This window comes from Arthrobacter castelli DSM 16402, assembly GCF_000430705.1.
Taxonomy (GTDB): Bacteria; Actinomycetota; Actinomycetes; order Actinomycetales; family Micrococcaceae; genus Arthrobacter_C; species Arthrobacter_C castelli.
This window is the reverse complement of sequence record NZ_AUMN01000011.1, coordinates 57410-154294: the sequence shown is the minus strand read 5'-3', so window position 1 is coordinate 154294 and position 96885 is coordinate 57410. Positions and strand designations below refer to the sequence as shown.

Sequence of the window (96885 nt, the reverse complement as noted above, 5' to 3'; positions counted from 1 at the left end):
GCACCCGGCCGGCCACCGCCGTCGTCGTCAACACCCACTCGAACCGTCATAAAAATAGTCAACCATCGAGCACCGACAGTTTTAGAAGAATCAGGCCCCCAAATATAACGGTCAGATAACGAAACATGAAATATGAGCGATAGAAGCAATGAGGACCGCGGCCTCTCCCCGCGGTCAAAAAGCGATCTCACAGGTTCGGGCCCCGCCGTCGACGAATGGGCTTACGGAAAACGACCAGCCTAAAGGTGGTTTCATAGTTCACCGCCCTCCGGCCGGCCGAAGGGCGGGCTATTTTGTCCGTTGCTCGGCAGGTGGTGTAGATCAGCCGAACAGTCCCACGGCACACGCGACCGGTACCACCAGATGCCGGAAGCTGGCTGCGTCCAGTGTCAGTGCCATCGCCGAGCTTCCTCGTGGGGCAGGCAGGCCCCCACGGCCGGCGCGAACGGATGCTCCTGTTGTGCCTACATCCGCTACGTAGGTTGCTGATCACGTTCGGCCGGATGAGCAATCGGCCGGTTGACGACTCTTTGTTCGGCCGATGATGGCTCAGCCCTTGATCGACCGATGAGGTTTGGGTTGTCTTCGGCGCTTTAAAGACGAGATGTCCGCCGATGGCGCCTTTGCACTATATTTTCGACATTATGTCCGGAAAGATAGAGGTATGTATCCCCCAGGAACCGGAAGACTTATCGAGGTTCGCTGAAACACAAAACGACAATAAACACCCTCAAATGCGATGAGCCAATAAACAAGGAAGTGGTAGACCAGATGAGTGCCGGTGGATTTTCAGTCTTGGCATTTTTCTTCATTGCCGCGGGCGTCTTGGCGCTGTCCGTGGGTGGAACGGATGAAGTGTTTTCCCTCGTCTCCGCAGGAGCCTCCATCATCGCGGCAAGTGCATGCGCTTGGAGAGCGTTGGCGTTGACGAAGAGTCGATAATCATTAGCTCAGGGAGAGCGGGTAAAGGCTGGTCTTAGCTCCTGTATTTATGCGAAGGGAACCCATCGCATAAACCAAGCTTCCTCCACCGTCACTTCGGTTGCGGTGAAGCCGAAGTGCCTTGGTCGCCTTGGGTGTCCGGGCCATCGTGCCGCCGACGCTTCATCAAAAGCATGGGCTACGCCCCATCCCCGGTGTACCGGTCACCGTTCTGCTTGAGCCTCTTTTCGTCCCACCTGTTCAGGACACGCAGCATCACCACAGCCGCCAGACCGGCTGCGGCCCCACCAACAATCCCGGTCGGGAAGTCCTCTCCCCAGATGGCTTCTCCAATAAGGGTGACCAGCCAGGACATGCCGACAACGGCCACCAGGAGCACTGAAGCGTAGGCTCGTTTCTATATCCCCATTCTGGGTGGCGAGTGATGATTGGTTCCGACGTTGTGACCCCCGACCACGGTCAACAACACATAGACTCACGCCAGATATGCAGTAAACGAATCCGGCAGTGGAAAGCGTGTTACAAACCATCGCCGACGCCGCGTACGCATCAGGATTCACGTAGCATGACCGTGTGCTGTCCATCCCTCCATAGCGGGTATCTCTGTCGTGGCGGGATCGGGAAGGCTACGGCGGGATGGACCGTTCTCAGGGTTGGGAGAAAACAAGTATGTTCGCGCTTCTCCTGATGGGCGCGTTGGGGCTTGCGGTCATAGCCGCGGCAGCGGGAGTGCTCATTAAAACCAGCACCTCCCCTGCTGCCGTTGTCAGCGAAGTATTTGGTCTTCGGACAAAATCGACGAAACACTGCGACCAGTGTTGGCGTGTTGGCCATCGTGCCGCCGCGCCGGCGTTACGATTCACGGCGCTCGTGTCGACCGCTTTGGTGATCCTCTTGATCATTCTCGCCCTGTTGCTGCAACCGGGCAGCGCCGTCGTTGCAGTAGTGAGTGTAGCCGGAGCTTACGCCATTTCCATCGGGCTCATGCTCATGGCCGCCCGAAACGCAAACGCTGCAACACGATGGGTGCATGGCACTGAAGATTAGCAGAACCGGCGTGAAACGCCGGGGCACGGAATGCCACCAGGAAGGGCACAGATTATATGAAGCTCAGTAAGATCCCGCGCGGGCCCAAGCCGCCGCCGTCGTACACCTCCGGCACTCTGCAGTCGATTGAGCCTGACAGCCGGCTGGAGGCAATAGAGTATGCGGACGACGACGGCGGGGAACTGGACCTGACAGACGTCACCTTCACCGAATGCCGGCTGACGCATGTCAGTCTGCACGAGGCAGATCTGACGGGGGCCACTTTCGCCGAATCCGCGCTCTCACAGTTGAACGCGCCGGTCTTTTCAGCCCCGCGCAGCAGCTGGTGGAACACCGCCGTCGACAATCCCCGGATTGGATCCGGCGAGCTGTACGACTCAGTGCTCCGCTCCGTCACGTTCACCGGCGGGAAACTGGACTTCCTCAACTTCCGCTACGCCAAGCTGACCGACGTGCTCTTCTCCGGCTGCATTATCGACGAGTTGGACGTCTCCCACGCCCAGTTGACGCGGGTGGCGTTCGAGGACTGCAGGATCGGAACCCTTCAGGCACCCGGCGCCTCCATGAGCAACGTCGACCTGCGGGCCAATGAACTGGACCGGATCGTCAGCCTGGCCGGGATCAAGGGTGCCTGCATCGACGAATACCAGCTGCAGCTGCTGGCACCGGCCATGGCAGCCGAGATCGGCATCTCCGTGAAGTAAATCCGGCCCCAAAAACCATTGCCCCGCAGGCGTTGCGGTGGTCGAATGAGATACATGTCACCCACCGAACAAACGGTCCTGGCGATCGGGACCAAAAAAGGCCTGTGGCTTGCCACCAGCGAGGACCGCACCAACTGGACACTGTCTCGGCCGCAGTTCCTGATGCAGGAAGTGCCAAGTGTGGGCATCGATACCCGCGACGGGCGCACCCGGATCATGGTTGGAGTCCGCTCGGAGCACTGGGGCCCGACCGTGGCGCATTCGGATGACCTCGGCACCAGCTGGACCGAGCCGGAGAACGGGGCCATCCGCTTCCCCGAGGACACCGGCGCCGCCCTGGAACGGATCTGGCAGATCCAGCCGGACAGCCGGGACCGGCCGGGGGTTGTCTGGGCCGGATGCGAGCCGATTTCGGTATGGAAATCGACCGACGGCGGGGAGCGCTTTGAGCTCAACCGCGGCCTCTGGGACCACCCGCACCGGAGCGAATGGGGTGCCGGATACGGCGGTCCGGCGGCTCACTCGATCCTTCCCAGTCCGGCTGACGACACCGTCCACATCGCAATGAGTACCGGCGGCGTCTACCGGACGACCGATGGCGGCAGCTCCTGGGAAGCCCGTAATCATGGCATTTCGGCATACTTCATGCCGGACCCGACGCCGGAATTCGGCCAGTGCGTGCATAAGATCGCACGGGATTCGAAGGATGCGAAGCGCTTGTACGCACAAAACCACCACGGGGTCTACCGGTCCGACGACGGCGCGGACAGCTGGGTCTCCATCGCCGACGGGCTGCCGGCCGACTTCGGGTTCGTGATGATGGCCCATCCCTCGCGCAGCGGAACGGCATGGGTGATCCCGATGAAGGCCGACGCCGAGCGTATTCCGCCCGACGGGCGGCTTGCTGTGCACCGCACCGACGACGGCGGCAGCACCTGGACACGGTCGGACGCCGGGCTGCCAAAGGCCGAATACAACACGGTCTTGCGCGATGCCGCCGCCGTCGATTCCTCCGATCCGGCCGGGGTGTACTTCGGCACCCGCGGCGGGACGGTATACGCCAGTGCTGACGAGGGCGGCAGCTTCGCGGAAGTGGTCTCCCATCTGCCGGATGTACTGTGCGTCCGCGCTGCAAAGGTGGGGTCGGCATGACGGACAGAGCGATGTCGGCCGCATCATCGCCGGGCGACGTGGCAGGAACAGGATCCGAGACAGGGACAGGACAGAGCGTTTCGGTCGTGCTCCCGCCGGTGCTTGCCGCGTTGGCGGGAGACCGGAAACTGCTGCGACTGCCGGTGCCGGACATGACGACGGTGGCAGCGGTGCTGGACTTGCTGGGACGGGACAACCCGGTGCTGGATCGGCGGATCCGGGATGAAACCCGGGCGGTGCGTCGCCATGTCAATCTGTTCGTCGAAGGCGAGGATGTCCGCGATCTGGACGGCGTTTCGACCGAAATCCGTCCGGGCCAGGAGCTGTTCATCATCCAGTCCGTGGCGGGAGGTTGATCCGGTCAGGAACCGGATGGAGCAGGAACCGGATGGAGCAGGAACCGGGCCGGTCAGGAACCGGATGGAGCAGGAACCGGGCCGGTCAGGAACCGGGTCGAGCAAGAGCCTGAGCCGGGGTTCCGGGCCGGGATATTCCGGGCCGGGGGCGGAGTATCCATAAACTGGGGAGATGGCGATCTTCCTCGATCCTCCGCTGTGGCCGGCCCACGGTCGGATGTTCGCGCACCTGATTTCAGATACCTCGCTGGAGGAATTGCACGATTTCGCCCGCCGGGCGGGACTCAACGGCAGGGCGTTCGACCGGGACCATTACGACGTGCCCGACCAGCGGTGCGATGAGTTGGTCCGGCTCGGTGCCCGCCGGGTCGACGGCGGCACGCTGGTGAGGATCCTGATGGCCAGCGGGCTGCGGGTCAGGGCGAAGGAGCGCAGCGGCGCATTGCTCAGGCCGCTGAGGCAGCGTTGGCTCGAGGTGCTGGCCGGCCACGCCGGCCTCGGCGAGGAGCTGCTCCGACGTTGGGGTGAGGACCATCGCCGGTACCACGATCGTGCCCACTTGTTGAGCGTGCTCGAGTCACTTGACACATTGGACAAGCACCAGCCGGACCGGACGCCTGGTCGACTGTCGCGTGCTGTCCGGCTGGCGGCGTGGTTCCACGACGCGGTGTACCTGGGCCAGCCGGGCGAGGACGAGGAGGCATCCGCGGCTTTGGCGGAATCCAGGCTGACTGCCGCGGGCCTGCCGGACCAGGAGGTTGCCGAAGTGGTACGGCTGGTGCGGCTGACCGGCGGCCATGCCCCGGCGCCCGGGGATGCTCCCGGCGCGATGCTGTGTGATGCGGACCTGTCCGTGCTGGCCCGTCCGGGGCCGGCCTACCGCCGTTATGTCGAGGCCGTCCGTGAAGAATACGGGCACGTCGGCGACGCTGACTTCACCCGGGGCCGGGCCGCGGTCGTGCGCCAATTGTTCAACCTGGACCCGCTGTTCAACACGGCGGCTGGCCGTGACCTGTGGCAGGACGCGGCCCGGGAGAACCTGCACGCGGAGCTGGCGAGGCTGGAGCAGGAGGTGTCAGGGACCCCATAGCCCGTCCGGGTTGTTTGCGCGGTGCCGGTGCCGCCGCTCGAGGTCCGCGACGTCACGGAGGAAGGACGCGGCCAGCAGCCCCAGAGCCGTGCCAACAACGGGACCGCCCGCTCTGACGGGCACCGGGGGAGCCAATGCCACCAACAGCGCGAATGCCTGTGCCGCTCCGATCGCCCGGCGCAGCCGGCTGGGACGCAATCGGGCGCCGAGTGCTGGCCGGACCCAGGCGGCGGCGACGAAGGCGTAGCGCATCAGCCCGACGCCGAGCGTCCACCAGCCGATTTTCGCCCCGGCGGCGCAGCAGAGCACGAGCAGCAGCGCGGCATCGATGTCCATGTCCATCCGGGCGCCCTCGGGCGTGACGTGGCCGGTGACCCGGGCGACCCGACCATCGACGCCGTCGAGCAGAAACCCGATGGTGCCGATGGTGACCAGCGGCGATCCGGGGGACTGGCCGGCGGTCAGCACCGGGACGGTCAGTGTGGCGCAGTACCCGGCCAGCACGGCGCGGCCCAGCGTAATCCGGTCCGCCGTCGTCGTGATTCGCTGCCGGCGGCGCAGGATGGAGACCACTCCGATGGCGGTGATCCCTGCCCCGGCGGCAACGGCAAGCACCCGGGTGGCCGGTCCCGCGGTGGCGGCGGCGGCCAGGCAACTGCCACCGGCAAGGCTGGCGGCCGCAGCGACTACAGCCTCGACGTCGGCCCGGCCCGCGGCGCCGGTTTCCCTGTGACTGCCCACGTGGATATCGTACTGACTATGGTTGCGAATACCTCGCCGGGGACGGCCCGCGCCTTTTGGACGGTAGGACCCGGCCAGGGGGAATTACGCACTGTGGAACTTCCCGCGCCTGGCGCGGGCGAGGCTCTGGTGCGCACGTTGCACACCGGAATCAGCCGCGGAACCGAGATGCTGGTCTACCAGGACCATGTGCCCGAATCCGTCCACGAGCTGATGCGCTGCCCGTTCCAGGAGGGCGAGCTGCCGGCGCCGGTGAAGTATGGCTACCTGGCGGTCGGGGTGGTTGAACAGGGGCCCGACGAGCTGCTGGGGCGGGCGGTTTTCTGCCTGCATCCCCACCAGGACCGGTTTGTCGCCCCGGTCGACGCGCTGATTCCCGTGGAGGACGGCGTGCCGGCGCGGCGCGCCGTCCTCACCGGAATGGTGGAGACCGCCGTCAACGCGATGTGGGAAGCGGGGCCGCGGATGGGGGATCGCGTCGCGGTGATCGGCGCCGGCATGGTCGGATTGCTGGTGGCGGCTTTGCTGAAGCGGTTTCCGCTGGGGCGGCTGGAGTTGATCGATATCGACCCGGGCAAGGCCGCCACTGCCGCCGCGATGGGCCTCGGTTTTGCCGCCCCGGCTGAAGCGGCGGGCGACTGCGACATCGTCATCCACTGTTCCGCCTCCCAGGACGGGCTGGCCACCGGGTTGGATCTGCTGGGCGATGACGGCGAACTGGTCGAGATGTCCTGGTACGGCGACCGGAGGGTCCAGGTCCCCCTCGGCGGCGCCTTCCACGCGCGCCGGCTGAGCATCCGGGCCAGCCAGGTGGGCACGGTGGCCGCAGCCCGCAGGGCCCGGCGCACCAACCGCGACAGGCTGGTCCTCGCCATGGAGTTGCTGCAGGATCCGGTGTTCGATGTGCTGCTGACCGGCAGCAGCAGTTTCGAGCAGTTGCCGGACGTGATGAGCCGGCTGGCCACTGGCGAACTGGCCTCACTCTGCCATGTGATCGACTATTGAGCCGTGGCGTTCAGCGGCAAGCTATCTGCCTGCCACCCGGGATGTGCCGCAACCCGCGAGCTTTCAACCAACAGAGACGAGGAGAACGAATGTATTCCGTAGGCGTATCCGACCACATGATGGTGGCACACAGTCTGCCGCGGGAGTCGTTTGGTCCGGCGCAGAATATGCACGGTGCGACATATGTCGTGGACGTGAGCTTCCAGCGCCGCGAACTCGACGCGGACAACGTCGTGATCGACATCGGACGGGCCACCCAGGAGCTTTCGGCCACGCTGGACACTCTCCGGTACCGGAACCTCGACGAGCACCCGGACTTTGCCGGACAACTGACCACCACGGAGTTCCTGGCCCGGTACATCGCGGACCGGTTGGCGGCCACCGGGGTGGTTGACGGCCTCGCGGGCATGGAAGTCACGCTGCGTGAGACTCCCAACGCATGGGCGTCCTACCGAGTGGATTTTGAAGCCACCCGCTGACCGCGCCGCCGGATCCCTGACTCTGATGGTGCCGGCGGGTTTCGACACCGTCGTCACGGGCGGCAACATCTATGATCGGCGGCTTTTGACCGCGCTGCGGGACGCCGGGGCCGACGTCGGCGTGGTGGCAGTTGCCGGCACCTGGCCCTGGCCGGATCAGTCGGCCGAGCAACAATTGGCCCAGTCCCTGCAAGGGGTCGCGGGCCCCATCCTCGTCGACGGGCTGGTGGCGGCCGGCTGTCCCCGCGTGATCGAAGACGCGGTCCGGGCCGGGGCCGACGTCCGGGTGCTGGTCCACATGCCCCTGGCCCTGGACCCGGCCTTGGATGCGGACACGGCTGCCCGGCTGGACACGCTGGAGCGGCGCACCCTGCACGCGGCCCGCGGCGTCATCTGCACCAGCAGCTGGGCAGCCGACGAACTCCGCCGTCGGCATCACATCGAGGCAGCCATTGCCGAGCCGGGCACTGTCCCGGCCGCTGCCGCCGTCGGCTCCGTTCCGCCGCGTATCGTCCAGGTCGGGGCCATCAGCGACTTGAAGAACCAACTCGCCACCGTCACCGCCCTGACCCGGCTCACCGGCTTTGACTGGACGGCCCGGCTGATCGGTCCGGTGGGGGACAGCAGCTACGCCGCCACCGTCGAAGAGGCCATCCGCGACGCCGGGCTGGAAGAACGCATTCGCCTCACCGGGCAGCTCGATGGGCCGGAACTGGAGCACCAGTGGGACACGGCGGATATTTCAGTGCTGCCGTCGAAGACCGAAACGTACGGCATGGTGGTCGCCGAGTCGCTGGCTCATGCCGTGCCGGCCGTGGTGTCGGCGGGGACGGGAGCGGTGCACACCCTCGGGCGGGACAGCGCAGGGAAGCGCCCGGGATTCGTCGTTGCCGTCGTTGACACCGATGCGCCAGGACAGCTGGCAGCAGTACTGGCCGATTGGCTGCAGGATGCCGACATTCGTCGGAGGGTCAAAGCCGCAGCCGCCGGGCGCCGGGCTATGCTGACAAGATGGGAGAGCACAGCAGCGGCGGTGTTAAGGACACTTCGGTAGGCGGCTTGCCCGTGCGGCCGGAACGGCCGGCCGACGCCGGGTGGCTGGCATTGCGGATGGCCGCCGACGACGAGGCGCGCTCGGCGACGCTCGAACCACTGATCAATCCACTCGTCGAATGGCTCCAGGCCGCGCATCCGGCCGGAACGGTCAATGTCGTCGACCTGGGAGCCGGCACCGGCTCCAATGCCCACTGGCTGGCGCCACGGCTGCCGTTCGCCCAGCACTGGACTCTGGTTGACCACGACGCCCACTTGCTCTCCCGCGCGGATCCTCCCGCCAGTTTCACCGGCCGGACCGGGAAGCTGGAGGACATCGGCCGCATCCTGGCCGAGGCGGCGGCAGACCGCCACTATCCAACGGCGTTGCTCACCTGCTCGGCCCTGCTCGACGTGCTCAACGCCGCCGAAATCGAGGCCGCGTGTGCCGCGGCGGCGAAGTCGTCCTGTGCGGTGCTCTTCAGCCTGTCCGTGACTGGCAACGTCTCGTTGTCTCCCAAGGATCCGATGGATGCGGCATTGGCGGCCGCCTTCGACGAACATCAGCGCCGGGATGGCCGACTGGGGCCGGATGCGCCGGCCACGGCCGAAGCGGCTCTGCGGCGCCAGGGAATGAAAGTGCGGACGGCGGCGACGAATTGGGAGCTTGATGCAACGAGCGCGCCCTTGTTCCGCACCTGGCTGGAGGAATGGGTCGAGGCGGCAGTCGAACAGGATGCAGGTTTGGCGGATCGTTCCCGGCAATGGGTGCGGCAGCGTTTGGAGCAATTGGAAAGCGGGGAACTGAGCGCCACGGTCGGGCATCTGGATATCCTGGCCCTGCCGGGATAGCCTGCGGTGCTGACACGCCGACCGCGTTCTGGCACACTTCACCTATGGCGGAGAACAAGATGGTGCCCACCGGCGAATCGGTGGAGGAATTCCTGGCGTCGGTGGAACATCCGGTGCGGCGGCAGGACGGGGAGACGCTGCTGGCGATGATGCAGGAGGTCACCGGCCAGACACCCGTGATGTGGGGGCAATCGATTGTCGGCTTTGGCTCCTACCATTACAAATATGCCAGCGGCCACGCAGGCGACGCTGCCGCCGTCGGCTTTTCACCGCGCAAGGCAAGCCTGTCCGTCTATGGCCTGACCTATGCGCCGGAATCCGAGGCCTTGCTTGAGAGGCTGGGCAAATATAAGAAGAGCGTCGCCTGCGTCTACATCAACAAGCTGGCCGACGTCGACATGGAGGTGCTGGCCGAACTCATCGGGCAGGGATACCGGTACATGACGACGGCGGACCATCAGTCATTGCAGAGCCGCACGTAGCCGGCCGACCAGCAGTCATGGGCCGGCCAGCATCCAGGCAACCTCACGGCTCTGTTGCAGGCCGAACGGTGATGACCTCGCATTCGATGAGGGCCCCGGACTGTTCGATCCGGGTGTCCGCTGTCAGCAGTGCCGTTCCATGCCGTTCAGCGGCGGCGACGTAAACCGCGTCGGCGTAGCGTAGTGAGCCGTGTGCGAGGTCCCACGCTCGGCGGACGTCCGACCACGAAGTTGCCTCGATAGCGATCTCGAGCGCCTCAGCCCCTTGGAGAGCCGCGCCAAGGTCCGCCGGCTGAAATGGATGATTCGGCCGATTCGCTGCGGCACCGAGACCGGACATGACCTCGCACGCGAAGTGCCCCGGCGCGAAGAGTTGGTCGGTAGCCGGAACAGCCGCCAGCGCCGCACGCGCGGCCTCACCTCGCGAACCGGGATCAGCGACGACGTCGATAACCAGCGATGCGTCGACTATCAATTCGCGGGCCGGGCACTCAGCTGATCGGCGCGCTCGTGATGTGCGCGATTGACCGCCTCGAGCACCGCATCCCGCTCGGTATCAGGCACTTTGGCTTGTCCCTGCAGCCGCTCCGAGATGTGGGCGATCGCGGCTTGCCGCCGCAGGTGCACCGCTTGGGCATGTACGGTATCGCGCATAAAGCTCTGCAACGACGTGCCTCGCTCCGCTGCCGCTGCGCGGATCTGCTCAAGGTCATCGGGGGGTACATCCCGGATAAGTACATTTGCCATATATTCATGATATCTGGTGCGATAGCATAAGTGCAAGCATGCGACCATGCCAAAGTGAGTGCGCTGCAGGCCGCCCGGGCCGACTCATAGGATGGGCTGGTGCCCACACCCTCCTCCGCCCGGAACCGGAAACCGGCCTCCACGGCGCGGCAGATCCTGCGCCTGGCCATACCCGCCTTCGGGGCGCTGATCGCTGAACCGCTGTTCCTGTTGGCCGATTCGGCCATCGTTGGGCACTTGGGTGTTCCGGAGCTGGCCGGACTCGGGTTGGCATCGACCTTGCTGCAAACCGCCGTCGGGCTGATGGTGTTCCTGGCGTACTCCACGACGGCGACCGTCGCCCGCTACATCGGGGCGGGCAGGATGAAGGACGCGCTGGCCGTGGGCCGCGATGGTCTCTGGTTGGCCGTCATCCTGGGCGTAGTACTGGCCACGGCAGGATGGATCCTGGCACCGCCGGTGGCGCGGCTGATGGGGGCCGACGGCGCGGTGCTGGACTTCGCGGTGGAGTATCTGCGGTTCTCCATGCCGGGGCTGGTTGCGATGCTGCTGGTGCTCGCCGCGACCGGAATTCTGCGTGGCCAGCAGGACACCCGGACCCCGCTGGTGGTGGCAACCGTTGGTTTCGGGGCCAACATCGTGCTGAACTTCGCGCTGGTGTACGGACTCAATATGTCCGTGGCGGGGGCAGCCCTGGGCACCAGTATCGCGCAATGGGGGATGGCCGCGGTCTACCTGCGGATCGTGGTGCGGGCGGCGCGGGAGCACCAGGTCTCCCTGGCCCCGGACTGGCCGGGTATCCGCGCTGTCTCGCGGGTGGGCAGTTGGTTGATGCTCCGCACCTTGAGCCTTCGTATCGCTTTCCTCGCTACTGTGTTCGTGGCCACATCGCAAGGGGCGGTGTCGCTGGCGGCCCACCAGCTGGTGATGACCATGTTCACCTTCCTGGCCTTCGCGCTGGATGCGCTAGCCATTGCGGCGCAGGCGTTGATCGGCAAGGAACTGGGAGCAGGGATTCCCGAGGCGGCGGCCGGGCAGGACGGGCGGAATCCGGCGCAGCGGACGGTCCACACGCTGACCCGGACCATGATCATCTGGGGGCTGGGCTTCGGGGCGGTTGCCGGAGCGATTGTCGCGGCCCTGGCCCCGTTCCTCGGACAGTTGTTCAGCCCGGATCCCCAAGTGCAGGCGGCCTTCGCCGCCGGGATGCTGGTGCTCGCCGTCGGACAGCCCATCGCCGGCTACGTGTTCGTGCTCGACGGCGTGCTCATCGGTGCAGGAGACGCCCGCTACCTGGCGCTGGCCGGCGTCGTGAATCTGCTCATCTACCTGCCCATGTTGTGGTGGGTCTACAGCGCATCGTTGACTGGCGGTGTGGGCATCGCGTGGCTCTGGGCGGCTTTTGGTATCGGTTATCTGGCCGCGCGTGCGCTCACCCTGGGGTGGCGGGTGCGCGATGACCGCTGGATGGTTGTCGGCGCCAGCCGGGACTAAACTCGAAGGGTGCGGCGGCCGGGCACCCGGTGAGGGCCGGAGTGAAGGAGAAAACTTACGTGAATATGGACGCGCGGACGTCGTCCGGCATGCAGGCCGAAGCGCTGTTGATCTGGTGGCCATTGCTGTTGCGCGCACTGGTCGCGGCCATCTTCGGCGCGTTCACCATCTTCTGGCAGGATCCCGGGCCGGCGGCGATGGCGGTGTCCACCGGCCTTTACCTGGTGGGAAGCGCCGCTGCCATCTACCTGCTCCGCAGTCGGCTCAGCGGCCCGGAGACACGGTCAAAGAGTGAAAAGTCGACCCAGTGGCTGCTGCGGGTTAACGGCGCCGCTTTGGCTGTGGGCGGGTTGCTCAGTGTGATGTTCCAGACACCTGGAATGTACGTACTGCTCGTTGCAACCACCCTGCTGGTCGGGGGCATCGTCGAAATTGTCCTCGGCTTCCGCCACCGGCACGGTTCGGGACTTGGGCGTGACTGGTTGATCACCGGAGCCGTCAACACCGGAGCCGCGCTGTTGTTGGTGCTGCTGCCGCTGTTCACCCCGCTTGCGCCGCATGCCTTGCTGGGGGTGGTCGGGGGGTCCGCCATCATCATCGCTGTGCTGTTGATATTGGCCGGGTTGGGGTACCGGCATGACGCCGCACCCGGAGCCGACACCGGAACCGGCACCGGGAACGGGCCGGAGGCGGTAAACTAGGAGGGTACTCCGGTGGCTTCAAACCGGCGGCACGACCGACTAATGGAGGAATCCCAGTGGCCAGCAAATCACCCGGGGCGCGCCGACCGCGGACCTCGGTGAAGGCCCCGCTCATGTTCTCGGCAGTGCTGGCCATCGTCGCCGGTGGTGCCGTCACCATCTTCGCCTCCGGCGGCTCGATGCCGAGAATAGACCTCGGCTTGATCGCAGCCGGTATAGTCTTCATCGCCTCGCTCGTGGTTGCCGCCATGCTGATGATGAGCGACAAACCCAACGACGAGTCCCTGGGGGCCGGCTCTGGTATTAACCTCCGTTCAGCCAAGATTCCCGGAGGAGCGCAGAACGCAAACCTGCCGCGGGGCGAAAGCACGCCGTCGGAGAGCCGCTATGGCACGCATGAAGAGGTGGAGCCGCCGGAACCGGGCAGTTCGGCCGAGGGAAGCCTGCGCCGCGAAGCGCCACGTGACGGCAACAATGAGGAGCAACGCTAGGCGCTCTTTCCCGCTTTCCTCGCCCGGTAGGCGGCAACATGGGCCCGGTTGGCGCAATTGCCGGTGTCGCAATACCGCTTGGAGCGGTTCCGTGACAGGTCGACGACGACGGCATGGCAGTCTTCCGCAGCGCAGATCCGCAGCCGGTTGAGTTCTTTGGCGCGGATGACATCCACCATGGCCATCGCGGCCTCCACCTCCATCCGGGTCTGCAGTGGATCGGCCGGACGAGTGGCATGCAGGTGCCAGTCCCAATGGTCGTGCTTGACCAGCTGGGGCACCGCATCGGCGTCGGCCAGCAGCTGGTTCACAATCTGGACCGCTTCTGATTCGGAGACGGTCCAGAGTTTGCGCAGGTCCGGGCGCAGCGCGCGGACAGCCTGCAGTTCGACGTCGTCGTGGGTGCGGCTGCCGGTGTATTCCTGGCGCCGGACAAACTCGTCAAGATCGGCCCGCGTCGTCAACTGATCCTCATCGTTGACCAGCGTGTTGACCAGCGTGTTGACCAGCGCCGCAATGGATTGCAGCGTGTCTTCCGTGTCATTAGCAAAAAGCAAGTTGACTCCTGAACCTCTCCACCCTTAGTGTCATTAGCGTAATTGCGGTTTGCCCCTGACATCAAATACGGGCGGCACTGGAGGGAGGCGAACATGAAGGATTTTACGGCGCGGATCACCGGCTCGGGCTTGCTCATCGCACTGATATCCGCCATGACGTTCGGCGTATCCGGCTCGTTTGCCAAGGCCCTGCTTGACGTCGGCTGGTCGCCCGGCGCCGCCGTGGGTGTCCGGCTGGGCGGGGCGGCCGTGGCGCTGATTGTGCCCATCGTGATGTCACTGCGTGGCCGCTGGTCGCTGCTGCGCCGCGGCTGGCCGGGCATCGTTGCCTACGGTCTGGTGCCTATTGCGGCCTGCCAGCTGTTCTACTTCAACGCCGTCCAGCACTTGTCCGTCGGCGTCGCCCTGCTGCTGGAGTACCTTGCCCCGGTGATGATTGTCGGCTGGTTGTGGCTGCGCACCCGCACTGCGCCGCGCCCGCTGACGGCGCTTGGAGCCATCGTGGCGATAGGCGGGCTGGTGCTGGTGCTCGACCTGCTTGGCGGTTCCGTCCATCTCAGCCCGGCAGGTGTGATGTGGGGGCTGCTGGCGGCGGTCTGCTTGGCCGCATTCTTCCTGATGTCCGCACACTCCGAGGACGCATTGCCGCCTTTGGTGCTGGTCGGGGGCGGACTCGTTGTCGGTTCCGTTGCCATCTTCGCGGCCGGATGGGCGGGAATCTACCCGATGAAGTTCACCGCCTCGCCGGTGGTGCTTGCCGGTGCGGAGGTTTCGCCGCTGGTGCCGGTGCTTGGACTGGTGCTGGTCTGTGCGATTGCTTCTTACCTGACCGGCCTGCTCGCCGTGCGGCGGCTGGGCTCACAACTGGCGTCCTTCGTCGCGCTGACCGAAGTGCTGTTCGCCGTGCTGGCCGCGTGGTTGATGCTGGGCGAGCTACCGGGAATGATCCAATTGGCAGGCGGCACGTTGATTGTCTCAGGTGTGGTGCTGGTCCGTTACGATGAACTGCGCCGGATCCGCAAGTTCACCTCGCGCACTGCCGATGTCAACGACGGTTCCGAAGCCCGGGCGGCCGCGACACAGCGCTGATCGGCAGGTCCCGGGTGGCTGGTCCTTGAGCTACAGATCCACGAGTTCGGCTGCCGCGGACTCCAGCGCGCCGGGCACCAGTGAGTAGTAGGCCCAGGTGCCGCGGCGCCGGCGGGTCAGGAAGCCGGCGTCGACCAGGATCTTCAGATGGTGTGAGACAGTGGGCTGGCCTAGTTCCAGCGGTTCGGTCAGGTTGCAGACGCAGGTCTCGGCGCTGTCGCCGGCCTTGATGATGGACAGCAGCTGCAGCCGTTTGGGGTCAGCGAACGCCTTGAGGATGCGGGCCTTGCGCTGCGCCTCTTGTTCGTCGATGACCGGTCCCGCGCCCGGAGTGCAGCAGGTGTCTGCGGCAGGCGCGGCGTTGTCGAGGGTCTCCATTCCTCCATTATGCACTTGATTGACAAACATCGATACAGCGCCGATTATGTTCCTTGTATCGACATCCATCAATGCACGAGCAGAGGAGCCCTGTGAGTATCCACACCGGTGAAGCCGAGACTGAAGCGGCCGTCGCTGGCAAGCTGTCCACGCTGGACCGTTTCCTGCCGGTATGGATTATCGCCGCGATGGCAATCGGTCTGGCGTTGGGGCGTCTGGTGCCGGGGGTCGGTTCCGCGCTCGACGCCGTGAAAGTCGCCAATGTCTCGCTACCGATTGCCGTCGGGCTGCTGGTGATGATGTTTCCCGTGCTGGCCAAGGTCCGCTACAACGAGACCGGCGGGGTGATCGGGGACCGCAAGCTCATGGTGGTGTCGCTGGTGCTCAACTGGCTGGCCGCCCCGGCATTCATGTTCGTGTTGGCCTGGGTCTTCCTTCCGGACCTGCCCGAATACCGCACCGGTTTGATCATCGTCGGCCTGGCCCGGTGTATCGCCATGGTACTGATCTGGAACGATCTGGCCTGCGGCGATCGGGAGGCCGCCGCCGTGCTGGTGGCGATCAACTCCATTTTCCAGGTGCTGGCCTTCGGTGCACTGGGCTGGTTCTACCTGCAGGTGCTGCCCTCCTGGCTGGGCCTGCCCACCACCAGCGCCGAATTCTCCTTCTGGGCGATCACCGTCAGTGTGCTGGTGTTCCTGGGGATTCCGCTGGTGGCCGGTTTCCTGACCCGGACCTTTGGTGAGCGGGCCAAGGGCCGGACCTGGTACGAGGAGAGGTTCCTGCCGAAGATCGGCCCGCTGGCGCTGTACGGACTGCTGTTCACCATCGTGCTGCTGTTCGCCCTGCAAGGGGACGAAATCACTTCGAACCCCATTGACGTGGCCCGGATCGCCGTGCCGCTGCTGATCTACTTCGCCGTCGTCTTCGCTGCCGGAATGCTGATCGGCAGGCTACTGCACATGGGGTACGAACGGACCACCACGCTTGCCTTCACCGCCGCCGGCAACAACTTTGAACTGGCCATTGCCGTGGCGATTGGCACCTACGGGGTGACCTCCGGGCAGGCCCTGGCCGGCGTCGTCGGGCCGCTGATTGAAGTTCCCGTACTCGTGGCCCTGGTGTATGTGGCGCTGTGGGCACGCAAGCGCTTCTTTGCCGGACCGCCGTCCCGACCGCAGACCCGCGAAACCCTGACCGGCAACGGGAAGTGATCAGGGCGGTCAGCTAACCGTAACGCGCTTCGCGTCCGACTTGCCGAACCGGCGCAGTCGCAGGCTGTTGGTCACCACCAGCACTGAGCTGAACGCCATCGCGGCACCGGCGATCATCGGGTTGAGCAGCCCAAAGGCCGCGATCGGGATCCCGATCGCGTTGTAGAAGAACGCCCAGAACAGGTTGGTTTTGATCGTTTTCAGCGTCCGGCGCGACAGCTCAATCGATTCGGCGACCTTGCCCAGGTCGTTGCCCATCACGGTCAGGTCGGCCGCCTCGATCGCGACATCCGTTCCGTTGCCCATCGCAATGCCCAGGTCCGCCTGGGCCAGTGCGGGAGCATCATTGACGCCGTCGCCGGCCATGGCAACGGTCCGGCCTTCGCCCTGCAGCTGCTTGACGGCGTCCACCTTGCCTTCGGGGAGCACATCAGCCATCACGTCGCCGGCGGGAATGCCGACGGCGGACGCCACCTGGGCTGCCACCGCGGCGTTGTCGCCGGTCAACAGGATCGGCCGCAGCCCCAATTCCTTCAGCCGGGCGACGGCGGAAGCGGATCCGTCCTTGACGGTGTCCTTCAGGTTCAGAATGCCGGCGATGCCGCCGTCGACGGCCACCCAAATAGCTGTTGCCCCCGACCGCTGCTGCTGACGGAAAGCCTCCAGCTCGTCTGCGGAGGGTTCAATGCCGTTTTCGGCCAGCCAGCCGGCGCGGCCCACGACCACCTGCGAGGGGGCAGGTCCATCGGTGCCGTCAACGTCCGCGGTGGGGCCGTGCACGAGGCCGCGCACCCCGCCGCCGGAGGCGCTAAGGAAATCCGTCACCACGTGGAGCGCTCCGGACTTGCCCTTGGCGTCCCGTGCCGCCGCTGCGATGGCCTCGGCGATGGGGTGCTCGCTGCCATCCTCCACCGCCCCGGCCAGCTGCAGCACCTCGCCGGCGGAGCGGCCACCGAGTGGAATCACCTCGGTGACCGAGAGCTCGCCGGAGGTCACGGTTCCGGTCTTGTCCAGCACAATGGTGCCGACCGAGCGGGTGTCTTCCAGGACCTGCGGGCCCTTGATCAGGATCCCGCGCTGCGCGCCCCGGCCCGTACCGGTCAGCAGCGCCGTCGGGGTGGCCAGGCCCAGCGCGCAGGGACAGGCGATCACCAGCACGGCCACGGCGGCGGTAAAGGCGGACTGGACCTCACCGGATTCCAGCGCAGGGAGTCCGGCCAGCAGCCATGCCGCAAATGTCAGGACGGCGACGCCCAGCACAATGGGAACAAAGACAGCGCTGATCCGGTCGGCCAGCCGGGCGATCGGTGCCTTTCCGCTTTGTGCCTGGCTGACCAGATGCGCCATTTGTGCCAGGGTGGTGTCGCTTCCCACCCGGCTGGCCCGGACCAGCAGCCTTCCGTTGGTGTTGATAGTCGCGCCGGTGACGGTGTCGCCCGGTTCGACGTCGACGGGCAGTGATTCTCCCGTGATCAGGGAGGTATCGATGGCGCTGTGACCTTCGGTCACCACCCCGTCAGTGGCGATCTTGCCGCCCGGGCGGACGACAAAAACATCGCCGGCCACCAGCTGATCCACCGGCAGCTGGACTTCGGCGCCGTCGCGGATGACATCCGCATCCTTGGCGCCCAGATTGAGCAGTGCCTTGAGGGCCTCGCCGCTGCGGTGCTTGGCATTGGCTTCCAGGAAGCGTCCCAACAGCAGGAAGGTGGTGACGACGGCGGCGACTTCGAAGTAGATCGCATGGGCGGTCATCGACGTGCCGGGCTGTGCCGTGGCTGCCGGGTTGGTGATCAGCGTGTAGGCCGAGAAGAGGAACGCGGCAGTCACCCCAATGGAGACGAGGGTATCCATGGTGGAGGACAAGTGCCGGGCGTTGACCGCGGCCGCGCGGTGGAACGGCCAGGCGGCCCAGGTGACCACCGGCAGGGTCAGAATTGCCGCAACCCAGCCCCAATGCGGAAACTGTGCCGCCGGAATCATCGAAATGACAAAGACCGGAAGCGTCAAAATGGCGGCCGTGATGAGCCGGGGCCTCAGGGTCGACGCCGGCACCTCCTGTGCCCCGCCGTCGTCGTCCGGTTCCGACTGATGCAGCGCAGCAGCATATCCAGCGGCGTCGACGACGTCGATTAACTGCTGGTCACTGACATCGCCCGTGACCGTGACCCTGGCAGATTCCAAAGGCAGGTTCACTGTGGCTTGAACGCCGTCGAGCTTGCCGAGCTTACGCTCCACCCGGCCCACGCAGGAGGCGCAGGTCATGCCCTCAATATCCAGCTCGACCACCCGGCCGGCTGCGGAAAAATCAGGGGTGGCCGCGGCGCCTTCGCCGCGGCCCCGCCCCGCCCGTGTCTCTGTCGTCATCGCCTATGCCTCGTTGGAAACCACGACGTAGCCGGCTTCCGCCACGGCCTCGCTGATTTCGGTCTCCGACAGCGGCTGCTTGGAAGTGATGGTGGTGGGGGACAGGCCGGCCTTATTCAGCTCCACTGCAACGTTTTCGACGCCGTCGAGCTCCTGCAGCTCCTCCGTCACCGAGGCGACACAGTGGCCGCAGGTCATCCCGGAAATATTCACGACAGTGTTCATGCTTCAGCTCCTTAGCAGGCGGGAAATGGCGTCGGATGCTTCCTTGACCTTGGCGTCAACGGAATCGAATTCGCCGGTGGTTTGCGATTCAGTTGCGGCGCCGACCACGCAGTGGGCGATGTGCTCTTCGAGCAACCCGATGCTGACCGCATGCAGCGCCTTGTTGATGGCCGAGACCTGGGTCAGGATGTCGATACAGTACTTATCCTCGTCGACCATTCGGGCGATCCCGCGGACCTGACCCTCGATCCGCTTCAGCCGTCGCAGATAGGCTTCTTTGTCCGAGGTGTAGCCGTGATCGTCCTGTGCATCGCCGGTGAGCGGATTGATGGTGGATGTTTCCGCACCGGGGGTGGAGGGGGACTCTTGCGTTTGTTGTTCAGTGCTCATGATTCCTTCTTCCGCTCGTTCATGCTCAAAACTATACCCTAAGGGGGTATAAGTAAAGTACCCCTTAGGGGTATCTAACCAAGAGGCCCGGGGTCCGAAACGGGTAGTGAATCTGAGCACAATCCGGGTCACGAAATTGTAACGTCGGCGTGTCGCCACCTATTCTGAAACGAGCGCTCATTTAGTGGCGTCTCCAAATCCGTACACCCTGTCAGCGGATTGGTGCCGTTCGATATTCATGACAGGGGTGGAGAGCCCTTCCGGCGTGGACGTTGCGTCCACCATTAGCCGTACTATCCATTCACCGCAGAATTCTTCCCCGGGCTCCGTTGCGCATCAGCACCATAGGTCGCCAGATCCGATTGGTTCCGCACGGCGTACTCCACCGTGTTCAGGAAGGGCTTCCTTGTTCTTGTTTGGTAATAAATCCTCGGGTCGTCATGCGGCCCACCGTCCCGCAGCCGCCAACACGTCGATGCGGCGTAATGGCGCTCTCGCCTTCGCCGTCACTGCTGCGCTCGCCGCGATTCTGATTCCACAGGCCTCGGCGGATGAAGGCACTTCCACTGCGGCCGCTTCAGGCTCAACCAGCGTCCAGTCGGCCGCAGGAGTCTATCGCCTCGGCATCGTGGAACCGCATACCGGTGATGCTGCTTCGCCTGGTGATTCCGGCCAAGCTGCTTCCTCGGAGAAGGGGAATGGCCAGGGCCGGAGCGACCAGAGCAATGGTGGCCAGGGCAAGAGTGGCGACGGCAGCAGCGAGGACCGCAAAGACAACGGCGGCGACGGCAGCAAGGACGGGAAGTCCTCCGGGAAATCCACCAAGGACTCCTCCAACGGCTCGGATGGCCGGGAGGAGCTGGCTGCCCCGTTGGAGACCCAGAAGCGGACTTCGTCCTTCGGGCCGCGCATCAGCCCGATCACCGGTGCGCCCAGCGAATTCCATACCGGCCAGGACTACGCGGGCACCTGCGGCACCCCGGTGAAGAGCTCGGCGGACGGCAAGATCACCGAGGCAGGGTGGCATCCCTATGGCGGGGGTATGAGGATTACGGTCAGCCACGGTGATGGCTTGAAGACCACCTATAATCACATGTCCAGCATCCGCGTGAACCCCGGTGACACTGTCGATGCCGGTGATCGCATTGGCCGCGTCGGGTCCACCGGAGCATCGACCGGCTGCCATCTGCATTTCGAAGTCGTCGTTGACGGCGACACTAAGGACCCGCTGAACTGGCTCTAACATCTCCGGTACGGGGGTCGGCCTTTCTGATCGGCCGTGGAATCGTCATGACAGAGCCGACATTCGGTACGGTCTCTCGCACTGCCTGCTCAAGTTCCCCGCCCTGCTGCTGCAGGTGATGCACGATGGCAGCGCCGGTCGGGGTCAAGAAAATCTCAACGTGCAGCTGATGACCCATCCAGCGCATCCTGACTGATGAGTCCGGCGCATGCCGACCGACAGCGGCTTCGGCGGCCTCCACCAGGGAGGGGTCCACCCCATCCATGAGGCGACGGCCGATCTCCCTGGCGGTGCCCCACAACAGCACTGCAATCGCGGCCGAAATGATCAGCCCGATGATCGGGTCGGCCAGCGGGAAGCCCAGCCACACTCCTCCCACACCGAGCACGACGGCCAGGGAGGTAAACCCGTCGGTGCGGGCATGCACGCCGTCGGCAACCAGCGCGGCCGAGCCAATCCTGCGGCCCACGCGAATCCGGTAGATGGCGACCAGTTCGTTGCCGAGGAAGCCGATCACACCTGCCGCCAGTACCCAGCCGAGGTTGTCCAGCGACTGTGGATTAAAGAACCGGCGGACGGATTCGACGGCGGCAACGACAGCCGAGAGCGCGATCATGGCCACGATAAACAGCCCGGCGATGTCTTCCACCCGTCCATAACCGTAGGTGTAGCGCCGTGTTGGGGCGCGCCTGCCAAGTATAAAAGCGATCCACAGCGGAATGGCAGTGAGCGCATCCGAGAAGTTGTGCACTGTGTCGGCGAACAGTGCCACTGAACCGCTGATCAGCACAATGATCAGCTGAAATGCGGCGGTGGCCCCAAGCCCGGCCAGGGAGACCTTGACCGCACGGATACCTTCGACGCTGCCGGACATCTCAGTATCGATGGAGCCTGCGACATCATGGCTGTGCGGAACGAAAATATGGGCGATGGCGTTCCGCAGACCTCTGCCGTGACCGCGCCTGTGGCCATCTGTGGGCGCGCGGGTGTGTCTGCGGCCGCTGCCGTGACTGGGGCGGTGGCTGCTCATGATCCTCATGATCCGTCCCCGGCATGATGCCGCGGTGTTCCTCCCAGTGCGTGTTCGGCCTGGAAGATCGCATCGCTGACTAACTGTTGCCCGTGCCCGTTGGCGAGCCGGTAGAACACTTGCGTGCCCTCCTGCCTCGTGGCGACCATGCGTGCCAGGCGCATCTTGGCCAAATGCTGGGATACGGCTGCCGGTGACTTGCCGACCATTCCGGCCAGCCGATTGACGGGAAGTTCCCCATCCCGGAGCGCCAGAATCAATCGCACGCGGGTGGGGTCGGCCAGCATTGAAAAGATCTCCACCGCAAGCTCTACATACTCACTGTCCGGATCGCGGCCATATCCCTTCGTCTCTGCATTCATACGCAGATTATTGCATTTTGGGGACCACTTTTGACAGATACCCCCTAGGGGTATAGTTTCAATAGTGGAACCGGAAATCAGCGTCCCGGGCATTTCGCCTCCTACGCCCTGAAGGTCTCGTAACCGTGCCTTGCCTCTGGCATCTGTCAGAGGCCCACGAGCGTAAGGAGCGACCAGAAAATGTGTGAGATGCCGACAGAACTTCCCGTTACAGACAAGAGCTCATCCGGCTGCAGCTGCTGCGATACGGGCGCAGGGAGCGCCGAGAGCGCGGTGACCGGAAATATTCGGCTGCACGTGCAGGGCATGACGTGCGGGCACTGTGTTTCGTCGGTTACGGAGGAACTCGAAGAAGTCGACGGCGTCAGGAGCGTCTCGGTAGACCTGGTTCCCGGTGGTACCTCGACCGTGACTGTTGATGCAGACTCCAGCCCGGACTCCACTCTGCTGCGGGCTGCTATAGCCGACGCCGGCTACGAGGTAGCGACGTCATAAGCCGGCGAGGCGGACGCCATTGCCGTCGGCCTCTTCCAAGCCCTTTTGTGAATCTCTTCAGGAGCGCGTGATGGAACAAGACAGTCGAAAAGACTCAACGCCGGGTACGGCCGGGAGCATCGAGGATGCGGTTCCGGGTGAACGCGAAACCGGCCACGAGGGCCACGAATCACACGGTGATCACGGCGGACATGAAAATCATGGCGCCCAAGCTGGCCATGAAGGCCATGAAGGCCATGAAGGCCATGAAGGCCATGAAGGCCATGGCGGGCACGGGGATCATGCGGCCCAGTTCCGGCAGAAGTTCTGGCTGACGCTGGTTCTGGCAGTACCGGTCGTCTACTTCAGCCCGATGTTCGGCGAACTGCTCGGATACACGGCGCTGCAGTTCCCGGGGTCGGCCTGGATCGCTCCCGTGCTGGGCACCGTGATCTTCTTCTATGGCGGTTGGCCGTTCCTCTCCGGTGGTTACAGCGAGCTTCGACGCCGCCAGCCCGGCATGATGCTGCTGATCGCCCTGGCGATTACGGTCGCCTTTGTCGCATCCTGGGTCACCAGCCTGGGAATCGGAGGTTTCGCCCTCGATTTCTGGTGGGAACTGGCGCTGTTGGTGGCGATTATGCTGCTGGGGCACTGGGTTGAAATGCGTGCCCTCGGCTCGGCCCAGGGCGCCCTCGACGCCCTTGCGGAGCTGCTGCCTGATGAGGCTGAGCGAGTCACGGGCGAGGGGACCGAGACGGTGGCGGTGGGTGAGCTGGTCACCGACGACGTCGTCTTGGTGCGCCCGGGCGCCCGGCTGCCGGCCGATGGCCAGGTCGTCGAAGGCCAGGCCGACGTGGATGAATCAATGATCACCGGCGAATCGAAGACCGTGACCCGCGCCGAGGGGGACGCGGTGGTGGCCGGAACCGTGGCAACGGATAACACCCTGCGGGTCCGGGTGTCCGCTATTGGCGACGACACCGCCTTGGCGGGCATCCAGCGGTTGGTGGCCGAGGCGCAGTCCTCATCGTCCCGGGCCCAGGCACTGGCCGACCGGGCAGCAGCGTTCCTGTTCTATTTTGCCGCCGTCGCCGGCATCATCACGTTCCTCGCCTGGACCATGCTGGGCAGCCCGGATGACGCCGTCATCCGCACGGTGACTGTCCTGGTGATCGCCTGCCCCCACGCCCTCGGCCTGGCGATTCCGCTGGTCATTGCCATCTCGACCGAGCGGGCGGCACGGGCCGGCGTATTGATCAAGAGCCGTATAGCCCTGGAGCGGATGCGGCGCGTCGACGTCGTACTCTTCGACAAGACCGGAACCCTGACCAAGGGGGAACCTGCGGTGACCTTCCTGGCCACCAATGGGGTATCAGAAGAGGAGTTGCTGGCTCTGGCCGCAGCGGCGGAATCCGACAGCGAGCATCCGGTGGCACGTGCCATCGTCAGTGCCGCACAGCAGCGTGGCCCCGGAGGGGCAAAGTATCGGGCCAGCGCGTTCTCATCCACCATGGGTAAGGGCGTCCAGGCCGAAGTGGACGGCAAGCAGGTCACGGTTGGCGGGCCGGCCATGCTCGCAGAGCTGGAGCTGCCCGAACCGCAGGCGCTGGCCACAACGACGTCGGGCTGGAAGGATCGTGGGGCTTCCATTCTGCACGTGATTCAGGGGGCGCAGGTCATTGGGGCCATAGGCCTCGAGGATGAAGTGCGCGAAGAGTCGCAGCAAGCCGTTGCGGCGCTGCAGGAACGCGGCATCAAGGTCGCGATGATCACCGGCGACGCCCGCCAGGTGGCCGATGCAGTGGCCGCGAAGCTCAACATTGACGAGGTGTTCGCCGAGGTGCTCCCCGAGGACAAGGACGCCAAGGTCACCGAACTGCAAAAACGCGGCCTGAAGGTGGCAATGGTCGGCGATGGCGTCAACGATTCCCCTGCGCTGGCACGGGCCGAAGTCGGCATAGCCATCGGTGCCGGCACCGACGTGGCGATGGAATCGGCAGGTGTTGTGCTGGCCGGCAACGATCCGAGGGCCGTGCTGTCCATGGTGGAACTATCCCGGGCGAGCTACCGGAAGATGTGGCAGAACCTGGCTTGGGCCACCGGCTACAACGTCGTCGCGGTTCCGCTCGCCGCGGGGGTGCTGGCCTTTGCCGGCTTCGTGCTCTCTCCGGCCGCCGGGGCGATCCTGATGTCCGCCTCCACCATTGTCGTAGCGCTGAACGCCCAGCTGCTGCGCCGGCTGGAACTCAAGCCCGGGAAGGTGCTTGCAAACAACTGACGTGCATTGATGCGCTAGTCGAGCAGCGCGGAGCGGATGGCGTCGGCGTTGGCCAGCAACCAGGTTCGACGACGGAGGATGACATCGCCGACGCCTTCGCTCCACATCGTGGCCCAGCCACCGCCGCGGTTCTGCGCATTGTGCTTCATCCGTTCCCAGCTCAGGCAGGCGCGCTCCGCGCCAAAGTCCGGCAGCCGGCGTCGTTCATGGTCCAGCCACCCGTAAGCGTCAGCGAAAAGACGCAGCCGGGAGAGTTGGTCGACGCCGGACCAGGCGCCCCGAAGGTCGGCAGGGTCCTTCAGCTTCACCCAATGCATGGCGGTGTTGAATGAATCGATGAAACAAGTGGACGGGCCGGCCAGGTCAAAGTCGATCAACCCCACCGCCTGTCCGTCGCGGACCACCACATTCTCCGGCGTGATATCCAAATGGGTGACCAGTTCGAACGGATCCTGCCGGACCGGTCTCACCGGGAACGGCTCGCCGGATGGATCATACCCAGCGGAGGCGTCATGGAGGTCACGGGTCAAACGGGCCACGGAGGCCAGCAGTGCCTCCGTCAAGACCCAAGGCTGCGGATCCTTGGTGGCCACGTCCCCCTCAAGGAAAGTCAGCACATCCCGGCCCTGGGCGTCCTGGCCGAGATACCGCGGGCTGGCGGTGAAACCAACCCGCTCCAGATGATCAAGATACGCGCCCACCGCAAACGACGTCGGCTGGTGCGGGCGCCGCACCGTGTTCCCGATGCGGACGACGCCGTCGGTGACATCGCCGGAGGGCAACTCAGCACGGGCTGCCGGCTGTGTCGGTTCGATGAAGCGACGCGTCCGGACCGTCTGGTTCATTCGCGTGCTTTGTCGGCGAGGATCTGCAGGAATTCATCCGCCCGTTCGAGGCTGACGGCGAGTTTCTCGCGTTGGTGCCGGGCGGCGTCGATGTAGGTTTTCAACTGTTCCTGCAGCTGTTCCCGCTCGGCGCCGTCGCCGGGTTCGGCCAGCCGGTCGGTGATCTCGAGCAACCGCGACATCTCCTCAAGCGAGAACCCCAGCGGCTTCATCCGGCGGATCACCATCAACCGTTCCAGGTCCTTCGAGGAATAGACGCGGAAGCCACCTTCGGTGCGGGACGATGCGGGGAGGAGCCCGACCTCGTCGTAATGGCGGATGGTGCGCAACGACAGCCCGGTTCGCTCGGCGAGCTCTCCAATGTGCATGGTCGGCTCGTTCGAATCAGGGCTCATTGCATCTCCACAGGCTGCGATTTCGTTCCAACCCTTACGTTACGGTAAGGTTGGTGCGGTCGTTGGCGATGTCTTTTTCCGCCGTCGGCCCCCAGTTTACTTCCGCAGTAGATTCCCGGCGCACCGTTGCGTCCTCCTGTTGATCGGCGTTCCGGCGCCGAGCACCCATGCCAACCGAACGGAGCTCCATGACCGCCGTCGACACTAAAACCGCGCCCAGTCCTGAGGAGCGGCAGTCAGTGCTCGCCACCTTGAAGTCACCGCGCCGGCTGAAGACCGAAGTTCTCGGCGGCCTGGTCGTTGCGATGGCGCTGATTCCCGAGGCTATCGCCTTCTCCATCATCGCCGGGGTTGACCCGCGGGTCGGATTGTTTGCCTCCTTCACTATGGCGGTCACCATCTCATTCCTGGGTGGCCGTCCGGCGATGATCTCCGCCGCGACCGGAGCCGTGGCACTGGTGATCGCCCCACTGGTGGCCAGCCACGGCCTCGACTATCTGGTTGCGGCCGTGATTCTGGCCGGTGTCATCCAAGTGGTCTTCGGCCTGCTGGGCGTGGCCAAATTGATGCGCTTCATTCCGAGGTCCGTCATGGTGGGCTTCGTCAACTCGCTGGCGATCCTGATTTTCATGGCCCAGGTCCCGGAGTTGATCGGAGTTCCATGGGCGGTCTATCCGCTGGTGGGTCTTGGACTGCTGATCGTATTCCTGCTGCCACGTATCACCCGCGTGGTGCCGGCCCCGCTGATCGCCATCGTTGTCATCACCGCCATCACGGTTGCTGCTGCGATCACCGTTCCGACGGTCGGGGACAAGGGGAAACTTCCGGACAGCCTGCCCTCGCTGTTCATCCCGGATGTGCCGTTTACTCTCGAAACATTGCAGATCATCGCTCCGTATGCACTGGCGATGGCGATGGTGGGGCTGCTGGAGTCGCTGCTCACCGCGAAACTGGTTGACGACATCACCGACACCGGGTCCAGCAAGACCCGCGAATCCTGGGGTCAGGGCGGGGCCAACATCGTCACCGGCTTCTTTGGCGGCATGGGCGGCTGCGCTATGATCGGCCAGACCATGATCAACGTGAAGGCATCCGGAGCCCGGACCCGGATTTCCACCTTCCTGGCCGGCGTCTTCCTGCTGATCCTGGTGGTCGCGCTCGGCGATCTGGTGGCAATTATCCCGATGGCGGCGCTCGTCGCGGTGATGATTTTCGTGTCCTGGGCCACCTTCGACTGGCACAGCATCCACCCTGCCACGCTGAAGCGGATGCCCAAGTCGGAGACAACCGTCATGGTCAGCACCGTCGTCGTCGTGGTTGCCACTCACAACCTGGCGATCGGTGTCGGGGTCGGTGTGCTCGTCGCGATGGTGGCCTTCGCCCGCCGGGTGGCGCACTTTGTCACCGTCGAAAGGACTGTGCGGGCCGACGACGACGGCGACGTCGCGACCTACCGGGTGAACGGCGAGTTGTTCTTCGCCTCCAGCAACGATCTCTACACGCAGTTCCGGTATGCCGAAGACCCCGAGCGGGTCATCATCGACATGCATGCCTCGCATTTGTGGGACGCATCAACGATCGCTGCCCTTGATGCCGTGTCGGAGAAGTACCAACGGCACGGCAAGGATGTGCAGATCGTCGGGCTCAACGAAGCGAGTGTAGCGATGCATGAGCGCCTCGCCGGTAAACTCGGCGCAGGCAATTAGAAGTGTTCGGGGCCCGGTCCGGGCCCGGAACTGCGGCTGACTGAAGATATTCCCGGCTGGTGACCTCCGCCCCGATGCTCAAGCTGAGAGTGCTGAAGCTCCGGCTTCGGCGACGGACTGATCCTGTTCTCCCGTCCCGCCGCTGACGCCCACTCCGCCAACGACTTGACCGTCGCGGGTCAGGGGTATGCCGCCGGCGAAGATCATCACCTTGCCGTTGTTGCTGGCATGAATACCGAAGAACTGCTCACCGGACTGGGAGTTTTCGGCCAGGTCTTTGGTCGCAAGATCGAAGGCACGTGCGGTCCAGGCCTTGTTGATGGAAATGTCGATGCTGCCCATCCAGGCATTGTCCATCCGCACATGGGAAATCAGGTTGCCGCCGGCGTCGGCAACTGCGATGTTCATTGGCTGGCCGATTTCCGAGGCTTTGGCCTCGGCTGCTGCGATGATTGTCCGGGCGTCTGCGAGTGTAAGGGCGGTCATGATGTACTCCTTGTGGCGAATTGTGTGGTGATCCCCGCCGTCGGGCGGCGCTTGAGCAATCATCGGGGCGAAGGTCCACCTATGATAGCCCCGGAAGCGCGGCCGATGGAACCGCCAGGTATTGGTCCTGGCACCGGAACCGGGTTGATCTCACACTCGCCGCGGGAACCCATGATGGGGAATTAACATGGCCGTTACGGGGCTGCAACGAGCCGGTGCATTGGCTTCTCTACGCTCAATATCAAGCCAACGTCCAGAAAGGACCAGAGTGGGTATTGAGCCGTTGAAAACAGATATGACGCACTGTCCGTATTGTGCCCTGCAATGTGCCATGCGAGTGACCTCGGAATCCCCGGATAGCGCCGCCGTCGTGTCTCCCGCAGAGTTTCCGACCAACCGCGGAGGCTTGTGCCGCAAGGGATGGACGGCGGCGGACCTGCTGACGTCGCCGGAACGCTTGACCCAACCCCTGCTGCGCGGCGACGACGGCGAATTGCATCCCGTGGGCTGGGAGCAGGCCCTGGACTATGTTGCCCGTGCCGCCCGGGAGACGACGGCGGCATCCGGGCCTGACGGCATCGGGCTGTTTGGCGGTGGCGGCCTGACGAACGAGAAGGCTTACCTGCTGGGAAAGTTCGCCCGCGTCGGACTGGGCACGTCCCGCGTGGACTACAACGGACGGTTCTGCATGTCGTCGGCGGCAGCTGCAGCGAACCGGGCTTTTGGCCTGGACCGCGGGCTGCCATTTCCGCTGGAAGACCTTGGGGAGGCCGATACCATCCTGCTGCTGGGCTCCAACGTTGCCGACACGATGCCGCCGTTTGTCCAGCATTTGGGATCCGCGCGGCGGGCAGGCGGGCTCATGGTGGTGGACCCACGGCGCTCGGCCACGGCCGCATTGACCGGCGACGGCGGCGGGATACACCTCGCCCCGGCGCCGGGTACGGACATGGCATTGCTGCTGGGAATCGCCCACGTCGTCGTCCATGAGGGGCTGGGGGACAAGGACTTTACCGCCGCACGCACGTCCGGCTATGCCGCCGTCGTCCGCTCTCTGAATGCCTACTGGCCCGAGAGGGTCCAAGCGATCACCGGTGTCCCGGCCCCCTTAATCCGGGAAACGGCGCACCGGCTGGCGACCGGTGCTTCCCGTGGCAAGCGGGAGGGGCGCGGTGCCTACGTGCTCACCGGCCGCGGGGTGGAGCAGCACGCGGACGGAACCGACACCACTACAGCCGCCATCAACCTGGCACTGCTGCTCGGCCTGCCCGGCACCGAACACAGCGGCTACGGCACCATCACCGGGCAGGGAAATGGGCAGGGAGGACGCGAACACGGCCAGAAGTGTGACCAGTTGCCCGGATACCGCAGTATTGACGATCCCGGTGCACGCCGCCATGTTGCCGATGTATGGGGCGTCGACGCCGGTTCGCTGCCGGGTGCCGGCGTTCCCGCCGTCGAACTGCTGGCATCAGCCGGTGCGCCCGGTGGCATCCGGACACTGTTCATCCACGGGTCGAATCCCGTCGTGTCGGCTCCGGACGCGGGCGCGATGACCGGCCGGTTGCGGTCGCTGGACCATCTCATCGTCTGCGACTTCTTCCTCTCCGAAACGGCCGCGGAGGCCTCGCTGGTGCTTCCGGTGCCGCAGTGGGCCGAAGAAGAAGGCACAATGACAAACCTTGAGGGCCGGGTCCTGCGGCGGCGCCAGAGCGTTCAGCCCCCGGAGGGAGTGAGGAGCGAGCTGTGGATCTGGTCCGAACTCGCCCGGCGTCTGGGCGCATCATCGGCCTTCAGCCCGGATCCGCAGACGGTTTTCGAAGAGCTCCGGCTTGCCTCTGCCGGAGGCCGGGCGGACTATTCCGGCATCGACTATCAGCTGCTGGACAGCGGTGCTGCCGTGTACTGGCCGTATCCGGCCGGTTCGGCGGGCACCCCGCGGCTGTTCCTGGACGGATTCGCGCACGACGACGGCAGGGCAGTCTTCCATCCGGTCCACCCGGTCCATCCGGTCCACCCGTCCGGCGCGGTCGAGCAGGCGGGACGTGTCCTGACGTTGATTACCGGACGTCTGCTGGCCCACTACCAAACCGGGTCACAAACCAGAAGGGTCCGCGAGCTGGCGGACGCGGCTCCGGAGCCATTGCTGCAGGTCCACCCGTCGACGGCGGCATCGATTGGCGCCGGTGATGGGGAAATGGTGGAACTGTCATCGCCGGCCGGAACGGCCCGCTGCCGGGTGGAGCGCAGCGTCGACATCCGTCCCGATACGGTCTTCATGCCGTTCCATTTCCCCGGTGCCGGCAGGGCAAATCTGTTGACATGCGACGACGTCGACCCGGTGTCGGCGATGCCGGAGTTCAAGCGGACCCTGGTGACCCTGCGGGTTATTGCACCGGAGGCAGGGCACGGGGCCGCGCCCGACGTCTGGCAGGTTGTTGCGCAGCGGACGGAGCCGGTATGACCGCACCACTGACTCCCGCTGAACGGGTGGTCGTCGTCGGCTATGGTCCCGTGGCCGCGCGGCTGATCGACGACCTGCTCCCGGCACTGGCAGCAGGCAGGATCTCGTTGCTTGTGGTGGGCGCGGAGCAGCAGCCGGCGTATAACCGGGTGCTGGTCGCCGACCTTGGCGTGGGCCGCACATCGTGGGACGCCATGCAAATGTCGGATCCTCACGAGCTCAAGGCGGCCGGGGCGGACGTCAGGACCGGGTGCCGGGCAACGCATATCGACCGCGCGCGCCGCCGGATCACCCTCGACGACGGCTCCTGCGAACCCTACGATCGATTGATTCTGGCTACCGGATCACGGGCCAATGTGCCGAATCTGCACGGTTTGAATCCGGACCCCACCACGGTCTGCCTTCCCGCCGGGATTACTGCCCTGCGCGACTTGGCCGATGCCACGCGGCTGCAGTGCGCCGTCCGCCGCCGGGACCACGTCGTCGTGCTGGGGGCCGGCATTCTGGGGCTGGAGGCGGCGCTCGCCGCGGCCGAGGAAGGCGCCACCGTGACGGTGGTTTACCACGGCACACACCCGCTGGGACGGAGCCTGGACCGGACCGGCGGCTCTGTGCTGGCTCAAACGCTGAAAAGCCGGGGCATCACCCTCAAGCCCAAGGCTCGTTCGACCGGCGTCACCTGGCGCCACGATGAACCCGGCCGGCGATTCCGGGCTTTGGTGCTCGACGACGGCTCCGAGGTGGAAGGCGATTTGCTGCTGATTTCCTGTGGGGTCCGGCCACGAGTCGAACTGGCCGCCGGATGCGGGTTGGAGACGGCACGTGGGGTGCGGGTTAATCACCGGCTGGCGGCAGATCCTGAGGAACGGATTTTCGCCATCGGTGACTGTGCAGACATCCGCTGCCGCGAGCAGAACTGTGCTGAATGCGCCGGTGCGGGCGGTCCTTCCGGACTCATCGGCCCGGGGTGGAACCAGGCATCCTGGCTGGCCAACTACCTTGGTGCCGTCGTCGATGCCGGAGCGACTGCCGGCGTCATACGCTCCGAAGCGTTTGCCGGCGTCGTAAATTCCGGGGCATCTGCTGCCGTCATTTCCGAGCCGTTGGAGGCGCCCAAGGCGCCCATCATGCTTCTGAAGGCACGCGACGTCGAGTTGTCCGCGGCCGGAGCGGTGGACTTGGAGCCGTGGGATGAGGAGTCCTTATCCCCCCTGCAGGCCGTGGCGGATCAATCAGGGGAACTTCCTGCCCCGCGGCGGGTTGCACAATGGATTGATCCTGAAAACGGACGCTACGTGAAAATCGTCAGTGCGGCGGGCATCATTCAGGGCTTCGTCTGTATTGGGATGCCCCGTACCGGTGCCGAACTGGTGCTGCTGTTTGAACGCGGAGCGGACCTTCCGCCGGACAAATCCACGCTGTTCAGACTCGACGGTGCCGAAACAGATATCGCCGGAGGCGCTGCCACGAAGTCCGGCCCGGAGACGACTATCTGTAGGTGCAGCGGTGCCACTTTGGGTGTGATCGAAGCTGCAGTGACCCAGGGCAGCTCGAGTGTGGAATCGCTGGGGCGCACCACCCGGGCGGGGACCGGATGCGGAAGCTGCAAGGAGAAGCTGGTCGGCATCATCGAGGATCATTTTGCCAAGGAGCCGTTGGCAGAACCCGGGGATACACTGCAACCCATTCCGGTATAGGTCTGTTCCATCGATCAGGGTCCTGCCAGCCACGGTTTCGCTGTCCTGGTCCTACCAACCACGGGCGAGGTATACGTCCACGAATGGGCCATTATCGACGTCAAGGTCCCCGCGCCTGGACAGGCCTGCGGCCAAAGCTGTCCTTTGCGATCCAGTGTTATCCGGGGAAGTGTATGCGAGGACGGGAAGGCCAGGGAGGAGCCCATCCGCCTGCGCTACTGCTTCCGGGCACCTTCGGTTGCGTATCCTTTGCCCCATGCCGCCGGATCGTACCGGTAATAGAGGTTGAGGGCGTCGCGGCCATGAACATTCCTGTGGGAGAGTCCCGTGAAACCGATGAGGGTGTCCGGTTCCGCTTGGGTAAAGACGGCCCAAACACCGAAACCGTACTCTTCCCAATGCCGGCGCATTCCATCGAACCTGGCTGCTGAAGAATCAACTGTTACCGTGTGTGGCTCCGGATGGTGCGAATTCGTCCGTTCGTCGGTATGAATCCTTAACCCTACGCAGAAGTCCCACTCTGCGGCCGGGCCAGCCGGATGAGCCAGTGGCGCAGCAGCGCCATTTCCGGTTCCGGCAACTCAGAAGGTCCATTCGCGAGTTTGGACAGCAGGACCGATGCGGCCTCGGCCCGGTCATCCGTCCCCGTCAGAGGGTGTGTTCCGGTGATGGCGGCGATGGTGGCTTCGCGGGCAGCGCCCGACAGTGAAGGGTCCGGAGCGTCATTGGTCATTTGGCGGAGCGTGACGCCGATGTTCGCCGCAAGGATGTGCGCCGTTGCCTGGTCGGCCGTAACGACGAGCAACCCCTGCTGCTCAGCTTTGATCGCCAATTCCTTGAGCACCTTTGTGGGGCGTTCCTGGGCCGCCGGCCGGCTTCCGGGCGCGACCTGACCATACATCAGGGCGTAGAAGCCAGGGTTGGCGAGACCAAATGCGACATGGGCGTCCCAGCCATCGCGGATGTCCTGAATAGGGTCCCCGCTGCTTTCGTGCGATCCCTTTACGCCCATGTAGAGATCAAATCCGTGCTCGATAACCGCATCGAGCAGGCCATCCTTGCTGCCGAAGAAGTGATACAGGGTTGGCAGTTTGACACCGGCCTTTTCACAGATCGTCCGCAGCGGCACGTCTTTGCCTGGAGCTGCGGCGATGAGCCCGGCCGCAGCTTCCAGGAGCCGGTGCCGTGTATCGATGTTGCGTTTCTCTGTCACATTGCTATAGTAGTGTATAGCTTCGATACAGATTCAATGGATCAGTGAAACAGAAGAAGGAGACACATGCCGATCACAACGCTGGAAAACAAGGTTGTTCTCGTCGCTGGTGGTGCCAAGAACCTGGGCGGGCTGATCAGCCGCCAGGCCGCTGAAGCCGGTGCCGATGTAGTGATCCACTACAACTCGGCGTCGACGAAACCTGCGGCCGAAGAAACACTCGCGGCCGTGGAGTCCGCGGGCCGCCGGGGTGTGACCCTCTCTGGTGATCTCACCGTGCCGGCACATGTGGAGAAGCTTTTTGCCGACGCTGAGGCCGCCCTGGGCAAGGTCGATGTTGCGGTCAACACCGTCGGCAAGGTATTGCGCAAGCCGATGGCAGAGACGACTGAAGAAGAGTATGACTCGATGTTCGACATCAACTCCAAGGCCGCGTACTTCTTCATGAAGGAAGCCGGCAAGTCAGTTGCCGACGGCGGCAAAATTATCACCATCGTCACAGCTTTGCTGGCTGCTTTCACCGATGGCTATTCCACCTATGCAGGTGGAAAGTCGCCCGTCGAACACTTCACCCGGGCGGCGGCCAAGGAACTTGCCGACCGTGGAATCTCGGTCACTGCACTGGCGCCCGGGCCGATGGACACCCCCTTCTTCTACCCACAGGAAACCCCGGAACGGGTCGAGTTCCACAAGTCGCAGGCCATGGGCAATCAGCTGACCCAGATCGAAGACATTGCCCCAATCGTGCGGTTCCTGGCGACAGAGGGTTGGTGGATCACGGGCCAGACGATCTTCGCCAACGGCGGTTACACGACCCGCTGATCAGCGCCACCTGCTGTCCAGGGCAGCCCTACTGATGAAAGGATTGAGTCCATGGGCGATATAAAAATTCCGGAGCCGGTGGCTTCGTTCATTGACACCGTCAACCGTAACGACGACGCCGGTTTCCTCGACGCCTTCACTTCCGATGGTTTCGTTGACGACTGGGGGAGGATATTCACCGGCCGGGAGGCCATCAAAAGCTGGAGTGACAAGGAGTTCATCGGCGCCAACGGCATTTTGACTCCGCAGCAGGTCACTGCGGATGACGACGTCGTCACAGTAGTCGGTGACTGGCGGAGTACCCACGCCAATGGTCTGTCCCGTTTCGACTTCCAAGTCGCCGGTGACAAGCTGGCATCGATGACCATTCGCGAGGGCTGAAAGATCTCCTCATCATGACTGTTCAATCTGCGCTGGGGCGCCCGGCGGAGAAGCGCTCTGAAGTTGGCCCGGTCGAGCTGTTCTTCGACCTGGTCTACGTTTTCGCCATCGTCCAGCTCTCCCACTTGCTCCTCGAACACCTGAGTTGGCAAGGTGCAGCGGAAACATTCATCGTCTTCGCCGCCGTGTGGTGGGGATGGAACTACACCGCCTGGGCGATGAACTGGCTGAATCCCTCACGCACCGCCGTACAACTGTTGACCGGCGTCCTGATGCTCGCAGCACTCGGCATGTCGGTCGCCATCCCGTCCGCTTTCGGGGACGGGGTCTGGCTGTTCGTCGGCTGCTATCTGTTCATGGGCATCGCCCGCCCGGTCTTCATGATGGCCGCCTTCCGCGGACAGCAGTTGGCCACGAATTACAAGATGCTGCTGATCTGGACGCTGGCGGCCGGCCTGTTGTGGGTTGCCGGGGCATTCCTCGACCCGGAACTCCGAATGCTCGTATGGGTCTTGGCAGTGGTCGTCGACTATGCGGCACCTATGGCCCACTACCGGGTGCCCGGCGTGGGTGGCGCTCCCATGCATTTGTGGGACGCCGACGCGAATCACCTGGCTGAACGCAATCGGTTGGTGTTCATCATCGCCCTGGGCGAATCGATCCTGCTCATGGGCGGCACGATTGTCGATGAGGGTGTTTTCGATCCTTCACTCGCGCTCAGTCTCTTCCTCGGGTTCGCGGGCCTCTTCGTGCTGTGGTGGAACTATTTCGCACTGGCCGGGCATGACGTGCGGGGCGGGAGCGGTTCGACGTCGGCACTGCGGTCGGCCTATGCCTATGCCCATGCCTTCATGGTGCTTGGCGCGATCCTCGTCGCCGTCTCCACGGAGCTGCGCCTGTCGCATGAGCACCTCACCACTGCAATCGTCATCGTCACTGCCGGCGGCCCTCTCGTCTACCTGCTCGGGAACGTGCTGTTCCTCCGGTCCCGCTTCGGACACTTGGCCCAATCACGGTTTATCGCCGCGGGGATCCTGGTTGTCATCGGCATCATCGGTGTGCTTACCGCACACATGCTGCCGACTATAGTGCTGAGCCTGTCAGTTCTCGCTGTCACGGGTGGACTGGCGGCATTGACCGCGTGGGGTCGGCGCTGGCGGAACTGACCTCACACTTCCGGCTCCTACGCAGCTGCCCGGCAGACTGGGTGATCAACTGCTCAGGACAGAGCATCCAAGTCGAACGGTCCCTGTCACGCAGTCCACGCCACATTGCACGGTAAGCTCCCGCGCTTCCTTGGCGTCGGTTTTCGAGCTGTTGAAGCAGGACGGTGTTCGCTGTCGAGAACGGTTGCGGTCACCACCGTTGTCGACGTTGCGGCCCGTTCTCGTGGGTGAAGACCGCCGGTGACTCGGCCCGTTCTCGTGGGTGAAGACCGCCGGTGACTCGGCCCGTTCTCGTGGGTGAAGACCGCCGACAACTCCATCCTTGCAGTGGCCGGCCATCGTAGTATCGCCGTTTGTGACTGCTGCCGAAAGCAGCCTGCGCGCATGAATCACCCCGCGTTGTCTCTTATTCCGCTCCAGGCAGCAGCCCTCTGCATAGCCCTGAGCAGACGTGCCTTCAACTCCCACGGTCGTGACAGATCGCGCCATTCGATTCGAAGAAAGCTCCAATTCTCCTCCATCAGGGCCCTCTCCCTCCGTCGTTCAGCGTAAATCGCCTCATCCGTCGGATGGTATTCGAAGTATTTCGACTTCCCGTCGAATTCGGCGATCAGCTTCAATCCCCGCCAGCCGAAGTCCCCGCGATGGCGTCCCACTCTGCTTCGCACATGAATCTGGGGCTCCGGCATCGGGACGTCGAAGGAACGGAAGAGCAACCTGGTACGAGTCTCGCCCGGTGACTCAGATCGCCCGTCCAGAGCCGCGACGACGGAACGTGCCTTGCGTATACCGCGGGTGCCCGTCATCGCCCGCAGTAGAGAATGCATCTGTTCCCAGTCTGCCCCCTCACGGAGAGCGTGATCGCCTATGATTGCTGCCCGGTGCTCTTCCAATGTCCGGGCACAATCGACCACGGTTCGTTCGGGACTGGTAACCGCGTAGCGTTCGCCACGCGGACCGTTCAGCGTGACGATGTCGGCGGCGTCAAGATGCTGATGATAGGTCACCGTGTCCGGCCCCCGGGCCGAGCGGGTCGAGGCGAATGGTTGACTCAAATGGATCAGCGGCGGCACGTCCCATACGTGCAGCCCGTGCAATCGGGCTGCGGTGGCGTGGGTATAGACGCCTGCGTGCGGTGTTGAAAGGAAATGTGCACGAATGCGCATCAGTTCGCGCATCGCGAGTGTGGCCCCGTCCCATAAGTCCGCGCGGACGTACGCCCCGCGTCGCAATTTGTAGAGAACGCCTAACTTCACGCCGGCCCGACGAAGCTTGTCGCCAATGCCTGCGGTAGTAAGTTCCCGGGCTGTGACAACGTCGAACTGCGGCCAGGAGCGCTGAATGTCCAGCATGACTTTTCGGTGTGACATGCATTCAGTCTTCCGCCAATGCGTGCTTCAGCGGATGGGTAAGGGCCCGGCTGTGGATAACCGTCACTGCCCGAAGTCGGAACGTTGATCCGCAGCACTCCGATATCCTCGGGCCGGGAACGGTCCTTCCTGTCGAGAATGGCTGTGCGGACCACCGTTTTGGGCGCGGACCACCGTCTTGGGTGGTATGGGTACCTTCGTCGGGAGCACCGCTATTGGCTCAGCCTAGACGCTCAGGCGGTAGCCACGCTTGACGACGGTGGCGATCAGCTTGGGCTCGGGCAGCGCGGTACGCAGCCGGCTGACAGCCATGTCGACGGCGTGGGCACCGGAACCAGCCGGCAGTCGGTCGGACAGCGCATCGCGGCTCAGCACCGCCCCGCCGGCCGCGACCAAGGCACGGAAGACGGCCATCGGGGCAGGCGGCATGTAGCAGCTGGTCCCTGCCACGGTCACGGTGTCGCCCCGCACCTCCACCTGCCCAAAGGCGGTTTCGCAACGTTGCACCCCGTGCTCGGACAGGTGCTCCACCACCAGCCGGATGAGGGCTCCCATCCTGTAGCGCTCCGGCATGATCGGCTCCACGCCGACGTCGATGAGAGGTTGCGCGGTGACGGGGCCGACGGCGGCCGACACCACTGTGCTTTGGAAGGCAGCCGTGAGCCGGCCGGACAGATCCATTTCCCGGGAGGTGCTCCAGAGGGCATCGACGGCCGGCGCACTGGTGAAGGTGACAACGTCGAGATGGCCGGCGCATATGGATTCGATCAGCTGCGGGACTTTGTCATCGGCTCCTTCCGGCTTGAACCATCGGTAGGGGGCGACGGTCAGCACCCGGGCCCCGGCGGCACGGAGCCGCTCCAGCTGTTCGAAGTCGGCGTATCCGTGCTGCTGGAAGGCGATGGTTTGGCCCCGGAGCGGCTCGGCGAGCAGCATGTCGACCAAGGTGGATGTCCGCTCGTCGGCGCTGATTCCGGCGTCGTCCAGTCCATTTGCACGCACGGCCCCGCGTGCCTTGGGACCACGGACGAATATCCGCGATCTGTCAAGGGTTTCAACCAAGTATTCACCCAGACCGGCGGCATCGGCCGCTTCTGTCCAGCGGCGCCGACCGTAAGCTGTGGTGATCACGGTGATGTCCGGGCGCGCGGCCAGGACCGCCTCGGTGTCCCGGGTCAGCGGAAGATCCTCGGCCACCGGAGCAATCTTCATCGCCGGGGCATGGATCACCGTGGCGCCGCGCCGTTCCAGCGCCTCGATCAGGTCTTCAGAGCGCCGGTGGGAAGTGACGCCGATCCGGAATCCGGAGATGACCGCGTCATTCATGCGTCCACCGCGGTTCCGGTGTACCCGGCGGGCCGGGGAGGTGTTGTTGCCAATCGCGGCCCTGGCGGACGACGTCGCCAATCACCAGCACGGCCGGCGGGGCGCAGCCGGCCGTTCCCGCCGCGGTGACAATGCCGGCCAGATCGGAGACGGTGGTCCGTTGCGCGTGGCTGTAACCGCTTTCGACGACGGCAACCGGTGTATCGGCTCTCATCCCTGCCTTCCGGAGCCCGGCCGCGAGCTGGGGTAGCGTTCCCACACCCATCAACACCACAATTGTGCCCCCGAGTCCGGCCAGGTGTTGATGTTCGTCGTCAGTTAACGGCGCATGACCTGAGATGACGGTAAACATGTGGCTGACGCCCCGGCAGGTGGCGGGGATCCCCGCCGCCGCTGGTACCGACACCGCACTGGTCACACCCGGCACCACTGTGACCGGAATGCCGGCCGCGGTGCAGGCGGCGACTTCTTCGCCGCCGCGGCCGAAGACGAACGGATCGCCGCCCTTGAGCCGCACGACGTTTTGTCCCGCCCGGGCGGCTGCCACCATCTGGTGCTCGATATCGGCCTGGCTGACCGGGTGATGTCCCGGGCTCTTGCCAACATTGACCAGTTCCGCCCCGCCGGCCAGTTCCTCCAGGTGCGACCATGGCGCAAGCCTGTCGTGGAAGACAACGTCGGCATCGGCCAGCGCCGCCAGGGCCCTGACCGTGAGCAAATCGTCACTGCCCGGACCGCCGCCGGCCAGTGTCACTGAGCCGCTGGGAGCGGCCGGCTCGTCGCGGGTCACCAGAATTCCGCGTTTCCGGCACTCCGACCGCACTGTGGCCCAGCGGCCGCCGTCCTCGCCGGCGTCGACCATCGCGCCCGCGTCGTCGACCACGGTGACCAGCGCGACGCCTTCGAGCATCCGCGGGAGGAAGCCGCCCGGGGCATTCAGGGTGCGTACGGTGGCGCCGGCCGCCTGATAGCGGCGGATGCTCCGGGCCGCGGCAGCCGCGGCGCCGGCGACCAGGACAGTTTGATCACGAAGCTCAACAGTGAGCAGCATTAGGACCGCACCTGCTCTGCCGCTGCTGCCGCTTCCGCTGCGCCTGACCGGACCGGGATGGTGGCCCCGAGCGGAACCATCCCCTCCTCGTACGCGGCGGCAGCTTCGGCACCTGTGGCCGGCCGGTTCATACCCCGCTCATTGACATTGACGATGGACTCGTCCTTCTCCTGCGGCGCGTTGACGAAGGAGCGGAAGCGGCGCAACCGCTCCGGGTCCTCTAAGGTGGCGGCCCATTCGTCCTGGTAGTTATCCACGTGGCGTGCCATCGCCTGCTCCAGATCAGCGGCGATGCCCAGAGAATCACTGATCACCACGTCGCTGACGTGGTCCAGCCCGCCGTGGATGTCTTCGAGCCAATGCGCCGTGCGCTGCAGGCGGTCGGCGGTGCGGATGTAGTACATCAGGTAGCGGTCGATGTACTGAATCAACGTGGCATCGTCCAGGTCCTTGGCGAGCAGCCGGGCGTGCGCGGGATTGGCCCCGCCATTGCCGCCGACGTAGAGGTTCCAGCCGTCGGCGGTGGCGATCACCCCGACGTCCTTGGCCCTCGCCTCGGCACATTCACGGGCACATCCGGATACCCCCATCTTCAGCTTGTGGGGCGACCGGAGCCCGCGGTAGCGAAGCTCGAGTTCGATGGCCATGGCCACCGAGTCCTGCACCCCGTAACGGCACCACGTGGAACCGACGCAGGATTTCACGTTCCGCAACGCCTTCCCGTAGGCGTGTCCGGATTCGAAACCGGCCTCGACCAGTTCTTTCCAGATCTCAGGCAGTTGCTCCAGCCGCGCGCCGAGCAGGTCGATCCGCAGGGCGCCGGTGATCTTGGTGTAGAGGCCGTATGTTTCGGCGACGCGGGCGATGACGGCCAGCTTCTCCGGCGTGATTTCGCCGCCAGGGATACGTGGCACCACAGAATAAGTGCCGTTCTTCTGCATGTTGGCCAGCGCCCGGTCGTTGGTGTCCTGCAGGGTTCCCCGGCCGCCGTCGAGCAGGTATTCGGTGTGCTGTGAGGCGAGGATGGACGCCAGTACCGGTTTGCAGATGTCACACCCCAGTGGCGCCTGCTGGATTGTGTCGCCGCCGGGCTGTGCCACCTCGACCGGTGTGCCGAACCGGGTCAGGATTTGCTCGGAGGAGGTCAGTCCCACCGCGCGGACTGCCTCGAACAGCTCCGCACGGGAGAGTTCGAAATGCTCGCACAACGCCCTGGAGACGGTGATGCCGGATTTGGTCAGTTCCCCTTCGAGCAGCTTCTTCAGCATGGGCACGCAGGAGCCGCACTGGGTGCCGGCCTTGGTGCATCCCTTCAAGGCGCTCAGTTCCTGAACCGGCGAGTCGCCTTCACAGCTGCCGCAGCCGTTGACGGCGTCACGGATGGAACCGGCCGATACGTTGTTGCAGGAGCACAGCACGGCGTCGTCGGGAAGTTCGGTATCCGGCGCGTCACCGCCGGCGGCAGACAGGTAGGCTCCGGGCTCTGCGGGCAGTTCCCGTCCCAGCAGCGGCCGCAGCGAAGTGTACGGGGCGGCGTCTCCCACGAAGATGCCGCCCAGCAGCGTCGTCGCGTCGTCGCTGACCACCACCTTTTGGTAGACGCCGCGGGCTGGGTCCGCGTAGACGATTTCCAACGCGCCGTCCCCGGCGGCGAAGGCGTCCCCGAAGCTTGCTACGTCGACGCCGGACAGCTTGAGTTTGGTCGCGGTGTCGAATCCTTCGAAGGCGGCGTCTCCGCCGTGCAGCCGGTCGGCGACGATTTCGGCCATCGTGTTGGCGGGGGCCACCAGGCCCACGCTCTTGCCGTCGAAGTTGGCCACTTCGCCGACGGCCCACACATGGTCGACGTCGGTGGCACAGGTTTCGTCGATGACGATCCCGCCGCGGGCCCCCATCCGGAAGACGGGATCGTAGTCCTCATCGGCCAGTTCCTCGGGGGTCTTGCCCGCTGCTTCGGCAGCTGCTGTCTTGGCCCTGCCGTTCAGGGCACGGGCGATATCATCACGGGGACGGACGCCGATGGAGACCACCACCATGTCGGCCGGAATCACCCGCCCGTCGGCCATTTCGACGCCGGTCACCTGTCCGCCGTCGGGATCCGTGATCACTGATGAGGGGAACACGCCGCCGTGGACCTCGAGTCCCTTGTCGGCGACCAGCCGCCCCATTGCCTGGCCTGCGCCTTCATCGAGCTGCGTGCCCATCAGCCAGTTTCCGCCGTCGATCACCACGGGGTTGGCACCGAGAGTCTGCAGCCCGGCGGCTGCTTCCAGCCCCAGCAGCCCGCCGCCAATGGTCACCGCATTGATGGTGCGGCCCAAGGAAGCCGTCAGCTCTTTCACCTGGGCGTTGATGGTCCAGACGTCCTCCAGCGTCCGGTACACGTGGGTGTGCTCGTTGCCGGGAATGGGCAGGGTGGCGGCATTGGATCCGGTGGCCAGCACCAGTTCGTCGTAGGGATAATGGCCGCCGTCGGAGGTGATGGCCTCTTGCGTCTGCAGGTCAAGATCGACCACCCGCGCACCGGTCACCAGGTTGACGCCACCTGTGACCCACAGGTCCGGTTCGCCCAAGGCCAGGTCCACGCCGGTGTCGGTCAGCGCCGAGCTCAGGGCGACGCGGTCGTATGGCTGGTGCGCCTCCTCGGTCAGGACGGTGATGGATATGCCTGTCGCGTCGCGGGAGCACATGGCCTCCACAAACCGGTGAGCTGCGGGGCCGCCGCCGGCGACGACGATGCGGCGGATTGGATGCTGAGTCATGGTTGGCCTTCGGGTCGCGGAACAAGTGGGCTCCTGCCGATTATGCGGCGAAGCTGAATCCAACCTAGATGAGCGCGATTGCGGGCTTGTTGCCCTTGTGTTTCCGGCAGTTGACGTTTTCCATCACTGCGTGGTGCCAGTGTGTGAGGACTGTTTTACTCCGGTGTTACCCGGCGCGGCATTAGTCGAAACATCCGGTGCCTAGATTGATGCGTGTACCAACGGGCAACACAACAGATTGGGGTATTTGCGATGACCACACTGACAGCAGAGGCTGCGCCCGCTGCCGTTGACCTCCAGTGGCACCGTGTCTGCCAGGTCGACGAATTGGAAACGGCATGGGGCGAGGCCGCCCTGATCGACAACCTGCAGATCGCCGTCATCCGGCTTTCGCCCAGCAGGATCTATGCGGTTGACCAACGCGATCCGGCCACAGGTGCCTGCGTGATGTCGCGCGGAATTGTTGGCGACAGCGGCAGCAGGGCCACTCTCGCCTCACCCCTGCACAAGGAGGTGTACATGCTGGACACAGGCGAATGCCCAGGCAACACCGGCCTGCGGCTGCCAACCTTTCCGGTGCAAGTGGCCGATGGGGCCGTGTTGGTCGGCCTGCCGGATGGCTCGGCCAGGACGGACCACCCGGACCACCCGGACCACCCCGACAACCCGGACACCCCCGGCCGGTCGGGGGCTGCGGCATGAGCGCCGTGGTCTGCGAGCCATGGACCGGGCTGGTGGAACTGCGGCCAGCGCCAGCGCTGGTGGCAGCCTCTCACGGAACTTCTTCGGCGGCCGGGCAGGCGGCCATCAGCGCCGTGGTGGAGGAAATCGCCCGGCGTCGGCCGGACCTGCAGGTATCGGCAGCGTTTGTGGACGTGCAGCAACCGGATGTTCCGACGTCGTTGGAAGCATTGTCCGGGCAGGCACGCGTGGTGCCGCTGCTGCTGTCGTCGGGCTACCATGTCCACGTCGACCTGGCCCGGGCTGCGGACGCCCGGGCGGCAACCACCGTGAGCGCGGCTTTGGGGCCGGATCTGCGGTTGACGGAGGTGCTGGCACGCAGGCTCCGTGAAGCGGGTGTGCGTAGCGGCGATGCGATTGTGCTGGGTTGTGCCGGTTCTTCGGACGCCCGCGCCGTCGCGGATTGTGAAACAACCGCCGCGCAATTGGCGGCGCTGCTCGGGCAGCCGGTCCGCGCCGGATACATATCCGCAGCCGCGCCGGATTTAGCGACGGCGGTCGCCGCCGCGCGGCGTGAACTGGCCGGAGCGGATCCAGCCGGCCGTGTCGTGGTTGCCAGCTATCTGCTGGCTCCCGGATACTTTGCCTCGCTGGCTGCCGGCTGCGGGGCCGACGTCGTCACCGAACCGCTGCTGGCTCCGGGACACGTGCCGCCGCCTGCTGTGGTGGATGTGGTGTTGGACCGCTTCAGCGCCCCGTGACGGAACCTGCAGCAAGCCAGCCTTACCCGGCATCGGGATGCAGCGCCGGGAACAGCTCAATCATCAGGTTCTGCACCCGGCCCTTGATGTCTTCGCGGATTCGGTGCACCGCTTCGAGATCCTTGCCGGCCGGGTCCTCGAGGTCCCAGTCGTAGTAGCGCTTGCCCGGGAAGTACGGGCACTCGTCGCCGCAGCCCATGGTGATGACGACGTCGGACTCCTCCACTGCCTCGGCCCGGAGCACCTTGGGTCGTTCGGCCGACAGGTCCATCCCGGCGTCGTCCATGGCCTGCACAACGACCGGATTGAGCTCGTCTGCCGGCTGCGTGCCGGCCGAGCGCACCTCGACCTGTCCGGCGGACATGTGCTGCAGGTAGGCGGCGGCCATTTGGGAGCGTCCGGCATTGTGGACGCAGACGAACAACACACTGGGCTTGGAGGACTCTGGCATGGTCCGAGTATGCCTGTCCCGGCGGGCGGCTGTCGATTTACAGAGCCTGCCGACCCCTTGATTAGCTGACACCGGCCTGCCTACCGTTGAAGCATCGGCCAAGCCGAGATTACGTGAAGCGGAGGAGCGGCATGGTAAGCAACCCCATCGAAACCTGGTGGCCCAGGGTCCCGACGCCGGCCAAGGAGTGGTTGCGCAGCAACTTGTTCAGCGAGTCACTGCCCGACGACGTTGCCCAGGGGATCCGCGATGCGGGCGGGCCTGCCGGCGACCAGGGTGGCGCGGCGCCGCTGCTGGGCAGGCAGGACTGGCAGTTCATCGAGACGCAATCGGAATTCGTGGACTGAGTTCGGGCGCTGACGGCACCGTGGTTCACGGCAGTTCCGACGGCGGAACGATCACCTGCCACGCATGGTTTTCGATCGTCCAACGGCGGTAATTGAACCGTCCGCGCAGTTCGCCGTCGTTGCTGGCCATGAACGTGTCGTCGTCGGCGGCCTGGATTTCCACGGATTGGCCGCTTCCGGTGCGCACGTCTTTGCGGGACGCGTGATTGCCGCTCTTCAGGCCCAGCGCGTAGGCCGTTCGCGCCACAGATCCCACCGACTCCCAGACAACGACGTCGACGCACCCGTCATGCGGATTTGCGTCGGGGATCAGCCGGGCTCCGCCACCAACGGTCCCTCCCAGCCCCATGGCCGCCATCAGCACCGGGGTTGAATCGTCGTGGATCAGCTGGCCGTCGACCTTGACAGTCAACCTCCAGCCTCGTTCGTTGAAGCCGGCGGCAATGGCGCCCAGTGGATACCCCAGTTTTCCCAGCTTGATTTTGCCCAGCCTCCTCTTGACGGAAGCGCCCCGGGCCGCGGCGGAGGCCCCGATGCCGACATGCACTGCGTTGACCGCGATGTTGCCGTCATCGCTGACGAAGAGTTCCATGGGACGCGTCTGGCCGGTCATCACCGTTTTGGCCGCCTGGGCCGGATTGAGCGGGATGCCGAGCGAACCCGCCAGGTCATTTCCGGTGCCGAGCGGTATCAGGCCGACGGGTCCGGCATCATAAAGCTGGCCGCGCTGGTGCAGGCATTGCACTGCGGCGTGGATGGACCCGTCCCCGCCCATCAGCACCAGCCGGCGGCCTTTCAACTGGTCCAGGGCCTGCTCGAGATGGGCGAGATCCCGCGTGGCAGCAAGTTCAACGGAGTTTCCGTTCTGTTCCGCGGCTGCGCGCATCACGGCCATGGCCGCATCGACGCCTCTCTGATGTGCGGTGCCTGCGGATGCATTGACCACTACCAACAAATTCTCCGACATGTAACCTCCCGCCAAGTCGGAACCGCGTACGGCAATGGGGCAACTCTAGCTCAGGCCACTGGATGGTTTCTGGTCGCTGGCTGGATGCTGCATGTCCGGCCTCCTGAGGGCGGTCCTTAACGCCGACGTCGGCCCGCAGCGTCGAGAACGGCGTCGACCGGAACCGTCCTCGACGACCGGGACCGTCCTCGAAGGACGACCGGGACCGCCTTCGGAGATCAGGACCGTTCTCGACGATCGAAACCGTCCTCAGGGCAATGTCCGCTCATATGAGACGTGGATCACGCTCATATGATAGATTCGGCTCATAGTGGCTCTTCGAAGGATGGTTCAATGCAGACTCCAACCCAGCTGAACACCAGTGCCTTGTCCCGGCTTCCGGGCAATCTGACCACTCCCGCCTACGACCGATCGGCACTGCAGGTCGGCATCGTGCACTTCGGGGTCGGGGGGTTTCACCGGGCGCACCAGGCCATGTACCTGGACCGGCTGATGAACGAAGGCAAAGCGCTCGACTGGGCGATCTGCGGCGTCGGCGTACTGCCCGGCGACAAGCGGATGCGGGACGTGATGCGTGACCAGGACTGCCTCTACACACTTGTCACCAAGCACGCCGACGGCAACCGCGATGGGCGCGTCATTGGATCAATGGCGGAATACCTCTATGCGCCGGACGATCCCGAAGCCGTGATTGAACGCATGGCGTCGCCGCAGGTCCGAATCGTGTCGCTGACGGTGACGGAAGGCGGCTACAACTTCCATCACGTCACCGGCGAATTCGACGACCGGAATCCGGCAGTTGTGGCGGACCTGCAACCCGCGGCCGTGCCGGCAACCAGCTTCGGACTTGTCACCGAAGCCTTGGCCCGACGTCGGGCGCGTGGGCTGAGGCCATTCACCATGATGTCCTGCGACAATATCCAGGGCAACGGCGACGTGGCGCGCAAAATGTTCACTTCCTTCGCCCGGCTGAAGGATCCGGAGCTGGCCGCGTGGATCGAGCAGCAGGTGCCCTTTCCCAACTCAATGGTCGACCGCATCACCCCCGTCACCACCGACGAGGACCGCGAAGCGATCGCCTCTCAATTCGGCGTCACCGATGCATGGCCCGTGGTCAGTGAACCGTTTGTGCAGTGGGTGCTGGAGGACAGGTTCGAACTGGGCCGGCCACCCTTCGAGGACCTCGGGGTGCAGCTGGTCGACGACGTGGAACCATACGAGCTGATGAAGCTGCGCCTGCTCAACGCCAGCCACCAGGGCCAGTGCTACTTCGGCTACCTGGCCGGCTACAGGTACGCCCATGAAGTCTGCCAGGATCCGCTGTTCGCCAATTTCCTGATGGACTACATGAGTTTCGAGGGCCAGCCGACCCTGGAGCCCGTTCCGGGTATAGATATTGAACAGTACAAGCACACGCTGATCGAGCGTTTCTCCAATCCGCACATCCGGGACACGCTGGCGCGGCTGTGCGCGGAGAGCTCGGACCGCATCCCCAAGTGGCTGTTGCCGGTGGTGCGGATCAACTTGGCCAACGACGGCGACATTTTCCGCTCCGCCGGCATCGTCGCCAGCTGGGCGCGCTACGCTGAGGGGACGGACGAGGAGGGCGCACCGATCGAGGTGGTCGACCGGCTGGCCGAGCCTCTGACGGCGGCCGCCCGGCAGCAACGCGAAGATCCGTTGGCTTTCATCGCCAACCGGGAGCTGTTCGGTGACCTGGTCGACAACGAACGGTTCGTGTCCGCCTACACCGAGGCGCTGTCCAACCTGCACCAGGCAGGCGCCCGTTCCGCGGTCGAAGCGTTGGTCAACCCGTCCGAATAGGGCCGGCTCGACCCCCCGGGCGGTCGGGAGTGGTGGTCGGGAGCGCTCCTCTTGTGCCGGCCAGCGCCGCTAGACCCCGTACACCTGCCGGCGGGCCGCAACATAGCGGTCACGGACCTCGTCCGCCCAGCCGGAGTCGGCGTCGGGTTCGAACGATGCCTCGATGCGGCGTTCCCACTGCGGCAACTGGCCGGTGGCCGCCCATGCCGCCTGGCGGGCGGCCCCCCGCGCCACATACTCGCCGGATACCGGCACCTCGACCGGTACGCGCAGCACGTCCGCCGCCGCCTGCTGCAGCGCCTGCGACTTCGCGCCACCACCGATCAGCAGCACCTTCCGCACCGGCACCCCGTGCCCGGCCAGCAGATCCAAGGCGTCCGCCAGCGAGTTCAACACCCCCAGGACGCCGGCACGGGCCAGATTGGAATCGGTCATGTTGGTGCGCCGCATTCCGGTCAGCGTTCCGGTCGCCTCCGGAAGGTTCGGGGTGCGTTCCCCGTCGAGGTAGGGGAGCAGAGTCAGCCCCTCGGCGTCCAGCGGGGCATCCAGCGCCAGCCGGTCCAGCTCCTGAAGCCCGGTGCCCAGCATGCCCGCCGTCGCCGTCAACACCCGGGCGGAGTTGATCATGGCCAGCAGCGGCAGATGCTGGCCGGTCGCATCGGCAAATCCCGCGACGGCGCCGCTGGGATCGCTCACCGGCTGAGCCGCGGAGACAAAGACCGTGCCGGAAGTGCCAACGGACACCGCAACCTCGCCCTCCGACAATCCCAGGCCCAGTGCCGCGCCTGCGTTGTCCCCGGCACCGGCTCCCACGACGGTCCGGTTGCCGCTTGGGCCGGTCCCGGCAGCCGAAGCTGCCGACCATTGGGACAGCAGGCTGCCGCCTGCTTCACCGGAGCCGACGACGGCGGGCAGCCGCGGCACGGTGCCGAAGAACCGCTCCAGCAGGTCGGGGCGGTATTCGTTGGTCACCGGTGAGTAGTAGCAGGTTCCGGAGGCGTCGCTGCGGTCGGTGAAGAATTCGCCGGTCAACTGATAGTTCAGCCAGTCGTGGGGCAGCACCACGCGGCGCACCCGGTCGGCCAGTTCAGGCCGGTGCCTGGCCAGCCAGGCCAGCTTGGTCAGGGTAAACGATGCCACGGGCACTACATTGACCGCGTCAATCCACGCCTGGCTGCCCAGTTCGCGGTGCAGCTCGGCGGCCTCGGGGGCGCTGCGGGTGTCATTCCATAACAGTGCATCGTGCACCGGGCGGTTCTGCTCGTCCAGGGCGACCATGCCATGCTGCTGGCCGGCCACGCTGACACCTGCGACGGAGCCGTCATCGGCGATTCCGGCGTCGTGCCACGCCTGCCGCAGCGCAGTTGTCCAGGCGCCCGGATCAACCGCCGTGCCCTCCGGATGGGAGGCCGTCGCGGAATCGAGGATCGTTCCGGATTCGGCATCGACGGTCAAAACCTTGCAGGACTGGGTGGAGGAATCGACCCCGATTACGGTGCTCACTTATCCGGCTCCTTTGGTTGTATCGGATTCCGCGGCCAGCGCGGAGAGTGCTGCGACCAGCGCCTCATCGGCGATGAGGGTGCTGACAATTCCTGCCCGGCAGGCTGCCGCCACGGCTTCCGCCCGTTCCGGGCCGCTTGCCACACCGATCACTTCCCGGGTCGCCTGCAGTTGTTCGATGGTCACTGCCATTATTCTCTCGTCCATCGCGGTTTTTACGGGCATGCCTTCGGCATTGATCAACCGACCTGAACATTCGGTCACCGCTCCGGCCTTCGTCGCTTCACGGCGGTCAGCGTTCGAGACCCGCTCCCAGACCGTGGACAGCCCGGGTGACCAGGCGCCGATGGCGACGACGGCGAGGTCCAGCGTGTCCGCCTTGGTCAATGCCGTGGCAATTTCCGTCTGCTTGCGCAGACTCGCCGCTGTCGTGGCGTCGTCGACCACCAAAGGCGCGAACAGCGGCCAGGTCTGACCGCCGGACAACACCCCCAGGCGGTGGAGGATTTCGAAGGAATGGCCATCGTTGGCGGCAGGAAGCGCACCTGCGAGCTGGACAAAGTTGCATTTGGGAAGTCGGGACACGCGCTTGGCCACGGTGGCGAGCGTGCGCGACCAGGCGATGCCCACCGTTGCTCCGGGCCGTGCCCGGGCGGACAGCTCCGCGGCGGCAGCCTCGGCCAGGATCTCCCGGCCGCGCCCGCCATCGGTTGAGTTGTCGGTGACAATGACCTTGGTTAAACCGAATACTTCCTCGATTAAGGCCGTGTCAGCGGGGGCGGCCGGACGGGGTGAAGCGACTTCGATGTGGACGATTCCGGAGCTGCGTGCCTCATCCAGCAGGCGGGCTACGTGGAAGCGGGACATTCCGTGGGCGTTGGCGATTTCCACCTTGGACTTGCCATCCAGGTAGTGGGCCCGGCCAATCTCGGCCAGAAGCTCCTCGTGGGACTGATCCGCCACGGCTTTCCCCTCTCTTCAAGACTTTTGAGCCTACCCTCTTGCTCAAACGAGCATATATGACTAGAGTCACATATCAAATGAGCACGCCCCCGTTTCTCAACTGAGCAGAGGACAGCAATGTTCCGAGGCAGAGCGTTCCCGACACCCAGCAAGCGGCCGCCCCGCAGGCGAGTCCGCACGGCACTCGCCGGTATGTTCGCGCTGCTGCTGGCACTGAGCGGATGCGCCGGAGCCGGCGCCATCGGCGGTGGCAGCGGCAAGACCCAAATCGTTGTAGCCATCGTATCCAATCCGCAGATGCAGGATGCCATCTCCCTGCAGAAGCATTTCCGGGCCGAGTACCCGAACATCGATGTGCAGTTTGTTTCGTTGCCTGAAAATGAGGCCCGTGCGAAGATCACCGCCTCCGTTGCCACCGGTGGCGGGGAGTTCGACGTCGTGATGATTTCGAACTATGAGACACCCATGTGGGCTGAAAACGACTGGATCACCAATCTGCAGGACTACGCAGAGAACACGCCCGGATACGACCCGCAGGACATCCTGCCCAATATCCGCAAGTCCCTCAGCTACCAGGGGGATCTATATTCGGTGCCGTTCTACGGTGAATCGTCCTTCCTCGCCTACCGCAAGGACCTGTTCAAGAAGGCCGGGGTGTCGATGCCCGATGAGCCCACGTGGAACGACATCCAGCGGTTGGCGAAGAAACTGCACAACCCCAAGCAGGGCGTCTCGGGGATCTGCCTGCGCGGACTTGCCGGTTGGGGCGAGAATCTGGCTCCGCTGAACACCGTCATCAATACGTATGGCGGCCGCTGGTTCGATATGGATTGGAATGCCACATTGGACTCGCCGCAAGTGGAGGCTGCCGTGACCGATTACGTGAATCTGGTGCGGAACTATGGGCAGCCCGGCGCAGCCACCAGTGGTTTCGGTGACTGCCTGACCCGCTACAGCCAAGGCAACGCGGCCATGTGGTACGACGCCACCTCGATGGTCTCCAGCGTCGAGGACCCACAGGCGTCCAAGGTCGCCGACAAGACGGGTTACGCCCTGGCCCCGGTCAAGAAGACCGAATCGGCCGGTTGGCTCTACAGCTGGTCGCTGGCCATCCCGAAGACCAGCGACCATAAGGACGCGGCCTGGAAATTCATGTCCTGGATGACCAGCAAGGACTACATCAAGCTGGTGGGCAACGAGTTGGGCTGGGAGCGGGTCCCGCCGGGCAGCCGGAAGTCCACCTACGAGATACCCGAATACGAGAAGGTCTCCGGTGCCTACGCGGACCGGACCTTGGCTGCCATCGCCGGCGCGTCCCAGGAGACGTCAATGACCAAGCCGGTTCCGTACACGGGACTCCAATTCGTGGGGATTCCGGAGTTCCAGGACCTGGGCACCCGGGTCGCCCAGCAGATATCCGCGGCAATCGCAGGACAGAAGTCCGTCGAAGAGGCGCTGGAGCAGTCGCAGCAGTATGCCGAAACGGTGGCGGAGACCTACCAGGCGGGAGAGAACTGATGGCCACCCTTGTAGAGCGGCATAACGTCAAGCAGCACAAGCTCAGGACTGCTGCCCAGCAAAGCAGGGTCGACGGGTGGCGCCGTCGGGCGCCGCTGCTGCCCGCGGTCATCTTCACCATCATCGTTACCCAGATCCCATTCCTGTTCACGATCTGGTACTCGATGCGTTCGTGGAACCTGCTCAATCCCGACGGGAATATCTTCGTCGGCCTGGAAAACTTCGTCAATATCTTTACCGATTCCACCTTCCGGACAGCGGCGCTGAACAGTGTCATCATCACGGTAGGCTGCGTAGTCGCCGCGATGGTGCTCGGCATCATCTTCGCGCTGTTGCTGGATCGGAAATTCCGGGGGCAGGGATTCATCCGCACCCTGATGATCACCCCGTTCCTGATCATGCCGGTCGCCGGAGCCATGCTGTGGGCAGTCTCCATGCTCGATCCGACCTACGGGCTGGTGAATTGGCTGATCGGGCTGGTCGGTATTGATGCCATTGCCTGGACTTCGACCTATCCAGTGTTCTCAATCCTGATAGCACTGGTCTGGCAGTGGACCCCGTTCATGATGTTGTTGGTGCTCGCCGGGCTGCAGGCCCAGCCCAAAGACGTACTGGAGGCGGCACAGATGGACGGCGCCTCGTGGTGGCAGACCTTCTCATCGGTCACGCTGCCCCAGCTGCGCCGGTACATTGAACTTGGTCTGCTGCTGGGAGCGATCTACGTGGTCAACACCTTCGACCATATCTACCTGATGACCGCCGGCGGGCCGGGTACATCCAGTGCCAACCTGCCGTTCTACATCTACCAGCGCGCGTTCCTCGGCTTCGACATCGGCCAAGCAGCCGCCATGGGTGTCGTCGTGGTCATCGGAACCATCATCGTCGCGGTCTTCGCGCTGCGTCTCCTCTTCCGCAGCTTCGACATAAAGGACTAAGCAATGGCTACGAACGTAGAGACAGTGCCGGCAACACCGCCACCCTCAACGAAACCGGTGCGTGGGGCCTCATCGGCGGCAGCGAAACGAAGCCGGAACGCGGTACTGCTGACGGCGCTGACCTGGGTGGTCGGACTGTTGTTCTTCGCCCCGGTGTTGTGGATGGTGTTGACCGCCTTCAAGCAGGAGTCGGCTGCCGCCTCCAGCCCGCCGTCGTTCTTCTTCGAACCAACCCTGGACCAGTTCCAGGCGGTGCTCGACTCCGGTGCCGGCGTCTACTTCGCCAACTCGCTGATCGCCACGGGCGTCTCCACGCTGCTGGTGATCGTGCTCGGCGTCCCGGCCGCCTATGCGTTGAGCATTCGCCCGATCAAGAAGACGAAAGACGTGCTGTTCTTCTTTATCTCCACCAAGATGCTGCCGATCGTCGCCGTGATCATGCCGATCTATGTGATCGCAGGGCAGATCGGAGCCTTGGACAACATCTGGACCCTGGTGGTGTTGTATACGGCGATGAACCTGCCGATCGCGGTGTGGATGATGCGCTCGTTCTTCCAGGAAGTCCCGGCCGAGGTGCTGGAGGCTGCGGAGATGGATGGTGCCGGACTGCTCAAAACCTTGCGCACCGTGCTGATGCCGATGGTGGCTCCAGGACTCGCCGCGACGGCGCTGATCTGCGTGATCTTCGCCTGGAATGAATTCTTCTTCGCCTTGAACCTCACTGCCGCCACGGCGCCGACCGCGCCGGTGTTCCTGGTCGCCACCATGACCAGTGAGGGATTGTTCCTGGCCAAGCTGTCGGCGGCGTCGGTGTTGGCATCCCTGCCGGTGGTCATCGCCGGATGGATCGCCCAGAAGCAGCTGGTCCGTGGCCTGTCGATGGGCGCGGTGAAGTAAACCGGCTCCCTGCAACCGAAGCTGCCACCGTGGCCCCGGGGTGCCCATTCCCGTCGGCACCATCTACTTCACGTGCTCGACGAGCCGGGCAGCGATTCCGGTGTAGGTGCTTGGCGTCAGATGCATCAGGCGGTTCCTGGCCTCAGCCGAAAGTCCCAGTGATGAGACAAATTCCTGCATCCGTGCCTGATCAACCCGTTGCCCGCGGGTGAGCTCCTTGAGCCGTTCGTACGGCTCGTCCATGCCCTCGGTGCCTGCCACGGCTTCGGCGCGCATCACCATTTGGATCGCTTCGCCGAGCACCTCCCAGTTGGTGTCCAGATCGTGGGCCAGTGCCTCGCTTGCGACGTCGAGTGCGCTCAGCCCGCGGGTGGCATTGGAGATCGCCAGCAGGGAATGGCCAAACGCGACGCCGATATTGCGCTGGCTGGACGAGTCCGTCAGGTCCCGCTGCCAGCGGCTGGACACCAGCGTTGCTCCGAGCGTGTCCAGCAGTGAGTTGGAAATCTCGAGGTTGGCCTCGGCATTCTCGAACCGGATCGGATTGACCTTATGCGGCATGGTGGACGACCCCGTTGCCCCGGCCACCGGCACCTGGGCGAAATAGCCGATGGAAATGTAGCTCCAGACATCGGTGCAGAAGTTGTGCAGGATCCGGTTGAAGCGGGCGATGTCGGCGTAGAGCTCCGCCTGCCAGTCGTGGGATTCGATCTGCGTGGTCAGCGGATTCCAGGTGAGCCCGAGGTTTTCCACGAAAGTTCGTGCCACGTGCTGCCAATCCACGTCCGGCGCGGACGCGTAATGCGCAGCATAGGTGCCGGTGGCACCATTGATCTTGCCCAGGTACTCGGTATTGCGGATCCGCCGCAGCTGTCGGCCCAGCCGGTGCGCGGTGACAGCGAGTTCCTTGCCCAGCGTTGTCGGGGTGGCCGGCTGCCCGTGGGTGCGAGACAACATCGGGATTTCGCCGGTGGCATCGGCCAGGGCAACGATACCGTCCACCAGCTGCTGCGCGGCAGGCAGCCACACCTGCTCGACGCCGCCCTTGATGCCCAACGCATAGGAGAGGTTGTTAATGTCCTCGCTGGTGCATCCGAAATGCACCAGCTCGCCGACCTCTGAAAGCCCCAGCCCGGGAAGGCGGCGTTTGATGAAGTACTCGATGGCTTTAACATCGTGGACCGTGACCCGTTCTATCTCGGCAAGTTCGGCGATGGACCCGGAGTCGAACGACTCGACAAGATCCCGCAACTGCGCCTTCACGGTGTCGTCCAACGGCGCGGAGCCGGGCAGCACCGAATGATCGCTCAGGTGCAGGAACCACTCGACCTCCACGGCCGTGCGCTCACGGTTGAGCGCAGCCTCGGACAGGTGGTTGACGAGTTGCTCCACGGTTCCCTTGTAACGACCATCCAACGGGCCCAGGGGAATGGACGGGGAGATCGTGCTCAAATCGACGCGGTTCTGTGCAGCGGTTTCGGCCATGGGCTTCATTCTTCCATGAACCGCCGACACTGACAGCGGCATTACTTCGCCTCCACAATCAACGGCTCCGGCGGAGGTTCTCCACAACGACCCCCCACGGTGTGGCAGCGCCGTCGCAGCGCGCTTAGCGTGTATGCCAATGCCGGCGCAACGGTTGCGCGGCGCCGGTGCGACGACGGGAGGTCCAGGCGGTGGCGGGCGGGTGAATCCGGCAGCGGTCACGCAGGACGGAGGGAGCCAAACATGAGCCAGAGTCCCATGGTGTGCGGACCGGGGCACGAGTTCCAGCTAGTGGCGGATCGAGTGCAGAATTGTGCGGTCCGTTTGAACGGGTTCACGGACGAGATCCGGGCAGTGCAAGCCATCGATTGGCAGTCGCCCGCGGGTGAGGCCTTCCGCCAAGGCATGACGCAGCACCTCAGGAATGTGGGCCAGCTGCACGACGCGGCGATGGATGCCGTTGCCGCATTGCGCCAGCTGGCCGAGATGGCGGCGGCCGAAGGACTCTCCCGGTCGGCCGGAGGCTGACGGATGAATGATGGAATCGAAGCGGCATTTCCGAACCACTCCTGGGAATCGGCCGCGCAACCAGGCGGATATACGGTTACCGGAGGCAAAGGCGGAATCTCCTTCTCGTGGCAGGAATTGCTCCGCGGCGCGCAGGAACTCGAATCGCTCGCCTTCGAAATCGGGCGCCTCTATGTGGACCTGGAGGATGCCACCGCGGACCATCAGAGGATGCGCGGATTCTATAGCCTGCCGTTTTATGAGTCGAGGTCCTACTTGGCGTTATCCCATGTCTGCCAGGCAGTGCTGCGGCAGAAATCGGAGTTTGCCGCTACGGCGGAGAAGGTACAGCAGGCCTTCGACCGCTACGCCGCCGCCGAGTCGACGGCACTGCGGAACTTCGAGTTGAGCCGCAGACGTGGTTACGACGCGGAGGGAAACCGTACGCTGCTGCCGCAGGTTACCGAGGCGGATGCCTGGTGGCACCTGGGCGATGGGCTGGCAATGGGCGGCCAGGTGCTGGGCATTACAAAGTTCGGTGTGCTGGAGATCGGCCCGATCTCCCCGTCGCTGCTGCCGGCCAAGGACGGAGACCGTATCGTGGAGGACTTTGACGGATCCCTCTCGGGGCTGATCCAGCGTACCGGGGAACTGGACGCGGTGAACGGGAAGGATGTCGACGGGGCTATCGAAATCTCCGCCATTTCCGTGGACGGGCAGCCGGACCGGTATGTGGTGACCATCCCCGGCACCCAATCCTGGATTTCCCGCAAGAGCGGAAATCCGATTGACATGGCAGGAAACTTAGCCGGTCTCTGGGGCGCACCCCATATGAGCGCGGCGGTGACGGACGCCTTGAAGGAGGCCGGGGCCACCTCAGGCTCGGCGGTGATGCTGGTTGGACATAGCGGAGGTGGAATCCACGCCCGCAATATCGCATCCAGTCCGGCCTTCCAGGCCGACTTCGATCCCAAGTATGTGGTCACTGCAGGGTCTCCCGTCGGCAATAACCCCCTGCCGGATCACACAGTTGGTCTCAACCTGCAACAGCGCCTGGACCCGGTCCCTGCGACGGACCTCCGCGCCGCCCCGGACACCCCGAACAATGTCACCGTGGAGTTTCAAACAGATCCGCTCACAGAGCCGTCGAGCAACGAGACGTTGAAGACACACGCTGTTTTCAATTATGCGAATAAGGCCCAGCAGCTTGAAACGAGCGACCACGCATCCGTGGCTCCCGTCATCGCGGGAATAGCCGCTTTCGCTCCCAAGGGCGCCTCTGTTTCTTCCTATAAATTCAAGCTGCAACGCACAGGACAGGATGCGGAAAGAAAGCAGCGGATGGATGGCAAACCGGATTACACGTGGGCCAAGGGGCGCTGAGTGAACCTCTTATTTGCGGGTCCCGGTCACCGTGCCGGCGATCAGCGACACAATGCTGACGATAATGGCGCCGAATATGGCCGTCCAGAAGAAGGCGTCGATCTGGAGCCCGATGGGGGTGAACGAACTCAACCACGAGGTCAGCATCAGCATCGCCGCATTAATCACGATGGTGAACAATCCGAGGGTGATGATGGTGATGGGCAGCGACAACAGGCTGACAATGGGTTTCACCAAGGCGTTAACAACCCCGAAGATCAGCCCGACAAACAAGTAGGAAAGCCCCACGGCGATCGTCTCATTGCCTTGGGCCAACTCTTCTGCTCCGGCGGAGGAAATCGTCATGCCGCCCAGGATCCAACTGGCAATCCACAACGCCACACCATTGATCAGTACCCGGATCAGAAATGCGCCCATGGCTCTATGCTGACACACCGCCGTCGGGCACGCCCCATCATGTGGCTGGAAGCATCCCGATTCCCCTCCGCCGCCCGGCCTCCTTTAAGCTGAGGACATGACTTCAACACAGAACCCCGCCAACGCCGCTGAGGTTCATCCCCGCGCCGTCCTTGACAAACTTCCCCGCTACGCAGCCGGCAAGCCCCCGGTGGCTGTCGACGGACTGGAGAGCTACAAGCTTTCCTCCAATGAGAATCCGCTGCCTCCCATCCCGGCTGTCTTGGAAGCCATTGCGGAGACGACGGCGGTGAACCGTTACCCGGATCCGGTGGCCAATGCGCTGCGTTCCGAACTCGCCGAATTCCTGGACGTGCCGATGGAGGACATTGTCACCGGAACCGGCAGCCTCGGTGCGCTGAACCAGATACTGGCCACCTTCGCGGGCCAGAACGACGACGGTCCGGCAGACGAGGTGGTCTACCCGTGGCGCTCCTTCGAGGCGTACCCCATTTCCGTGGGCCTCTCGGGAGCCGCCGATGTCCGGGTTCCGGTCAAGGAGGACGGAACCCACGACCTGCAGGCCATGGCCGATGCCGTAACCGACAAGACGAAAATCGTCCTGCTGTGCACCCCCAACAACCCAACCGGCCCCAGCCTGACCACCGCAGAGGTCGAATGGTTCATCGCCCAGGTGCCCTCCGACGTTATCGTCATTATCGACGAGGCGTACCAGGAATTCGTCCGGGACCCCGACGTGGTGAACGGCATCGAAATGTACCAGAAGTATCCGAACGTCATTAGCCTGCGGACCTTCTCCAAGGCCCACGGCCTGGCGAATCTCCGCGTCGGATATTCCATATCGAACCCGGAATTGACCCAGTACCTGCGCGTCAGCGCCGTTCCGTTCGGCGTCTCCTCGGTCGGCGAACATGCTGCGATTGCCTCGTTGCGCAACTTCGACCAGGTGAAGGAGAGGGTGCAAAGCCTGGTCAATGAGCGGGAGCGGGTCACCAGCGGGCTGAAGGAGCTCGGATGGTTCGTCCCGGAGGCACAGGGTAATTTCATCTGGTTGCAGTTGGGGGAGAATACCCAGGAATTCGCTGCCCTGGCCGGAGAGCAGGCGCTCGCAGTACGGCCCTTTGGCGATGAGGGCATCCGGGTCAGCATCGGAGAGCCGGAGGCCAACACCCGGTTCCTGGAACTGTGTTCGGTCTACCCCAAACCGCCGGCGTTCCCGAAACAGGGATAAGCGCAGCCGCAGCACGCAGAGCGGCGGCCGCCGGTACGGATGCCTGCGGCCGCCGCTCTGCTGTGTGGGCTATTTAGTCGGCTGCCAATGCTTCCTGCAGCACCGGTGCCAAACGACGGACTCCTTCGGCGATGTCCTCGCTGGAGACAGCGCTGAAAGCCAGTCGCAAATTATGATTGGGCTCATCGGACGGAGAGAAAGCAGCTCCGGGAATGAACACCACTCCAGCGTCGATGGCCTGTTGCAGCAACGGGTAGGTGTCGACGCCGTCGGGCATGGTGATCCAGATGAAGAAGCCACCCGCCGGGCGGGTCCAGCTGACGCCGTCGGGCATGTATTTCTCCAAAGCGTCCAACATGGCGTCACAGCGCTCTTTGTAGAGCTCGCGGTAGGTGTCGATCTGTGCCTTCCAGTCGTAGTCGCGCAGATACGCCGACAGCAGCATCTGGTTCAATGTCGGCGGGCACAGGATGACAGCCTCTGAGGCCAGGTAGAACTTGCGTTGCAGGTGCTGTGGAACCAGCGCCCAGCCGATCCGCAGTCCCGGGCCGAAGATCTTTGAGAACGAGCCGGTGTATATGACGTCGTCGGGGTTGTCAGCGCGCAGCGGGCGGAAGGCATCGTCGCCAAAGCGCAGCAGTCCGTACGGGTTGTCCTCAAGAATCAGGATGGCGTGTGCCTTGCAGATATCCACAATCCGCTGGCGCCGCTCCCTGGCCAGAGTGATGCCGGAGGGGTTATTGAAACTGGGGATGGTGTAGAGCATCTTGATGGTCTTATCTTCACCCTTGAGCTCACCAATGCGGCGCTCCAGTTCCTCGGGGATGAGGCCGTCGTCGTCCATCATGACTGCTTGAGCGTCCACTTGGTACGCCTCGAACGTGTTCAGGGCTCCCACGTAGGTCGGATCCTCGACGAGGATAACGTCGCCGGGATTGCAGAATACCTTGGCGGCGACGTCCTGGGCGGACTGGGACCCGGCCGTGACAATCACGTTTTCGGGCCGGGCATCGGTGATGCTTTCGGCAGCCATCACTTCGCAGATCTGCCGGCGCAGCTCCAAGGTTCCCTGCCCGCCCCCGTATTGCAGCGCCTCCAGGCCGTGGCCGGAGATGATTTCCGACGCCGTTTCGCCGAGCCGGTCCAAGGGTAAAGACTGCAGGTAGGGATTGCCGCCGGCCAACGACACCAGGCCGGGTTGCATCGAGATATCGAAAACATCACGGACTGCTGACTGTTTGATATTAGCGGCCCGGTCTGACAAAAGATGGTCATGGAAATGTGAAGCTGACGCCCGTTCCAGGGCCACTTCGGTTTCAGCTGGCATCGCCGTTGAGCTAACTGTTTCGTGAGAAGTCATCAGATAAGGATAACGTCCCGGGACAAAGAGAAAGCACCGGGAACTTTACGTTCCGGTGCTTGGCTCTCCATCCGCACTCACCCGGAGTAATTGCCCTCCGGCTTCCAAAGCGGCGGAACGGCGTGTGCAGCATATTCCACACACCGCGTACAGAAGTAGCTGGCCTCGCCCAGCTTCACCAATTCCCCGTCATCATTGATCTGCGGAGGAATGTACTCCTCGATATAGATGTATGAGTCGGTCTTGCAACGTGCACACGCCGGGGTAGTGACCAGCTGGTAATTTGCCCGTTGTGCCCACGGCCGGACTTCGTCGCTCTCTGTGCGGCGCGACGTTCGCGTCGGCTTCCGGGGCGGGGGCGCCGTGTGAGTAGTCGGGGCATGATGCGTAAGTGTCATGAGAACTAGCCTCTTTCCGGAAACCATGAACCCCGTTCAAGCAGGTCCATGGAAAGCCGCTGTAGACCCTCGCGGCCACTGCTTGACCTTGTTATCACCATATAACGCTCTGGTCACGAAGACAATGAATAAATGCTGTGAATCAGCTGAACGCGGCGTGGCGGCTTGTAGCTATGCGGAAAAGTGGTACCGAACGGGCGCTCACCCCTGAGTCTTGAAGGATACGAGTCTCTGCCGGTAACTTAATAAGCATACTTTGCAATGCGGTGACTTTTGCGGAACTCAGGATCACTGATGGGAGACGAAGATGGCTGAGGATCAATACACGTTCCAGGATCCGGTGAAGCGGTTCCCCAGTATCAGCCCTCCTGAAGACCAGGACCAGCCGGAGCCGGGACTGGACGAGTGGCTCACTCCACATACTGACCGCGGCCAGGATTCGTATCGCGGCACCGGTCGGCTGAAGGGCCGGCGTGCACTTATTACCGGCGCCGACTCGGGGATCGGTGCGGCGGTTGCCATCTCGTTCGCCAGGGAGGGGGCCGACGTCGCCCTGTCCTACCTGCCGGCCGAAGAGAAAGATGCGCGCGACATCGTCCGGATAATTGAAGAGAGCGGCGGGAACGCAGTTGCTGTCCCTGGCGATATTTCCGATGCCTCAAAGGCGAAAGACATGGTGGCCAGAGCGGCGGAAGGGCTCGGCGGACTGGACATTCTGGTCAATAATGCCGGAAAGCAGATCAGCTGCGAGCGGCTGGAGGACCTGTCCGACGACCAGTTCGACCAGACCATGAAAACAAATATCTACGCCATGTTCTGGATAACAAAATCAGCCCTTCCGTATATGGAGGCCGGGTCCAGCATCATCAACTCAACATCCGTTCAGGCATACAATCCCTCACCGGACAAGATTGACTACGCAACGACCAAGGCCGCCATCAACACCTTCAGCAAAGGCTTGGCTCAGCAGCTTGCCCCGCGCGGCATCCGGGTCAACAGCGTGGCCCCGGGGCCCTTCTGGACCCCGTTGCAGGTTTCCGAGGGGCAGCCGAAGGAAAAACTTCCGCACTTCGGTAAGTCGACACCATTGGGCCGTGCGGGGCAGCCGACTGAGCTGGGTCCCGCATACGTGTTCCTGGCGTCTTCCGAATCCAGTTACGTCGCGGGGGAAACGCTGAACGTCAACGGCGGGCAGCCGACCCCATAGGTTTTGCGGCGTCCGGACGGCCTGGTCAGATCCAGCCGGCTTCGCGTGCTTTAATTGCTGCTTGAAAGCGGCTGCCGGCGCCCAATTCCTCGAGCATCCAGGCGATATGCCGGCGGCACGTCCGGACGTTAATATCCAACCGCCGGGCGATTGCCTCGTCGCCATGTCCGGCGGCAAGCCCCTTGAGGATTGCCTGCTGGACATTGTTCAATTTCGACGGCGAAGGCATGTTCTCTTCCGGGAGAAACGGCGTAGCTACATCCCATGCAGCGTTGTAGATATCGGTAAACACTCTGATCAAATTCACGTCACGAATCACCAAGGCGGCTAAGTCGTTGCCCAATTGCCGTGAGGCGACTACGAGGTTTTGGTCAAAGATCATGAGCCGAAGGGGGATCTGTGGGAGCGTACGGTATTGTCCACCCGCCGGTGTCAGTGCTTCGACTGCCCTTCGTGTCGGCACGTGGTCGCGGGTTGTGTCGTGACTGATGTTCTTACGCACAACGCCGTTCGCAAGAAGGGTGAGGTCCTTTTTGATCCCCTCCTCGTGAACGTCCGCATTGTATCCTGGACCTGGTTGTGCGATCAGTACCTGCTCTGTGACATCACGTCCGTAGTCGATGATCAGCCGCTGGATCTGAACCGGGTCTTCAAGTACTTCAACCGAACTCTCCAGAGCCAATTTTCGCCGGGCGTCCAAATAGACTGGAACAAGGCTGGAGAAGTCCCTTCGGCGTTTCGTTATGGAGCCGCGCAGTTCCTGAAGGTGTCGCTCGTCGTCGTCGACAAGTTCCGACAGTGCCACGTCGGGAGACATTGCTACGTACAAATCCGATTCTTCGCTTGGCTTTCGAAGCAGACGCTTGTCGACAAGCTCGGAGATTGCTTCATTCAGCTCCCGCATGGAGTAACCTAGAGCATCTGAGGCATCCTCTTTGGACCACCCTGGCTGAGCGACGGCGAACTGGTACAGCTCGTAAGATACCTCCCCCAGCACGAGCACTTCCCTCCCTATTAGTTTCAAGGCACATCCTCAAAGTCACACTACTGGCAATGTGTCGTGATCGGGAGAGCATCCCAATAGCCGGCGCATTTTCCGCCAGCCAATCATGCAAAAGCATGACATGGCATTAAGTTGCCAGTTTACACGCGGACCGGACTTCCGGCGGAGCGAAACCGCAACTTTCCCTATAATCGGCGGATCCGTGGGAGGAGAGGTCGTGCGGTGGCTGTCGTTGATGGCCGGTGCAGTCCTTTAGCGGCAATGTCCGGATTATGGCGTCTATCTAACTAGACAGGGCGGCGTAAAGCAGGAATTCTTGAATTGTCAGGGCACCAAAGCCCGGATGAGGTAAGCAGGTTCCACCTGAAGGGGAGATCTCATGTCGAAGAACATTAGGCGGTATACGGCCGCTTTGTTCATTGCCGCTGGTGCACTTTCAATGTCGGCACCGGCGATGGCCGCAACGCCGTCGATCGAAAGCGCGGACGTTGTCGAAATTCAGCGTCAGGGCACCGTCTATCAGCCGGCTATTTGGGGCTGGCCACAGAAGACCTAGGTCAGCGTACCGGGGGGGCTTGAAATTTTAGAACCCGGTGGCCAGCGTGGGCTGCCGATAATTGTCTACAGGAGGTGAATTCCATGACCCAGGTTGCGACACTGCAAGAAGATACGGGAACCCTCGGTTCTCCGTTGTGGTGGACCGTTTCTGCCTACACAGAAGACCTGGCCGTGGCAGACGCCGTCGTAGGCGATTTGGTTGCTCCGCTGGCAGCCCAGGCTCGTGTGCTGGGTGTAGAGCGCTGGTTCTACACCCGGAGCACGGACCAGATGGGACCCCACATCAAGGTGAGGTTCATGGGAAGCCGCAGGACACTCGAGCGGCTGCAGCGGTTCCAGTCCGCTTTGCGGGGTCGGTTGAGCCCCCGGTTGGCGCGGCTGGATATCGAGCAACAGTATGTTGCCGGAATTAACCGCGAGCATTACAAGGGCACACCCACCGGCGAACTGGACGGCAGGCACGAAGCCGAACTTGCCAGATACGGTGGTGTGGAAGCACTCCAGTTGGCTCAAGAGGTATTTGAGCTCTCTTCAGATTTGGCAGTGTGGGCCAGCCAGCGGTTCAGCAAATCACAGAACCGTTCCGCGATGGCGGCCCTGCTGCTCTCGGACTCGGCGCGGGCTATGTTGCGAGGCCCGCGCTCGGGGCAATGGCCGGATCGGCGCCGCCTTTCATGGGATTACTACTGGGATAGTCACCTGAAATGGCGTACTGCAGACTTGGGGCGGAACGGGCCCCGGGCACGGGCGGCAATGGTGGAGCAGGTGTCCACCAAAGCGCAGCCGATGCATTGTCTGATGGCAGCAACTGCATCGGATGCTGCAGTACGGACCTGGCGGCGGCGCTGGTCCGGATCTATCGACACTTACTTAGACCGGGCAGACAAGGCCAGGGCAAGCCGGAGCGCACAGCATCTGACGCTCCATCAAGCGCAGATGATGTTAAACAGACTCGGTTTCACTCCAAGCGAGGAAGCAGCGCTCGGTCTTTACGCACGAACCTGGACACAGGAAACAGAAGCCCAACTAGTGGAAGTACGTCGATAATGACCGCTGAAACAGATATCAATTGGGCCGCAGACGCTCAAGACCTGAGCGCAGCGCTTGGTTGTTCGGTAGATGTAGTCGAGCGGATGAGGATCCTCGGATTCCTGTCACCGCACGGAGATTTATTCAATCTGGCACCGGCCCGGGATTACGTGAGGGACGCAGCCTGGGCCGCACAAGTTTGGGGCTGACAAGCCTCAAAAAGCCGGTAGCCGTTCCGCTTCCCCCCAGCGGAACGACTACCGAAGCATGGCGACCGCCCTGCCTCCCCCCAGCAGGGCGGCCGCCAATCACTAGGTCCTCCCCGGCCGTCACTCCCCCCAGACGGCCGGGGATGGAGCTTTTAACTTACTCCTCAGTAGGTGTCTTTGAATAGTCCTTTCAAGAATTTCCTTTCCGGGGTCGCCAACCCGGCTCCCGGCAGACGTCGGCGCCGGGCTATTTTCGATGCCTGATTATCGACGTCGGTACGCGATCCGTACACGGTCCCTGCGGGGTCGGTACCCTTAACAGACACGCGCCGCCTGTCGCCGCAGCCCGCGCTAACGTATGGTTTTTTTATGGACTCAGTACGAAATCAGCGCGCCGCATCCCTTCCCGCAAAACTGTCCCGTTCCTGGCTGCTGGAAGCAGCGGGCGAGAACGCAAACTTCACCGATGCCTTGGCGTCGGAGGCCGATTCAGTGGTTTTCGATATTGAAGACGCTGTGCCGGCCGACGGGAAGGAAGCTGCCCGTAAACGGGTGATCAATGCGCTCAATGAAGGACTCACCGCCTGGGTCCGGATTAACGCCATCGACAGTGAGTTCTGGTCCGACGACCTGGCTGCCCTTTCCGGGACGCCGGGACTGCGGGGGGTCATGCTGGCCAAGACCGAACGACCGGAGCATGTATCGCAGACGGCCCTGCGGCTCCGTGCGGGTACACCAGTCCTGGCGCTGATCGAATCGGGGCTCGGCGTTGAGAATGCGACGGCGATCGCCTGCGCACCGGGCACCTTCCGCCTCGCCTTCGGCGTCGGCGATTTCCGCAGGGATACCGGCGCGAGCGACGAGCCAATGGCCCTGGCCTATGCGCGGTCCCGCCTGGTCGTGGCCAGCCGCGTCGGTGAACTCCCCGGCCCCATTGACGGACCGACCAACAGCACTGATGAGCAGGTCCTGCGGGACGCCTGTGACGTTACTGCCTCAATGGGCATGACGGGGAAACTGTGCCTCAAGACGGAGCAAACCGAAACGATCAACTACGGGCTGAGCCCAAGCCAGAGTGAGGTTCAATGGGCACACGAGCTGTTGCTCAAGCACAGCACCGGCGAGGTCGAAGGCGATGGCAGCTACCTTCCGCGGTTGGCACGAGCCCAAAAGATCAACGATCTGGCCGACTCGTACGGTTTGTGGAACAGCTGAGCACCAAGACTAGACTGTCCGGATCATGATGACTTTCATCCGCAAGTACCGTGTGCCCATTGCCTGGATGGCGATCACCGCGATGGTGCTCTCCGTCGCCTACGGGCTGTTCACCGGCCTGTCCGTCTGACGGTCTCCGATATGCGAGGCGATCGAGGCCCGGATTCCGGCGAAATGGTCGTTGAGAAGACGTGCCGTTGTTTCCTTGTCGCCTGACTTGAACGCCTCGAAGATCTTTCGATGCTCCACGGCGCTGCCTGTCGCCTCGTCTGCCATTGGACCAAGTTCAGCACGCAGGGCCTCCGATACGTCGCGAAATGCCGACATCAGGTCGAGCAGGATGGGATTGTCCAGGGGCGCGAACAGCCGCTGATGAAAGTCGGTTCCGGACGTAGCGGATGGATGAGCTCCGGCGGCCGCTTCCTCCATGACGACGACGGCCGACTGCAGTTCGACAATGTGCGCCTCGGTCGCCAAATCCATGGCAGCACCGATGAGGCTCGATTCCAGCTGTTGTCTGGCCTCGATGAGTTCCAGGGCTTCATGACCTTCGTGCCGCAGGGCAAGTCGTCCACGGAAGGTGAGGCCATCAGCCAACGCGGCAAAGTTGTTGGCCGCCACGAACATCCCGAAGCCATGGCGGATTTCCACCACTCCCAGGGCCTGAAGCACTTTGAGGGACTCACGGAGGGTGTTGCGACCGACCCGCAGCGCCAATGAGAGGTCATTCTCCGTGGGCAAGGGATCGCCCGGGCTCAATTCGCGCTCGAGGATCAGATCCATGATCCCTGTTTGAAGCGCGCGCAGTCTGGCGTTTGCACTGAAGTGGGGAGGCGGCGTCGCCAGGTCTGAACTCATTCCTCTCTCCTGACCGCAGGTATCCCCCCTGGCAGTGCAGTGACGGGTGTGTTCCGTTGCTGCAGGATCAGGCTATCGGATGTCCCTGATCGTGCGACAGACCGGCAGTGCATTGACAGGCGTGCGGCGGGGGACTGAAGAGAACATCCACGACGCCGTTGGACCGCCTGATACGTTCAGGAGCATGGATCTTGATCAGACGCTGACCCGGAGAATGCACGATCTCTACACCGGATTGCACGCCAATCCAGAGTTATCGATGCAGGAGCATCAGACGGCCGAACTCATAACCAGCCGCCTCGAAGCCATTGGTGCGGAAACGTTCCGCTGTGCGGGAACCGGCGTCGTCGGCATTCTCCGCAATGGCGAGGATCCAGTGGTGGGATTCCGCGCGGACACCGATGGTCTGCCAGTGGCCGAAGACACCGGACTGGAATACGCCAGCACCGCCAGGGGCGAGCTTCCCGACGGCACGGAGGTGCCGGTGATGCACGCCTGCGGCCACGACACGCACGTCACCGCCGCGTTGACGGCGGCGGAGCTGCTGTCCGCGCAGCAGGGCACCTGGGCCGGCACGATCGTATTCATTTTCCAGCCCGGCGAGGAAACAGCGGCCGGTGCCAAGGCAATGGTCGACGAAGGACTTTGGGACAGGGCGCCCCGTCCGGAAATCATCTACGGGCAGCACGTGATGCCGCAGCCGGCCGGCACCGTGCGGGTCAGCCGCGGAACTGCGATGGCCATGGCCGATTCCTGGAAAGTGACCGTGTACGGAAGCGGCGGCCACGGGTCGCAGCCTCAGGACACCACCGATCCGATTGTGCTCGCCGCGCACATGGTGGTCCGGATCCAGACGATCGTGTCCCGCGAAGTCGACCCCAGGGACTCCGCCGTCGTCACCATTGGCTCCTTCCACTCCGGGCTGAAAGAGAACATCATCCCTGCCACGGCCGAGTTCACGCTCAACGTGCGCAGCTTCGATCAGCAGGTGCGGGACGATGTGCTGGGCGCGCTCCGCCGCATCATCAGTGCTGAAGCCGCGGCCTCCGGCGCACCCGAGCCGGATATCGCCGAAATTTCCACCTTTCCGCGGTGCTACAACGACCCGGACTCTGCTGATGCGCTGTTGACCGCTTTGCGCGGCGAACTGGGGGAGGAGAACGTTGAGGAGAGCCGGCCGCTGATGGGCAGCGAGGACTTTGGTGCCTTGGCCGAGGCGATCGGGGTGCCGTCGGTGTACTGGTTCTTCGGCGGCCACCCGCCGGAGATGTTCGACGCCGGCTCACAGGTTCCCAGCAATCACTCACCGCAGTTCGCTCCGGTCATGGAACCAACGCTGACCAACGGCGTTCGAGCGGCCGCGACGGCGATCCTCTCGAGGCTCGGAACTTAGCAGTCTGCAGGATGTCGCGACTGACCGCCCCAGGCACTGGCGGGATTTGCGCCTTTTTGCACAGCGGCGGCGCCGGACGATATCCTGTGATTCGAAACACCACATAATTGCATATGCCCTCGATCGTAGCGGGAGAGTCCGGCAGGTGACGCGCAAGTCGCCCGGCCGGCGCCGTAGGAGCAAATCCTCCCCAGGAACCTCTCAGGCCCAGCACCGCTGCGGAAGGCAACTCTGGAAAGCAGCCGGTATGCCGGCTCACCAACGGTGCAAGCGGATGTCACGTCCGCGGAATCTCTCAGGTCCACTACAGAGCGGGGAGGAACCCACGATCAGGTGTGTGTCAACACGCCGCAACCTTTGGAGTTCCAGATGACCGTTCACCCCACCACCTTCACTGATCGTCACATCGGTGCCCGCAATAACGACGCCGAAGCCATGCTCAAGACGGTTGGCTATCCAAGCGTTGAGGCGCTGGCCGATACTGCCGTGCCCGCCAGCATCCGGCAGCAGGCTGCGCTGGACCTGCCCGCAGCGCGCAGCGAATCCGAGGTGCTGGACGAACTGCGCGCCATGGCTTCAAAGAACCAGCCCCGGGTGCAAATGATCGGTCAGGGCTACTACGACACCACCACCCCTCCGGTCATCCTGCGTAACGTGCTGCAGGCGCCGGGGTGGTATACCGCCTACACCCCCTATCAGCCCGAAATCTCCCAGGGCCGACTCGAGGGGTTGCTCAATTTCCAGACCATGGTCCAGGATCTGACCGGCCTGCCGATTGCCAATGCCTCGCTGCTGGATGAGCCCAGCGCCGTGGCCGAAGCGGTGCAGCTGATGCGCCGCACTAACAAGAAGCAGGCGCACGGCAAGATCGTCCTCGACGCGGACTGCCTGCCGCAGACGATCGCCATTGTCACGGGCCGGTCGTCGGCACTGGAGTTCGAGGTGGAGGTCGCCGACCTGTCCCAGGGGCTGCCCGACGGCGACATCACCGGCGTCGTGCTGCAGCAGCCCGGTGTCTCCGGGAAGATCCACGACCACGCGGCGCTGATCTCCGATGCCAAGGAACGCGGCGCGATGGTGACGGTCGCCGCGGACCTGCTGTCGCTGACACTGCTCACCCCTCCCGGTGAACAGGGTGCGGATATCGCCGTCGGCTCCGCCCAGCGTTTCGGGGTCCCGCTGTTCTTCGGCGGCCCGCACGCCGCCTACATTTCCGTCCGCAACGGGCTGGAGCGCTCGGTGCCCGGCCGCATCGTGGGAGTGTCCAAGGACGACGCCGGCGCCACCGCCTTCCGCCTGGCGCTGCAGACCCGCGAGCAGCACATCCGCCGGGAGCGCGCCACCTCGAACATCTGCACCGCCCAGGCGCTGCTGGCCGTCGTCGCCAGCATGTACGCCGTGTATCACGGCCCCGAGGGGTTGCGGGCGATCGCCACCTCGGCCCACGACTCGGCCCGCACGCTGGCCTCGGTGCTCTCCGGCGCCGGTATTGAAGCCATGCACCAGCGCTTCTTCGATACCCTGGCCCTGAAGGTCCCCGGCCGTGCCGCCGACGTCGTTGCCGCCGCAGAGTCCGACGGCGTGAACCTGCGCCATGTCGACGCCGACCACGTCGGGGTTTCCTGCGACGAGACCACCACCGGCGCCCACCTGGCGACCATCGCTGCCGCCTTCGGAGTCAAGGACGCCGGGCAGGCGATCGCCGATGCCTCCGCCGGCGGGGCGCACGGTTTCGACATCGAGCCGGAGCTGCAGCGGACCTCGGCCTACCTGACCCACCCGGTGTTCCACTCCTACCGCTCCGAGACCCGGATGATGCGCTACCTGCGCCGGCTCTCCGACCGGGACCTGGCGCTGGACCGGACCATGATCCCGCTCGGGTCGTGCACCATGAAGCTCAACGCAGCCGCCGAGATGGAAGCGATCAGCTGGCCCGAATTCGCCGGCATCCACCCCTTCGCACCGGACAGCCAGACCGCCGGCTGGCGTGACCTGATCGGCGACTTGGAAGGCCGGCTGGCCGAGATCACCGGATACCACACGGTTTCCATCCAGCCGAACGCCGGATCGCAGGGCGAGCTGGCGGGCCTGCTGGCCATCCGGCGCTACCACCAGGCGCGCGGCGAAGGCCAGCGCAACGTCTGCCTGATCCCCGCCTCGGCGCACGGCACCAATGCCGCCTCGGCCGTGCTGGCCGGGATGAAGGTCGTGGTGGTTGCCACCGCCGAGGACGGATCCATCAACCACGACGACTTCACCGCCAAGATCGACGAACATGGCGAGGCGCTGGCCGCGATCATGATCACCTATCCGTCCACCCACGGCGTCTATGACGACGACGTGCGGATGGTCTGCGACGCCGTCCACGAAGCCGGCGGACAGGTCTACCTGGACGGGGCCAACTTGAACGCCTTGGTCGGACTGGCCAAGCCGGGCGAATTCGGCGGCGATGTGTCCCACCTGAACCTGCACAAGACCTTCTGCATCCCGCACGGCGGCGGCGGACCCGGCGTCGGGCCCGTGGCAGTGGCAGAACACCTCACCCCCTTCCTGCCCGGAGACGCCGCCCAGTGGAATGTCGACGGTGGCACTTCGGCGGTCGACCAAGGGAGCGCCTCGGTGGTCGACCAAGGGAGCGCCAGCGACCGCGTGGAGACCCCAACCGGCGTCCCGATCTCTGCGTCCCGCTACGGTTCGGCCGGCGTGCTGCCCATCTCCTGGGCCTACGTGGCGATGATGGGCGGCGAAGGCCTGACCGAAGCGACCCGCGGCGCGCTGCTGGCCGCCAACTACGTCGCCACCCGGCTCAACGACTACTTCCCGGTGCTGTACACAGGTGCCGACGGGCTGGTCGCCCACGAGTGCATCCTCGACCTGCGGGACCTGACCGCGCGCAGTGGCGTCACCGCCGAGGATGTCGCCAAGCGGCTGATCGACTACGGGTTCCACGCACCGACGCTGGCCTTCCCGGTGGCCGGGACGCTGATGGTCGAGCCCACGGAGTCCGAGGATGTGCACGAGATGGACCGTTTCTGCGACGCGATGATCTCCATCCACGCGGAAATGGAGGCCGTCGCCGCCGGGACTTACCCGTTGGAGCAAAGCCCGCTGCGGCTGGCCCCGCACACCGCCTCCGCCGTCGCCAGTTCCGACTGGGACCGCCCGTACACCCGCGAGGAAGGGGCCTTCCCGCTGTCCTCGCTGCGGATGGACAAGTACTTCCCGCCGGTGGGCCGGATCGACGGCGCCGCCGGTGACCGGAACCTGGTGTGCAGCTGCCCGCCGATCGAAGAATACGCCAACTAGGACCCCTGAGCAGCTGGAAGCAGCAAAGTATAAGCACCGCAGGCATAAGCACCAAGGAAGAGCGAGAACGTGACGATGAACAGTACTGATACCGGCGTCAGTCGGCACACGGCCTTGTATGGCGAGCACGAAAAGCTGGGGGCCTTCTTCACCGACTTCGGCGGCTGGCAGATGCCGCTGAAGTACCAAAGTGAACTGGCCGAACACAAGGCCGTTCGAGAAGCGGCCGGCTTGTTCGACCTCAGCCACATGGGCGAAGTCCGGGTCACTGGCCCGCAGGCGGCCGAGTTCCTCGATTACGCCCTGGTGGGCAAGCTGTCCGCGGTGACAGTGGGCCGGGCCAAGTACTCGCTGCTGTGCACCGAGGACGGCGGGATCATCGACGACCTGATCACCTACCGCCGGGCCGAGGACAGCTACCTGGTGGTGCCCAACGCGTCCAACGCTCCCGCCGTCGTCGCCGCCTTGACTGAACGGGCGGCACAGTTCGACGTCGAGGTGGCGGACCAGTCGGTCGACACCAGCCTGATCGCCGTGCAGGGACCGGAATCGGAAGCCATCCTGTTGTGGCTGGTCGACGCCTCGCAGCACCAGGACGTGACCGAGCTGAAGTACTACGCGGCGACCGACGTCCTGCTCAACACCTCGGTTGGCCCGATTGATGTGCTGCTGGCCCGCACCGGGTACACGGGCGAGGACGGGTTTGAGCTGTACCTGCCCAATGCGCAGGCGGCGGCGCTGTGGACGGTGCTGCTGGACGCCGGCAAGGAGGTCGGCCTGACGCCGGCCGGACTCGCGGCCCGCGACTCGCTGCGGCTGGAAGCGGGAATGCCGCTCTACGGCAACGAACTGTCCCTGCAGACCAGCCCCTACGCGGCAGGACTCGGGCCGGTCGTCGCGCTGGCGAAGAAGGAAGGCGACTTCGTCGGGCGCGCCGCGCTGGAAGCGAAGAAGGAGCAGGGCGCGGACCGCAAGCTGGTCGGCCTGACGGGGCAGGGGCGGCGTGCTGCCCGGTCGCATTACCCGGTCACCGTGGATGGAGCCACCATTGGCGAGGTCACCTCCGGCGCCCCCAGTCCCACGCTCGGATACCCCATAGCCATGGCCTACGTTGACGTGGCCTACGCCGAGCCGGGAACCACCGTCGACGTTGACCTGCGCGGCAAGCCGCAGCCATTCGACGTCGTCAAGCCACCCTTCTACAAGCGCGGCTGAGCACCCGGCACCAGCCACAACGCCGGCCACGCAGCACGCGCAGTACCAGCACCATCACCAGCCACGCCGACGAAAGGCGCACCACATGAGCAACATCCCCGACGGCCTCCGCTACTCAGCCGAACACGAATGGGTGGACACCCAAGCCTCCAACGGCACCCGGATCGGCATCACCACCGTCGCCACCGACGCCCTGGGCGACATCGTCTACGTGGACCTGCCCGAAGCCGGGGCCAGCGTCACCGCCGGCGAAGTATGCGGCGAAATCGAGTCCACCAAGTCCGTCTCCGACCTGTTCGCCCCGGTCACCGGCACCGTCGCGGCAGTGAATGACGCCGTCGTCGACGACCCGGCGCTGGTCAACAGCGACCCGTACGGCGAAGGCTGGCTCTTCACCGTCGAGGTGAGCGAGGAGGGCCCGCTGATGAGCGCGGCCGAATACGCCGAGAAGAACGGAGCCTGACCGTGAGCATCCAGGCCGAAACCACCGGCGTGAGTTCGCAGATTGACGCGGACCTGCGGGACATCGACCCCGAAGTCGCGGCAGGCATCGACGCCGAACTGGTCCGGCAGCAGACCGGGCTGGAGATGATCGCCTCCGAGAACCACACCGCGGCGGCGGTGATGCAGGCTCAGGGCTCGGTGCTGACCAACAAGTACGCCGAGGGCTATCCCGGTCGTCGCTACTACGGCGGCTGCGAACACGTCGACGTGGTCGAACAGCTCGCCATCGACCGGGTGAAGGACCTGTTCGGGGCGGACTTCGCCAACGTGCAGCCGCATTCCGGCGCCCAGGCCAACGCCGCGGCCATGCACGCGCTGATCACCCCCGGCGACACCATCCTCGGGCTGAACCTGGCGCACGGCGGGCACCTGACGCACGGGATGAAGATCAACTTCTCCGGCAAGCTCTACAACGTGGTGCCCTACACCGTCAGCGCCCAGGACTACCGGGTGGACATGGACGAAGTGGAGCGCCTCGCCCTCGAGCACCGGCCGCAGATGATCGTCGCCGGCTGGTCAGCCTACTCCCGCCAGCTGGATTTCGCCGAGTTCCGCCGCATCGCGGACAGCGTCGGCGCCTACCTGATGGTGGACATGGCGCACTTCGCCGGGCTTGTGGCCGCCGGGCTGCACCCCAACCCGGTGCCGCACGCCCACGTGACGACGTCGACCACGCACAAGACGCTGGCCGGCCCGCGCGGCGGCATCATCCTCTCCACCGACGCCGCCGTGGCGAAGAAGATCAATTCCGCCGTCTTCCCCGGCCAGCAGGGCGGGCCGCTGGAACACGTCATCGCCGGCAAGGCCGTCGCCTTCAAGCTAGCCGCCACCGACGAGTTTGCCGAACGCCAGCAGCGCGTGCTCGAAGGCGCCCGGATCCTGGCCGATCGGCTGTCGCAGCCGGACGTGACCGGAGCCGGCATCTCCGTGCTCACCGGCGGCACGGATGTGCACCTGGTGCTGGTCGACCTGCGCAACTGCGGACTCGATGGCCAGCAGGCAGAGGACAGGTTGGCCGCCGTCGACATCACAGTCAACCGCAACGCGGTGCCGTTCGACCCCCGCCCTCCGATGGTGACCTCGGGGCTGCGCATCGGCACCCCGGCGCTGGCAGCCCGCGGGTTCGGACCCGAGGCCTTCGCCGAGGTATCCGACATTATCGCCCAGGCACTGCTCGCCGGGGAGGACGAGGACCTCAGCGGTCTCGCCTCCCGCGTGGAGCAGCTGGCCCGCACCTATCCGCTCTACCCAGGACTGGCGCCGCTCAGTTCCGCCGGTCCGGAACAGGACTAAATCATGGCCGTCGGCGTGTTCGACCTCTTCACCGTGGGCATTGGCCCCTCCAGCTCCCACACCGTGGGACCGATGCGGGCCGCTTCGGTGTTCGCCCGCGAACTGGTGCAGCAGGACCTCCTCGACCGCGCCGCGTCCCTGCGGGTGGACCTGTATGGTTCGCTGGCGGCCACCGGCAAGGGACACGGCACCATGACGGCCGTGCTGCTGGGGCTGGAAGGCTACGACCCGGAGCTGATCCTGCCCGATCAGGTCGACTCCCGGCTGGCAGCCATCGCCGAAACCGGCGAACTGCAGCTGGGCGTTCAGGTTGCCATGGAGGGGAACGACGGCGGCAGCACTGTTTCCGGTCACGGCAGCGCCGCCGGCGGCCGTGGCAAGCCGATCAAGTACGGCGTGGACGACATCGTGATGCGTCCGCTGACCATCCTGCCCCGCCACACCAACGCGGTCAGCTTTGAAGTGACGGACGACGGCGGCAACAGCCTGCACAGCGCCACCTTCTACTCGGTGGGCGGCGGGTTCGTCGTGCGGGACGGCGAAGAGGACGCGGCGGCCAACGAACTGGACGCCTCCAAGGCCGAACAGCCGCTGCCGTTCCGCACCGCCGTCGACCTGCTGCAGCACTGCACCAACGAGGGCATCAGCATCGGCGAGGTGATGCTGGCCAATGAGCGCGCCGACCGCTCCGACGGCCAGATCCGGTCCGGGCTGCTGCACATCCGCGACGTGATGGAAGCCTGCGTGGAAACCAGCATCCAACGCACCGACGTGCTGCCCGGCGGGCTGAAGGTGCGGCGCCGGGCGCCGGGCTGGCACCAGCGACTGTTGTCCGAGGACCCGGACGGCGATCCGAAGTTCTGGCAGGAATGGGTCAACTTGGTGGCGCTCGCCGTCAACGAGGAGAACGCCTCGGGCGGCCGGGTGGTGACCGCACCGACCAACGGCGCCGCCGGCATCATTCCGGCCGTGCTGCATTACGCCACCCGCTACACGGACGGCATGGCCACGGCCACCCAGGAGGAGCGCGACGACGTCGCCGTCCGGTTCCTGCTGGCCGCGGGCTCCATCGGCGTGCTGTACAAGGAACAGGCCTCCATCTCCGGCGCCGAGGTCGGCTGCCAGGGCGAGGTCGGATCGGCCTCATCCATGGCGGCCGGGGCGCTCGCCGAAATCATGGGCGGCACCCCCGAGCAGGTGGCCAACGCCGCCGAAATCGCGATGGAGCACAACCTCGGCCTGACCTGCGACCCGATCAGCGGACTGGTGCAGATCCCGTGCATCGAACGCAACGCGATCGCCTCGGCCAAGGCCATCAATGCGGCGAAGATGGCCCTGTGGGGCGACGGCAGCCACCACGTCTCCCTCGACGACGTCATCGTCACCATGCGCGAGACCGGCAAGGACATGAGTTCGAAGTACAAGGAGACAGCCGAGGGCGGCCTCGCCGTCAACGTCGTCGAGTGCTGAGGGACGCTCAATCCATCGGAACCTGCCGGAATGCTCCGCTTTGGGACATCTGACCGGCGGCGCGCACGGCATTTTGTCCCAAAGCGGAGCGGAATGGTCCGACGACGGCAATCAGGCGTCGGTGCCCTCGGTCGCTGCCTGGTCCATCCACATTAGTTCCCAGATATGCCCGTCCGGGTCGGCAATCGACGCGCCGTACATTCCGGGCATGCTCTCGGCGGCAGCGGTGTAGACGGTGCCTCCACTGGAGGCGGCCTTCTCCACGAAGGAGTCGACTTCCTCTCGTGATTCGCAGGTGAGGCAATTGAGCACTTCCTTGGATTCCGAGGTCACGTGCGGGCGGTCTCCCTCGTTCAGGAAGCCGGCGAAGAAGTCCTGTTGCAGCAACATCACGACAATGGTGTCGGAAATGACGATGGAGGTGGCTTCCTCGGAGCTGAACTGAGGGTTCTTGGTGAAACCCAGTCCCAGGTAGAAGTCCGTCGCCTTGCTCAAATCGGTGACCGGGAGGTTGGGGAGAATCATGCGTTCCACGATGTGTCCTTTCGTCGGCGGTTTACATCCATAAGACGGAGCGCATCCGGAAATTTCATCGGTAATGACAAACATTCCCGCATTGAGGGCACCCCCTCTATTCACCCCGCTCCAGCACGGAGGCCAGCAGTGCGGGATCGACAGAACCGCCGGACACCACCGCCGCCACCCAGGGCCCTGCTGCCGCCCCGGATCCCGCCGCCACCCTGGACCCTGCTGCCGCCCCGGATCCCGCCGCCACCCTGGCCCCTGCCGGCACCAGGTCGTGCATCCACGCGGCCACCGCCGCGGCACCGGAGGGTTCGGCCACCAGCCGCCCGCCCAAGGCAAGATGCCGCATCGCCGCCAGCATCTGCTCCTCGGAGACGGTGACGATGTCGTCGACATACCGTTGCACGTGCTCCCACGTGTGCACTCCCAGTGAGGTCGTACGCAGCCCGTCGGCGACGGTGCGGTAGGTCTGCTCCGGGGTCCAGGTGACTCGCGACCCCCGACGCAGGCTCTCCGCTGCATCCGCTGCCAACTCCGGTTCGACGCCGACCACCCGGGTGTCGGGGCTGATCGCCTTGACCGCCGTGGAAACCCCGGAGATGAGCCCGCCACCAGAGACGGGCACCAGGACGACGTCGACGTCGGCGACCTGCTCGAGCAGTTCAAGCCCGACGGTGCCCTGGCCGGCGATCACCCGCAGGTCGTCATACGGAGGCACATGGACGCCGCCCCGGTCAGCAGCGAGTTCCCGCGCCCTGGTGTCCCTTTGCGCTGCCGGCACCAATTCCACCTCGGCTCCGAGCGCCCGCACCGCCGCGATCTTCGGTGCAGGCGCGACGTCCGGCATCACGATCACGGCCCGCAGACCGAGCCGGTGCGCCAGCCAGGCGACGGCGCGGGCATGATTGCCGGACGATTGGGCGACCACTCCGTTCTCCCGGGTCGTCTCCAGCACCTGCAGGATGGCGTTGGACGCGCCGCGGATCTTGAACGCTCCCGTCGGCTGCAGTGACTCGGCCTTGCAATGCAGCACGTCGTCCGGCCGGTCGGGGTGCGGCAGTTCAACCACCGGGGTGCGCAGCGCCAGATCCCCGATCCGCTCGGCTGCCCTGCGAATGTCCTGCAGGCTGACCAGCTGGGCCGCGGCGTCAACACTCATCGAACGTCCTCACCAATCACGTCACGAAGGCTCATAGTAGGACAGTACCGGACGGCAGCGTACGGTCCGTCGGCCACCAGCTGAAAAAATCTCCGACAACCACAGACGCCGGCACGGTATCGTTGCTAGGCTCATGTGCATGACGGCAGTCAATGCCCAGCAGACCACGGCCCAGCAGGCCACGGCCCAAGAGAGCTTGGACGACCTGCTGGCAGCGCATCGCACCGAACTCATGGGATTCTGCTACCGAATGCTGGGGGCAGGTTCGGAAGCGGAAGATGCCGTGCAGGAGACACTGGTGCGTGCCTGGAGCCACCGGGACGGCTTCGAAGGCCGTTCTGCGGTCAGGTCCTGGCTGTTCAAAATCGCGCACAACGTCTGCGTCGACATGCTCCGCAGCCCGCAGCGCCGCGCCCGCCCGATGGAATTAGGGCCGTCGACGCCGGTCAGCGATGCAGCGCTCGGGCCGCCGCGGACTGAGGACACGTTCGTCCAACCTGTCGCCGACGAGCGCGTGATCGACACCAACGCCGACCCCGCCGACGTCGCCGTGGCCCGCGATTCCATCCGCCTCGCCTTCGTCGCCGCGCTGCAGCACCTGCCGCCGCAGCAGTGGGCATCGCTGATCCTGTGCGAAGTGCTCCGGTGGAAGGCCGCAGAGGTGGCCGAATTGCTGGAGTTGAGCGTCGCGGCGGTGAACAGTTCGCTGCAGCGGGCACGCGCCACCATGGCCACGGTACGGGGCGAGCCATTGGAGCCCACGCTCGATTCGGGTCATCAATCGCTCATCCGCCAGTACGTGGCCGCCTTCGAATCCTACGATATGGAACGGCTGGTGCACCTGCTGCGCAACGACGTCGTGCTGTCCATGCCGCCTTTCGATCTGTGGCTGCACGGCCCGGACAATCTGATTGGCTGGTTCCTCGGCGAGGGCATCGTGTGCAAGGACGGCCGGCTGCTGCCCGTCAACGTCAACGGCACGGCCGGCTTCGGTAACTACCACCGCGTGGCCGACGGCGTCTGGGAACCATTCGCGATTCAGGTCATCGAGGTCGGCGGCGGCAAGATCACCGGCCACCACAACTTCCTCTACCCGGAAATGTTCGCCGACTTCGGACTTCCGGACCGGATCGAAGAGCCCTGAACTACAGCGCGACAGGCGCCGGAGGATGAGATCGGTTGGGCCACTACGGACTCTGCTGCCTGTCCACTACGCACCGAGGAGAAAATCGTGAGCCAGCAAATCGGGTATCCGAACGGAGCGCCGTGTTGGGTGGAAACCCTGCAGCCCGATCCGCATGCCGCCGTGGAATTCTATGGCCCTCTATTCGGGTGGGAATTCCACGAAACAGGTGCGGAGGTGGACCGCAAGGGCAGCCGCGGCGACGACGGCGGCGGGTACTTTACGCTCGACGGGAAGCAGGTGGCCGGCATCAGGTCGATTAAGGCACCTGATAATCAGCCAATTCCACCGATGTGGAGCACCTCCATTCGCACAGCGGGCATCGGCGCAGCTATTGAGGACGCAGCGGGCGCCGGCGGAAAAGTGTTGCTCGGCCCAATCCCCGTGCCGGGCGGCCAGTGGGCGATGCTCATGGACCCCACCGGAGCCGCCATCGGCCTCCTCGAACCCGGCGACAGGGCAGGTGATCAGGCGGGCGCCGAGCTGGTCAATGAACCCGGGACGTGGATGATGAGCTCGCTGCACACACCCGACACTGCCGCGGCGGGAAGGTTTTACAAGGATCTCTTCGAGTGGGAAGCGGAGCTTCGCGCCCCCGACTCGCCGGTTTCGTTTTTCCGGTTGCCCGGATACGACGGCGGCAAGCCGGGTCAGGATGTTCCCGACGACGTCGTTGCCGTGATGAGGGGCATCGACAGCAGCGACGCCGTCAATACCCCGCCGCATTGGGGCGTCAATCTCCGGGTGGCCGACACCGAGGCGACAGCGCAGAAAACCGGCGGCCTCGGAGGCCAGGTATTGATGCCTCCGACCACGACGCCGGAGTTCGTCAACGCTGTGCTGATGGATCCGCAAGGTGCTGTCTTCTCCGTCAGCCAGGTGGTGGCGTAGTTCAGACGCGCTGCGCTTCGACGACCTTGTGCATGACGCAGTTTTTCTTGCCTTTCGGGCGGTCGTAAGTGAAGCCGACGCGTTCAAACATTCCGCGTGTGACGTTGTACAAGAAAGATGCCGAGGTCTTCTTGTCGGGGGCGCCAGCGGATTCGACCTCTTTGCGGTGGTAGATGCCGGGGAGTTCCTCGGGTGTGCCGTACTCGCACCAACCCACGGCGGTCGCGCCGTCGAACACTAAAGCCGCGTGCGCGTTGCCCTTGCGCACCAGCCACTCTTTGAAGTCGCGGGGATTGCCGGCCGCGCGTCGCTGAGCCGGGGTCGAGTGATGGAACCAGGTGCACCAGCAACCGCCCATACCGGCCCCGTTGTTCCTGGCACACAGATCCGCGAATGCGTCCCATGTCCGGCTCGTCAGGGCTTTGATCTGGTATTCACCCATCGTGCCGTCCTGCTGTCGTGCGGAGTCTACGAAGGCAGTATTGCACACTCTTCAGTCAGGCGGGAGTCTTCCGGCGCCGGTCCAGCACGGCCACGCCCACCCCGATGACGAACCAGATCAGCCCGATCAGCAGCGCCAGTTGGCTGGACGAGGCAAGCACGACCACCAGCAGCACGGCACCGACTGCCGGGACCACGCCATGGGAGAACCAACGGCCCGGCACCGATGCCTTGCGCTTGACCAGGTAGTAGCCGATCACCGAGACGTGCAGCAGGATGAAGGCCGACAAAGCACCGACGTTGACGATCGAACTGAGGATGTCGAGCCCGTTCGCCTGGGTCGCGGCCCACACCGCGACGACCACGTTTCCACCCGCTGCGAGGAGGATGCTGCGCGCCGGAACACCAGTTCGTTCAGACACTTTGGCGAACACATGAGGCAGCCGGCGCTCGCGGGCCATGTCCATGATGATTCGGCTTCCGGCGCCCTGGCCGACCATTGCCGCAAATGCCGCACCGGCCGCCTTCGACAAGGCCAGCAGCCAGTGCAGCCACGATCCGAGGCTCTCCTCGACGGCGGTGTAATAGGCAGGACCTTGAAGCTCCGGATTGGCCTGCAATTCGGCCGGGGAGACAGGGAACAGCAGGGCACCGACATAGCTCTGTGCGATGAACAGCAATCCGGCGATGATCAGGCAGAGCAAAGTGGCCCGCCCCACCATGGTCGCTCTGCCCTTGGTCTCTTCGGCGAAGGTGGCAAGCGCGTCGAAGCCCAGAAAGGACAGCACTGCGATGGCTACTGCACCCAGCACGGCCGCGATGGAGAAACCATCGACGCCGGTAAACGGAGTCAACCAGCCGCGCGCCGGCCCCTCCGTGGCGATGAAGTAGATGCCGAAGACCAGCACCAGCGCCAACACAAACACTTCAAGCAGCACGACGGCGGTAATCACCCGCGATGCCACCCGCACCCCGGCCAGGTTCAAGGCGGTGGTCCCGACGACGGCGGCGGCCACGAACACCCATACGGGGATGGCCGGAAACAGCGAGTTCAGGGCGATCCCTGTGAACAGGTATGCCACCGAGGGAATCAGCAGGTAGTCGAGCAGGATCATCCACCCGGAAACGTAGCCCGCCCGCGGCCCGATGCCGGCGTCGGCGTAGGCAAACACCGACCCGGCCCGGGGAACTTCGCGGGACATCCGCATGTAACTCGACGCAGTAAACGCCATCACCAGCGTCGCGATGGCGTACACGGTGGCCACTGCACCGCCGGACTGCGCATCCAGTGTCCCGAAGATCCCCACGGCCGCCGCCGGGCCGATGAAGACGAGCCCGAAGAAGATCAGCTGGCCCAGCGAGATGCTGCGTTTCAGCTGGCCCGGTGACTGTGAATCGGAGCTTTCGTGAACGGCCATCTTTACATTGTGTCGCAGTGTTGGCGAGCTGTGTGGGCGCGCGTAACAGAAGTCAACGCCGGGTGTCGGTGGCCGGTGACATGATGGGGAGATGAGTGAAAATCCAGATCCCAGCCTGCGTTCAGTCGAATTGTCCCGTCTCGCCACCGGGCACTACCGTGCCCGTAACGCCGACGGCGCCGAGCTCGAGTTCGGGCAAGGGGAGGGGCTGCTGAGCCCCGTCGAACTCATGCTCGCGGCCATCGCCGGCTGCTCATCCATCGACGTCGATACGGCCACATCGCGCAGTGCGGAACCGACTGAGTTCCAGGTCGGTGCCACGGCGCACAAGGTCACCGAGGATGGCGCGAACCGGATGGACGACATCAACCTGTCCTTCAATCTCGCGTTCGGCGACGACGACGGCGGCCGGAAAGCGGCCAGCATGGTCCAGCGCTTGGTTGAGCTCTCGCACGACAAATACTGCACCGTCTCTCGCACGGTCGAACGCGGCACCGCGGTGAGCCACGACGTCAACGTGAACGGCAATCGGACCGACGGGAACTGAGCTGATGTCTGACACCGTGGTGGGCGAGGACGGGCTGGCCCGGCCGGCGTGGGCGTCGGTGGATCCGATGCTGCGCGAGTACTACGACACCGAATGGGGCATGCCCGTAACCGGTGAGCAGGAGCTGTTCGAACGGATCAGCCTGGAAGGGTTCCAGGCCGGGCTGTCTTGGGCAACCATCCTGCGCAAGCGTCTGGCTTTCCGGAAGGCCTTCGCCGACTTCCATCCCGATACGGTGGCAACCTACACCGAAGCGGACGTGGAACGGCTGATGCAGGATGCATCGATCGTGCGGAACCGCCGGAAGATCGAAGCCACCATCACCAACGCGAAGGCCACCATTGAACTGCGCGACGACGGCGGCCTGGTGGAGTTCGTCTGGTCATTCCAACCTGATTCTTCACCCGCACCACGGACCGCCGCGGAAGTCCCCACCACCTCGCCGGAATCGATCGCGCTATCCAAAGCCCTGCGGAAGCGCGGCTTCGCCTTCGTCGGCCCGACGACGATGTTCGCCCTGATGGAAGCCGTGGGCATGATCGACACGCACTTGGTGGACAGCCACCGCCGCGGCTCAGCCGGCATCTGGACCACCTTGCCGGACGGCTCCACCCGGCTCACCAGCCGATAACGGACAGAAACTATGGGCTGTTGCCGTTGAGCACCGGCGTCCACGACCGGATGTGTAAAACGGTCGTGATGGCCGACTAACCTTGACGCTGTGCCTGGTACTTGTCCCGCCTCTCGATGAGGTGGCGCCGGGTGGCCGAGGTGAGCAGCGCCGGGGTGCCAAGCCGCATGACTTCGAATTGTTTGTCGTCGATTCCGGCTGCACGCAGCATCACCTCCGCCCGCTGGGAGACACTGCCTTTAACGCCGAAGTGCGCCAGCAGATCTTTGGCCGACAAACCGCCGGTGTATCCGTGCAGTCTGTCGTTTGCCTTGGCGATGATCCAGCAAATTGCTCCGGCAGCTGTGTTCGCCGCTCCCTTACGCCGGAAAATTGCCGGGTCACCGGCTGCCACCCGGGCCAGCAGCCGCCGGGCCGCCGTCCGATGCTCGTGCGGGTGAGGCGCACCGGACGCATCTGATGTGGCGGCGTCGAGCAGGTCGGCACAGCACCGGTCACAGAGGTCAAGCACCTCCTGGACGCGCTGATGCGTGTCACCGGGGATGCGCTCCCAATCGAAGTCCTCAGCGGGTAGCGGTTTGTCGTCGAGCTGCTCCATTTGTTCAGCTCCGCCAACACTGCGCCGGATGCCATCGAGCATGATCTCCTCGATGCCGGCGGCTTCGAGTGCTTCCAACTCGTCCATCCTGCGTTGGATGTCGGCTTGAGCCTCGTCGAAAGTGGAATCACCTTGTCCTACAGGAGGAAGCGCGCCAACCGCTTCCAGCAGCGAGTCCGGCCCCTGCCTGCGGTCGGAATTGATCAAGCCCTCATACTCGGGGGTGAACCGGTCGATTGATTCCAATGTCTCGGTGGTCAGTCCCTCCCGGATGTTCCGGCGGTGATGGCAGTACTGCACGAAGGCGCGCAGCAGTCCGGGCAGCGGACGGAGATCCTCCGCCGGCGCAACGATCTTGCGGGGGAACCAGTCGGATAACACGATCTCGACCGACGGCGGACTCCATCGGAGCGGATCGCCCGGCCCGTAATCGGTGCCGAACCACAGGACGGACTCGAGCAGGAACCGATGGACAGAGTCGTCGAGGTTCCGTCCGTATCGTGAGGTGAAGAAGTCTTCAGTGAGTTCGCTGAGCTGCTTGTCGGTATACTCCGGGCGTTCGTATCCGGAGCCGCCTGCAGGTGCCTGGCGCACCACCGCTTCCAGCAGCGCCCGTTCGGCCGGCCACGTCTCTGTTTCCAGCGGCGGATAGGTAATTGATGACAGCTCGATGGCGTCCTGTACTTTGGCTCTTGCCGCTGCGAGGTCCAGCTCCGCCAGGGTGTAATCTTCCGCCGGCATGGTGTTTTTGGTGTGCGCCAGTACCGATTCGACGGGCCCGTCCAATGTGAAGGCGTCCTTGACCAACGTCCCGAGATTATGGTCCACGTACACCACGAACGTGAACTCATCCCCGTCAGCGTTCCTGGCGCCGAGGAAGATGTTATCGCCGTCGCCGAGCACGTGACTCATTTCCACGGCCCGGTATGGTGCCGGAGCCGCATAGTACTGTTGCAGCGACGTCGAGTACCTTTCCAGCAACCAGCGACGGATCCGGGCGCTCAAGAGTTCGTCAGTGACCAACGTCCTCGATGCTGCCAGCAGGAGACTTGTTTCCGCCAGATCCGTGTCCAATAAGGACTCTATGAAATCAGCCTGATTGGGCACCTTGTTTCGCTCGAACGGATTGGCCGACCGGGGATCCATGGTGGCCAACAGCGCGCTGGAAAGCTGCAAGAGCGGCAGCGGGTGATCCGATTCCGCGGCTTCATTGATCTGGTTGAACAATTCCGGTGGTGGCCCCGGCTCCATCGACTCATCGCGATGATGGTTCGGAGCCGACGTCGAAGGGCGGCTGGACAGCTGTTGTTGCCGCCGTCGTACCTTGGCTGCTTTCGATGTGCTGGTGTTCTTCCGGCGTTTGGACATGGCCCCAGTTTAGGGAGTCGGCAGCGGTACCGATGATTTCGGGACACTTCAATCGTCTTATCGGTGCACCCGCCCATAGGAGGAACCATGCTCGATCTGGAACCGGCCACCAACACGATGGCAGAGCTGATTCGGGGAGTTGCCGACCATCAGCTGTATGTACCTACCCCGTGTCCGGATATGTCCCTCGGGGACCTGATTGATCATGTCGCCGGCTTGTCCCTGGCCTTTACCGCTGCGGCATCCAAGACCAGCCTGGAGGCAGGAGCGGGGCCAAGTGCTGACATGTCCCGATTGAATTTGGGCTGGCGCTCGTACATTCCGAAGCGGCTGGCGGCGCTCGCCCAAGCGTGGCGCAAAGACGAGGCGTGGGAAGGATTCACCCAAGCGGGCGGTGTGGACCTGCCCGGAGATGTTGCTGGGCTGGTCGCCCTTGATGAAGTCATTGTGCACGGGTGGGATATCGCGGCCGCAAGCGGTCAGGAGTTCACCTGTCCGCCTCACCTGTTGGAAGTCGCCTACGGGTTCCTGCAAGCATCAGTGGCCGAGAATCCTCAGGGAACGCCCGGCCTGTTCGACGCGCCGGTAGCGGTGGCCGATCATGCGCCGCTGGTGGACCGGGTTATTGGCCTGACCGGCCGGGACCCGGCATGGGCAGGTGCGCGACGATGATGGGGAGCTCGGACGAGCGGGACGCCGTTGGCCACGCGCATCACCTACCGGGTCAAGCGAGGTCCAGCCGCATGATCAATCGCGGCAAGCGGCTCGACACGGCGCCGGTGGTTCCTATCATCCGGAATCCAGCCCGCTCGAACATCGGTTTGGTTCCCACGTAGGCCATCACCGTATCCATCCGGTCGGCAGGGTCGACGGGATAAGCTTCCACGGCGGGAGCCCCGTGCGAGGTGGCATAGTCAATCGCGCCTTCAAGCAGCTGGCCCGTCACGCCCTGCCGCCGATGCCCGGGACGGACGACAATGCAGATGATGCTCCACACGGGCACATCGTCCACCGGGCGGATGGTGCGCGAGCGCGCCAGGCGGCTCATCTCTGCCCTGGGGCCGATATTGCACCAGCCCACCGGGTCGCCGTCGAAGTAGGTCACCACGCCGGGCGGATGGTCACGTTCGCACAGCCGGCGCATGGCCTGCTCGCGGTCCCCATCGCCGAGCCGCTCAATATCGCCGGTGCTCAGCCGTTGTGACAGGCACCAGCAATGGTTCGCGCGGCGGTTCGGATTGATAACGTCAGAAAAGTCTTCGAACCGGTCCGGCGTCAGTGGATACGTCTCCCAACCCATGGTTCCCATCTCCTACATTCCCGCGACCATCCGGCGGGCGGCGGCGGAATGCTCCGCGATCAAGGCCGGCAGGTCCAGCCCGTCGATCTCTCCGTCGACCACCCGCCATTGCCCGCCGACCATCACCCGGTCTGCACGTTCGGCCCCGCACAGCAGCAACGCGGCGACCGGATCGTGGCTACCCGAAAAACGAATGTCGTCCGTCTTGAACAGCGCCAGGTCAGCCTGCTTGCCCGCGGCGATCTCGCCGACGTCGTCCCGCCCCAAGGCGCGCGCGGAACCTTTGGTGGCCCACCCCAGCGCCCGCTCGGGTGTTGCCTGCTCGGCCCCGTAGCGCAGCCGTTGCACGTAGAGTGCCTGCCGGGCTTCCAGCATCAGGTTGGATCCGTCGTTGGAAGCCGAGCCGTCCACCCCAAGGCCGACGACGGCGCCGGCGTCTTCCAGCTCAACAGCCCGGCAGATCCCGGAGGCCAGCCGCATGTTCGACGTCGGACAGTGGGCAATGCCGACGCCGGCAGCACCCAGCCGCGCGATCTCCTCATCATTGAAGTGCACGCCGTGGGCCAGCCAGGTCCTCGGTGACAGCCAGCCCACGCTCTCCAGGTAATCGACGGTCCGCAGTCCGAACATGTCGCGGCAGAAATCCTCTTCGTCGATTGTCTCCGCCAAGTGGGTATGGAGCCGGACATCGTGCTCGGCGGCCATTGCGGCACTGTCGCGCATGATGTCCGTGGTGACCGAGAACGGCGAGCATGGTGCCAGTCCGATCTGTATCCGGGCGCCGTGGCCGCGCTCGTGGTGCTGCTGTATCAGCCGTTTGCTGTCGGCCAGGATGACCTCCGCTTGCTGGACGGTTTGCCGGGGCGGCAGGCCGCCGTCGTCCTCGCCCAGAGTCATGGAGCCACGGGTGAGAAGGGCACGCATCCCCAAATTCCTGACCACGGAGACCTGGATATCGATCGAATCCTCCATCCCGCCCGGGAAGAGGTAGTGGTGATCCGCCGCCGTGGTGCATCCGGACAGCAGCAATTCGGCGAGGGCAACAGTGGTCGCCAGCTCCAGATCGCGCGGAGTCAGCCGCGCCCACACGGGATACAGGTTAACCAGCCACGGGAACAGCGGGACGTTGACCACCGGCGCCCAGACGCGGGTCAGCGTTTGGTAGAAGTGGTGATGCGTGTTGACCAGCCCGGGGAGAATGACATGGTCGCGGGCTTCAAAGCCCTCGTCATAACCGGTTGCGGGCCTCTGCCCCGCGGGGACCAGCTCCACGATTGAGCTGCCTTCAACCACCACTCCGCCGTCAGCGTCCAGGTCGTTGGCGGTGAAAACGCCCCTCGGATTGCGCAGCCATAGCCGCTTCTCGGTCATGGGAATCCTTCGCTCGATGCGCACGCGGCACCGGCCAATACCGGCTGCCACCGGCATCGATGCCGCCAGCTCAGTGTTGTCCTGTCTGCTGATCCAGGATCCGCCTCAACGGATAGCAATCACCATACCACCGCAACCGCGACGAAGTTTCATAATCTGAAAAAAGAATTTCAAAAAACTATTGCGCAAAGCTCCGCGCCGTGAGTAATGTCACTGTCATGCTTGGCGCGTGGGGAGCGCGCCGTCGGATATGAGAGGTCGGCTATGAAGCGGAACGCAGCTAAGGCTGTTAAGAACAGGAACAGGCCTGAGGACGAACGATTGCCGGTGGGGCGGTCCTTCACGTTCGGACTGCAGCACGTCCTGACGATGTACGGAGGCATCATCGCCGTCCCGCTGATCGTGGGGTCGGCGGCCGGACTGGGGCCGGATGAAATTGCCGTGCTGATCGCCTCGGCTCTCTTCATCGGCGGAGCGGCGACCATCCTGCAGAGCTGGGGGATACCCTTCTTCGGCTCCCAGCTGCCACTGGTCCAAGGTGTCTCCTTCGCCGGCGTCGCGACGATGATTGCCATCCTCGAAACCGGTGGCGGCATCCAGGCAGTCTTCGGCTCGGTGCTCGCGGCCGGCGTCATTGGCCTGGTGATTGCGCCCTTCTTCGCCAAAGTCATCCGCTTCTTCCCGCCGGTGGTGACGGGAATTGTCATTACCACCATTGGCTTGACCCTGATGCCGGTTGCGGCGAACTGGGCGATGGGCGGGGACTCGGAAGCGGAAAGCTATGGCAGTCTGGCCAACATCGGGCTGGCCGCGTTGACGCTGTTGATCGTGCTGGTGTGCAGCAAGATCGGCAGCGCCGCTATCTCCCGGCTGTCGATCCTGATTTCCATCGTGGCGGGCACCTTGATCGCCGCCGCGTTGGGGATGACCGACTTTTCCAACGTCTCCGATGGGCCGATTATCGCGGTTCCGCAGCCATTCGCGTTCGGTTGGCCGGTCTTCGAAGTCGCCAGCATCATCTCGATGACCATTGTGGTGCTGGTGACCATGACGGAGACGACGGCGGATATCCTCGCCGTGGGCGAAATCGTGGACACCGAAACCGGATCGCGCAGGATCGGCGACGGACTGCGCGCGGACATGCTCTCCAGCGCGATCGCGCCGATCTTCAACTCCTTCACCCAAACCGCGTTCGCCCAGAACGTGGGACTGGTGGCCATTACGGGCGTCAAGAGCAGGTTTGTGGTCAGCGCCGGCGGCGTCATCATGCTGGTGCTGGGGCTGCTGCCGGTGCTCGGCCGGGTGGTCGCGGCGGTTCCGACGCCGGTGCTCGGCGGGGCAGGCGTGGTGCTGTTTGGCACTGTGGCCGCCAGCGGCATCCGCACCCTGGCCAAAGTGGACTACAAAGACAACATGAATCTGGTGATCGTGGCGACGTCGCTGGCGTTCGGGATGATCCCGATTGTCGCCCCCACTTTCTATGACAACTTCCCCGACTGGTTCGCCACCATCTTCCACTCCGGCATCAGCTCCGCCGCGGTGATGGCGGTGTTGCTGAATGTGGTGTTCAACCGTATCAAGGTTGGCAACGCGAAAGACTCCTCCGTGTTTGTGGCTGGCACGGCGCGGTCCATCCGCCCCGAGCAGCTCAAGGCATTCCGGGAAGGCGATACCATCAAGGATGGCAAAGTGCTGGACTGCGACGGGAAGGAAGTACCGGTAGCCGAAGAGGGAGTCGACAAGGAATGAGCTGAATGCACCGCACCCTGGCCTACCGCCAGCCCTACGCCTCCGACGCGTTACTGGCGGCGCTCGCGGCCCACGCGGTCCCCGGACTGGAGGCGACGGACCCGGCGGCGCGGACCCATACCCGGACCATCAAGACCGGCGGCGGTCCCGTCGTCGTCACCGTTGGATTCCAGGTTCCGGGGCAGGTGGACTTGACGATTAGGACACGGGAAGCCGTGCCTGCCCCAGCCGCCTCAGCCATCGCCGACGAGGTGGAACAACGGGTGCGGCACTGGCTCGATCTCGACGCCGATCCGGCGATTATCGACGCCGCGCTCAGCAACCACGCGCAACTTGCCCCACTGGTGGCGAAGCGGCCCGGGCTGCGGGTGCTGGGAACGGTGGACGGGTTCGAAACGGCCGTGCTGACCGTGATGGGTCAGCAAGTCTCGCTTGCCGCGGCGCGCACCTTCGGCGGCCGGTTGGCGGAGGCGTATGGAACTTCGGTGTCCGACGGGTACCTGGCGTTTCCGGACCCCGAAACCCTGGCCGCCGTCCCAGTGGAGGAACTGCGAGCGGCCGTTGGGCTGACCGGCTCCCGTGCGAAGACTGTCCATGCGGTGGCAGCGGCCGCCGCTTCCGGCACATTGCGGCTGGTTCGTGGGGCCCACCAGGAGGAAACTCGGACAGCGCTCCTCGCCATTGCCGGCATCGGCCCATGGACGGCGGATTACCTGGCCGTACGGGTCAATGCGGACCGGGATGCCTATCCATCCGGCGATCTGGTGCTCCGCCGTGCGCTCGGCGTCAAGACCGCAGCCCAGGCCTCGGCGCTGTCAGAGCCCTGGCGCCCACACCGCGCGTATGCACTGTTCCACCTGTGGACGCAGGACGCCTACGCCTAAGCAAAGCGGCCGGCGTTTTTGGCTCGCTTCCTCTCTGGTGCCAAATCAGTAAGAAAGTCGATAGTCACATCGGTACTGAGTTTGTATCTTATATTGATACAAACTCAGCATGAGTTCTGAAGTGGTTGCTACGGTGAGTGACCTCGCGGGCAGCCAATGGGGGCTGCTGACCACCAAGCAGGCCACGGAGCATGGGGTCAGTCGGGTGCAGCTGGGGAGGCTCGCCCGAAAAGGCATGCTTGAACGTGTAGAGCAAGGCGTCTATGGCGTGACGTCGAGCACCGACAGGTTCCAAACTCTCCACGCCGCCTGGCTAAGCCTGGGTTCAGGCTCCACTGCGGAGCAACGGGTAACCAATGACAGGGAAGGGATTGTCGCTTCCCATTCCTCCGCGGCCCGCCTGCACGGCATGGGCGATCTGCTGCACGACGTTCCCGAATTCAATACGCTCCGTCGGAAACAAACGGTCCGTACCATGTGACTTCACCGGCTCCAGATTTCGCCAGACGATGTCGTGCTCGTTGACGGGCTCCCCACCACAGGGCCGGAACGAACCATCGCTGACCTCATTCGCGACCATCACGACCTCACGCATGTCGCAACTGCCATCGAAGATGGTCATCGTTCCGGCATTCTGGACATGTCAAAGCTCAGCGGGAAACTGGAGCAGGTTGCTCATCGCACAGGTCACCGGGATGGGCCTGAGCTTCTGGAGTACCTGCTGGACCTAGTGGGACTCAGCGCCGCGGCGCTGACCAAGTCCATCGCGGAATCAGCCATTGGCCGGTTCATCGCCACGTCCGCTGTCCAGCAGTACCGGGACCTCATCGAGGGAATGCCCGTCCCGGATATGGTCCCCTCGACTGTCCAGGCGCTCAAACGGGCAGCGATACTCGACGTAGGCCCCGCGACTGCCCAGGCGCTCACGAACTCTGCAGCACCCAGCATAAAATCTGTAGGAACTCTAATCGGCAAGAACGCCGCGCTTCAAGCCGCTATGCGCGACGAGGTGTCTCGCACACGCGCGAAGCCGATGGCGAGGAGTTCGGCTGCCGAGACGGTTGCAGAAGACGCCAATGGAGAGACAGACCAATGAGGGCTCCTGCAAGTTACAAAACCAGCCAGGCTTTCTGGCGGGCCATCACATAGCACGCGAAGAATGCAGCAAAGGACAACGGCCGCCCCGTCGATGAGATCCTGCGCCAATTCGTGCATGAGAGGTTTCTCGTTCGAATTTTCAGCGCGAAGGAACAACGGGTGCTGAAAGGATGCAGCGCGGTCCTGGCCCGGGTGGCCGACGCCCGCACGACGCAGGATGTCGATTTGCTGCGCCAACTTGACGACCTCGAATCTGCCTATGCCGAACTTATTACTGCAGCTAATCGCGGGGTAGACGACCATCTTCGATTTGAAGCAGTCCAGCGAGTTCCCGGCGGTCAGGGACAGGACCAGCCAGCTGTGGAAGGGTGCCGAGTGATCTTCGATGCCTATTGTGGAATAACGAAACTAAATCCGGTCAAGGTGGATCTGGTGGTTGGCCCGGTCATGACCTCGGCCCCCGAGGAAGTCGCTCAGTCGGTGTTCGAGATTGAGGGAATGAGTCCCATAAGAATGCAACTGTATCCCGTTGTGGATCACGTAGCGGACAAGGTATGCGCCACCCAGGCACGGTATGGTTCCTCGGGTGGCAGATCCAGCCGGGTGCGCGACCTTGTCGACCTCGTGGTCCTTGCCCGCAGCCAGAACATCGACGGCGACTCCTTATCTGTCGCTCTCAGATCAGAATGGGCGATGCGGGAACTTGAGGGAAGTCTAATATTCGATCCGCCTTCTGATTGGGAAAACCAATATCCACCAATGGCGCGCAGAGTCCAAGCATGCGGAGAATACACGACGTTTGAATCGGCATAGTCTTGGCCTATCACTGGCGCCGCGGCCAATTTCGTTAGGATGGGGCTGTGGGTGATGACGCCCACGGCCGCCAGCGAAAGGGTAAAGGGTGTCCCAGCCAATCGTCTTCCGGAACGCACACGTCTTCGATGGAACGCAGTTCCTGCACGGCAGCAACGACGTGGTCTTCGACGGCGGATCCGTTGCCGCCGTCGGGCCAGATGCCGGCCACGAACCCGCTTACTCCCATGCCGACGTCGTCGACTGCACCGGCAAGACAGTGCTACCCGGCCTGATCGACCTGCACGTCCACGCCACCACCTCCAATCCCGGCTCGGTCCAAGGCTTCCTGCAGCCGTTTTCGCTGCAGTTCTACGAATCCGTGCGGAATCTGGAGGCCACCCTGCACACCGGCATTACCACCGTGCGCGACGCCGGAGGCGCCGACCTGGGCGCCAAGACCGCTGTCGACACCGGTCTGATCGAAGGCCCGAGAATGCGGCTGGCCATCAGCATCATGTCCCAGACCGGCGGGCACGGCGATTTCTGGCAACCATCCGGCGTCAGTTCCCCTGCCCTTGGACCGCACCCCGGCCGCCCGGACGGAATCGCCGACGGCGTCGAGGAAGTCAGGAAGACAACGCGGCGTATGCTGCGGGCCGGGGCGGATCACATCAAGATCTGCTCCACCGGAGGCGTCCTCTCACCGGCCGATGATCCCGCGCATTCCCAGTTTACGCGCGAGGAAATTGGCGTGATCGTGGAGGAAGCCGGAATGCAGGGCAAATACGTGATGGCCCACGCGCAGGGGACAGCGGGAATCATCAACGCCCTCGAAGCCGGCGTGCGCAGCATCGAACACGGCATCTACCTCACCGACGAAGCGATCCAGCTCTTCCTCGACAAGGACGCCTACCTGGTCCCGACGCTTGCCGCCCCGCGGGCCGTGATCCGCAAGGCCGACGCCGGCGCCAGCGGGCTACCGCCACAGGTCATCGCCAAGGCTCACCGGGTGGCGGACATCCACCGCGAATCCATCGCCCGTGCCGTTGAATCCGGGGTACGTATTGGTATGGGGACCGATTCCGGCGTCGGTGTCCACGGCGAGAACCTGGAGGAATTGGCGCTGCTGTCGGACGTCGGGATGAACCTGGAGCAGGTACTGGCCGCCACCACGTCCGTCGCCGGCGAGCTGATCCACGCCGGCACACCCGTGGGCCGGCTGACGCAGGATCACGCGGCAGACGCCGTGGTGCTGGATGGAAAGCTCGAGTCTGCCGACCAGCTGGCCGGGCTGAAGAACATGATCGACCAGGTGTGGATGGACGGCCGCCAGGTTCGATGACCAATGATCCACCCATTTCGAGTTGGACAGCAGTGGGCGCATAGTGTGACTACCCAACTCTCATCATTACCTGGTTCCGCGAACTGCCCATCGATCTTTCAGGGAATAGCCGAGGATGCGTGGCGGACGCAGTAGTGCGTCCACGGCCGGATTTCGAGGCGGCCTTCGGGAATTGGTTCCCCGCACACCGCGCAGATTCCGTAGGTGCCGTCGTCGAGCCGCTGCAGTGCGGCGTCGATTTCCTTCAGGCGGTTGGAGCTGTCGGCCAGCAGGGTTGAGGCCTGCGAAAGTTCGAAGGCAATGGTCGAGCCTTCGGGGTCGTGCTCGTCGTCGACGTTGGAGTCCTGGCGGGCCTCGCCGACGGCGGCGATGTCTTTCTGCAGTGAGCTGATCAGTGCCTGGCGCTCGGCCCGTTCGGATTCGAGTAGCGCCCGGAACCGTCGTTCGGTGTCAACGTTCATGGGGACCAACCTAGCGGGTCTGGGCGCCATGGCGGTTCAAGTCGGCGATTCGGCTGCCGGGGCGTGCTCAGACTGCCATTGCTGGATCTCCGCGAGCAGCTCACGGCGCCGCTCGTTGGAGATGAAGGCGGCCCGCACGGAGTTTTCGGCTAACCGGACCAGTTGCGTCGTGCTCAGGTCAAATGTCTCCAGCAAACGGGCTACGTTGTCGTCGAGGTAGCCGCCGAAGTAGGCGGGATCGTCGGAGTTGATGGAGACGTTGAGTCCCCGCTCCAGCATCCGGGGCAGCGGGTGCACGGCCAGGGTGTCGACGGCGCGCAGGCGTACGTTCGAGAGCGGGCAGACGGTCAATGGCGTTTGCTCGGCCGCGAGCCGTTCCACCAGCGCCTCGTCATCCATGCATCGGATGCCGTGGTCCACCCGGTCCACCTGCAGCAGGTCCAGGGCCTGGCGGATGTAGTCGGCCGGGCCTTCCTCGCCGGCGTGGGCCACACATTTCAATCCGGCTTCATGCGCACGCTCATAGAGGGCCGCGAAATCCCGCGGTGGATGGCCGACCTCGGCCGAGTCCAGCCCAATGCCGATGATCGGCGCTTCCATGGCAAGCAGGCTCTCCAGTACGGCCAGCGCATCATCGACGGGTTCATCGCGCAGGAAAGCGGCGATCAGTTCGGTGCTGATGCCGAATTCAGTTTCGCTACTGGCCAGCGCGGCGGCCACCCCGTTGATGCAGTTTTCCAGCGGCACCCCACGGGACGTGTGCGCCTGTGGGTCCACCATGATTTCCGCATGCCTCACACCCGCGGCCGCCGCCCGGCCGAGGTAGGAACGGGTCATCTCGGTGAAGTCCGCCTCGGTCTGCAGCACAGCCATATTGTTGTAGTACAGGTTCAGGAAGGACTGCAGGTCGGTGAATTCGTAGCGGCGGCGCAGATCCCCGATATCGGCGTAGGGCAGGTCGATGCCATTGCGGGCGGCCAGCGCAAAGATGAGCTCCGGTTCCAGGGTCCCTTCGATGTGCAGGTGGAGTTCCGCGGCGGGCAAGGGTCTCATGATGCCTGCTTTCATGATTTGAAATCGAATTTTCAAAAGTGTCCTACACCACCCTCCGTGAATGCGGCCTCCAGGGCAAGCCATGTGCGCATTTCGACTTTCGGGATTTGAAAACTAAATTTCATTTGCCTATGGCGTGGCTCACAACTCTCTGTTAGGCTCGACACCAGCCAACGGCGGGCACCTGAAGAATCCGGTGCTATCTACCAGGCGCAACTGAACCTTCGCATTGAATGCAGCGGCGAACTGATGCCGGCCCGCGGCTATCGGGCGAAATACCGCCGGATGGGCTGCTTGCCTCCACTTGGCGCGCTGCTGTCCTCAGGGAGTCGCCTTATGAATAATCGAAACCACCCCGACGCCGGACACTACTTGTCCCGGGCTGTGACCATGGCAGCGGAGAACGTGGCTAACAACGGCGGGCCGTTTGGCGCCGTCGTCGTCACCGCAGACGGCAGAGCGTTCGATGGCCTGAATCGAGTCACCGAATCCAACGATCCCACCGCCCACGCAGAGGTGACGGCCATCCGCGCGGCCTGCTCGGGGTTGGAGACGTTCAACCTCGATGGGGCCGTCCTCTACAGCAGCTGCGAGCCGTGCCCCATGTGCCTGGCCTCCGCGCTGTGGGCCCGCATTGATCATGTCGTTTTTGCCGCAGACCGCTACGATGCGGCGGCGGCCGGGTTCGACGACGCCGCTTTTTACGACTACTTCGACACGCCCGTTGAGCAGCGATCGATGCCAGTGCGGCAGATGGAACCGGACGGCGTCGTCGCTGTCGCACCCTTCGATGCGTGGAACGAGAATTCCACGCGGGTCGCCTACTGAGAGCCGCGGTCATGGCAATATCGACACGCTTCGGCACGAACAAGACCGGCGCTCGAAAGCAGCCCCCGGGCCCGCCCGCGTCAGGCACATCCGGCAACGGCCGCAGGCCGGGTCCGATTGATCGCTACTTCGGCATCACACGGCTGGGATCCTCGTATTCGAGGGAGTTTCGCGGCGGCTTCGCCACCTTCTTCGCGATGTGCTACATCGTGGTGCTCAATCCGCTGATCCTCAGTGGCCCCGACGGCTCGGGCCAGACCCTCGGCGTGCCGCAGGTCGCGGCCGTGACCGCCATCGTCGCCGGCGTGATGACCATCCTGATGGGAATGGTGGCGAAGTATCCGTTTGCTCTTGCGGCCGGACTGGGCGTCACCGCCTTCGTCTCCGCCACTATCGCCACCACGCCGAACCTGACCTGGCCTGACGTGATGGGCCTTGTCCTGATCGCCGGCATCATCATGTTCATTCTGGTGTTGTGCGGGTTCCGTGAGGCAGTGTTCAGGGCGGTGCCGGCCGGGTTGAAGACGGCCATCGTGGTGGGAATCGGGCTGTTCGTCGCGTTCATCGGGCTGGTCAACTCCGGATTCGTGCGCCGCGTGCCTGACGCCGCGGGGACCACGGTGCCGGTGCAGCTGGGACAGAGTGGATCCTTGCTGGGCTGGCCCACGCTGGTCTTCGTGCTGGGGTTGGTGCTGACGATCGTCCTGGTGGTGCGCAAGGTCAAGGGTGCCATCCTGATCGGCATCGTCGCCTCCGCGATATTCGCGATGGTGGTGCAGCTGTTTGCGAATGTGCCCTCCAGTGCGGAGAATCCGTCCGGCTGGTCGCTGGTGGTGCCGGCGATCCCGGACGAGTTCTTCTCCGTGCCGGACCTGTCGCTTTTCGGCGATGTGGACCTCTTTGGCGCCTTCGCCAGCGTCGGAGCCATTTCCGCTGTACTGCTGACGTTCACCATCCTGCTCAGCGTGTTTTTCGACGCGATGGGAACAATGACCGGATTGGCCAGCGAGGCGAAGCTGCTCGATAAGGACAACAATTTCCCGAATGCCAATCGCGTGCTGCTGGTCGACGCGACCGGTGCCATGGCCGGTGGGCTGGGCGGCGTGTCGGCCAATGAGATCTTCGTGGAATCCGCAGCGGGCATTGCGGAAGGGGCGAGGACCGGTCTGGCCAGCGTCGTGACCGGATCGCTCTTCATCGCCGCGGCCTTCTTCGCGCCGCTGGTCGCCGTCGTCCCATTCGAGGCGGTGGCGCCGGCGCTCGTCGTCGTCGGTTTCATGATGGTCACCCAGATCAGCACCATCGACTGGTCGGACTACGGGATCACGATCCCCGCGTTCCTCACCTTCACGCTGATGCCGTTTACGTATTCGATCGCCAACGGTATCGGCGCCGGGTTCATCGCGTTCGTCATCATCCGGCTGTGCCAGGGGCGGATGCGGGAGGTCCACCCGCTGATGTGGCTGGTCTCGGCCGCGTTTGTCATCTACTTCGGGGTCGGCCCGATCCGGCAGATCCTCGGCGTGGGGTAGCGGCCCCACCGACTGAAAGGCCTCCCGGGCGAGCGTTGAAATTCGCGCTCACCCGGGATGTCTCTTTCCGACTGCGACAACGGTGCCTGCGGGGCATCAGCGAACGAACGTCACGGTCAGCTTCTGGCTGTGGCGGCTTGCGGCAGCGCTAGCACCATACGATCCGTCGTCTGGCCGAAGTCGCCGTGCGCGGGTCTCGGAGTTCAGAAGGGTG

General features: G+C 64.3%; 96 protein-coding genes and 2 riboswitches (1 of these 98 running past the window's edge). Of the genes, 57 read left to right on the top strand and 39 right to left on the bottom strand.

The annotated features are described in order from the left end of the window. Nucleotides 1–1120: 1120 nt before the first annotated feature. Entirely contained in the window at nt 1121–1312 is a 192-nt protein-coding gene (locus H535_RS0113540) for a hypothetical protein (RefSeq protein ID WP_155838688.1), read from the bottom strand. A 266-nt stretch (nt 1313–1578) separates the two neighbouring features. Here H535_RS0113540 and H535_RS25450 point away from each other — a divergent pair, with 266 nt between their 5' ends. The 5 genes from H535_RS25450 (at nt 1579) to H535_RS0113510 (ending at nt 5291) form a co-directional block, all read left to right on the top strand. Continuing rightward, a complete protein-coding gene (locus H535_RS25450) occupies nt 1579–1989 on the top strand; it encodes a hypothetical protein (RefSeq protein ID WP_155838687.1) in 411 nt (136 codons plus the stop codon). Between the two features lie 56 nt (nt 1990–2045). Next, the gene (locus tag H535_RS25445; RefSeq protein ID WP_051299273.1) at nt 2046–2693 is read left to right on the top strand and encodes a pentapeptide repeat-containing protein; all 648 of its coding nucleotides are present in this window, start codon (nt 2046–2048) and stop codon (nt 2691–2693) included. 54 nt (nt 2694–2747) lie between these two features. Next, nucleotides 2748–3845, top strand: coding sequence for a WD40/YVTN/BNR-like repeat-containing protein (locus H535_RS0113525; RefSeq protein ID WP_169728270.1), 1098 nt, complete (start codon nt 2748–2750; stop codon nt 3843–3845). Next, complete coding sequence (locus H535_RS0113520) at nt 3842–4201, top strand: MoaD/ThiS family protein (protein WP_245580311.1); 360 nt, start codon at nt 3842–3844, stop codon at nt 4199–4201. Before H535_RS0113525 ends, H535_RS0113520 begins: the two co-directional genes overlap by 4 nt. Before the next feature lie 172 nt (nt 4202–4373). Then, the gene (locus H535_RS0113510) at nt 4374–5291 is read left to right on the top strand and encodes a DUF4031 domain-containing protein (protein WP_026819968.1); all 918 of its coding nucleotides are present in this window, start codon (nt 4374–4376) and stop codon (nt 5289–5291) included. On the opposite strand, the gene H535_RS25440 is transcribed toward H535_RS0113510, so the two are convergent. Continuing rightward, complete coding sequence (locus tag H535_RS25440) at nt 5277–6032, bottom strand: CDP-alcohol phosphatidyltransferase family protein (RefSeq protein WP_051299269.1); 756 nt, start codon at nt 6030–6032, stop codon at nt 5277–5279. The genes H535_RS0113510 and H535_RS25440 overlap by 15 nt on opposite strands. Before the next feature lie 18 nt (nt 6033–6050). Between H535_RS25440 and H535_RS0113500 the strand changes: the two genes are divergently transcribed. The 5 genes from H535_RS0113500 (at nt 6051) to H535_RS0113480 (ending at nt 9882) form a co-directional block, all read left to right on the top strand. After that, nucleotides 6051–7037 (top strand): zinc-dependent alcohol dehydrogenase, encoded by a 987-nt coding sequence (locus H535_RS0113500; RefSeq protein WP_026819967.1) that lies wholly within the window; start codon nt 6051–6053, stop codon nt 7035–7037. Nucleotides 7038–7126: 89 nt separating this feature from the next. After that, a complete protein-coding gene (locus H535_RS0113495; RefSeq protein WP_026819966.1) occupies nt 7127–7516 on the top strand; it encodes a 6-pyruvoyl trahydropterin synthase family protein in 390 nt (129 codons plus the stop codon). Next, nucleotides 7500–8570 carry a glycosyltransferase family 4 protein gene (locus tag H535_RS0113490; RefSeq protein ID WP_081416685.1) on the top strand — a complete coding sequence of 357 codons (1071 nt, stop codon included), beginning with the start codon at nt 7500–7502 and terminating at the stop codon, nt 8568–8570. Before H535_RS0113495 ends, H535_RS0113490 begins: the two co-directional genes overlap by 17 nt. After that, nucleotides 8528–9400: a class I SAM-dependent methyltransferase gene (locus H535_RS0113485; protein WP_211236590.1), complete on the top strand. Its 873-nt coding sequence runs from the start codon at nt 8528–8530 to the stop codon at nt 9398–9400. The genes H535_RS0113490 and H535_RS0113485 overlap by 43 nt, the downstream gene beginning before the upstream one ends. 44 nt (nt 9401–9444) lie before the next feature. After that, nucleotides 9445–9882: a DUF1801 domain-containing protein gene (locus H535_RS0113480; protein ID WP_026819963.1), complete on the top strand. Its 438-nt coding sequence runs from the start codon at nt 9445–9447 to the stop codon at nt 9880–9882. Nucleotides 9883–9925: 43 nt separating this feature from the next. On the opposite strand, the gene H535_RS0113475 is transcribed toward H535_RS0113480, so the two are convergent. Both H535_RS0113475 and H535_RS25435 read right to left on the bottom strand, forming a co-directional pair. Beyond that, a complete protein-coding gene (locus H535_RS0113475) occupies nt 9926–10357 on the bottom strand; it encodes a PIN domain-containing protein (protein WP_026819962.1) in 432 nt (143 codons plus the stop codon). After that, on the bottom strand, nt 10354–10629 hold the full coding sequence (locus H535_RS25435) for a hypothetical protein (RefSeq protein WP_155838686.1): 276 nt from the start codon (nt 10627–10629) through the stop codon (nt 10354–10356). Before H535_RS25435 ends, H535_RS0113475 begins: the two co-directional genes overlap by 4 nt. Nucleotides 10630–10728: 99 nt before the next feature. Between H535_RS25435 and H535_RS0113465 the strand changes: the two genes are divergently transcribed. From H535_RS0113465 to H535_RS29955, 3 genes are read left to right on the top strand one after another with little or no spacing between them, the layout of a single operon-like run. Next, nucleotides 10729–12123, top strand: a complete 1395-nt coding sequence (locus tag H535_RS0113465) for an MATE family efflux transporter (protein ID WP_026819961.1) — start codon at nt 10729–10731, stop codon at nt 12121–12123. A 59-nt stretch (nt 12124–12182) separates the two neighbouring features. Further along, nucleotides 12183–12824, top strand: coding sequence for a class-II aminoacyl-tRNA synthetase family protein (locus H535_RS0113460; RefSeq protein ID WP_155838685.1), 642 nt, complete (start codon nt 12183–12185; stop codon nt 12822–12824). Between the two features lie 56 nt (nt 12825–12880). Then, the gene (locus tag H535_RS29955; RefSeq protein WP_245580310.1) at nt 12881–13315 is read left to right on the top strand and encodes a hypothetical protein; all 435 of its coding nucleotides are present in this window, start codon (nt 12881–12883) and stop codon (nt 13313–13315) included. Here H535_RS29955 and H535_RS0113450 read toward each other — a convergent pair. After that, on the bottom strand, nt 13312–13872 hold the full coding sequence (locus H535_RS0113450; protein WP_026819959.1) for a CGNR zinc finger domain-containing protein: 561 nt from the start codon (nt 13870–13872) through the stop codon (nt 13312–13314). The two genes, H535_RS29955 and H535_RS0113450, sit on opposite strands and share 4 nt — an antisense overlap. A 93-nt stretch (nt 13873–13965) precedes the next feature. On the opposite strand from H535_RS0113450, the gene H535_RS25425 reads away from it, so the two are divergent. Then, on the top strand, nt 13966–14961 hold the full coding sequence (locus tag H535_RS25425) for an EamA family transporter (RefSeq protein WP_051299262.1): 996 nt from the start codon (nt 13966–13968) through the stop codon (nt 14959–14961). A gap of 30 nt (nt 14962–14991) precedes the next feature. Here the strand turns inward: H535_RS25425 and H535_RS0113440 are convergent, their stop codons facing one another. Further along, the gene (locus H535_RS0113440) at nt 14992–15339 is read right to left on the bottom strand and encodes an ArsR/SmtB family transcription factor (RefSeq protein WP_026819958.1); all 348 of its coding nucleotides are present in this window, start codon (nt 15337–15339) and stop codon (nt 14992–14994) included. 71 nt (nt 15340–15410) lie between these two features. Between H535_RS0113440 and arsB the strand changes: the two genes are divergently transcribed. Further along, nucleotides 15411–16553 carry an ACR3 family arsenite efflux transporter gene (gene arsB, locus H535_RS25420; protein ID WP_051299260.1) on the top strand — a complete coding sequence of 381 codons (1143 nt, stop codon included), beginning with the start codon at nt 15411–15413 and terminating at the stop codon, nt 16551–16553. Between the two features lie 9 nt (nt 16554–16562). On the opposite strand, the gene H535_RS25415 is transcribed toward arsB, so the two are convergent. From H535_RS25415 to H535_RS0113420, 3 genes are read right to left on the bottom strand one after another with little or no spacing between them, the layout of a single operon-like run. Next, nucleotides 16563–18920, bottom strand: coding sequence for a heavy metal translocating P-type ATPase (locus H535_RS25415; protein WP_081416684.1), 2358 nt, complete (start codon nt 18918–18920; stop codon nt 16563–16565). 3 nt (nt 18921–18923) lie between these two features. Next, nucleotides 18924–19145 carry a heavy-metal-associated domain-containing protein gene (locus H535_RS0113425; RefSeq protein WP_026819957.1) on the bottom strand — a complete coding sequence of 74 codons (222 nt, stop codon included), beginning with the start codon at nt 19143–19145 and terminating at the stop codon, nt 18924–18926. Between the two features lie 3 nt (nt 19146–19148). Continuing rightward, nucleotides 19149–19535, bottom strand: a complete 387-nt coding sequence (locus tag H535_RS0113420) for a metal-sensitive transcriptional regulator (RefSeq protein ID WP_081416683.1) — start codon at nt 19533–19535, stop codon at nt 19149–19151. 406 nt (nt 19536–19941) lie between these two features. On the opposite strand from H535_RS0113420, the gene H535_RS27820 reads away from it, so the two are divergent. Then, on the top strand, nt 19942–20778 hold the full coding sequence (locus H535_RS27820; protein ID WP_051299258.1) for a M23 family metallopeptidase: 837 nt from the start codon (nt 19942–19944) through the stop codon (nt 20776–20778). Here the strand turns inward: H535_RS27820 and H535_RS25405 are convergent. Together H535_RS25405 and H535_RS0113405 are read right to left on the bottom strand one after the other, a co-directional pair. Next, entirely contained in the window at nt 20753–21808 is a 1056-nt protein-coding gene (locus H535_RS25405; RefSeq protein WP_081416689.1) for a cation diffusion facilitator family transporter, read from the bottom strand. The two genes, H535_RS27820 and H535_RS25405, sit on opposite strands and share 26 nt — an antisense overlap. 5 nt (nt 21809–21813) lie before the next feature. Then, nucleotides 21814–22170 (bottom strand): ArsR/SmtB family transcription factor, encoded by a 357-nt coding sequence (locus tag H535_RS0113405; protein ID WP_026819955.1) that lies wholly within the window; start codon nt 22168–22170, stop codon nt 21814–21816. A 273-nt stretch (nt 22171–22443) separates the two neighbouring features. Here H535_RS0113405 and H535_RS28445 point away from each other — a divergent pair, with 273 nt between their 5' ends. Further along, nucleotides 22444–22665 carry a heavy-metal-associated domain-containing protein gene (locus H535_RS28445; RefSeq protein WP_245580309.1) on the top strand — a complete coding sequence of 74 codons (222 nt, stop codon included), beginning with the start codon at nt 22444–22446 and terminating at the stop codon, nt 22663–22665. A gap of 70 nt (nt 22666–22735) precedes the next feature. Further along, nucleotides 22736–24925: a heavy metal translocating P-type ATPase gene (locus tag H535_RS25400; RefSeq protein ID WP_081416681.1), complete on the top strand. Its 2190-nt coding sequence runs from the start codon at nt 22736–22738 to the stop codon at nt 24923–24925. A 14-nt stretch (nt 24926–24939) separates the two neighbouring features. Here the strand turns inward: H535_RS25400 and H535_RS0113390 are convergent, their stop codons facing one another. Both H535_RS0113390 and H535_RS0113385 read right to left on the bottom strand, forming a co-directional pair. After that, nucleotides 24940–25770 carry a phosphotransferase gene (locus tag H535_RS0113390; RefSeq protein ID WP_035769563.1) on the bottom strand — a complete coding sequence of 277 codons (831 nt, stop codon included), beginning with the start codon at nt 25768–25770 and terminating at the stop codon, nt 24940–24942. Next, nucleotides 25767–26165: a MerR family transcriptional regulator gene (locus H535_RS0113385; RefSeq protein ID WP_026819952.1), complete on the bottom strand. Its 399-nt coding sequence runs from the start codon at nt 26163–26165 to the stop codon at nt 25767–25769. Before H535_RS0113385 ends, H535_RS0113390 begins: the two co-directional genes overlap by 4 nt. 188 nt (nt 26166–26353) lie before the next feature. On the opposite strand from H535_RS0113385, the gene H535_RS0113380 reads away from it, so the two are divergent. Then, nucleotides 26354–27871: a SulP family inorganic anion transporter gene (locus H535_RS0113380; protein ID WP_026819951.1), complete on the top strand. Its 1518-nt coding sequence runs from the start codon at nt 26354–26356 to the stop codon at nt 27869–27871. A 78-nt stretch (nt 27872–27949) separates the two neighbouring features. Here the strand turns inward: H535_RS0113380 and H535_RS0113375 are convergent, their stop codons facing one another. Continuing rightward, nucleotides 27950–28357, bottom strand: a complete 408-nt coding sequence (locus H535_RS0113375) for a GlcG/HbpS family heme-binding protein (RefSeq protein WP_026819950.1) — start codon at nt 28355–28357, stop codon at nt 27950–27952. A gap of 295 nt (nt 28358–28652) precedes the next feature. On the opposite strand from H535_RS0113375, the gene H535_RS0113370 reads away from it, so the two are divergent. Further along, nucleotides 28653–30821, top strand: coding sequence for a molybdopterin oxidoreductase family protein (locus H535_RS0113370; RefSeq protein ID WP_035769561.1), 2169 nt, complete (start codon nt 28653–28655; stop codon nt 30819–30821). Continuing rightward, nucleotides 30818–32518 carry an FAD-dependent oxidoreductase gene (locus tag H535_RS25395; protein ID WP_051299254.1) on the top strand — a complete coding sequence of 567 codons (1701 nt, stop codon included), beginning with the start codon at nt 30818–30820 and terminating at the stop codon, nt 32516–32518. The genes H535_RS0113370 and H535_RS25395 overlap by 4 nt, the downstream gene beginning before the upstream one ends. A gap of 215 nt (nt 32519–32733) precedes the next feature. Here the strand turns inward: H535_RS25395 and H535_RS28440 are convergent, their stop codons facing one another. Further along, nucleotides 32734–33012, bottom strand: coding sequence for a GNAT family N-acetyltransferase (locus H535_RS28440; protein WP_245580313.1), 279 nt, complete (start codon nt 33010–33012; stop codon nt 32734–32736). Between the two features lie 8 nt (nt 33013–33020). Then, complete coding sequence (locus H535_RS25385; protein WP_035769559.1) at nt 33021–33731, bottom strand: TetR/AcrR family transcriptional regulator; 711 nt, start codon at nt 33729–33731, stop codon at nt 33021–33023. A 66-nt stretch (nt 33732–33797) separates the two neighbouring features. Between H535_RS25385 and H535_RS0113350 the strand changes: the two genes are divergently transcribed. From H535_RS0113350 to H535_RS0113340, 3 genes are read left to right on the top strand one after another with little or no spacing between them, the layout of a single operon-like run. Continuing rightward, entirely contained in the window at nt 33798–34553 is a 756-nt protein-coding gene (locus tag H535_RS0113350; RefSeq protein ID WP_026819948.1) for an SDR family oxidoreductase, read from the top strand. Nucleotides 34554–34604: 51 nt separating this feature from the next. Further along, nucleotides 34605–34934, top strand: a complete 330-nt coding sequence (locus tag H535_RS0113345) for a hypothetical protein (protein WP_026819947.1) — start codon at nt 34605–34607, stop codon at nt 34932–34934. Between the two features lie 14 nt (nt 34935–34948). Then, nucleotides 34949–36100: a low temperature requirement protein A gene (locus H535_RS0113340; RefSeq protein ID WP_026819946.1), complete on the top strand. Its 1152-nt coding sequence runs from the start codon at nt 34949–34951 to the stop codon at nt 36098–36100. Between the two features lie 389 nt (nt 36101–36489). Here the strand turns inward: H535_RS0113340 and H535_RS0113335 are convergent, their stop codons facing one another. The 4 genes from H535_RS0113335 to nirB all read right to left on the bottom strand — a co-directional run bounded on the left by H535_RS0113335 (nt 36490) and on the right by nirB (nt 42609). Beyond that, the gene (locus H535_RS0113335; protein WP_026819945.1) at nt 36490–37470 is read right to left on the bottom strand and encodes a hypothetical protein; all 981 of its coding nucleotides are present in this window, start codon (nt 37468–37470) and stop codon (nt 36490–36492) included. 225 nt (nt 37471–37695) lie between these two features. Continuing rightward, a complete protein-coding gene (locus H535_RS0113330) occupies nt 37696–38796 on the bottom strand; it encodes a uroporphyrinogen-III synthase (protein WP_026819944.1) in 1101 nt (366 codons plus the stop codon). Next, entirely contained in the window at nt 38789–39847 is a 1059-nt protein-coding gene (gene cobA / locus H535_RS25380) for a uroporphyrinogen-III C-methyltransferase (protein ID WP_051299247.1), read from the bottom strand. Before cobA ends, H535_RS0113330 begins: the two co-directional genes overlap by 8 nt. Further along, nucleotides 39847–42609, bottom strand: coding sequence for a nitrite reductase large subunit NirB (gene nirB / locus H535_RS25375; protein WP_051299245.1), 2763 nt, complete (start codon nt 42607–42609; stop codon nt 39847–39849). The genes cobA and nirB overlap by 1 nt, the downstream gene beginning before the upstream one ends. A gap of 252 nt (nt 42610–42861) precedes the next feature. Between nirB and nirD the strand changes: the two genes are divergently transcribed. Continuing rightward, entirely contained in the window at nt 42862–43311 is a 450-nt protein-coding gene (gene nirD / locus H535_RS25370) for a nitrite reductase small subunit NirD (RefSeq protein ID WP_081416678.1), read from the top strand. Further along, complete coding sequence (locus H535_RS0113310) at nt 43308–44051, top strand: sirohydrochlorin chelatase (RefSeq protein WP_051299243.1); 744 nt, start codon at nt 43308–43310, stop codon at nt 44049–44051. The genes nirD and H535_RS0113310 overlap by 4 nt, the downstream gene beginning before the upstream one ends. Before the next feature lie 22 nt (nt 44052–44073). Here H535_RS0113310 and H535_RS0113305 read toward each other — a convergent pair whose 3' ends face one another. Next, nucleotides 44074–44502, bottom strand: coding sequence for an arsenate reductase ArsC (locus H535_RS0113305; protein WP_026819942.1), 429 nt, complete (start codon nt 44500–44502; stop codon nt 44074–44076). Between the two features lie 131 nt (nt 44503–44633). On the opposite strand from H535_RS0113305, the gene H535_RS0113300 reads away from it, so the two are divergent. After that, complete coding sequence (locus H535_RS0113300) at nt 44634–44849, top strand: hypothetical protein (RefSeq protein ID WP_051299242.1); 216 nt, start codon at nt 44634–44636, stop codon at nt 44847–44849. Nucleotides 44850–44874: 25 nt separating this feature from the next. Here the strand turns inward: H535_RS0113300 and H535_RS0113295 are convergent, their stop codons facing one another. Then, entirely contained in the window at nt 44875–45816 is a 942-nt protein-coding gene (locus tag H535_RS0113295; protein ID WP_026819940.1) for a diacylglycerol/lipid kinase family protein, read from the bottom strand. Nucleotides 45817–46149: 333 nt separating this feature from the next. Between H535_RS0113295 and H535_RS0113290 the strand changes: the two genes are divergently transcribed. Next, complete coding sequence (locus H535_RS0113290) at nt 46150–47640, top strand: mannitol dehydrogenase family protein (RefSeq protein WP_035769556.1); 1491 nt, start codon at nt 46150–46152, stop codon at nt 47638–47640. A 69-nt stretch (nt 47641–47709) separates the two neighbouring features. Here the strand turns inward: H535_RS0113290 and xylB are convergent, their stop codons facing one another. Continuing rightward, complete coding sequence (gene xylB, locus H535_RS0113285; RefSeq protein ID WP_026819938.1) at nt 47710–49143, bottom strand: xylulokinase; 1434 nt, start codon at nt 49141–49143, stop codon at nt 47710–47712. Beyond that, nucleotides 49144–50106: a sugar-binding transcriptional regulator gene (locus H535_RS25365; RefSeq protein WP_051299238.1), complete on the bottom strand. Its 963-nt coding sequence runs from the start codon at nt 50104–50106 to the stop codon at nt 49144–49146. 117 nt (nt 50107–50223) lie between these two features. On the opposite strand from H535_RS25365, the gene H535_RS0113275 reads away from it, so the two are divergent. The 3 genes from H535_RS0113275 to H535_RS0113265 are packed head-to-tail and all read left to right on the top strand — an operon-like array spanning nt 50224 to nt 53456. Further along, on the top strand, nt 50224–51624 hold the full coding sequence (locus H535_RS0113275) for an ABC transporter substrate-binding protein (RefSeq protein WP_245580307.1): 1401 nt from the start codon (nt 50224–50226) through the stop codon (nt 51622–51624). Further along, the gene (locus tag H535_RS0113270) at nt 51624–52559 is read left to right on the top strand and encodes a carbohydrate ABC transporter permease (RefSeq protein ID WP_026819936.1); all 936 of its coding nucleotides are present in this window, start codon (nt 51624–51626) and stop codon (nt 52557–52559) included. The genes H535_RS0113275 and H535_RS0113270 overlap by 1 nt, the downstream gene beginning before the upstream one ends. Before the next feature lie 3 nt (nt 52560–52562). Continuing rightward, a complete protein-coding gene (locus H535_RS0113265; RefSeq protein ID WP_026819935.1) occupies nt 52563–53456 on the top strand; it encodes a carbohydrate ABC transporter permease in 894 nt (297 codons plus the stop codon). A 63-nt stretch (nt 53457–53519) separates the two neighbouring features. Here the strand turns inward: H535_RS0113265 and purB are convergent, their stop codons facing one another. Next, nucleotides 53520–54941, bottom strand: a complete 1422-nt coding sequence (gene purB / locus H535_RS0113260; RefSeq protein ID WP_026819934.1) for an adenylosuccinate lyase — start codon at nt 54939–54941, stop codon at nt 53520–53522. 243 nt (nt 54942–55184) lie between these two features. Between purB and H535_RS25360 the strand changes: the two genes are divergently transcribed. Together H535_RS25360 and H535_RS0113250 are read left to right on the top strand one after the other, a co-directional pair. Continuing rightward, complete coding sequence (locus tag H535_RS25360) at nt 55185–55469, top strand: hypothetical protein (RefSeq protein WP_035769554.1); 285 nt, start codon at nt 55185–55187, stop codon at nt 55467–55469. 3 nt (nt 55470–55472) lie between these two features. Continuing rightward, entirely contained in the window at nt 55473–56831 is a 1359-nt protein-coding gene (locus H535_RS0113250) for a PGAP1-like alpha/beta domain-containing protein (RefSeq protein ID WP_026819933.1), read from the top strand. 9 nt (nt 56832–56840) lie between these two features. Here H535_RS0113250 and H535_RS0113245 read toward each other — a convergent pair whose 3' ends face one another. After that, the gene (locus H535_RS0113245; protein WP_026819932.1) at nt 56841–57248 is read right to left on the bottom strand and encodes a phage holin family protein; all 408 of its coding nucleotides are present in this window, start codon (nt 57246–57248) and stop codon (nt 56841–56843) included. A gap of 97 nt (nt 57249–57345) precedes the next feature. On the opposite strand from H535_RS0113245, the gene hisC reads away from it, so the two are divergent. Beyond that, entirely contained in the window at nt 57346–58479 is a 1134-nt protein-coding gene (hisC, locus tag H535_RS0113240; RefSeq protein ID WP_026819931.1) for a histidinol-phosphate transaminase, read from the top strand. 73 nt (nt 58480–58552) lie between these two features. On the opposite strand, the gene H535_RS0113235 is transcribed toward hisC, so the two are convergent. After that, nucleotides 58553–59839, bottom strand: a complete 1287-nt coding sequence (locus H535_RS0113235) for an aminotransferase-like domain-containing protein (RefSeq protein WP_026819930.1) — start codon at nt 59837–59839, stop codon at nt 58553–58555. A gap of 705 nt (nt 59840–60544) precedes the next feature. On the opposite strand from H535_RS0113235, the gene H535_RS0113230 reads away from it, so the two are divergent. Continuing rightward, nucleotides 60545–61444, top strand: a complete 900-nt coding sequence (locus tag H535_RS0113230; protein WP_026819929.1) for an SDR family oxidoreductase — start codon at nt 60545–60547, stop codon at nt 61442–61444. Nucleotides 61445–61469: 25 nt separating this feature from the next. Here the strand turns inward: H535_RS0113230 and H535_RS0113225 are convergent, their stop codons facing one another. Next, on the bottom strand, nt 61470–62348 hold the full coding sequence (locus H535_RS0113225) for a helix-turn-helix domain-containing protein (RefSeq protein ID WP_245580306.1): 879 nt from the start codon (nt 62346–62348) through the stop codon (nt 61470–61472). A gap of 478 nt (nt 62349–62826) precedes the next feature. On the opposite strand from H535_RS0113225, the gene H535_RS29035 reads away from it, so the two are divergent. From H535_RS29035 to H535_RS0113210, 3 genes are all read left to right on the top strand, one after another. Beyond that, nucleotides 62827–63003: a hypothetical protein gene (locus tag H535_RS29035; RefSeq protein WP_155838684.1), complete on the top strand. Its 177-nt coding sequence runs from the start codon at nt 62827–62829 to the stop codon at nt 63001–63003. A gap of 83 nt (nt 63004–63086) precedes the next feature. Beyond that, a complete protein-coding gene (locus tag H535_RS0113215) occupies nt 63087–64052 on the top strand; it encodes a lantibiotic dehydratase C-terminal domain-containing protein (RefSeq protein ID WP_026819927.1) in 966 nt (321 codons plus the stop codon). 560 nt (nt 64053–64612) lie between these two features. Next, complete coding sequence (locus H535_RS0113210; RefSeq protein ID WP_026819926.1) at nt 64613–65458, top strand: HpcH/HpaI aldolase/citrate lyase family protein; 846 nt, start codon at nt 64613–64615, stop codon at nt 65456–65458. 99 nt (nt 65459–65557) lie between these two features. Here the strand turns inward: H535_RS0113210 and H535_RS0113200 are convergent, their stop codons facing one another. Continuing rightward, nucleotides 65558–66316 carry a FadR/GntR family transcriptional regulator gene (locus tag H535_RS0113200; protein ID WP_026819925.1) on the bottom strand — a complete coding sequence of 253 codons (759 nt, stop codon included), beginning with the start codon at nt 66314–66316 and terminating at the stop codon, nt 65558–65560. A 184-nt stretch (nt 66317–66500) separates the two neighbouring features. Here H535_RS0113200 and H535_RS0113195 point away from each other — a divergent pair, with 184 nt between their 5' ends. From H535_RS0113195 to H535_RS0113170, 6 genes are all read left to right on the top strand, one after another. Further along, on the top strand, nt 66501–67709 hold the full coding sequence (locus H535_RS0113195; RefSeq protein ID WP_026819924.1) for an amidohydrolase: 1209 nt from the start codon (nt 66501–66503) through the stop codon (nt 67707–67709). Between the two features lie 119 nt (nt 67710–67828). Then, a riboswitch (glycine riboswitch) is annotated at nt 67829–67935 on the top strand. After that, a riboswitch (glycine riboswitch) is annotated at nt 67936–68029 on the top strand. A gap of 49 nt (nt 68030–68078) precedes the next feature. Then, on the top strand, nt 68079–71015 hold the full coding sequence (gcvP, locus tag H535_RS0113190; protein WP_026819923.1) for an aminomethyl-transferring glycine dehydrogenase: 2937 nt from the start codon (nt 68079–68081) through the stop codon (nt 71013–71015). 75 nt (nt 71016–71090) lie between these two features. After that, the gene (gene gcvT, locus H535_RS0113185) at nt 71091–72230 is read left to right on the top strand and encodes a glycine cleavage system aminomethyltransferase GcvT (protein ID WP_026819922.1); all 1140 of its coding nucleotides are present in this window, start codon (nt 71091–71093) and stop codon (nt 72228–72230) included. Nucleotides 72231–72315: 85 nt separating this feature from the next. After that, nucleotides 72316–72693 carry a glycine cleavage system protein GcvH gene (gene gcvH / locus H535_RS0113180; RefSeq protein WP_026819921.1) on the top strand — a complete coding sequence of 126 codons (378 nt, stop codon included), beginning with the start codon at nt 72316–72318 and terminating at the stop codon, nt 72691–72693. Nucleotides 72694–72695: 2 nt separating this feature from the next. After that, a complete protein-coding gene (gene glyA, locus H535_RS0113175) occupies nt 72696–74027 on the top strand; it encodes a serine hydroxymethyltransferase (protein WP_281171251.1) in 1332 nt (443 codons plus the stop codon). Between the two features lie 3 nt (nt 74028–74030). After that, nucleotides 74031–75497, top strand: coding sequence for an L-serine ammonia-lyase (locus H535_RS0113170; RefSeq protein ID WP_026819919.1), 1467 nt, complete (start codon nt 74031–74033; stop codon nt 75495–75497). 111 nt (nt 75498–75608) lie between these two features. Here H535_RS0113170 and H535_RS0113165 read toward each other — a convergent pair whose 3' ends face one another. Together H535_RS0113165 and H535_RS0113160 are read right to left on the bottom strand one after the other, a co-directional pair. Beyond that, nucleotides 75609–76022 carry a VOC family protein gene (locus tag H535_RS0113165; RefSeq protein ID WP_051299281.1) on the bottom strand — a complete coding sequence of 138 codons (414 nt, stop codon included), beginning with the start codon at nt 76020–76022 and terminating at the stop codon, nt 75609–75611. 106 nt (nt 76023–76128) lie between these two features. Further along, the gene (locus tag H535_RS0113160) at nt 76129–77181 is read right to left on the bottom strand and encodes a threonine ammonia-lyase (RefSeq protein WP_026819917.1); all 1053 of its coding nucleotides are present in this window, start codon (nt 77179–77181) and stop codon (nt 76129–76131) included. A 139-nt stretch (nt 77182–77320) separates the two neighbouring features. Between H535_RS0113160 and H535_RS0113155 the strand changes: the two genes are divergently transcribed. Together H535_RS0113155 and H535_RS0113150 are read left to right on the top strand one after the other, a co-directional pair. After that, on the top strand, nt 77321–78325 hold the full coding sequence (locus H535_RS0113155) for a sigma-70 family RNA polymerase sigma factor (RefSeq protein WP_051299234.1): 1005 nt from the start codon (nt 77321–77323) through the stop codon (nt 78323–78325). 87 nt (nt 78326–78412) lie between these two features. Next, complete coding sequence (locus tag H535_RS0113150; protein WP_026819915.1) at nt 78413–79255, top strand: VOC family protein; 843 nt, start codon at nt 78413–78415, stop codon at nt 79253–79255. A 1-nt stretch (nt 79256) separates the two neighbouring features. Here the strand turns inward: H535_RS0113150 and H535_RS0113145 are convergent, their stop codons facing one another. Together H535_RS0113145 and H535_RS0113140 are read right to left on the bottom strand one after the other, a co-directional pair. Beyond that, a complete protein-coding gene (locus tag H535_RS0113145) occupies nt 79257–79697 on the bottom strand; it encodes a hypothetical protein (RefSeq protein ID WP_026819914.1) in 441 nt (146 codons plus the stop codon). A gap of 55 nt (nt 79698–79752) precedes the next feature. Beyond that, nucleotides 79753–81114 carry an APC family permease gene (locus H535_RS0113140; protein ID WP_026819913.1) on the bottom strand — a complete coding sequence of 454 codons (1362 nt, stop codon included), beginning with the start codon at nt 81112–81114 and terminating at the stop codon, nt 79753–79755. A 91-nt stretch (nt 81115–81205) separates the two neighbouring features. On the opposite strand from H535_RS0113140, the gene H535_RS0113135 reads away from it, so the two are divergent. Continuing rightward, on the top strand, nt 81206–81661 hold the full coding sequence (locus H535_RS0113135; protein WP_026819912.1) for an OsmC family protein: 456 nt from the start codon (nt 81206–81208) through the stop codon (nt 81659–81661). Between the two features lie 4 nt (nt 81662–81665). Then, nucleotides 81666–82292, top strand: a complete 627-nt coding sequence (locus H535_RS25355) for a DNA-3-methyladenine glycosylase I (protein WP_051299231.1) — start codon at nt 81666–81668, stop codon at nt 82290–82292. A gap of 76 nt (nt 82293–82368) precedes the next feature. Here the strand turns inward: H535_RS25355 and H535_RS25350 are convergent, their stop codons facing one another. Beyond that, nucleotides 82369–84258: a hypothetical protein gene (locus H535_RS25350; RefSeq protein WP_155838683.1), complete on the bottom strand. Its 1890-nt coding sequence runs from the start codon at nt 84256–84258 to the stop codon at nt 82369–82371. An 87-nt stretch (nt 84259–84345) separates the two neighbouring features. On the opposite strand from H535_RS25350, the gene H535_RS0113120 reads away from it, so the two are divergent. Further along, entirely contained in the window at nt 84346–84930 is a 585-nt protein-coding gene (locus tag H535_RS0113120) for a TIGR03086 family metal-binding protein (protein WP_026819911.1), read from the top strand. 52 nt (nt 84931–84982) lie between these two features. On the opposite strand, the gene H535_RS0113115 is transcribed toward H535_RS0113120, so the two are convergent. Next, complete coding sequence (locus H535_RS0113115; protein WP_026819910.1) at nt 84983–85567, bottom strand: GNAT family N-acetyltransferase; 585 nt, start codon at nt 85565–85567, stop codon at nt 84983–84985. Between the two features lie 3 nt (nt 85568–85570). Continuing rightward, complete coding sequence (locus H535_RS0113110) at nt 85571–86929, bottom strand: 8-oxoguanine deaminase (protein ID WP_026819909.1); 1359 nt, start codon at nt 86927–86929, stop codon at nt 85571–85573. Between the two features lie 264 nt (nt 86930–87193). On the opposite strand from H535_RS0113110, the gene H535_RS0113105 reads away from it, so the two are divergent. The 6 genes from H535_RS0113105 to H535_RS0113080 all read left to right on the top strand — a co-directional run bounded on the left by H535_RS0113105 (nt 87194) and on the right by H535_RS0113080 (nt 92797). Continuing rightward, nucleotides 87194–88678, top strand: a complete 1485-nt coding sequence (locus H535_RS0113105; protein ID WP_026819908.1) for a nucleobase:cation symporter-2 family protein — start codon at nt 87194–87196, stop codon at nt 88676–88678. A 5-nt stretch (nt 88679–88683) separates the two neighbouring features. Further along, entirely contained in the window at nt 88684–89562 is an 879-nt protein-coding gene (locus H535_RS0113100) for a DNA-3-methyladenine glycosylase 2 (protein WP_026819907.1), read from the top strand. A gap of 109 nt (nt 89563–89671) precedes the next feature. Next, nucleotides 89672–90043 carry a type IV toxin-antitoxin system AbiEi family antitoxin domain-containing protein gene (locus tag H535_RS28435; RefSeq protein ID WP_081416677.1) on the top strand — a complete coding sequence of 124 codons (372 nt, stop codon included), beginning with the start codon at nt 89672–89674 and terminating at the stop codon, nt 90041–90043. A 159-nt stretch (nt 90044–90202) separates the two neighbouring features. Next, nucleotides 90203–90658: a hypothetical protein gene (locus H535_RS0113090; protein ID WP_026819905.1), complete on the top strand. Its 456-nt coding sequence runs from the start codon at nt 90203–90205 to the stop codon at nt 90656–90658. A 113-nt stretch (nt 90659–90771) separates the two neighbouring features. Continuing rightward, entirely contained in the window at nt 90772–91473 is a 702-nt protein-coding gene (locus H535_RS25345) for a nucleotidyl transferase AbiEii/AbiGii toxin family protein (protein ID WP_211236588.1), read from the top strand. Between the two features lie 88 nt (nt 91474–91561). Next, entirely contained in the window at nt 91562–92797 is a 1236-nt protein-coding gene (locus H535_RS0113080; protein ID WP_026819904.1) for a metal-dependent hydrolase family protein, read from the top strand. Between the two features lie 98 nt (nt 92798–92895). Here the strand turns inward: H535_RS0113080 and H535_RS0113075 are convergent, their stop codons facing one another. Both H535_RS0113075 and H535_RS0113070 read right to left on the bottom strand, forming a co-directional pair. Continuing rightward, the gene (locus H535_RS0113075; protein ID WP_026819903.1) at nt 92896–93258 is read right to left on the bottom strand and encodes a TraR/DksA family transcriptional regulator; all 363 of its coding nucleotides are present in this window, start codon (nt 93256–93258) and stop codon (nt 92896–92898) included. Nucleotides 93259–93294: 36 nt separating this feature from the next. Next, a complete protein-coding gene (locus tag H535_RS0113070) occupies nt 93295–94311 on the bottom strand; it encodes an adenosine deaminase (protein WP_026819902.1) in 1017 nt (338 codons plus the stop codon). A 336-nt stretch (nt 94312–94647) separates the two neighbouring features. Here H535_RS0113070 and H535_RS0113065 point away from each other — a divergent pair, with 336 nt between their 5' ends. Beyond that, nucleotides 94648–95139 carry a nucleoside deaminase gene (locus H535_RS0113065; protein ID WP_026819901.1) on the top strand — a complete coding sequence of 164 codons (492 nt, stop codon included), beginning with the start codon at nt 94648–94650 and terminating at the stop codon, nt 95137–95139. A gap of 11 nt (nt 95140–95150) precedes the next feature. Next, on the top strand, nt 95151–96671 hold the full coding sequence (locus tag H535_RS0113060) for an NCS2 family permease (protein WP_081416674.1): 1521 nt from the start codon (nt 95151–95153) through the stop codon (nt 96669–96671). Nucleotides 96672–96874: 203 nt separating this feature from the next. Here the strand turns inward: H535_RS0113060 and H535_RS27805 are convergent, their stop codons facing one another. After that, a protein-coding gene (locus H535_RS27805) for an HNH endonuclease signature motif containing protein (protein ID WP_051299225.1) crosses the window boundary here: on the bottom strand, nt 96875–96885 show its 3' portion. It continues 1942 nt past the right edge of the window; 11 of the gene's 1953 nt are visible here — the last part of the coding sequence; its start codon lies off the right edge, out of view — the gene reads right to left on this strand; it ends in the stop codon at nt 96875–96877.

Excerpts from the sequence above, each read along its gene's own strand:
- H535_RS25395 (WP_051299254.1), top strand. The coding sequence starts at position 30,818 with ATGACCGCACCACTGACTCCCGCTGAACGGGTGGTCGTCGTCGGCTAT.
- H535_RS25360 (WP_035769554.1), top strand. The coding sequence starts at position 55,185 with ATGAGCCAGAGTCCCATGGTGTGCGGACCGGGGCACGAGTTCCAGCTA.
- H535_RS29035 (WP_155838684.1), top strand. The coding sequence starts at position 62,827 with ATGTCGAAGAACATTAGGCGGTATACGGCCGCTTTGTTCATTGCCGCT.
- H535_RS0113170 (WP_026819919.1), top strand. The coding sequence starts at position 74,031 with ATGGCCGTCGGCGTGTTCGACCTCTTCACCGTGGGCATTGGCCCCTCC.
- H535_RS25425 (WP_051299262.1), top strand. The coding sequence starts at position 13,966 with ATGAAGGATTTTACGGCGCGGATCACCGGCTCGGGCTTGCTCATCGCA.
- H535_RS0113390 (WP_035769563.1), bottom strand. The coding sequence starts at position 25,770 with ATGAACCAGACGGTCCGGACGCGTCGCTTCATCGAACCGACACAGCCG.
- H535_RS0113405 (WP_026819955.1), bottom strand. The coding sequence starts at position 22,170 with ATGAATGCAGAGACGAAGGGATATGGCCGCGATCCGGACAGTGAGTAT.
- H535_RS0113215 (WP_026819927.1), top strand. The coding sequence starts at position 63,087 with ATGACCCAGGTTGCGACACTGCAAGAAGATACGGGAACCCTCGGTTCT.
- H535_RS0113060 (WP_081416674.1), top strand. The coding sequence starts at position 95,151 with ATGGCAATATCGACACGCTTCGGCACGAACAAGACCGGCGCTCGAAAG.
- H535_RS0113495 (WP_026819966.1), top strand. The coding sequence starts at position 7,127 with ATGTATTCCGTAGGCGTATCCGACCACATGATGGTGGCACACAGTCTG.
- nirB (WP_051299245.1), bottom strand. The coding sequence starts at position 42,609 with ATGACTCAGCATCCAATCCGCCGCATCGTCGTCGCCGGCGGCGGCCCC.
- H535_RS0113335 (WP_026819945.1), bottom strand. The coding sequence starts at position 37,470 with ATGTCACACCGAAAAGTCATGCTGGACATTCAGCGCTCCTGGCCGCAG.
- H535_RS25415 (WP_081416684.1), bottom strand. The coding sequence starts at position 18,920 with ATGACGACAGAGACACGGGCGGGGCGGGGCCGCGGCGAAGGCGCCGCG.
- H535_RS0113525 (WP_169728270.1), top strand. The coding sequence starts at position 2,748 with ATGTCACCCACCGAACAAACGGTCCTGGCGATCGGGACCAAAAAAGGC.
- H535_RS0113065 (WP_026819901.1), top strand. The coding sequence starts at position 94,648 with ATGAATAATCGAAACCACCCCGACGCCGGACACTACTTGTCCCGGGCT.
- H535_RS0113135 (WP_026819912.1), top strand. The coding sequence starts at position 81,206 with ATGAGTGAAAATCCAGATCCCAGCCTGCGTTCAGTCGAATTGTCCCGT.
- H535_RS25450 (WP_155838687.1), top strand. The coding sequence starts at position 1,579 with ATGGACCGTTCTCAGGGTTGGGAGAAAACAAGTATGTTCGCGCTTCTC.
- H535_RS0113120 (WP_026819911.1), top strand. The coding sequence starts at position 84,346 with ATGCTCGATCTGGAACCGGCCACCAACACGATGGCAGAGCTGATTCGG.
- H535_RS0113520 (WP_245580311.1), top strand. The coding sequence starts at position 3,842 with ATGACGGACAGAGCGATGTCGGCCGCATCATCGCCGGGCGACGTGGCA.
- H535_RS0113115 (WP_026819910.1), bottom strand. The coding sequence starts at position 85,567 with ATGGGAACCATGGGTTGGGAGACGTATCCACTGACGCCGGACCGGTTC.
- H535_RS0113195 (WP_026819924.1), top strand. The coding sequence starts at position 66,501 with ATGGATCTTGATCAGACGCTGACCCGGAGAATGCACGATCTCTACACC.
- H535_RS0113275 (WP_245580307.1), top strand. The coding sequence starts at position 50,224 with ATGTTCCGAGGCAGAGCGTTCCCGACACCCAGCAAGCGGCCGCCCCGC.
- H535_RS0113305 (WP_026819942.1), bottom strand. The coding sequence starts at position 44,502 with ATGCCAGAGTCCTCCAAGCCCAGTGTGTTGTTCGTCTGCGTCCACAAT.
- gcvP (WP_026819923.1), top strand. The coding sequence starts at position 68,079 with ATGACCGTTCACCCCACCACCTTCACTGATCGTCACATCGGTGCCCGC.
- H535_RS0113485 (WP_211236590.1), top strand. The coding sequence starts at position 8,528 with ATGGGAGAGCACAGCAGCGGCGGTGTTAAGGACACTTCGGTAGGCGGC.
- H535_RS0113385 (WP_026819952.1), bottom strand. The coding sequence starts at position 26,165 with ATGAGCCCTGATTCGAACGAGCCGACCATGCACATTGGAGAGCTCGCC.
- H535_RS25350 (WP_155838683.1), bottom strand. The coding sequence starts at position 84,258 with ATGTCCAAACGCCGGAAGAACACCAGCACATCGAAAGCAGCCAAGGTA.
- H535_RS0113345 (WP_026819947.1), top strand. The coding sequence starts at position 34,605 with ATGGGCGATATAAAAATTCCGGAGCCGGTGGCTTCGTTCATTGACACC.
- arsB (WP_051299260.1), top strand. The coding sequence starts at position 15,411 with ATGCACGAGCAGAGGAGCCCTGTGAGTATCCACACCGGTGAAGCCGAG.
- H535_RS0113110 (WP_026819909.1), bottom strand. The coding sequence starts at position 86,929 with ATGACCGAGAAGCGGCTATGGCTGCGCAATCCGAGGGGCGTTTTCACC.
- H535_RS0113245 (WP_026819932.1), bottom strand. The coding sequence starts at position 57,248 with ATGGGCGCATTTCTGATCCGGGTACTGATCAATGGTGTGGCGTTGTGG.
- H535_RS0113425 (WP_026819957.1), bottom strand. The coding sequence starts at position 19,145 with ATGAACACTGTCGTGAATATTTCCGGGATGACCTGCGGCCACTGTGTC.
- H535_RS0113440 (WP_026819958.1), bottom strand. The coding sequence starts at position 15,339 with ATGGAGACCCTCGACAACGCCGCGCCTGCCGCAGACACCTGCTGCACT.
- cobA (WP_051299247.1), bottom strand. The coding sequence starts at position 39,847 with ATGCTGCTCACTGTTGAGCTTCGTGATCAAACTGTCCTGGTCGCCGGC.
- H535_RS25435 (WP_155838686.1), bottom strand. The coding sequence starts at position 10,629 with ATGGCAAATGTACTTATCCGGGATGTACCCCCCGATGACCTTGAGCAG.
- H535_RS25400 (WP_081416681.1), top strand. The coding sequence starts at position 22,736 with ATGGAACAAGACAGTCGAAAAGACTCAACGCCGGGTACGGCCGGGAGC.
- H535_RS25355 (WP_051299231.1), top strand. The coding sequence starts at position 81,666 with ATGTCTGACACCGTGGTGGGCGAGGACGGGCTGGCCCGGCCGGCGTGG.
- H535_RS0113070 (WP_026819902.1), bottom strand. The coding sequence starts at position 94,311 with ATGAGACCCTTGCCCGCCGCGGAACTCCACCTGCACATCGAAGGGACC.
- H535_RS0113370 (WP_035769561.1), top strand. The coding sequence starts at position 28,653 with ATGACGCACTGTCCGTATTGTGCCCTGCAATGTGCCATGCGAGTGACC.
- H535_RS0113155 (WP_051299234.1), top strand. The coding sequence starts at position 77,321 with ATGACGGCAGTCAATGCCCAGCAGACCACGGCCCAGCAGGCCACGGCC.
- H535_RS0113300 (WP_051299242.1), top strand. The coding sequence starts at position 44,634 with ATGGTAAGCAACCCCATCGAAACCTGGTGGCCCAGGGTCCCGACGCCG.
- H535_RS0113210 (WP_026819926.1), top strand. The coding sequence starts at position 64,613 with ATGGACTCAGTACGAAATCAGCGCGCCGCATCCCTTCCCGCAAAACTG.
- nirD (WP_081416678.1), top strand. The coding sequence starts at position 42,862 with ATGACCACACTGACAGCAGAGGCTGCGCCCGCTGCCGTTGACCTCCAG.
- H535_RS25405 (WP_081416689.1), bottom strand. The coding sequence starts at position 21,808 with ATGAGCAGCCACCGCCCCAGTCACGGCAGCGGCCGCAGACACACCCGC.
- H535_RS0113480 (WP_026819963.1), top strand. The coding sequence starts at position 9,445 with ATGGCGGAGAACAAGATGGTGCCCACCGGCGAATCGGTGGAGGAATTC.
- H535_RS0113235 (WP_026819930.1), bottom strand. The coding sequence starts at position 59,839 with ATGACTTCTCACGAAACAGTTAGCTCAACGGCGATGCCAGCTGAAACC.
- H535_RS0113420 (WP_081416683.1), bottom strand. The coding sequence starts at position 19,535 with ATGAGCACTGAACAACAAACGCAAGAGTCCCCCTCCACCCCCGGTGCG.
- H535_RS0113200 (WP_026819925.1), bottom strand. The coding sequence starts at position 66,316 with ATGAGTTCAGACCTGGCGACGCCGCCTCCCCACTTCAGTGCAAACGCC.
- H535_RS0113380 (WP_026819951.1), top strand. The coding sequence starts at position 26,354 with ATGACCGCCGTCGACACTAAAACCGCGCCCAGTCCTGAGGAGCGGCAG.
- H535_RS0113330 (WP_026819944.1), bottom strand. The coding sequence starts at position 38,796 with ATGAATGACGCGGTCATCTCCGGATTCCGGATCGGCGTCACTTCCCAC.
- H535_RS0113075 (WP_026819903.1), bottom strand. The coding sequence starts at position 93,258 with ATGAACGTTGACACCGAACGACGGTTCCGGGCGCTACTCGAATCCGAA.
- H535_RS0113230 (WP_026819929.1), top strand. The coding sequence starts at position 60,545 with ATGGCTGAGGATCAATACACGTTCCAGGATCCGGTGAAGCGGTTCCCC.
- H535_RS0113225 (WP_245580306.1), bottom strand. The coding sequence starts at position 62,348 with ATGCGGGAGCTGAATGAAGCAATCTCCGAGCTTGTCGACAAGCGTCTG.
- H535_RS0113340 (WP_026819946.1), top strand. The coding sequence starts at position 34,949 with ATGACTGTTCAATCTGCGCTGGGGCGCCCGGCGGAGAAGCGCTCTGAA.
- H535_RS0113250 (WP_026819933.1), top strand. The coding sequence starts at position 55,473 with ATGAATGATGGAATCGAAGCGGCATTTCCGAACCACTCCTGGGAATCG.
- H535_RS0113375 (WP_026819950.1), bottom strand. The coding sequence starts at position 28,357 with ATGACCGCCCTTACACTCGCAGACGCCCGGACAATCATCGCAGCAGCC.
- H535_RS0113290 (WP_035769556.1), top strand. The coding sequence starts at position 46,150 with ATGCAGACTCCAACCCAGCTGAACACCAGTGCCTTGTCCCGGCTTCCG.
- H535_RS0113145 (WP_026819914.1), bottom strand. The coding sequence starts at position 79,697 with ATGGGTGAATACCAGATCAAAGCCCTGACGAGCCGGACATGGGACGCA.
- H535_RS0113265 (WP_026819935.1), top strand. The coding sequence starts at position 52,563 with ATGGCTACGAACGTAGAGACAGTGCCGGCAACACCGCCACCCTCAACG.
- H535_RS0113100 (WP_026819907.1), top strand. The coding sequence starts at position 88,684 with ATGCACCGCACCCTGGCCTACCGCCAGCCCTACGCCTCCGACGCGTTA.
- H535_RS25445 (WP_051299273.1), top strand. The coding sequence starts at position 2,046 with ATGAAGCTCAGTAAGATCCCGCGCGGGCCCAAGCCGCCGCCGTCGTAC.
- hisC (WP_026819931.1), top strand. The coding sequence starts at position 57,346 with ATGACTTCAACACAGAACCCCGCCAACGCCGCTGAGGTTCATCCCCGC.
- H535_RS0113500 (WP_026819967.1), top strand. The coding sequence starts at position 6,051 with ATGGTTGCGAATACCTCGCCGGGGACGGCCCGCGCCTTTTGGACGGTA.
- gcvH (WP_026819921.1), top strand. The coding sequence starts at position 72,316 with ATGAGCAACATCCCCGACGGCCTCCGCTACTCAGCCGAACACGAATGG.
- purB (WP_026819934.1), bottom strand. The coding sequence starts at position 54,941 with ATGGCCGAAACCGCTGCACAGAACCGCGTCGATTTGAGCACGATCTCC.
- H535_RS0113310 (WP_051299243.1), top strand. The coding sequence starts at position 43,308 with ATGAGCGCCGTGGTCTGCGAGCCATGGACCGGGCTGGTGGAACTGCGG.
- H535_RS0113295 (WP_026819940.1), bottom strand. The coding sequence starts at position 45,816 with ATGTCGGAGAATTTGTTGGTAGTGGTCAATGCATCCGCAGGCACCGCA.
- H535_RS0113165 (WP_051299281.1), bottom strand. The coding sequence starts at position 76,022 with ATGATTCTCCCCAACCTCCCGGTCACCGATTTGAGCAAGGCGACGGAC.
- gcvT (WP_026819922.1), top strand. The coding sequence starts at position 71,091 with ATGAACAGTACTGATACCGGCGTCAGTCGGCACACGGCCTTGTATGGC.
- H535_RS0113270 (WP_026819936.1), top strand. The coding sequence starts at position 51,624 with ATGGCCACCCTTGTAGAGCGGCATAACGTCAAGCAGCACAAGCTCAGG.
- H535_RS0113105 (WP_026819908.1), top strand. The coding sequence starts at position 87,194 with ATGAAGCGGAACGCAGCTAAGGCTGTTAAGAACAGGAACAGGCCTGAG.
- H535_RS0113160 (WP_026819917.1), bottom strand. The coding sequence starts at position 77,181 with ATGAGTGTTGACGCCGCGGCCCAGCTGGTCAGCCTGCAGGACATTCGC.
- H535_RS0113350 (WP_026819948.1), top strand. The coding sequence starts at position 33,798 with ATGCCGATCACAACGCTGGAAAACAAGGTTGTTCTCGTCGCTGGTGGT.
- H535_RS0113140 (WP_026819913.1), bottom strand. The coding sequence starts at position 81,114 with ATGGCCGTTCACGAAAGCTCCGATTCACAGTCACCGGGCCAGCTGAAA.
- H535_RS0113090 (WP_026819905.1), top strand. The coding sequence starts at position 90,203 with ATGTCAAAGCTCAGCGGGAAACTGGAGCAGGTTGCTCATCGCACAGGT.
- H535_RS28435 (WP_081416677.1), top strand. The coding sequence starts at position 89,672 with ATGAGTTCTGAAGTGGTTGCTACGGTGAGTGACCTCGCGGGCAGCCAA.
- H535_RS0113510 (WP_026819968.1), top strand. The coding sequence starts at position 4,374 with ATGGCGATCTTCCTCGATCCTCCGCTGTGGCCGGCCCACGGTCGGATG.